The organism is Streptomyces sp. NPDC047117 (assembly GCF_040643545.1).
Classification (GTDB): Bacteria; Actinomycetota; Actinomycetes; order Streptomycetales; family Streptomycetaceae; genus Streptomyces.
Map to the genome: position 1 here is coordinate 57672 of NZ_JBEYUN010000016.1, position 115343 is coordinate 173014.

Sequence of the window (115343 nt, forward strand, 5' to 3'; positions counted from 1 at the left end):
CATCGCCCAGTGAGGACCGCGATCGTCATCGGCACGGGCCTGATCGGCACGTCCGCCGCGCTGGCGCTGAGCGCCCGCGGCGTCCGGGTGCACCTCGCCGACCACGACGAGGCGCAGGCCCGTACGGCCGCTGCGCTCGGCGCGGGCACCGTGGAGGAGCCCGAGGGCCCCGTCGACCTGGCGATCGTGGCCGTGCCGCCGGCGCACGTCGCGGCGGCGCTGGCGGACGCGATGCGGCGCGGCACGGCCCGTGCCTACCTGGACGTGGCGAGCGTCAAGGGCGGCCCGCGGCGCGAGCTGGCGGAGCGGGGGCTGGACCTCACGCCGTACATCGGCACGCATCCGATGGCCGGCAAGGAGCGGTCCGGGCCGCTGGCCGCGACCGCCGACCTCTTCGAGGGCCGGCCGTGGGTGCTCACGCCGACCCGGGACGGCGACACCGAGGTGCTGAACCTCGCGCTGGAGCTGGTGGCGCTGTGCCGGGCGGTCCCGGTCGTCATGGACGCCGACGCGCACGACCGGGCCGTGGCCCTGGTCAGTCACACCCCCCAGCTGGTCTCCAGCCTGGTCGCGGCGCGCCTCCGGGGCGCCGACGAGACCGCCGTACGGCTGTGCGGCCAGGGCATCCGGGACGTGACCCGGATCGCCGCCTCCGACCCCGCCATGTGGATCGACATCCTCTCCGCCAACCCCGGGCCGGTCGCCGACGTCCTGTCGGAGATCGCGGCCGACCTGGACGAGACGGTGCAGGCGCTGCGCGCCCTGCAGTCCGCCGACGAGGCCAAGCGCGGCGCGGGCGCCGGCGGCATCGAGGACGTACTGCGGCGCGGCAACGCGGGCCGCGAGCGGGTGCCGGGCAAGCACGGCGCGGCGCCGGCCGCGTACGAGATCGTCGCCGTGCACATCGGCGACCAGCCGGGCGAGCTGGCGCGGATCTTCGCGGACGCCGGGCAGGCGGGCGTCAACATCGAGGACGTCCGCATCGAGCACGCCACCGGCCAGCAGGCGGGCTTCATCCAGCTCACGGTCGAGCCCTCGGCCGTACCGGTGCTGACCGCGGCGCTCCGCGAGCGCGGCTGGTCCATCCGTCAGTAGGCGCCCGGGAGGGCGTCCCGGAAGCCTCACAAATCCCCCACGCCCGTGCGGGGAAAACACGCCTGCGTGTACCCGGTAACCTTGACGGAGGCCCATCGGGCCCCAGCATCCCCGCCCCGTGCACAAGGAAAGGTGTTCGTCACCGTGGAAACCGCCGCCCCGGCAGCAGTGATCGTCGCCATCGACGGCCCCTCCGGCACGGGCAAGTCCAGCACGTCCAAGGCGGTCGCCGCCAAGCTGGCGCTCAGCTACCTGGACACCGGTGCCCAGTACCGCGCGATCACCTGGTGGATGCTGTCCAACGGTGTCGACATCCAGGACCCGACCGCGATCGCCACGGCCGCCGCCAAGCCCGCGATCGTCTCCGGCACCGACCCGGCCGCGCCGACCATCACGGTCGACGGCCAGGACGCGTCCGGCCCGATCCGTACGAAGGAGGTCACCTCCGCGGTCAGCGCCGTCAGCGCCGTCCCCGAGGTGCGCACCCTGATCACGGACCTCCAGCGGACCATCGCCGGCTCCGCCGAGCGCGGCATCGTCGTCGAGGGCCGGGACATCGGCACGACCGTCCTGCCCGACGCCGACCTGAAGATCTTCCTCACCGCTTCGCCCGAGGCGCGTGCCGCCCGGCGCAGCGGCGAGCTGAAGGGCAAGGAGGCCGGGGACCTGGCCGCCACCCGTGAGGCGCTGATCAAGCGGGACGCCGCCGACTCCTCCCGCAAGACCTCGCCGCTGGCCAAGGCCGACGACGCGGTGGAGGTGGACACCACCGAGCTGACGCTGGAGCAGGTCATCGAGTGCGTGGTCACCCTCATCGAGGCGAAGATCGCGGAGAAGGCCGGCCCGGCCGCGGAGGCGGGGCAGGTCGCCCCGTGACCGAGGACGGCGGCCTGCCGAGCGCCGGCGGCGCCGCGGTCGGGCGGCGGATCGGGATCGGCCTGATGCACGGCTTGTGGAAGCCGCGGGTGCTGGGCGCCTGGCGGGTTCCGGCGGCCGGCCCGGTGATCTTCGCGGTGAACCACTCGCACAACGTCGACGGGCCCATGCTCATGGGCACCGCGCCGCGGCCGGCGCACTTCCTGATCAAGAAGGAGGCCTTCGCCGGGCCGCTGGACCCCTTCCTGCGCGGCATCGGGCAGGTGAAGGTCGACCGGACGAGCACCGACCGGACCGCCGTCACGCACGCGCTGGGCATCCTGGAGCGCGGCGGGGTCCTCGGGATCTTCCCGGAGGGCACCCGCGGCGAGGGCGACTTCGCGTCGCTGCGTGCCGGCCTCGCGTACTTCGCCGTACGCTCGGGGGCGCCGATCGTGCCGGTTGCGGTCCTGGGCAGCGCGGAGCGCAGCAGCCGGGTGATACCGGGACTGCCGCCGTTGCGAGGGCGCGTCGATGTCGTCTTCGGCGACGCCTTCCAGGCGGGGGACGGCAGCGGGCGGCGGACGCGCAAGGCGCTGGACGAGGCGACGGTACGCATCCAGGAGCACCTGACCGCGCACCTGACCGGGGCGCGACGGCTCACCGGCCGCTGACCGGCCGGCGGCGCGTTTCGCCGGGGGAATCCCTGGATCCCCCCTGACACTTGAGCAGTGGGCGCCGGGACGGCGGCCCACCGACCACGCAGAACGAGGAACGGACTTCATGAACGACCAGACCCCCACCGGCGACGAGCACGTCGAGCACGGCGCGCTGGGCGACGCCGAGTACACGGAGTTCATGGAGCTCGCCGCGCAGGAGGGCTTCGACCTGGACGAGGTCGAGGGGGACATCGCGGCGGCCGGTCACGGCCCGCTGCCCCGCCTCGCCGTCGTCGGCCGCCCCAATGTCGGCAAGTCGACCCTCGTCAACCGCTTCATCGGCCGCCGTGAGGCCGTCGTCGAGGACAAGCCGGGCGTCACCCGCGACCGCGTCACCTACGAGGCGGAGTGGAACGGCCGCCGCTTCAAGGTCGTCGACACCGGCGGCTGGGAGCAGGACGTGCTCGGCATCGACGCGTCCGTGGCCGCCCAGGCGGAGTTCGCGATCGAGGCCGCCGACGCCGTGGTCTTCGTCGTGGACGCCAAGGTCGGCGCCACCGACACCGACGAGGCCGTCGTCAAGCTGCTGCGCCGGGCCGGCAAGCCGGTCGTGCTGTGCGCCAACAAGGTCGACGGGCCGTCCGGCGAGGCCGACGCCGCCATGCTGTGGTCGCTCGGCCTCGGCGAGCCGCACCCGGTCTCGGCCCTGCACGGCCGCGGCACGGGCGACCTGCTGGACGCCGCGCTGGAGGCGCTGCCCGAGGCGCCGCAGCAGACCTTCGGGGCCACCGTCGGCGGCCCGCGCCGCATCGCCCTCATCGGCCGCCCCAACGTCGGCAAGTCCTCCCTGCTGAACAAGGTCGCCGGCGAGGAGCGGGTGGTCGTCAACGAAATGGCCGGCACCACCCGCGACCCGGTCGACGAGCTGATCCAGCTGGGCGGCAAGACCTGGAAGTTCGTGGACACCGCGGGCATCCGCAAGCGCGTCCACCTCCAGGAGGGCGCCGACTACTACGCCTCGCTGCGCACGGCGGCCGCCGTGGAGAAGGCCGAGGTCGCGGTCGTCCTGATCGACGCGAGCGAGTCGATCAGCGTCCAGGACCAGCGGATCATCACCATGGCCGTCGAGGCGGGCCGCGCGCTGGTCATCGCGTACAACAAGTGGGACAACCTGGACGAGGAGCGCCGCTTCTACCTGGAGCGGGAGATCGAGCGCGACCTCGTGCAGATCCCGTGGGCGATGCGGGTCAACGTCTCGGCGCGTACGGGCCGCCACATGGAGAAGCTCGTACCGGCCATCGAGACGGCGCTCGCCGGCTGGGAGACCCGGGTGCCGACCGGGCGGCTGAACGCCTTCCTCGGCGAGATCGTGGCCTCCCACCCGCACCCGGTGCGCGGCGGCAAGCAGCCCCGCATCCTCTTCGGCACCCAGGCGGGCACCAAGCCGCCGCGCTTCGTGCTCTTCGCCTCCGGCTTCCTGGAGGCCGGCTACCGCCGCTTCATCGAGCGCCGGCTGCGCGAGGAGTTCGGCTTCGACGGCACCCCGATCCACATCTCGGTGCGGGTCCGCGAGAAGCGCAGCAAGAAGAAGTAACCACAGGCGCCACCGCTTCCGGAGCCCCGCCCAGGACCCCCGCCGGGGTCCGGGGCGGGGCTCCTTCGCACGGCGCCGTGCGGCGGTCCCGGCGGGCGGTGCGGCAGCGGCTCAGTGGTGGTACGGCCGGTGGTCGCGGGGCGCGGGGGGCAGTGCCGCCGGGGTGTGGCTCCGGGAGTGCTGCGGCGGCAGCGGCACCTCGCGGCGGCCGGTCGCCGCGGGGGTGGTGCGCCGCCAGATCCGCCGCAGCACCTCCGGGCTCAGCTCGTCCTCGCCCGTACGGTCCCCGGGGAGAGCCCGGAAGGAGCGGCGGTACTCGGCGTAGAGCGCGTCGTAGATCGGCGTCGCCGACCCACGGTCCAGGTGGTGCGCGGCGGGCTCGTACGACGGGCGCATGCCGGGGATGGAGTGGAACGGGGCGCGGGGGGACGGGTCGTATGGGTGCACGTCTGTGCCAACGACCCGAAGGCCCGCGGGATGCGGCTTTGCGGGCGAATTGGCTGATCGTGGGGCATACGCGGAAGTACGGAGGGTACGGGGGTGCCGTTGGCGCACCGTTTCCGCCACGTGCGCGTGACGCCCTGGACATCCGTACGTGGCCGGGCGGACGGCCGCCCCCGCTCGGGAGGCGGCCGCCCGGAGGCCGGGCCGTCCGCTCAGGTGCCGGCCAGCGGCATCGCCATGGCGACCAGCCGGCCGTGCGCCGCCGCCTTCTCCAGTGCCTCGCGCATCAGGTCCTCGCGCGGCTGCTGGCCGATCGAGCCGTGCGGCGCGGCATACACCAGCACCGTCTGCGACTTGTTGACCGCGGCGCGCCAGCCGTCGGAGACCGGGAGCGGCTGGTGCGCCTTCCACCAGGCGTTCTGGCTGCCGGCCTCGACGCTGTCCTGGAGCACCGCGTGCAGCTGGCCCATGGCGACCAGGACGGACCAGCCGGCGCCGCCGGCGGGCAGCGTCGCCATGTCGGTGACCGGGTGGAAGCCCTGCTCCATCAGCAGCGGCAGGAAGTCGTCGTCCAGGCCGGCCGAACCGGGCCGGGCGATCGGGCTGTTGGGCTCCACCACCAGGGCGGGGCGCAGGTCGTCCTCGACGAGGACCAGGCCGCAGGTCACGCCCAGGGTCGCCTGCCGGGCGGCGGCGGGGGCGGCCGGGGCGGCGGCGGGGGACGCCGGCGCCGGCACGGTGGCCTGCGCCTCGGCGCCGGGCTCACCGGTGATGGAGCGCACGGCGCCCTTGAGCTGCTCCTCGGCCACCGACACCACCTGGGAGGGGATGCAGGTGGCGTGGGCGAACGCCAGCACGGCGGTCTCCTCGCCGATGAACAGGACGGTGCTGGTGCGCTCCTGTTCGCTGTCGCCCGGGGTGCGGCAGGAGGTGCAGTCGTAAGCGCCGGGGGCGTTGTCGCCGGCCAGCAGGCGGTCGGCCTCCTCGTCGCCGATCTCGGCGCGAACGTCGTCACTGACGTCGAGCATGCGGGGCACGGCTGACTCCTCGATCTGTGTGCGGCTGCCGGGTGGATCCCGGCGTGTAAAAAGACAACGGGCGATCTGTGGCAGGAGTCACGCGCGGGCGTGAACGGAATCGAACCGATCGGCGCACAGCGTGAACAGGGCCCCGGAAGTCGTCACTCACCGCCATCGCGTGTGCGGGCCATGCAGCCGAACGGGGTGAGGTGGCTCACAGGGCCGGAGATCGTCGGGTCGACAAATCCTGAAATCAGGGAATCTAGGGGGTGGCCGGAACTCGTCGGTACCTTTAGTAACGCACGACTGGCCTGCCCCGACAGCGCTTTGGTTGTGGCCTTGCCCGGCGGCTCCCTACATTCTCCGGCCGTGTGCACCGAGCACCGCCCGGGGACGCCCGCCGTCCGCAAGCCGGCAGCCCGGCAGTACCGCAGCAAGGCAGCACGAACCAGCGCAGCGCCGCGCCCCACGAGACGCGCGGAGCGGCGCCGCGCAGGACCCTCGGCGGGCGGGGCGGAGCGGCGGACGGGCGTCCTGAGCGCCCGGCGGCGCACCGCCCGGGGGAGGCCCGGGCTCTCCGAAAGGACATCCATGCCTTTTCGAATGGGCTCCATGCGTCGCGAAACCGTCGCCCTCGCCGGGGCGGCACTGGTGGCACCGCTCGCCCTGCTGGCCGCCGCCCCCGGGGCGAGCGCCGCGGACGGCGGCGTCTGGGATCGCATCGCGGCCTGCGAAAGCGGCGGGAACTGGCAGATCAACACCGGCAACGGCTTCTACGGCGGACTGCAGTTCACCGCCTCCACCTGGCGCGCCTTCGGCGGCCACAAGTACGCCCCCAGCGCCCACCAGGCGGGCCGCGCCCAGCAGATCGCGGTCGCGTCCAAGGTGCAGGCGGTGCAGGGGTGGGGGGCCTGGCCGGTGTGCTCGGCCCGGGCGAACGCCTCCGGCAGCGCGCCATCGGCCGGCGGCGAGGTCGCGGCCTCCCGGAAGAGCGAAACGCGGGCGGTGCGCGACAGCCGCGCCGACCGGGGCAGCTCCCGGGGCGGCAAGAACGGCTCGTACAAGGTCCGGCAGGGCGACACGCTCGCCTCGATCGCCGCGGCCCGCGGCGTGAGCTGGCGGTCGCTGTACGCGGCCAACAGGTCCGCCATCGGCGGCGATCCGCACACGATCATGCCCGGCCAGCACCTCTCGGTCTGATCCGGCCCCGCCGCCACCGTCCGTGCGTCCCCCCGCTTTACGCGGCGCGGCAGTGGCGGCGTGCCCCGCCCGGTCACCCGACCGGGTGGGGCACGCGCCGTTCGATCGCGCGCCGCGCGGCCGCTTCGCCGGACCGCCGCTAGCCTGCGGCGGTGCTCGAACCGACGGAGTTCTTCCCGATTGTTCGTACGACGGCCCGCCCGTGGCCGGCCCGTACTGCGCGCCGCGCGCGCACCGCTGTCCGTGCCGTCCGCCGGCCCGCCTTCACCCTGGCGGTGCTCGTGGCCCTGCTCGCCGGCGGTGCCGGGGTGGCCGCCGCCGAGGGCGCGGCGGGCGCCGGGGCAGGCCCGCCGGCGGCCGCCCCGCGCACCGTGCCGCAGGGGGTGCCGGGCGCCGCCGAATGCTCCCGCGAGGACTGGCCCTGGGGGTGCCTGGCCGAGTGCGAGAGCGGCGGCGACTGGAACGCCCGTACCGGCAACGGCCTGTACGGCGGGCTCCAGTTCACGCAGCAGACGTGGGAGGCGGCCGGCGGCCTCTCCTTCGCCTCGCGGCCGGACCTGGCCACCCGCGAGGAGCAGATCCAGGTCGCCGAGCGGGTGCAGGAGCAGCAGGGCTGGGGTGCCTGGCCGGCCTGCGCGCGGCGTTACGGACTGCGGGCGGGGGCACTCGCCACCCTGGATGCGAACCAACGCTCCGGGGTTCCCGTCCGTAGCTACCGATTTGCTCACGTTTCCGGAACAAAATAGCGATAGGAGTCAACCCGAAACCTCCAGCCTCGGTCTAACCGTTTGGTAGGCGGACGCTTGGCTACGTTCGCGCGAAAACCATGGGGTACGGGGACGGATGCATATTTCATTCCTGATTCACAACGCATACGGCATCGGCGGCACGATCCGGACGACGTACAACCTCGCCCGCACGCTGTCGGAGCAGCACGACGTCGAGGTCGTGTCCGTCTTCCGGCACCGTGATGTGCCGGTCTTCGAGCCCGGTGCGCGGGTCAGGCTGCGGCATCTCGTCGACCTCCGCAAGGACAGCCCCGGGTACGACGGGGAGGACCCGGCGTTCCTGCGCGAGGCCCGGGTCTTCCCGTCGTCCGAGGGCCGCTTCCGGCAGTACAGCGAGCTCACCGACCGGCGCATCGCCGCCCATCTGCGGTCCCTGGAGGCCGACGTCGTGGTGGGGACGCGGCCCGGACTGAACGTCCACATCGCCCGGCAGGCCAAGCGGGGCGTGGCACGCGTCGGGCAGGAGCACCTCACCCTCGACACGCACGGCCGGGCGCTCACCCGCCAGTTGCGCGCGGTCTACCCGCGGCTGGACGCGGTGACCACGGTGACCGAGGCGGACGCCCGGTCCTACCGCAAGCGGCTGCGGCTGCCCGGCGTGCGCATCGAGGCCGTGCCCAACAGCGTCCCCGCGCCCGGCATCCAGCCCGCCGACGGCACCGGCAAATGGGTCGTCGCGGCCGGTCGGCTGGCCAGGGTCAAGCGGTACGACCTGCTGATCCGGGCCTTCGCCATGGTGGTCGAGCGGCGCCCGGACTGGCGGCTGCGGATCTACGGCGGCGGCGCCGAGAAGGCCGCGCTGCGCGCCCTGATCGACGAACTGGGCCTGTACAACCACGTCTACCTGATGGGCCCGGCCAACCCGCTGGACCCGGAATGGGCCAAGGGGTCCATCGCCGCCGTCACTTCCAGCCTGGAGTCCTTCGGGATGACGATTGTGGAGGCGATGCGGTGCGGGCTGCCGGTGGTCTCCACCGACTGTCCGCACGGTCCCGGCGAGATCATCGAGGACGGCGTGGACGGCCGGCTGGTACCGGTCGGAAGGAAGAGCGCCGTCGCGGGCGCGCTGCTGGAGCTGATCAACGACGACGAGCGCCGGCAGCGCATGGGCCGGGCCGCGCTGGAGCGATCCGCCCGCTTCGATCCCGCACGGATCGCGGGCCGGTACGAATCGCTCTTCGGCGACCTGACCACCGGCGGTGGCCGGGGCGCGCTGCGCGCCACGGTCCACCGCACCAGAGGAGCTCTGTTGAGCGGCGCCTACGCCACCAAGGACGCGGCGCACGCCGCACTGAGAGGAGTGCGGACGGCATGAGCGCGTCGATGCAACTGCCCGCCACCGGCACCGGGTCAGGCACCCGGCAGCCGCGGCGGACCGCCCTGCGCGCCGACTGCATCGCGGACTCCGCGGGCGGTCTCACCTTCGACATCGCCGTTCCCGAACCGTCCGGCGGGGAGGCCGGCACGGTCTGGAACGCGGCGCTGGTGCTCCGGCTGCGCGGCGGCGACAGCCCGGCCGACGAGATCCGGCTGCCGCTCGGGCCGACCGGCTCGGGCCGGCTGCGGGCCGTGCTGCCCAGTACGGTCGCCCTGCCCGAAGGCCGCTGGAACGTCTACGCCGACCTCGGGGACGCCGAGGACCCGCAGCGCCTGCTGCCCGGCCTCAACGACCTGCGGTCGCTGGTGGACCGGCGCCCGCTGGCCGCCATCGGCCGGCTCGGCGTCCGGATTCCGTACGCCACCAAGTACGGCAACCTCGCCCTGCGCAGCTGGCTGCGCGGCCCGCACGCGGAGGCCGGCGAGATCCAGGTCGCCCCCGACGGCATCACCGTCGAGGGCCGGCTCTACGGCGCGGCGCTGGCCTCCGGCGCCGTCGCCGAGGCCCGGGCCCGGCACGACGACCACACGGTCACGATCCCGCTGCGGGGCGACGGGCCGGACTTCGCGTTCGTCCTGCCGCACGGCCCGCTGGCCGGTCACTGGCGGTCCGGTACCGAGCGGTGGGACCTGTGGGTGCGCACCGGCGAGGGAGCCGAGCCGGTCCGCATCTCGCGGATCCTGGACGACGTACCGGACAAGAAGCAGATCTTCACGTACCCGGCGATGCCGATCGGCGCTCCGGGCGGACAGGTCCGCGTCGGCCCGTACTTCACGGTCGACAACGATCTCTCCGTCCAGGTCGCGGGGGACCAGGCCCCGTCCTGAGTGCCCCCGCGGCCACTGCGCCCCCCGTACCTCACGCGCCCCCGATTGACCCGCGACGAACGGGGCACTCGGAGGGCGGAGGTGCTGAATCATGGTTCCTGTCCTGTTGGTCCTGCTGCTCGCATTGATCCTGTTCGGTGCTGGTTTCGCACTCAAGGCGCTGTGGTGGATCGCTGTTGCGGTGCTCGTCGTGTGGCTGCTCGGCTTCCTGTTCCGTTCGACGGGTACGGGAGGCGGCCGGGCGCGCTGGTACCGCTGGTAGCGGCGTGGACACCGCCTGCGGCGGAGCACGGAGACGGCGGTTGCGGACGACAGTTGTCCGCAACCGCTGTCAGACTCGGCCGCATGTTGGAGACCTCGGCACGACTGCTCCGCCTGCTGTCCCTGTTGCAGGCCCACCGTGAGTGGTCCGGTGCGGACCTCGCCGACCGGCTGGGCGTGACGCCCCGCACGGTCCGGCGTGACATAGAACGGCTGCGGGAGCTCGGCTACCCCGTGCACTCGGCCCCCGGTACCGCCGGGGGCTACCAACTGGGTGCGGGTGCCGAGCTCCCGCCGCTGCTCCTGGACGACGAGGAGGCCGTCGCGGTCGCGGTCGGGCTGCGCACCGCGGCCGCCGGCGGCGTCGCCGGCATCGAGGAGACCTCCGTCCGGGCGCTGGCCAAGCTGGAGCAGGTGCTCCCGGCCCGGCTGCGGCGCCGCGTCGGCGCCCTGAACGCCTTCACCGTCCCGCTGGTGAGCGGTGCGGGGCCCCGGGTGGACGCCGCCGTGCTCACCGAACTGGCCGCCGCCTGCCGCGACGGACAGCAGCTGCGCTTCGCGTACGCCGCGCACGACGGCACGGTCAGCCGCCGCACCGTCGAACCGCACCGCCTCGTCAGCGCCCAGCGCCGCTGGTACCTCGTCGCCTGGGACACCGGCCGGGCCGACTGGCGGACCTTCCGCGCCGACCGGATCACCCCCACCCCGCCGCACGGCCCGCGCGTGGCGCCCCGCAAGCCGCCCGCCGAGGACCTGGCGGCCTATGTCTCCAAGGGCGTCTCCACGGCCGCGTACGCGGTGTCCGCGACCGTCCTGCTGCACGCGCCGCTCGCGGAGGCCGCACAGCGCATCCCGCCCACGGTCGGCACCCTGGAGGAGGTGGACGAGCGCAGCTGCCTGCTGCGGACCGGGGCGCAGAGCCTGGACGCGCTGGTGGTGCTCCTGGCGATGACCGGTTTCGAGTTCGCGGTCCGCGAGCCCGCCGAACTCGCGGACCGGGTGCGCGAGATCAGTGCGCGTCTGTCCCGGGCGACGGCCTGAGCCGGGCGTCCTCCTCGGCGAGCTCGCTGCGTACGGTCCCCGGGTGGTGCAGGTCGAAGGCCGGGGACTCGGAGCGGATGCGGGGCATCGTGAGGAAGTTGTGGCGCGGCGGGGGCGAGGAGGTGGCCCACTCCAGCGAACGGCCGTATCCCCAGGGATCGTCCAGGTCCACTTTGGGCGCGTACTTGCTGGTCTTCCAGACGTTGTAGAGGAACGGCAGCGTCGACAGGCCCAGCAGGAAGGCGCCGACCGAGGAGACGGTGTTGAGGGCGGTGAAGCCGTCGGCCGCGAGGTAGTCGGCGTACCGGCGCGGCATGCCCGCCACGCCCAGCCAGTGCTGGACGAGGAACGTGGTGTGGAAGCCGACGAACAGCGTCCAGAAGTGGATCTTCCCCAGCCGCTCGTCGAGCATCCTGCCGGTGAACTTGGGCCACCAGAAGTAGAAGCCGGCGAACGTCGCGAAGACCACCGTGCCGAAGACGACGTAGTGGAAGTGGGCCACCACGAAGTAGGTGTCGGTGACGTGGAAGTCCAGCGGAGGGGAGGCCAGGATGACGCCGGTCAGCCCGCCGAACAGGAAGCTCACCAGGAAGCCGACCGCCCACAGCATCGGCGTCTCGAAGGAGAGCGAGCCCCGCCACATCGTGCCGATCCAGTTGAAGAACTTCACGCCCGTGGGCACCGCGATCAGGAACGACAGCAGCGAGAAGAACGGCAGCAGCACCGCGCCGGTGGCGAACATGTGGTGCGCCCAGACCATCAGCGACAGCGCCGTGATCGCCATGGTGGCGGCGACCAGCATCGTGTAACCGAAGATCGGCTTCCGTGAGAAGACCGGGATGATCTCGGTGACGATGCCGAAGAACGGCAGCGCGATGATGTAGACCTCGGGGTGCCCGAAGAACCAGAAGAGGTGCTGCCACAGCAGCACTCCGCCCCACTCCGCCTCGAACACCACCGAACCGAACCGCCGGTCCGCCTCCAGCACCAGCAGCGACGCCGCGAGCACCGGGAAGGCGAGCAGGACGAGGATCGAGGTGAAGAGCACGTTCCAGGTGAAGATCGGCATCCGGAACATCGTCATGCCCGGCGCCCGCATCCCGATGATCGTGGTCAGGAAGTTCACCGCGCCCAGGATCGTGCCGAAGCCGGACAGCGCCAGCCCCATGATCCACATGTCGGCGCCGATCCCGGGGGAGCGGACCATGGAGTTCAGCGGCGCGTAGGCGGTCCAGCCGAAGGCCGCGCCGCCGGTCGGGGTGAGCAGCGAGCCCAGCACGATCAGGCCGCCGAAGAGGAACAGCCAGTACGAGAGCATGTTCAGGCGGGGGAAGGCCACGTCGGGCGAGCCGATCTGCAGCGGCATGATCTCGTTGGCGAAGCCCGCGAAGGCCGGGGTGGCGAACAGCAGCAGCATGATCGTGCCGTGCAGGGTGAACGCCTGGTTGAAGCCCTCGTTGCCGATGATCTGGAGCCCCGGTCTGGCCAGCTCGGCCCGCATCAGCAGGGCCAGCACCCCGCCGGCCAGGAAGAAGCCGAACGAGGTGATCAGGTAGAGGTGGCCGATCCTCTTGTGGTCCGTGGTCGTCAGCCAGCTGACGATCACCTTGCCCGGCCGGCGGGCCGCCACCCTCCCGGCAGTCGCCTCCGGTGCCACTGTTCCCATTCGTGCCACCTCGTTCGTCGTCAGGACGTACCAGGGCTCGCCACCACGGCGGGACGTACTGGGGCTCGCCTCATCATGCGCGCCGCAACACCCTTTGCGCGAGGGGGCGTCGGGCGTTCCCGCCACCGTGCTCGTGAGTGCTGCCGCGTACCCCCGAAGGCCCGTCGTACGCCTCCCGCGGGCCGGGGTGTTGTGCGGGAAATGTGAGCGGAGTGTGAGCCGTCGGAAGATTACGGGACGTCCGATAACGCGTATCGGGTAAGGGGAATCGGGCGTCTCGCGGCGATTGATTTCCGGCCCGTGACGGCAGCTGTGCGGGCCCGTTCGAAGAATACGATCAAGAAGAAATCGGGCCGGGTTTTCGGGTGGCCGAAGTGATACCGGAGCCGCTCGTCCGGGTGCGGGAAGTGGCGTTAAACCGGTCCCGGCGGGCTGTGACAGAAGTGTGACCAATGCCGGACGCCGGGAACACCCGGGTGTGTCAGTACCGGCCTTCCGCGGGTCGCCGGACGAGGCATACGGTGGCGGCATGGCGCCTGTACCGAACCTTCCGAAAGAACCGGACGACGACGTGGAGACCTATGTCGGCCTGGACCGGCAGCGGGCCGAGGACCGGGCCCGCGAGCGCGGCTGGAGCACCGTCAGGTCGCTGCCGCCGGGCGCGATCATCACCATGGAGTACCTCGCGGGCCGGCTGAACTTCGAAGTGAAGGACGGCACCGTGCACCGCTCCTGGAAGGGCTGACGGCGGGCCCGGCGGCCCGGCACGCCCCCTACGACGACGGCCCCGGCCGGCTCCCTGAAGGAGCCGCCGGGGCCGTCGAGGTGCGGGGGTGTGTGCGTACCGGCCCCGCACGTCTGTCGTGTCAGCTGCCCTGCGAGCGGCCGCGGACGGTCGTGGTGACCGGCGCGGTGCGCGGGGCACGGTCGGCGTGCGGCGGTCTTCGGCTGCCCGAGGGGGTGACCGGAGTGCGCTCCGAGCGCGCCGTGTGCGGCCGCGCGGGGTGGTGCGGCCAGGCCTCCGGCGAGCGGGCCTGCCGGCCGCCGGCCACCGCGGGCTCGCGGACCAGGACGCCGTCCTCGCCCACGGCACGCCGCCCGGCGACACCGGAGGTGACGCCCGCCGGGCTCGCGGGCACCGGGACGGGCCGCGGCGCGCCGCCCAGCTGGGCACGGAGCCGCCAGACCACCGCCATCAGCCGGGCCTCGGCCCATGCCATGCCCGGCTCGCACCAGGGGAGGGCGAGCAGCACCAGGAGGCCGGCGGCCCAGCCCAGCAGCACGTCGCTGACCCAGTGAGTGCCCAGGTAGACGGTGGTCATGCCGACGCCCAGCGCGCCGAGCGCGGCGATGACCGAAAGGATCCTGCGACGCAGCGGGGTGGTCGCCAGGTACGCCAGAACGCCCCAGGTGACCACGGCGTTCGCCGTGTGACCGGAAGGAAATATATCGCCGCCGAGCCACATCTCGTTGGTGCCGATGGCGGTCGCGTAGTGCGGTCCGAGCCGGCCCATGCCGATCTTCGCGGCGCCCACGGTGACGTTGAGCATCAGCAGGGCGACGCCGAGCACCAGCAGCGGGTGCAGGTTCCGCTGCCGCCAGCAGCGCCAGACCAGCCACGCGGCCACCGCGACCGCGGTGGGGCCACGCTGGCCCAGCACCACGAAGTAGTCGAGGAAGGCGTGGATGTCCGGCCACTGCTTGTACGGCCGGAAGAGCATGACCTGCCAGTCGAGGGTGACCAGCCAGGAAGTCGTGAGCACGCCCAGCACGATCGCCGCGTAGACGGCCACGGTGCCGCCGAACAGCCAGTGGCGTGTTCGTGTCATATACGGCCGGGCCAGCTCGCTCCAGCGCCCTTCCCTCTGGTCGGGCTTCTCATCGGTACGCACTCAATCGACGTTACCGCGTGTGATGTAGGTGCCTGGTCAAACCGTGGGCTTTGTAATGACGATGTGATGTGGAATGCGTCTCAAACAAGCCATTCGCCAGGGCCCTGCCAAGAGAATTCACTAAATCGCTCTTTCTCTCGCGCGGCATCCGAGTGGCCGACCGTCCGCAGATCTAATGTATTTCTCCGCGGCGGTGTTTATCGCGGATTTCCCCGGGCGTCACGGAACGTTTGCCGGTGCACCGGGGTCACGGAGAGAAGTTCCCCGGTCACCCGCCGGAAGGTCCGTGCGGGGGTCATGGCGGGCCCGAGCCGTTCAGCCAGAACGCCCCGTACACCGCGGAGCCGGCCGCGAGCACGCCGAGGACTGCCGCCGCGTACAGGGGGCGCCACCGGGCCAGCGCGGCGGCGGGCGGCAGCAGCAGCGGATACGCCGGCAGCATCAGCCGCGGCTTGGAGCCGAAATACCCCTTGGCGGTCAGCGCCAGCGCCAGTACGAGGCCGCCGTAGACCAGCAGCGGCACCGGCCGCCCCTGCCGCACGCCGAGCACGTACAGCCAGACGACCGCCACGACCCCGGCCACCAGCGCGAGCCCGGCGGGGAGGGCGGGCCCCGTCAGCAGCCGCCAGGTGAAGGCGGCGAAGGCCAGGCCGCCGTCGAAGCCGTTGTCCCAGCCCGCCTGGATGTCGAGGTAGCCGGTGAGGCTGCCCTGCCGGGCCCCCACCCACAGGAAGAAGGCGCACCAGCCGAGCGGGGCGAGCGCCACGCCGGCGAGCAGCCGGCCGTGCCGCCGCCAGGTCACGTGCCCCTCGCGGGCCCGCTCGCGCCACAGGGCGAGCGCGGCGGCGGCCCAGACGGCCGCGACGACCGCGGCACCCACCGGCCGGGTCAGCCCGGCCAGCGAGGTCAGCACGCCGGCCCACACCCACCGGCCGGACAGCACGGCGTACAGCGCCCAGGCCGCGAGCGCGGTGAACAGCGCCTCCGAGTACGCCATGGACTGCACGACGCCTATCGGGACCGCGGCCCACAGCGCAGCGAGCGTGATCCCGCCGCGCGGGCCGTGCAGCCGCTCACCCGTGGCGTACAGCGCCCAGGCGGCGGCCAGCGAGGCGGCCCAGCTCACCAGCAGCCCGGCGCCGGCCGCGGAGAGCGGCAGCAGCGCCGACAGGCCCCGCTCCAGCCACGGCAGCAGCGGGAAGAAGGCGAGGTTGGAGTGGACCTCGCCGCCGGGCAGCTGGACGGCGTAGCCGTAGCCGTGCTCGGCGACGCGGGTGTACCAGAGGGAGTCCCAGCGGGCGGCGAGCAGCGTCTGCCAGTCCTTGCCGGCCGCTGCCGACCAGGCGGCGAGGACCACGAGGCCCAGCAGTCGGATCGCCGCGTACGCCGCCAGGGCGGGCGCGGCGCGGCGCAGCGCGGCCCCGGCACCTCTGCCTGCCGCAGCCGGACCCGCGGTGGCGGAGAAAGCGAGATCGGTCATCAATCCGATTATCCAGGTGGCCCGGGGGTCGCGTGGTCACGATGGCCGGAACGGGGCGGGCGCGACGCGGGTGGCGGGCCGTGATGGGGGATGCGGGGGTCACCCGAAGGAGTCGGCGGCGAATGGTAGCGAATGCCCTGCGCAATGGGTATGACACCCATCGGTCCTTGCGATGAGCATCTCATCGTGAGGTGAGCCATGTGTCCTGCCCGGCGACTCGCGTAGGCTTTCTTCACAACTCGCCCGTGCCGCCGGTTCCCCCGGGGTGTTCGTCGTGCCGTCGCGCGCGGCTGCGAGTGCTCGACAGGAGGTGCGTACATGTCCGGGACGACCACGTCCGGCAAAGAGCGGACGGCTGGTGTCACCCGGCATCGCGGCGGCGGCGCGAACCGCTGGACCGTGCTGATCGTGCTCTGCGTCAGCCTGCTGTTCGTCGCCCTCGACACGACGATCCTGTACGTCGCCGTGCCGGCCGTCACCGAGGACCTGCGGCCGGGGCCGGTCGAACTGCTCTGGGTCGTCGACGTCTATCCGCTCATCGCGGCGTCCCTGCTCATCCTCTTCGGGACGCTGGGCGACAGGGTCGGCAGACGCCGGATACTGCTCTTCGGCTACGGACTCTTCGCGATCGCCTCGGCCGCTGCCGCGCTGGCGCCCAATCCGCAGATCCTCATCGTGGCGCGGGCGCTGCTCGGCGTCGGCGGCGCGATGATCATGCCGGCGACGCTGTCGATCCTGCGCCAGGTCTTCCCCGACCGGCGGGAGCGGGCCGTGGCCATCGGCGTGTGGAGCGCGGTCGCCGCGGTCGGCGCGGCCGTCGGCCCGGTGCTCGGCGGCTTCCTGGTCGAGAACTTCTGGTGGGGCTCGGTCTTCCTCATCAACATCCCGATGATGGCCGTGATGCTGCTGGTCGGCCGCTGGCTGCTGCCGGAGTCCCGGGGCGAGCGCAACGGCCCGTGGGACGTGCTCGGCGCGGTCGTCGCGGCGCTCGGCGTGCTCGGCCTGGTCTTCGGCGTGAAGCAGATCGGCAGCGGGGCGCCCGTCGTGGGCTGGACGACGCTCTGTCCGATCCTCGTCGGGGCGCTGCTGCTGGCCCTCTTCGTCCGCCGCCAGCGGCGCCGCGAGCACCCGCTGATCGACATGCGGCTCTTCGCCCGCCCGGCGTTCGGCACGTCCGTCGGCTGCATCGTGCTGGCCATGCTGGCGCTGGTCGGCCTGCAGCTCATAGCCGTGCAGTACCTCCAGCTCGTACTGGGCATGAGCCCGCTGGAGACCGGCCTGCGGATGCTGCCCCTGGTCTTCGCCGCGATGGCGGCCGGGCTCACCGGCTCCCGGATGCTGACGCGGCTCGGCCCGCGGGTGATGGTCTCGGCGGGCTTCGTGCTCACCGCCGTCGCGGTCCTCTGCCTGACCACGATGGGCACGGACGACCGGCCCTGGCAGCTGTCCGCCGGCTTCGTCCTGCTCGGCTTCGGCTTCCAGGCCACGCTCTTCGGGGCGTACGAGTCGATGCTCAGCGAGGCGCCCGCCGAGGCGTCCGGGGGAGCGGCGGCCATCGGCGAGACCTCCTACCAGCTCGGCGCCGGCATCGGCGTGGCCCTGCTCGGCAGCGTGATGAACGCCGTCTACGCGCCCGGCCTGCACCACGTCGCCGGGGTGCCGCACCGTGCGAGCCGGGCCGCGGGGCACTCCCTCGGCGAGGCGTACCAGGTGGCCGGTGACCTCGGCGGACACGCGCGGCGTGCGCTGCGCGAGGCGGCCCGGGCGTCCTTCGTGCACGGCCTGCACGTCACCCTCGTGGCCAGCGCGCTGCTGCTGCTGGTGGGCGCGGCGATAGCGCTGCGGCTGCCCCGGCGCGCCGCCGAGCCCTCGGAGCGCGCCGACGGCGACGCCGCGGGCCCCGGACACGAGTCCGAGCGTGCCACCGCCTCCTCGGGGCACTGAGCCTTCATTCTCCCGGGGCCGGACAGGGGCCCTCTTGTGGCGCGTCCGCGCGCGTCGTAACGTCTGCCGTGAGCAATAACTACCACTGCTAGTTTTTCGCGCAGCCGCAGGAGGCCCTCGTCATGTCCGCATCCACCCTGCCGCCCTTCGACCCGGCCGACCCGCTGGGCATCGACGACCTCCTCTCCGACGAGGACAAGGCCGTCCGCGACACCGTCCGGCAGTGGGCCGCCGATCGCGTGCTGCCGCACATCGCCGAGTGGTACGAGGCCGGTGAGCTGCCCGGCATCCGCGAGCTCGCCCGTGAGCTGGGCTCGATCGGCGCCCTCGGCATGTCCCTCACCGGCTACGGCTGCGCCGGCGCCACCGCCGTCCAGTACGGCCTGGCCTGCCTGGAGCTGGAGGCCGCCGACTCCGGCATCCGCTCGCTGGTCTCCGTGCAGGGCTCGCTCGCCATGTACGCGATCTGGCGTTTCGGCTCCGAGGAGCAGAAGCAGCAGTGGCTGCCGGGGATGGCCGCCGGCGAGATCATCGGCTGCTTCGGCCTGACCGAGCCCGACCACGGCTCCGACCCGGCGAACATGCGTACCCACGCCAAGCGCGACGGCTCGGACTGGGTCCTCAACGGCCGCAAGATGTGGATCACCAATGGCTCGGTGGCCGGCGTCGCGGTGGTCTGGGCCCGCACCGACGACGGCATCCGCGGCTTCGTCGTCCCCACCGACGCACCCGGCTTCTCCGCCCCCGAGATCAAGCACAAGTGGTCGCTGCGTGCCTCGGTCACCAGCGAGCTGGTCCTGGACGACGTCCGGCTGCCGGCCGACGCCGTACTGCCCGAGGTCACCGGCCTGCGCGGCCCCCTCAGCTGCCTCAGCCACGCCCGCTACGGCATCGTCTGGGGCGCGATGGGCGCGGCCCGCGCCAGCTTCGACGCGGCACTGGACTACGCGAAGAGCCGCGAGCAGTTCGGCAAGCCGATCGGCGGCTTCCAGCTCACCCAGGCCAAGCTCGCCGACATGGCCGTGGAGCTGCACAAGGGCGTCCTGCTCGCGCACCACCTGGGGAGCCGGCTGGACGCGGGGCGGCTCCGCCCGGAGCAGGTCAGCTTCGGCAAGCTCAACAACGTGCGGGAGGCGATCGAGATCTGCCGCACCTCGCGCACCATCATGGGCGCCAACGGGATCTCGCTGGAGTACCCGGTCATGCGGCACGCGACGAACCTGGAATCGGTGCTCACCTACGAGGGCACCGTGGAAATGCACCAGCTGGTGCTGGGCAAGGCGCTCACCGGGCTCGACGCCTTCCGGTGAGCCGAACCGTGTTCCTTTGCGGGCCGGCCGGAGCCGATCCGCAAAGGAACACCAGCTCTGGTTGCTGTGTTTTCCCGGGGGATGACCCCCGGACCCCGGCCGACAAGCTCAGCTCTGGTTGAAAAAGCCGCCCTCGCGACGGCGGCCCGTGACGTCGCCGCCGCTCACCACCCGGTAGTCGGGCGGTGTGAGGAGGAAGACCCGGGTCGCCACGCGCTCGATCGAGCCGCGCAGCCCGAAGGTCAGCCCCGCCGCGAAGTCGACGACGCGCTTGGCGTCGGCGGAATCCATCGCCGTGAGGTTGACGATGACCGGCACACCGGACCGGAAGAGCTCACCGATCCCACGGGCGTCCCGGAAGCCGTCCGGGGTGACCGTGGCGATCCGGGTGCCCTGCTCCTGCGCCGACTGGTCGGCCACCCGCACCCGAGGGTCGGTCACCCAGGAGTTGCCGCCCGTCTGTTCGGGCTCGGACCCCTCGGCGTAGTCGTCGTCGTAGTAACGCTCGTCATCGTTGTCGTCGACGAGGCCAAGCCACGCACTCGCCTTGCGCACCGATCCCATGGACGCCTCCTCTCTCCCGCGGTGTGCTGTCCGCCCCTCTATGGTCGGCCATGACGCGGATGATGTGCCAAGTGGATAGCCGCCGCATGGGGGGTTCGTGACACATCTGGTGCAATGAGGATGGCACAGCGTCAGCTCCAAGGCGATGACCGCGAACTGACTGTGCGAAGGGTGTCACACGGCGTGCGCGCCCCCTCGGACCCGCCCGGCAGGACAGATCGAAAGATAACGGAAAGAATGCACCCGCACGGAGGGGACCTGGGCATATGTCATCCCGGCGGTGCCGTGCCGTCGACGGTGGCGGTGCCTCTCAGCCCTGGGCCGGCGGATTGATGCGGGAGGCGTCGATCGCGGAGCCCTCGGTGCCCCACTTCTTCAGGATGCGGTCGTACGTGCCGTCCTTCTTCAGCCGGTTCACCGCGGCCCGGAAGGCGGGGGTGAGATCGCTGCCCTTCTTGAAGGCGAATCCCACGTCGAGCCGCTGGTACTCGTTGAGGAACCGCAGCCCCTCCTGCTGCCGCACCGCATAACGCAGCCCGTTGATGGTGCTCATCACCACGTCGCTGCGGCCCTGCTGGAGGGAGATCCACAGCGCGCCCTGCTCGGCGTAGGTCTTGACCTCGTACGGCTTCTTCCCGGCCGCGGCGCACCGGGAGCGGTGGCGCTCCAGGGTGGCCTCGAAGGTGGTGCCCGCCGAGGTCGCCACCGTCTTTCCGCACAGCTGCGTCAGATCGGTGACCTTCTTCGGCGGGCTGTCGTCGCGGACCGCGAACCCCTGGCCGTCATTGATGTAGGTGACGAAGTCGATGGTCTTCCTGCGTTCCCGGGTGACCCCGAAATTGCCGGTGCCCAGGTCGTACTTGCCGCTCCCGAGGGCGGGCAGGATCGCCTCGAAGCTGGCCACCTCGCGCTTGAGGCGCAGCCCGAGCACCTTGCCCACGGCGTCGGCGAAGTCGATGTCCTGCCCCGCCACGGTCTTCCCGTCCGGCAGGTAGGCGGCGCCGGGCGGGGAGCCGCCGACGCTGGCCGCGAGGGTGAGCGTGCCGCGCTTGCGCACCTCGGCCGGGAGCAGGCCGGCGGCGGCCGGGTCCTTCTTCACGCCGGTGACGACATCGGTGGTGGGGATCTTCGGTTCGGTCCCGCCCCCGGCCGCCGCCGACCGGGTGCCGCCGCCGTCGGGGGCGGCGCAGGCGGCGGTCAGGGCGAGGGCGGCAGCGGCGAGCAGAGCGGCGGCGCGGGTTCTGCGAGGCGTCATGGGGTCGGGGTCTCCAGGTGGTGGCCGGCCGGCAGGTCCTTCTCGAACGGCAGCGGGCCGATCGACTCCGGGTCGGCGGTGAGGTCGAAGAGCGGGCGGTAACCGGCGGCCAGGTACAGGCCCTTGGCCTCCGGCTGGCGGGGCCCGGTGGTCAGGTAGAGGCGGGTGTAGCCGCGCCGTGCGGCGTCCTGCTCCAGCACCCGCAGCACGCGGCGGGCCAGTCCGCGGCGGCGGTGTGCGGAGTGCGTCCAGATCCGCTTCAGTTCGGCGGTGGCGGTGTCGTACCGGCGGTACGCGCCGCCGGCCACCGGCGCCCCGCCCTCCAGGAGCAGCAGGAAGGCGCCGCCGGGCGGGCCGAACTCCTCGGGCGGGTACTCCCGGTCCAGGTCCACCGGCTTCTCGTAGCGGGTGCTGTACTCATGCGTCAGCTCCGCGAGCAGCGGGCGGGCCAGCGGGTCGGTGACGGTGGTGTGATGCACCGTCAGTGCGGTGGGGTGCGGGGCCGGCGCGGTCACGGGCGGTCCCAGGGGAGGGTGTCGGGCGCCTCCTTGCGCAGTACCGGCAGCACCTGGTCGGCGGCCAGTCGCAGCACCTCGGCCTTGCGCGCGTACGGCAGGCCCGCGCTCTCCACGCCGAAGAACTGCACCGCGTGGCCGTACGCCGTGTGCTGCTGGAGGATCTTGTCGATGACCCGGTCCGGCGAGCCGACGAGGACGGGCCCGTGGTCCACGGCGTCGTCGAGCGTGCGGTACGGGGTGTTGTTGCCGGGCACGTCCCGGGCCGCCACCGCCGCTTCGTAGTACGGCGCGAACGCGTCGCGCGCGGTGCGGTCGCCGGGAGCGACGTACAGCGTGCCGCCCGCGCCGACCAGCGCGGCCGAGGGGTCGTGCCCGTACTCCGCCCAGCGTTCGCGGTAGTGGGTGATCAGCCGGGCGTAGTTCGCGACCGGCTGGATGACGTTGGCGGTGAACAGCGGGTCGCCCCACAGTGCGGCGAGGTCCGCGGAGCGCTCGCTGGTGGCGCTGCCGTGCCAGACGGTGGGCGGCCGCTGGTGCGGGCGGGGGAGGGTGGTCGCCCCGGTCAGCGGCGGGCGGAACCGGCCGGACCAGGTGACCTTCTCCTCGCTCCAGAGCCGGCGCAGCAGTTCGTAGTTCTCCTCCTGGAGGTCGTACTGGTCCGCCGGGTCGCGGCCGAACAGCTGCCACGGCTCGGGGGCGTTGCCCTTGCCGGTCATCAGCTCCAGGCGGCCGCCGGAGAGCTGGTCGACGGTGGCGTACTCCTCGGCGACCCGGACCGGGTCGAGGGTGGACAGGACGGTGACGGTGGTGAAGAGCCGGATGCGGCGGGTGCGCGCGGCGATCGCGCCCAGGACCGCGGCCGGGGAGCTGGAGAGGAACGGCGGTCCGTGCCGTTCCCCGACACCGAAGGCGTCGTACCCCAACTCCTCTGCCAGTACGGCCAGTTCGACGACCTCCTGGAGGCGCCGGTGCGGCGGGAGCAGCCGCCCGGACACCGCGTCCGGGACGTTGTCGATCAATGTCATGACGCCGAAGCGCATGGTGTTCGTGCCCTTCTTCGAGCAGGCCGAAGGAACGGGGAAGAGCGAGGGGAGGGTGCGCCGAGGGAGGCGCGGAAGTGTGTGAAGGCGCGGCGGGATCAGGAAAAGGCGATCAAAACCGCGAAACGGCCCGGCCGAAGAGGACGGCGGGCATGGTGCAGGGGGTCAGCTCAACAGGACGACGACCACACTCGACCGAAGTCGATGTGGTCGCGGGTGACCAGCCGCTGCCATGAGTACATGCCGCTAAGTGGAACAGGCATCCGTTTCCGCGTCAACTGCGACCGAGACCCAAATCTCAGCATGCGGACAGGCTTGACAGTGCGCCGTGGCGTCGCCATAGCCTCAAGGACGGCCGTGCTGAGGGGCGCGACCGTTTCTTGAGCCTGTGTGAAGGCGCTCCACTCCCGTGTTCGATCTCTGCATCCACGGAGCCTTCGCATGCCTTCCGCCCAGCCGGTCTCCGGCACCCTCGACACGCCTGCCCCGGCACCGCCGCCCCCGAAAACCGGTGCCGACGAGGCGCCCCGCATCGTCCCGCGCCGCCGCACCGGCCAACGGGCCGCCGCAGCCCTCGTCCTGGCCCTCCTCGCGCTCGCCGCCGCCTCGGTCGTCCGCAACGACGCCTTCCAGTGGGACGTGGTCGCCGGCTACTTCTTCACCACCGCCGTCCTGCGCGGCCTGTGGCTCACGCTCTGGCTCACCGCGCTGGTCATGGTGCTCGGCTTCGCGCTGGGCACGCTGCTCGCCGCGATGCGGCTCTCCGCCAACCCCGTGCTCAGGGGAGTCGGTTGGGGCTACGTCTGGCTGTTCCGCTCGATGCCGGTCCTGGTGCAGCTGCTGTTCTGGTTCAACATCGGGGCGCTGTACCCGCACATCCTCGGCATCAAGACGGTGAACCTCTTCGGCCCGATCACCGTCGCCCTCATCGGCCTCACCCTGCACGAGGCCGCGTACGCCGCCGAGGTCGTACGCGGCGGCATCCTCTCCGTCGACCGCGGCCAGCTGGAGGCCGCGCAGTCCCTCGGCCTGAGCCGGTGGCGGCGCGGCCGGCGGATCGTGCTGCCGCAGGCCATGCGCGCGATCGTGCCGCCCGCCGGGAACATGCTGATCGGCACGCTCAAGGGCACCTCGATCGTCTCCGTCATCGCGGTCCAGGACCTGCTGTACTCCGTGCAGCTGGTCTACCACCGCACCTACCAGGTCATCCCGCTGCTGCTCGTCGCCACCATCTGGTACGTCGTCGTCACCTCGGTGCTGAGCGTCGGCCAGTTCTACGTCGAGCGGCACTACGCACGCGGCGCGGAGCACGCCCGATGAGGCCGTCACTGGTGATCGTGGGAGCCGGGCCGCGGGGGACCGGGCTGCTGGAACGCATCGCCGCCAACGCCGCCGAGCTGTACGGCGACCGGCCGCTGGACATCCACCTCGTCGACCCGCACCCGCCCGGCGGCGGCCGGATCTGGCGGCACGACCAGTCCCCGCTGCTGTGGATGAACTCCACCGCCGAGGACGTCACCATGTTCACCGACGAGTCGGTGGAGATGGCCGGCCCGGTCCGCACGGGCCCCACCCTCGCCGCCTGGGCGCGGCAGACCGGGGAAGGCGCCGCCACCGGCACCGTGCCGCCCGGGACCGCCGAGGCGGCCGGCGCGCTCGGGCCGCGCGACTTCGCCGACCGCCGGCTCCAGGGCGACTACCTCGGCTGGGTCTACGACCGCACGGTCGCGGCCCTGCCGCCCCGGGTCACCGTGCACGAGCACCGGCACCGCGCCGTCCGCGTCGCCGGACCGCGCGACGGCCGCCAGCAGGTATGGCTCGCCGGCCGCCCCACCCCGCTCGTCGCCGACCTCGTCGTCCTCACCCTCGGCCACCTCGGCTCCGAACCGCCCGCCGAACAGCGCGCGCTGGCCTCCTTCGCCGCCACGCACGGACTGACGTACCTGCCGCCGGACTTCACCGCCGACAGCGACCTGTCCGGACTGCGGGCCGGCGAGCCGGTCCTGGTCCGGGGCATGGGCCTGGCCTTCGTCGACCTGACGATCCTGCTCACCGAGGGCCGCGGCGGCCGCTACCTGACCCGGCCCGACGGACAGCTCGCGTACCTGCCGTCGGGGGAGGAGCCGGTGCTGTACATCGGGTCGCGCCGCGGCGTCCCCTACCACTCCAAGATCGGTTACGGCTGGTCGGGCGAACGGCCGCCGCTGCCGCGGTTCTTCGGCCCCGCCCAGGTGGACGAACTGCTCGCCCGGCCCGGCGGCCCCGACTTCACCCGCGACGTCTGGCCGCTCATCGCCAAGGAGCTGGGGTTCGCCCACTACCACCGGCTGTTCACCGCCCACCCCGAGCGCACGGCCGTCCACTGGACCGACTTCGAGGAGAAGTACGCCGCCGCCGACCCCGGCAGCGCCGCACTCCACGCCCTCGTCGCCGCCTCCGTGCCCGACCCCGCCGACCGCCTCGACCTCGACCGGCTCGACCGCCCGCTGACCGGCGTGCGCTTCGGAAGCGAGGCGGCGCTCCAGGACGGCCTGCGCGCGTACATCCAGGCCGACCTGGACCGCCGCCACGACCCCGCGCACAGCCCCGACCAGGCCGTCTTCCTCGCGCTGCTGTCCGTCTACGGGCAGCTGACCCGGTTCGGCGACCTCGGCCCGTGGTGGCACGGCTTCTTCAGCTACCTCGCCTCCGGCCCGCCGGGACCCCGGCTGCGGCAGCTGCTCGCTCTCTCCCGGGCCGGTGTCGTGAAGTTCCTCGGCGCCGACGTCACCGTCACCGCCGACGAGGGGGCCGGCCTCTTCCGCGCGGGCAGCGCGAGCCTGCCCGGCACCGAGGTCACCGCCCGCGCACTGGTGGAGGCCCGGCTCCCCGCACCCTCCGTCACGCACAGCCGGGACGCGCTGCTGCGCGACCTGTACGCCGACGGTGCCGCCGCCACCCCCGGTGGGCTGCTGCGCGTCGACGCCACGGACGGCCGGGTCCTGGACCGCGCGGGCCGGGTCCACCCGCGCCGCTTCGCGCTCGGCCCGCACACCGACGCCCGCGCCTCCGGCGCCTTCACCCGGCCCGGCACCAACGCCCCCTCCTTCCGCCAGAACGACGCGACGGCCCGCACCCTGCTCGCCTTCCTCGCCGCCCGCACCCCCAAGGAACACCATGCCGCTGACCAGTGACGCACCCGCCGCCGACGCCCCGGAGCGCGCCGCGCCACAGAGCGCCGACCCCCCTGCCCTGAAGGTGGTACCGGTACGCCACCCAGCCCGCTGGGCGGCCATCGCCCTCACCGCCGTACTGCTCGCCCAGTTCGTCCACGGGCTGGTCACCAACCCCGGCTGGGAGTGGGGGGTGTTCGCGCAGTTCTTCACCACGGAGACGATCCTGCGCGCGGTGGGCACCACCCTCCAGCTGACCCTGTACGGCACCGCGCTGGGCTTCCTGCTCGGCCTGGTCCTGGCCTTCATGCGGCTCTCGGACAGCCCGTTCCTGAAGGCGGTGGCGGCCGGCTACATCTGGGTGTTCCGCGCGGTCCCGCTCATCGTCCAGCTGCTGTTCTGGTTCAACCTCGCCTACCTCTACAAGCGCATCGACATCGGCATCCCGTTCGGCCCCGGCTTCCTCTCCTTCGAGACGGTCAACCTGGTCGGCGCCATGAGCGCGGCGGTCCTCGGACTCGCCCTGCACCAGGCCGCCTACGCGGCGGAGATCGTGCGCGGCGGCGTCCTCGCCGTGGACGGCGGCCAGCTCGCGGCCGCCGCCGCGCTCGGCATCCCCCGGCTGCGCCAGCTGCGGCGCATCGTGCTGCCGCAGGCCATGCGCGCGATCCTGCCGAACGCCGCCAACGAGGTCATCTCCCTCTTCAAGGGCACCTCGATCGTCTCCGTCATGGCGATCGGCGAACTCTTCTACCAGGTCCAGGTCGTCTACGGCCGCAACGGCCGGGTCGTGCCCCTGCTGATGGTCGCCACCGTCTGGTACGTCCTGCTCACCGGCGCCCTCTCCGTACTCCAGCACTACATCGAACGACACTTCGCAAAGGGGGCCTCGCGATGAGCGCGATGGTCGACATCAGGTCCGTGACCAAGAGCTTCGGATCGGTGGAGGTGCTGCGCGGCATCGACCTCACGGTCCGGACCGGCGAGGTCACCGTCGTACTCGGCCCGTCCGGGTCCGGCAAGTCCACACTGCTGCGGACCGTCAACCACCTGGAGAAGGTGGACAGCGGCCAAGTCAGCGTCGACGGTTCCTTGGTCGGGTACCGACGCTCCGGCAACAAGCTGTACGAGCTGCGCGAACGCGAGATCCTCAAGCAGCGCACGCACATCGGCTTCGTCTTCCAGAACTTCCACCTCTTCCCGCACCTCACCGTGGTGGAGAACATCACCGAGGCCCCCGTCTCGGCCCTCAAGAAGCCCCGGAAGGACGCCGAGGCCACCGCCCGCCGGCTCCTCGAACGCGTCGGCCTCACCGACAAGGCCGGTGCGTACCCCAAGCAGCTCTCCGGCGGCCAGCAGCAGCGCGTCGCCATCGCCCGCGCGCTCGCCCTGGAACCGAAGCTGCTCCTCTTCGACGAGCCGACCTCCGCCCTCGACCCCGAACTGGTCGGCGAGGTCCTCGACGTCATCAAGGACCTCGCGCACCAGGGCACCACCATGATCGTCGTCACCCACGAGATCGGCTTCGCCCGCGAGGTCGCCGACACCGTCGTCTTCATGGACGACGGCCGCATCGTCGAACAGGGCCCGCCCTCCCAGGTGCTCGACGCCCCGCGCCACGAGCGCACCAAAGCCTTCCTCTCCAAGGTCCTCTGACATGCCACGCACCAGAAGGAGCACCCCCGTGAACCGCCGCCGCGCCCTGACCACCGCCCTCGCGCTCACCGCCGGATCGCTGCTGCTGAGCGCCTGCGGCAAGGGCGAGGCGGCGCCGCTGGACGCCCCGCCCGGAGGCGGCGGCGCCAAGTCGAGGATCAACACCGGTCCCGAACAGAACCGTGTCCACGTCGAGAAGGACCCGGAGATCGCCGCACAGGTGCCCGCCGCGGTCCGTGCGCGCGGCAGCCTCCAGTTCGGCCTGAGCACCGGCAGCAACCCGCCGCTGGGCTTCTACGCCACCGACGACCGCACCCTGATCGGCGTCGAACGGGACCTCGCCACCCTCATCGCCGACACCCTCGGCCTGAAACCCCGCTTCCACGCACTGTCCTGGGAGAACCTCTTCGTCGGCCTGGACAGCGGCAAGCTCGACGGCGTCCTCTCCAATGTCACCGTCACCGAGGAACGCAAGGACAAGTACGACTTCGCCACCTACCGGCTGGACGAACTGGCCATGGAGGCCCGCAAGGGCAGCCACTGGAAGGTGCGCGGCGCGAAGGACGTCGCGGGCAAGAAGATCGCCGTCAGCTCCGGCACCAACCAGGAGAAGATCCTCGTGGACTGGAGCGAGGAGAACGAGAAGGCGGGCCGCAAGCCGGTCGACATCAAGTACTACCAGAACACCTCCGACTACTACCTCGCCCTCCAGTCCGGCCGCATCGACGCCTACTTCGGGCCCAACCCGACCTCCGCGTACCACGTCGCCACCGCCGGGCAGACCGAGATCGTCGGCACCTTCTCCGGCGGCGGCGACCAGGTACAGGGCAAGATCGCCGCCACCACGAAGAAGGACAACGGGCTGGTGAAGCCCTATGCCGCGGCCCTCCAGCACGTCATCGACAACGGCGCCTACAAGAAGGTGCTCGCCCGCTGGGGCCTGGAGAACGAGGCCGTGCGGAAGTCGGAGATCAACCCCCGCGGACTCCCCAGGACCGCGAAGTGACCCGCACCCCGCCCTTCGCACCGGAAGGCTCCCGCCGTCGAGACGGACGCGTTCGTCACCCAGCACGCCGCCGACTGCTTCGTCCTCGTACCGCATCTCACCCCGGCGGCCTGGACGACTTCGAGGACCGGGTCGTACCGCTGCTGCAGGAACGAGGCGCGTTCCGTACCGAGTACGAGGGGAACACACTCCGTTCGCACCTGGGCCTCCCGGAGCCCGTACGCGGCCCGGTATGGAAGGGTTGACCGCCATGAGCACGGAAGCGGAGAAGGACTGGCGGACCTGGCGCGAGCTGCGCGAACGGACCGTCTCGGGGCCGTACGGGCCGCTGGCGCTGACCGGTACGCACTGGCTCGCCGACCACCCCGACGGCCGGATCGAGGGCATCCCCGGCCACTGGGCCGAGGACGGCGGGGCGGTCCGGCTGACCGCCGGCGCCGGGGACGGGCTGACGCTGGACGGCGCCCCGTTCGCCGGCGAGGTGCGGCTCGGCCCGGACCCCGCGCCGGCGGAGGCCCGCGTCGCGCACGGCGACCGGCGTCTGGTCGTCCTGCGGCGCGAGGACCAGGGGGCCGTCCGGGTCTTCGATCCGGACTCCGCCGCGCTGCGCGCCTTCACCGGCATCGACGCGTTCCCGTACGACGAGCGGTGGCGGCTGACCGGCCGGTTCCGCCCGTACGCGCAGGCGCGCAGCGTCCAGGTGCCGAACGCCGACGGCCGGGACCGGGGCCTGGGCCTCGGCGGCGAACTGGCCTTCACGGTCGACGGGGAGGAACACACCCTCCAGGTCGCGGTGGAGGCCGACGGCTCGCTGTGGGCGGTGCTCGCGGACGCCACCAGCGGCACCGACAGCTACCGTTTCCGCTTTCTGCGCCCGCCGGCGCCCGCGGCGGACGGCGCCGTGACCGTCGATCTCAACCGCACGCTGCTGCCGCCCTGCGCGTTCGCCGATCACTTCATCTGCCCGTTCCCGCCGCCCGGCAACACCCTCGCGTTCGCCCTGCGCGCCGGAGAACGGCAGCTCAGCGCGGGTCACTGAGCCGCAAACCGGTCCGCGGGAACCGTCCCGGACCGCTGCGCGTCGAAGATCCGACCGAGGGGACCGGACCCACCGCCCCGGCAGCCAAAACCCCCGCTGCCGGGGCCATGTGGCATGCGCCGAACCGGAAACAGCCTCTTGCGCACGGGGCGCGGACACTCCAGACTCCCGTCCAGCGCTTGTCAGGGGCACGCGGAAAACGGAACCCGTGCTGCCTGACTGCGCCTCACGGGCCGCCCACAGGCGACCCCCGATTCCCCTCGGAGGAAGAAGTGAGGAACGAGCGCATCACCCCCCGCAGCGGCGTCGTCAGACGCACCCGGCTGATCGCCGTGGCGTCCGGTCTGATCGTTGCGGGCGCCGTCGCCATCCCGAGCGCCAGTGCCGACGTGCGCCCGGCGAGTACGTTCAGCGCGACTCAGCTCTCCGCGGCCGATGACTCGGTCCGCGCGGCGGATGTCGCGGGTACCGCATGGCGGGTCGACAAGGCGACGAACACCGTCGTCGTCACGGTGGACAAAACGGTCTCCCAGGCTGAGATAGCGAAGATCAAGAAGGCGGCGGGCGTCAACGCCGGCGCCCTCAGCTTCGAGCGCACCACCGGGAAGTTCCAGAAGTACATATCGGGCGGCGACGCGATCTACACGTCCGGTTCGCGCTGCTCGCTGGGCTTCAACGTGCGCAACAGCAGCGGCGCCTACTACGCCCTGACCGCCGGTCACTGCACCGAGGGCGGCTCGTCATGGACCACCGGCAGCGGCGCGCTGATCGGCCCGACCGCCGGCTCCAGCTTCCCGACCAACGACTACGGCATCATCAAGTACACCGGCTCCGTGTCCCATGAGGGCACCGTCGGTGGCCAGGACATCACCAGCGCCGGCACGCCCACCGTCGGTCAGACCGTCACCCGCCGCGGCTCCACCACCGGCACCCACAGCGGACGCGTCACCGCCCTGAACGCGACCGTCAACTACGGCGGCGGCGACGTCGTCTACGGCATGATCCAGACCACGGTCTGCGCCGAGCCCGGCGACAGCGGCGGCCCGCTGTACTCCGGCACCAAGGCGCTGGGCCTGACCTCCGGCGGCAGCGGCAACTGCTCCTCCGGCGGCACCACGTTCTTCCAGCCCGTCACGGAGGCGCTGAGCGCCTACGGCGTGAGCGTGTACTGACCCTGAGTACGCCCTGGCACTTCCCCTTGGCCGGATGAGTGTTCTCGGCCCCGGGCACGTACTGAGGAATACTGCGCCACTGGACTGCAGCCAGCAGCAGTAGGCCCCCGCTCGCCGCGGCGAGCGGGGGCCCTTGGTGTGCGGCCCCGCGCGGACCAGGCGCCGTTATTTCCTTGCCGGGGAAGAGGGGTGCCTTCCCGCACTCGACCCTTACGGCAACCGGGCATACGGTGTAACTACGTGCGACTCGGACGGCCGGCAGCCTGTGCGAGGGGGTCGTGATGGTCGAGGAACTGGTGGCGACCGGGGTGGCGCTGGCCTCGGCGGGTGCCGTGTACGCGGCGGCCGCGGCCCGGGTCATCAAACAGTACGAACGCGGCGTCGTCCTGCGGCTCGGCCGGCTCACCGCGCCGGTCCGCGGACCCGGCTTCACCATGATCATCCCGTTCGTGGACCGGATGCGCCGGGTCAACATGCAGATCGTGACGATGCCCGTGCCGGCCCAGGAAGGCATCACCCACGACAACGTCACCGTCCGGGTGGACGCGGTGGTCTACTTCAAGGTCGTGGACGCCGCCGACGCGGTCGTCCAGGTCGAGGACTACCGCTTCGCCGTCTCCCAGGTCGCCCAGACCTCGCTGCGTTCCATCATCGGCAAGAGCGACCTGGACGACCTGCTCTCCAACCGGGAGAAGCTCAACCAGGGCCTCGAAGTCATGATCGACAGCCCCGCGCTGGGCTGGGGCGTGCAGATCGACCGGGTGGAGATCAAGGACGTCTCGCTGCCGGAGACCATGAAACGGTCGATGGCCCGGCAGGCGGAGGCGGCCCGCGACCGGCGGGCCCGGGTGATCAACGCCGACGCCGAGCTGCAGGCCTCCAAGAAACTGGCCGAGGCGGCCCAGCAGATGTCCGACCAGCCCGCCGCCCTGCAGCTGCGCCTGCTGCAGACCGTCGTGGCGGTCGCCGCCGAGAAGAACTCCACCCTCGTCCTGCCCTTCCCCGTCGAACTGCTGCGCTTCCTGGAGCGCTCCGGCCTCCAGGCCCAGGCGCAGACGGAGGCGTACGAGCGGACGCGGCCCGCGAGCGGCGGCGGCAACGGGGACGCGGGGGACCACGGCGACGACGGCACCGAGGGCGTGGGCCGCGCCGAGCTGCGCCGCGAGGACCGGGGCGGCGCGGGGCCCGAGGACGTACGGCGCGAAGAGGTGGCGCTCGACGCGGCGGAGGACCTGCCGGGCGTCGAGCTGCCGGCGGTGGAGGTCCCCGGCGTCGGGATCCCGGGGCTGACGGCGCCCGAGGACGAGGAGACGCCCCGGAGCGGCACCACGAAGTGACAGGACGGGGCCCAAGGCGCCGTGACCGGCCCGGGTGATGGGTGGGCGGAAGCGGATCGTCTGTTTCCGGACAGGTGTAGTCCTCACCGTGGGGTGGCCACCGGCAGCTCACCGTGTTCACCGGACACCGGAAAGGGGAGGGACATGCGCGGTTATCGGTGTGCAGGACCCGTGGACGATCGGTGAATCGTCGTACGCAAGACCGGAACTCGGTCTTGTGCGCGCCCTTGGGGGGTGGGAATACTCGGCGACGCGCATTGGCATGGACGCGACTGTCGAGCCGGACGCGGCTTCTGATGGTGGGCAGCACATGCGGGCCGCGCACGCCCACGGCACCCGGCCGTACGGCAGGCGCGATGACCGTCCGCGACGGACGGCCCGTTCACGTCCGTGTCTCGATCTCCACCCCCTCAGGGCCCGCACTTCCCCCACCCGGCGGGCCCTTCCCCCCACGGGAGGTTTTGACTTGAAGCACCGCCGCATACCCAAGCGACGCGCCGCCCTGGCCGGCGCCGGCGCCCTCGCCCTGGCCGCCAGCGCCACCTTCGCGCTCAGTGCCAATGCCAGCCCGGCCCCCACGGCCGAGCTTCTGTCGCTGACACCGGCCGCGGCCGGCAAGCTCGCCGCGCAGCTCACCGACGGCACGGCCGGTTCGTACTACGACGCCAAGGCCAAGAAGCTGGTCGTCAACGTGGTGGACGAGGCCGCAGCCGACGCCGTACGGGCCAAGGGAGCCGAGCCCAGAATCGTCCAGCACACGCTCGCCCAGCTGAACGGCGCCCGGCAGACCCTGAAGACCAAGGCCACCATCCCCGGCACGTCCTGGGGCGTCGACCCCAGGACCAACAAGGTCGTCGTCACCGCCGACCGCACCGTCAAGGGCGCGAAGCTGGCGAAGCTCACCAAGGTCGTCGACGGCCTCGGCAGCAAGGTGCAGCTCAACCGCAGCAAGGGAGAGTTCAAGCCCTTCATCGCGGGCGGCGACGCGATCTGGGGGAGCGGCTCGCGCTGCTCGCTCGGCTTCAACGTCGTCAAGGACGGCCAGCCGTACTTCATCACCGCCGGCCACTGCGGCAACGCGGTCAAGAGCTGGTCGGACTCCCAGGGCGGCGGCGAGATCGGCGCCACCGAGGAGTCCAGCTTCCCCGGCAACGACTACGCGCTGGTGAAGTACACCGCCGACACCGACCACCCCAGCGCCGTCGACCTCTACAACGGCAGCAGCCAGGAGATCAGCGGCGCGGCCGAGGCCACCGTCGGCGAGAAGGTCCAGCGCAGCGGCTCCACCACCCAGGTCCACGACGGCACCGTCAAGGCCCTGAACGCCAGCGTCAACTACCAGGAAGGCACCGTCGAAGGCCTGATCCAGACCGACGTCTGCGCCGAGCCCGGCGACAGCGGCGGCGCGCTGTTCGACGGCGACAAGGCGCTCGGCCTGACCTCGGGCGGCAGCGGCGACTGCTCCGGAGGCGGCGAGACCTTCTTCCAGCCGGTCACCGAGGCCCTGGAGGCCTACGGAGCACAGATCGGCTGACCCATCGGCCGACCCCCGCACCCCGGCTCCACGGCCCGGCCCCCGTACGCGTACTGCGTACGGGGGCCGGGCCGCGTTGGTGCACGGTTCCGGCCGCACCGTACGTGCACGGTTCCGGCCGCACCGTACGTGCACGGTTCGGGTCGCTGTACGTGTGCGGCTCCGGTCGACCCGGCCGGGCTCAGCGTCCGTCCAGCGGGCCGAAGGCGGCCAGTGCCTCCTCTGCGGAGTGGGTGTTCCGTACGTACTCGTCCGCCCACTCCGCCGCCTGCGGGAAGCCGGACTCCGCCACGATCCGGGCACAGGCCGCCTCCCGGTCGTACGGCGTGCGGCGCAGCGCGACCGCGCCGCCGCCCGGCCCGAGCAGCGCCCAGTGCGCACCGTCCCGCCCGTACGGCATCCCGACGCTGCCCGGGTTCACCACCAGCCGCCCCTGCGCGATCCGGACGAACGGCATGTGGGTGTGGCCGCACACCACCGTCCGCACCGCCGCCGGCACTCCGGCCAGCACCTCGGCGAAGCGCTCGGCGCGCGAGTCGGCGAGGACCACCTCGGCGTCGTCGCGCGGGGTGGCGTGGCAGAAGAGGACGGGGCCGAGGCCGGGCACGTCCAGCGTCACGGCGGTGGGCAGCGCGGCGAGTTCATCGACGTCGGAGGGGGCGAGCTGCCCGGCGGCCCAGGGCGTGACCCCGTCGGGGGCCGGGGCGCCCGGGTCGTGGTGGCTCGCGGCCAGTTCGCGTTCGCCGTTGCCGCGGAGCCATACGGCCCGGTCGCCGAGGCCGCGCAGCAGCGCGAGGGTTTCCCGGGGGAGCGGCCCGGAGAGCAGGTCGCCGGTGAGGACGACGGTCCGCGCGGCCCGGACATCGGGCTCGGCGAGCACGGCCTCCAGCGCGGGGGCGACTCCGTGGACGTCGGACAGGACGGCTACCGCGGCGGTGTCGGTCATGACGCGAGCCTGGCAGGGCACCGGCGGCGCGGTCGGCGATTCCGCTCTCGGCCGACGCGCCGATGAGCCGACGGTCCGGTGCGTCGGAGAGCCGACGCGCCGAAGAGCCGACGGGCCGCGTTAGCGAGACGTTAGCCGGACAGCTGTGGATCATCAGCGGCGGCCGACAGTCTTGATCTCACCGGCCCGGAAGGCCGCACCGGGAGTACTGGAACACCATGACAAGAGAACGAGGAAAAACGTGTCGAACCGTACCGTTCTGCGCCACGCCCGCAATGCCGCCGCCGCCATGGTGATCGCCGTCGCCGCGTTCGGGCTGACGGCCTGCGACGGCTCCGGTACCGACACGCCGTCGCCCGCCGGCAGCTCGTCCGCCGCCGACCCCTCGCAGTCCGCCGGTTCCTCGGCCGGCAGCGACCAGGGCGGGAGCGACAAGGGCGGGTCCGACCAGGGCTCCGTCAGCGGTACGCCGGCGGCCACGCCCAAGAAGTCGGACGAGCGCTGCACCGACCAGCTCGACTACGCGGGCGACCCCCGGTCCAACGCCGAGATCAACTCGATCGGCGAGGAGACCGGCCACTGCCCGGCACCGCAGAAGGGCGGCGAGCAGACGGACCCGCCGGTGGGCACCCCCAAGAAGGACGGTGTGAGCTGCACCGATCAGATCAACTACGCGGGGGACGCCCGCTCCAACGCCGTCATCAACACCATCGGCGACAAGACCGGCTACTGCCCGCCCGTCCAGAAGTGAGCCCCTGCTGAACCCGTGCTGAGCAGGCACCGAGTTCCGTGCTGAGCAGGCACCGAGCCCCCGCCGTCCCGGCCCGCACCAGCGGACCGGGACGGCGGTCGTTTCGGGGCGGCCTGGGGTCTGCGCGACGGCCCCGTCAGAGCCGCTCGACCAGCCGCGCCGCAGCCGACCTCGCCGTGGCCAGGGCGGTGGCCCGGTCCCCGCCCGGCTGGCCCAGGACCACACGCGTGCTGAGCCCGTCCAGCAGCGCGAGCAGTTCGGAGGCGCGGCCCGCGCAGTCCGCTGCGGCGAACCGGCCCTGCGCGACCCCCTTCGCCAGCAGCCCCGCCAGGTCCTCGCGCCAGCTCCGGTCCAGCTCCTCCTGCGCCTCCCGCAGCGGTTCGTTGACGGCCGTACGGGCCCACAGCTCGATCCACAGCATCCACCGCGGGTCCCGCGGCCCGCGCGGCAGGTAGAGATCGACGAAGGCGTCCAGCATCCGTACCGCGCCGAGCCGGCGCGCGAGCAGCGCCCGCCGCTCCTCGGCGAGCTTCGCCTCGCTGAAGCGCAGTGCCTCCAGCAGCAGCATGTCCTTGCTGCCGAAGTAGTACAGGATGTGGCCGCCGCTGGTGCCGAGCCGTTTGGCCAGCGCCGACATGGTGAGCGCCGCGAGGCCGCCCTCGGCGATGGCGACCATCGCCTCTTCCAGGATCCGGTCGGCAGCGACCTGCCCGTCCCGCCGTCGTGCCACCGCCCGGCCTGCCTTTCGTCCCGTACGTTCCGCTGGGTGTGCGGGTGGGGCGCGGGGTCTCCGCGTGCCCTCGTCCCGACCTTATCCCGGCGGATCCGCCGTGGACTCTTGACGGGTGGGGAAGGGGCGGGCATTTTGAATGACGTTCAAGAATCTTGAACGTCATTCAAAGTCGGGCCCGCAGTCGGGGCCTCCCGAGCCGGAGCGAGGGAAACACATGACGTCTACCGGAGTGGCCGACGACGAGGTCTTCAGAGTCGAGACACACGGCATCGACCCCATCCCCGACGAGGACCGGCACGGCGGGGCCAAGGACCTCTTCTGGCTCTGGTTCGGCTCCAACCTCACCTTCACCTACGTCATCAACGGCACCCTCGCCGTCGCCTTCGGCCTCTCCTTCTGGGCCGCCACCGCCGTCGTCGTCCTCGGCGGCCTCGCCTTCTTCGCCGTCAGCGCCGCCGGCCTCAGCGGCATCCGCACCGGCACCGCCACCCTCGTCATCTCCCGCGCCGCCTTCGGCCACCGCGGCAACTGGCCCGCCGGCATGCTGAACTGGATCGTCAGCATCGGCTACACCATCGTCAACACGGTCGTCGGCGCCCTCGCCCTCGAAGCCCTGCTCGCCGGCGCCCACCTGCTCGACGGCGCCCCGGCCCGCGCCGTCGCCCTGCTGGTCACCCTCGCCCTGACCTTCACCGTCGCGATGTGGGGCCACGCCACCGTGCAGGCCGCCGAACGCTGGATGGCGTACGTCCTCGGCGCGGGCTTCGCCGTCCTGCTCGTCCTCCTGCTGCCCGGCCTCGACCCGCACGCCCCCGCCGCACAGGGCGCCGCCGGCGGCTTCAGCGCCTGGACCCTCGCCCTCGTCGTGATGCTCTCCGGGCCGGTCTCCTACCTCCCGATGCCCGCCGACTACACCCGCTACCTCCCCAAGGACACCTCGCTGCGCGCGATCACCTGGAGCGGCGCCCTCGGCGGCTTCGTCTCCTCCGTCGGCCTCGGCGTCGCGGGCGTCGCCGCCACCACCCGCGCCGACATGACCGACCCGGTCGCGGGCGTCGAAGGACTGCTGCCCGGCTGGTTCAAACCGCTGTTCCTGCTGCTCGTACTGGGCGGCTCGGTCACCAACTCGATCCTCACCCTGTACTCCTCCAGCCTCAACCTCCAGGTCCTCGGCATCCCCTGGACCCGCGCCCGGACCATCGTCATCAGCGCCGCCGTCACCGTCGCCGGCTCCCTCTACGCCCTCTTCCTCGCCGACTTCACCGAGTCACTGCTCTCCTTCCTCTCCCTGATGGTCATCGTCTTCGCGCCCTGGGGCGGCGTCTTCCTCGCCGACATGCTGCTGCGCCGCTGCCGGTACGACGCCGACGCACTCCACGCCGGCCCGGACGGCCGCTACTGGTACCGCGCCGGCTGGCACGCCGAAGGGCTGGCCGCCCTCCTCGCCGGCATGCTCTTCGCCGCGCTGACCTGCGACTCCGAACTGTGGACCGGCCCACTCGTCGCCCCGCTCGGCGGCGGCGACCTCACCCTCCTCGGCTCGGTCGTCGCCGGCCTCACGTACTGGGCCCTCGCCCGGCGCAAGGCCGCGACACCGCTTCCGGTCGCCCCCTGACCGACCAGCCACGGCACATCGCATCGCCACCGCGCGTACCACCAAGCACCGTCACTACGCACCACAACCACTCGCGCCACCCCAGGAGTTGGACATGTCCCCGCACCACCCCGCCGCCGACCTCGTGCTGCGCAACGCCCGCATCCACACCGTGGACCCCGCGCTGCCCGAGGCCGAGGCGCTGGCCGTACGCGACGGCCGCATCGTCTGGCTCGGCGCCGACGACGACGCCGCGGAGTGGATCTCCGGCCGTACCGAAGTCCTCGACGCCCGGGGCAAGCTGGTGCTGCCCGGCTTCATCGACGCGCACAACCACGTACGCCTCGGCTCCGACGACGCCTGCGTCCAGCTCGCCGGCGCCCGCACCCTGGACGAGGTCCACCACCGCATCCGCACCTGGCGGGACGCGCACCCCGACGCCGAGTGGATCGAGGCCGAGGCGCTGGACTACTCCGCGCTCCCCGGCGGCCGCATGCCGCGCGCCGCCGACCTCGACCCGGTCACCGGCGACACCCCCGCCTTCGTGCTGAGCTACGACGTGCACACCGCCTGGCTCAACACCGCTGCCCTGCGCCGCCTCGGCATCACCAAGGACCGCACCGACCTGCCGTACGGGCGCGCCGAGACCGACCCGGAGACCGGCGAACCCACCGGATTCCTCAAGGACTTCGCCGTCCGCGGCCTCTCCCGGGACGGCCACCGCGCCCTGCGCGACCTCGGCGTGCCGTGGGCGTCGCCCGACCGCCAGTACCGCCGCCTCGCCCGCAGCCTGGACGACGCGATCCGCTTTGGCATCACGACGGTGGTCGAGCCGCAGAACTCCCTGGACGACCTGGCGCTCTTCGAGCGGGCCCGCGCGGAGGGCCGGCTGCGCTCGCGCATCGTCGCGGCCCTCTTCCACCCGCGCGGCACGACCGGCGCCGACCTCGTCGATTTCGCCGCCGCCGCCGAGAAGTTCGACGACGACCGGCTGAACGTCGGCCCCCTGAAGCTCTACATCGACGACGTCGTCGAGCCGCGCACCGCCGCGCTCCTCGAACCGTACGCGGGCTGCCGGCACCACCGCGGCGAGACGTTCTACCCGCCGGAGGAGTTCGGTGAGCTGCTGACCGAACTGGACTCCCTCGGCTTCCAGTGCTTCGTGCACGCCACGGGGGACCGCGGCATCCGCACGGTGCTGGACGCGGTGGCGCGGGCCCGCGCGGCCAACGGGCCGCGCGACGCCCGCCACCAGGTCGTACACGTCGAATGCCTGGACCCGGCCGACACCCCGCGCTTCGCCGAACTGGGCGTGGTCGCCTGCATGCAGCCCCGGCACGCCGCACCCGAGATCGCCGGACCGGGCCAGGACTGGGCCGAGAACGTCGGCGCCGACCGCTGGCACAAGGCCTGGCCGCTGCGCAGCCTGCAGGAGGCGGGCGCGGTCCTCGCCTTCTCCAGCGACTGGAACGTCGCCGAGATGGACCCGATGATCGGCATCTACACCGCCGTCACCCGCCGCCCGCTCGGCGGCGGCGAACCCTGGGGCCCGCAGGAGATGATCGACGTGGAAACCGCCGTCCACGGCTACACGATGGGCTCGGCCTACGCCAACTTCCTGGAGAACGAACGCGGTTCACTCACCACCGGCAAACTCGCCGACTTCGTCATCCTCTCCCGTGACATCCTCCGTGCGGTTCCGGAGGACATCCCTGGGACGGTTGCGGAGACGGTCGTGGTGGGAGGGAAGGTGACCCACTCGGCCGCCTGAGTCTCTGCGGGTGAGGCAACCGGCCCCGCCGTCCACCGTCCGCTGTCCACCGGCCGGGGCCACCGGCTGCCTCACCCGCCCTCGGGGGCCCGCCGCTCCGCCAGCCACGGGAATGCCGCCGCCACCCTCCGGATGCCCCGCACCGCCAGTTCGGCCGGTGACTCCTCGCTCTCGCCCGCCGCCCATACCTCGACCGCGGCCCGCAGCGCACCGTCCGCGGCGGCCGCGGTCAGGCGTACCTCCAGCGGTCCCGCCGTGGTCGTCCGGGCCAGTACCTCGATCAGCGCCAGCTCGGACTCGTGGTGCGCGCGGTGCCACACCGCGCGCAGTGCCGGGTTGTCCTGCATCGCGTGCAGCAGCCCCCGCGTCCACTCCAGCGCCTCCTCCGCCCGCGCGCCGGTGGGGGTCAGCGCCGCCCGGGCCGCCCGCTCCAGCACCTCGCCCAGCGGCAGCTCCGGTTCCTGCGCGGCCAGCTCCGCCAGCCCCTCGGCCCAGTCCCGTACGCCCCCGGTCAGCATCGGCGCGACCGCGTCCTCCTTCGTCCGGAAGTAGCGGTAGAAGGTGCGCGGCGCGACGCCCGCCTCGCGGGCGATGTCCTCGGCGGTGACGGCGGCACCGCGCTCGGCGAAGAGCGCCGCCGCGGTACGGGCGATCTCCAGCTCGGTCGCGGCCTTGCGGCGCTCGGTGAGGGACGGGCGGGCGGTGGGTGCGGTGGGCATGGGCCGAGTCTACGTACTTGTACGTCAAAGTGGCGCCACGTGCATGAGTGGCACAGTGTGCCATATAGGCGTACTGTGAAAACGCGGCTCGACGGTGAGCCGCGAGCGACGAGAAGGAGAACGCCCATGCACGCCCTGAACCGCTTCGAGGGTCGCCGTGTACTGATCACCGGCGGTGGGTCGGGCATCGGCCGGGCCACCGTCCACCGGGTCCTCGCGGAGGGCGGCCGGGTCGTGGCCGCCGACGTGAGCGCGGAGGGCCTGAAGGCCACCGCCGAGCGTGCCGCCGCCGACGGCGCGGCCGACCGGCTCACCACCGCGGTCCTGGACATATCCGACGAGTCCGCGGTCGCCGCGGGCGTGGCATCCGCCGTGGAGACGCTGGGCGGCCTGGACGTGCTCGTCAACGCGGCCGGCATCCTGCGCTCCGAGCACACCCACAAGACCACCCTGGACTTCTGGAACCGGATCATCACGACCAACCTGACCGGCACGTTCCTGATGATCCGTGAGGCGCTGCCCGCCCTGCTCACGGGCGAGAAGCCGGTGATCGTCAACTTCAGCTCCACCTCCGCCTCGTTCGCGCACCCGTACATGGCGGCGTACGCGGCGAGCAAGGGCGGCATCCAGTCGATGACCCACGCCATCGCCAGCGAGTACGGCAAGCAGGGGCTGCGCGCGGTGTGCGTCGCGCCCGGCTCCATCGCCAGCGGCATGACGACCGGTCAGGGCCCCGGGCTGCCGGCGGACGCCGACATGAGCCTGTTCGTGAAGCTGGCCCCGGCCATCGGCGAGGGCTTCGCGGGCCCGGAGACGGTCGCGGGCGTCATCGCGATGCTGGCCTCCGAGGACGGCGCCTTCGTCACGGGCACGGAGCTCCGGATCGACGGCGGCACGCACATGTGAGCCGCCGGACGGGGGGCTGTACAGAGGGGCGGGCTGTACGGGGGCCGGCCCGCCCCCGTATTCCTGTCCCTACTGCCGCGTCTCGCTGCGGTCGACCGTGCCCCGGCCCACCGAGAGCGCCGCGAAGAGCAGCGTCAGCGCCGCGGCGACCACCGCCCAGGCCGCGAGCACCAGCAGCGGCCCGGTCAGCGCCTGCCCGTCGAAGTACGCGATCGAACGCGCCGCCCAGGTGCCCGCGCCCGGCGGCAGCGCGGGGCCGATGGCGTGCCAGAAGGGCGGCAGCAGCGGATACGGGTACGCGCCGCCCGCGCTGGGGTTGCCGCCGATCACGACCACGAGGATCGTCAGCCCGATCCCCACGATCCCGGCGATGCCCTGGAACGCGAGGGTCGCGGCGCCCACCGCGAACACGATCAGCGCGCCCAGCCCCCACAGCGCCACCACGCTGCCGGGCAGCGCCCCGAGCACCGGACCGATGACGAGCGCCCCGGCCAGCCCCGCCAGCACCGAGTACAGCAGCAGCGTGCCGAGCCGGATGACGGCCCGCCGGCCGTTGGTGGGGCGCGCCCCGTAGCTGATCGCGAGGATCGCGGCGCACAGGTAGCCGCCCACGCACCACCCCACCACCAGGTAGAACGACGACAGCCCGCGGGCGTCCTGCGGATCCGCCGGGGCCACGTCGGTCGTCCGGACCGTCCGCCCCTCCGTCTGCTCCGCCTTGGCGAGGACCTTCTGGACCGCGTCGGAGAGCGCGCTGCCGCTGCCGCCCGCGACCAGCAGCTCGTCCTGCTTGCCGTGCGGGTCGTACACCAGCGCCCCGTCGATCTCCCGGTCCTTCAGCTGCCGCACGGCCTCGGCCCGGGATCCGGCCGGCCGCGCGTCGAGCGGCGAGCCCGCCATCCCGTCCAGCTTCGCGACCAGCTGCCCGCTCGCCTGCGGGGGCGCGACGACCGCGAAGGCCACGTCCCGGGGCTTGGGGGAGTGGAAGGCGCCCGCGTACGAGGCGATGAACGCGGCCGTCAGCGCCAGCACCCCGATGATCAGCAGCGCGGCCCGCGCCGACACCGCGTCCCGCAGCTCTCCGGCGAAGGTCCTGCGGGTGCCGTCGCCGTCGCCTCCGGTGCCGGCCCCGCCCTCGGCCCCGGTGCCGGTACCGCCGTCCGCTGTGGCCATGTGCCGCTCCTCGTATTCGTAGCGATTCGTCACATATCTTCCTTTTTGTGGGGGAGATATGCGGCCGGGCGGGCATGCCCCGGCGCGTCGCGTGGGCGCCTGCGGGTGGCTGCGCGCGAGCGCGTTCGTACGAACGTTCGAAGAAAGCGTTATGGTGGAAGTGAGACGGGGGATGCAAGAGAAGTCAGGGGGTGCTCACGCGGTAGGAGGTGCGAATGTCCCGGTTCACGCACCTGCACACCGCATCGGGATTCTCCGTGCGGTACGGCGCCTCACACCCCGAACAGCTCGCCGAGCGCGCCGCCGAACGCGGCATGGACGCCCTCGCCCTCACCGACCGGGACTCCCTCTCCGGCGCCGTACGCTTCGCCAAAGCCACCGCCGAAGCCGGCATCCGCCCCCTCTTCGGCACCGAACTGGCGATCAATGCACCCCAGCCGGAACCCACCCCCACCACCCGCCGCCGCACCCCCGTACGCGGCGGAGCCTTCATCGACGAATCGGCCCCCCGCGCCGTCTTCCTCGCCCGCGACGGCGCCCGCGGCTGGGCCACCCTCTGCCGCCTCGTCTCCGCCGCACACGCCACCGACCGCGAACGCCCCCTCCTCCCCTGGGAAGCCCTCACCGGCGGAACGGACGGACGCGCCACCGGCACCACCACCGGCACCACCGACGACATCCGCCGCGCCGCGGCCCACCTCGGCGACCCCACCGACGGCGTCCTCGTCCTCCTCGGACCCGACTCCGAAATCGGCCGTGCCCTGGCCGCCGGCCGCCCCGACCGCGCCGCCCGCCTCCTCGCCCCCTGGCGCGAGCTCTACGGCGACGCACTCCGCCTCGAAGTCGTCCACCACGGCCGCACCGGCACCGGACCCGGCTCCCTCCGGCTCGCGGCCCGCACCCTCGGCTTCGCCGTCGACCAGGGCATCCGCGCCGTCCTGAGCAACGCCGTCCGCTACGCCGACCCCGGCCAGGGCCCCGTCGCCGACGTCCTCGACTCCGCCCGCCGCCTCGTCCCCATCGACCGCCACCGCCCCGAAGCCCGCGACAGCGGCGAACGCTGGCTCAAGGACGCCGACGCCATGGCCCGCACCGCCGAACGCGTCGCCGAAGCCGCCGGCCACCGCCGCGACACCGCCCACCGACTGCTCACCATGACCGAGGAGACGGCGGGGGAGTGCCTGGTCGACCCCCAGGACGACATCGGCCTCGGCACCGTCCACTTCCCCGAACCCCGCCTCGTCGGCGCCGCCCACCGCACCGCCTCACGCGTACTCGGCTCACGCTGCGCCGCCGGAATGGTCCGCCGCCGCTACGACCGCGGCCCCGCGGCCCGCGCCTACTGGGAACGCCTCCACCGCGAACTGGACATCATCGACCACCACGGCTTCGCGTCGTACTTCCTCACCGTCGCCCAGGTCGTCGAGGACACCCGACGCCTCGGCATCCGCGTCACCGCCCGCGGCTCCGGCGCCGGCTCCCTCGTCAACCACCTCCTCGGCATCGCACACGCCGACCCCGTCGAACACGGCCTCCTCATGGAACGCTTTCTCTCCAAGCGCCGCGCCGTCCTCCCCGACATCGACATCGACGTGGAATCAGCCCGCCGCCTGGAGGTCTACCGCGCGATCTTCGACCGCTTCGGCGCCGAACGCGTCGCCACCGTCGCCATGCCCGAGACCTACCGCGTACGGCACGCCGTACGCGACGTCGGCGCCGCCCTCGGCATGGACCCCACCGAAGTGGACCGGATCGCCAAGGCCTTCCCGCACATCCGCGCCCGCGACGCCCGGGCCGCCCTGGAAGAACTGCCCGAACTGCGCGACCTCCGCGAGAACCCGCCGCCCCCGCCCTTCTGGGACCTGGTGGAAGGCCTGGACGCGCTGCCGCGGGGCATGGCCATGCACCCGTGCGGCGTGCTGCTCTCCGACGCCACCCTCACCGCACGGACCCCCGTGGTCCCCACCGGCGGCGAAGGCTTCCCCATGTCCCAGTTCGACAAGGAGGACGTCGAAGACCTCGGCCTGCTCAAACTCGACGTACTCGGCGTACGGATGCAGTCCGCGATGGCCCACGCCACCGCCGAGATCGGCCGCGCCACCGGCCGCCCGGCACCCGACCTCGACGACCCGGCGCAGGTGCCGCCCGGCGACCCCGCCACGTACGGCCTGATCCGCTCCACCGAAACCCTCGGCTGCTTCCAGATCGAATCGCCGGGCCAGCGCGACCTGATCGGCCGACTCCAGCCCGCCACCTTCCACGACCTGGTCGTCGACATCTCCCTCTTCCGCCCCGGACCCGTCGCCGCCGACATGGTCCGGCCCTTCATCGAATCCCGGCACGGCCGCAAACCCATCCGCTACCCCCACCCCGACCTGGAGGAAGCCCTGCGCGAGACCTACGGAGTCGTGGTCTTCCACGAACAGGTCATCCGCATCATCGACCGCATGACCGACTGCGGCCTCGACGAGGCCGACCGGATACGCCGCGGCCTGTCCGACCCCGAATCGCAGGGCCGCATCCGCGTCTGGTTCGCCGAACAGGCCGCCCAGCACGGCTACTCCGCCGACGACATCGCCCGCACCTGGGAGATCATCGAAGCGTTCGGCTCGTACGGCTTCTGCAAGGCGCACGCCGTGGCCTTCGCCGTACCGACCTACCAGTCCGCCTGGCTCAAGGCCCACCACCCGGCCGCCTTCTACGCCGGGCTGCTCACCCACGACCCCGGCATGTACCCCAAGCGCCTCCTCCTCGCCGACGCCCGCCGCCGCGGCGTCCCGATCCTCCCGTTGGACGTGAACCACTCCGACGTCGCTTATCGAATCGAACTGGTGTCTGGTGAATCTCGCCCAACTGTGACCGAACCGTACGCCGAACCGCACGTCGAATCGCGCGTCGAATCGTGCATCGAACTGAATGCTGAACCGCACGTCGAACTGAATGTCGCGGGCAGTGGAGGACGTACCGCGCGTACTGTCTCGCGCGTTGCGGGCAGTGGAGCACGTACCGCGCGCGCCGACTCGCGCGTTGCGGGTGCCGAATCGCGTACCGCTCGCACCGGATCGCGCATGCCGGGGGAGCGCATGGCGGGGGAGCGCGTGGTGGCCGCCTCCGGCGTGGCCGGCCGGTGGGGGCTGCGCCTCGCACTCTCCGAAGTGCACGGCATCAGCGAGGCGGAGGCCGAACGGATCGCCGCCGGCCGTCCCTACACCTCCCTCCAGGACCTCTGGCGCCGCGCTCGCCCCGGCCGCCCCGTACTCGAACGCCTCGCCAGGGTCGGCGCGCTGGACTCCTTCGGTGCCAACCGCCGCGACCTGCTGCTGCACATCGCCGAACTGCACCGCCAGCAGCGGGGCGCGCCGGCCGACACTCAACTCCCGCTGTCCGCGGCGGCGTCGGCACCGGCCGGACTCCCGGACCTGAGCGACGCCGAACGCCTCAGCGCCGAGCTGGGCGTACTGGGCATGGACGCCTCCCGGCACCTGATGGGGGATCACATCCAGTTCCTGAACGAGCTGGGAGTACTCCCCGCCAAGCGGCTGCGCGAAGCCCGACACGGCGACACGGTCCTGGTCGCCGGGGCCAAGGCGGCCACCCAGACACCCCCGATCCGCTCCGGGCGGCGGGTCATCTTCACCACCCTCGACGACAGCACGGGGCTGGTCGACTGCGCCTTCTTCGACGACAGCCACGAGACGTGCGCCCACACCGTCTTCCACTCCTGGCTGCTGCTGGTACGCGGCACGGTCCAGCGCCGCGGCCCGCGCAGCCTCAGCGTGGTCGGCACGGCGGTCTGGAACCTGGCGGAACTGGCGGAACTGCGGGGGCGGGGCGGGCTTCGGGCGGTCACGGCTCATCTGGCTTCCCATCCCCCCCTCCCCCCACCCCCCACCACCCCCACCCCCGGCCCACCCTCCACCCCCGACCCCACCCCAGCCCCCACGCCCACCCCAACCCCCGGGTCCGCCCCGGCCCCCACCTCCGCCCCGGCCCCCGCGTCCGCGTCCGCTCCGACGTACGTCGCCGCCGGGGGCGACCCCGGTGCGCGCGTCACCGGTCACCCCCACAGCCGGAGCGGCTCCGCCGACCGTGAGCTGTACGCCGCCGCCGAACCCGGCACTGCTCCGGCTGGCCCTGGCGGTGCCTCGACTGCCCCTGGCGGTGCCCCGGCAGCCCCCGAAGGCGTCCCGGTCGACCCCCGAGGTGCTGCCACCCCCGGAGGTGTCCCGGCCACCTTCGCCCCGGCGGCGTCAGCGGCATCCGATGACTCGTCGTCCCCGGACGACGAGCGGGTCATCCGTCTGCCCACCGGCTACACCCTGCATCCGTGGGCCGACCTCCAGCCCGCGGGCGAACGCGCCGCCACCGGCCGCAAGCTCTGGCACGCCAGCCCAGGGAGCGCAGGATGACCATTTACCGACGCCTCCCTCCCTCACCTCCTTCCGTTGGTTCTTCCATGAACGCTCCGGCGGATGTCGCCGGCGCTCCGTCCCAGGCGGTCCAGGGCACCCGTCCCGGAGCCGCCGCGCTGTACGTACGTTTCCTCCCTGCCGCTCCTGCCGCTCCTGCCGCTCCTGCCGCTCCTTCCGGTCCCGCTGGTCCGGCTGGTCCCGCTGATTCGGCCGGTGCTGCCGTTCCGGGCGAACCGGCGTCTCCGGCCGCCCCTGTCCCCGCCCCGGGCACCGCTTCCGGGGCGGCCGCTGCCTCTCCCCGTGGGGGGAAGTCGGCCGTCCCGCCCCTCGGGGAGGAGACGTACGAGCGGCTGATCTCGCTGCTGGGGGAGTTCACCCCCGTGGTCGAGGCGCTGCCGCCCGACGCCGCGCTCGCCGATGTACGCGGTGCGCAGCGGTACTTCGGCCGGGACGCCGCCGGTATCGCCGAGCTGCTCCGGTTGCGCGCCCTGGCCTGGTACGACGTCGAGTGCGCCATCGGTATCGCCGGTAACCCCCTGCTCGCTCGGATGGCTGCCCAGGACGCGGCACCCGGGGAGATCCACGTCGTCCCCGGTGACCCCGAGGGCGTCGCGGCCTTCCTGGACCGCAGACCCGCCGCCGCTCTGTACGGCATCGGTCCCGCGGCGGCCCGTGCCCTGTGCTCGTACGGGCTCGACAGCGTCGGGCGGATCGCCGCGGCACCGCCCGCCACCCTGCAGCGCATCCTCGGCTCGAAGGCCGGCCGCCGGGTGTACGAGCGGGCTCGCGGTGTTGATCCGACGCCGGTGACCCCGAACGCTCCGGCCCGCTCGATGGCCGCCGAGCACCGCTTCGCCCACGACGAGCTGGACGAGGCGCGGCGCCGCAGGGCGCTGCTCTCGCTCGCGGACGAACTCGGCTCCCGAATGCGCAGCGGCGGTCAGGTGGCAGGCGCGCTCACGCTCACCGTCCGCTATGCCGACCGCTCCACCACGACCCGCACCCGCCGGCTGGCCGAGCCGACCGCGCACGGGCCCGCGCTGACCGAGGTCGCCTACGCGTTGCATGCCGCGCTCGGTCTGCAACGCGCGCGCGTCCGGGCGGTGGCGCTACGGGCCGAGGATCTCTGCCGGGCCGAACGCGCCGCTCGTCAGCTGTCGTTCGATCCGGCGGACGACAAGGCCCGTCGCATCGAAGCCGCTGTCGACCGCGCCCGTACCCGGTTCGGTCCGCAGGCCGCCCGTCCCGCCGCCGCGTGGGCCGCCCCCGTGTCGGCCGCCCCCGCGCGTGCCGGGAGCCGCCGGCTCTACGGTCAGCCGTACAGCCGCTCGGCGTACCGCGGGCCGTAGTGGGCCTCCAGGGCTTCGAGCGAAAGGTCCGGGGCCTCCAGGGCCTTGCATATTCGGGCCCGGGAGGGGAGCGCTTCGGGATGCCAGGTCTCCGCACGCCACAGGGCGGAGCGGAGGAACGCCTTCGGGCAGTGGTGGAAGACCTCTTCGATCTCCACGAGCAGCGCGAGCGCCGGGCGGTGGCCGTTGACGACCAGGTCGTCGAAGAAGGGGGCGTCGCGCAGCAGCCGGGCGCGTCCGTTGATACGGAGGGTGTCGTTGCGGCCGGGGACGACGTACGCCAGCCCCACATGCGGGTTGGCCAGGACGTTGACGAAGCCGTCGACGCGCTTGTTGCCGGGGCGGTCGGGGATGACGATCGTGGTGTCGTCCAGTACGAGGGTGAAGCCCGCGGGGTCGCCCTTGGGGGAGACGTCGCACCGTCCCTCCGCGTCGGCCGTGGAGACCAGGCAGAAGGGGGAGTTGGCCAGCCACTGCCGGTCCAGATGGTGGAGCGCGGGGCGGACCTTGTTGGCGGCGCGGTCGTTCGGCTTGCCGACCAGGTCGCGCAGTTCCGCCACGGAGGTGACCTCTACCAGGCCCTTCAGCGGTCGGCTTTCGCCTGCCTGTTCCGCTGTCCCAGCCGGTGTTGTGCCCGCGAAAGGCGCGCGCATGGGCGTTGCGGTCGCGGCTGCGGCCGCGGGTGCGGTGTCAATCGACTCCGGTTCCACTGACGTTGTGTCCACTGCTGTATCCCCCTGTCACAGCGGGCCCGCGCGGCTCGCGGGCGGCACGGAAATGACTTTACGCCGGGGCGCCGACAGCGGTCGGAGCCTGTGGATAACCCGTACGTCCGGTGAGAATCGTGTGGCACTTCTTTCACCGTCACACGACTGGACCCCCGGAACTACCCAGCCGTAACTTGACGGTCAATCACAGCGTTGAGCCATGCGATCCGGATCGCAGGTGATGACTCGGCGAGCACTTCGGAGTCCCCTCACCTCCCGCAAGGAGCATCGCATGAACACGTCCACGCACCGATCGCTGTCCTGGAGACGTGCGGCCACCGCCGTCTCCGCCCTCGCTCTCGCCCTCGGCGCCGCCACGGCGGCCACCCCCACAGCGGCAGCCGCCGGCCGGCCGGGCGCCGCCGCGAGCAACGCCGTCTCCGCCGGCTGGAACGACTACTCCTGCAAGCCGTCCGCCGCCCACCCCCGCCCCGTCGTCCTCGTCCACGGCACCCTCGGCAATTCCGTGGACAACTGGCTCGCCCTGGCGCCCTACCTCGTCGCCCGCGGCTACTGCGTCTTCTCCCTCGACTACGGCCAACTGCCCGGCGTCCCCCTCTTCCATGGCCTCGGCCCGATCGACAAGTCGGCCGAGCAGCTCTCCGCGTACGTCGACCGGGTGCTGGCCGCGACGGGCGCGGAGAAGACCGACCTCGTGGGCCACTCGCAGGGCGGCATGATGCCGCGCTACTACCTCAAGTTCCTCGGCGGCGCGGCGAAGGTGAACGCCCTGGTCGGCATCGCGCCCGACAATCACGGCACCGACGTGAACGGGCTGACTCGGCTCCTGGACCAGGTCCCGGGCGCCAAGAAGTACCTCGAATCGTTCGCGCCGGGTCTCAACGACCAGATCGTGGGCTCGGACTTCCTCAACCGCCTCAACGAGGGCGGCGACACCGTTCCCGGCGTGCGCTACACGGTCATCGCGACCAAGTACGACGAGGTCGTCACCCCGTACAAGAGCCAGTTCCTGAACGGCCCGAACGTGCGGAACGTGCTGGTCCAGGATCTGTGCCCGACCGACTTCTCCGAGCACGTGATCATCGGCCTGGCCGACCGGGTCGCTTTCCACGAGACGGCCAACGCCCTGGACCCGGCCCACGCGACACCGACGACCTGCTTGTCACGCTGACCGGCAGCACTGCCGGTACCCATACCGGTACCACTGACGGTGCGCTGCTCCTCGTGGAGCAGCGCACCGTTGGGCTGTTGGCGCCGACCGGCCTCAGCCGCCGTTGCGGGCGGCCTTGCGGCGGGCGACGGCGAAGAGCACCGAGGCGCCCAGTGCCAGCACGGCCGCTCCGCCGATGGCCAGCGGCCCGGTCGAGCTGTCACCACCGGTCTCCGCGAGCTCCGTGGTCACCTCCTTGCCCGAAGAGCCGGCGGGGCGCGCACCCTCGGTGGCCGCCCGGGTGTCCTCGCCCGAGTGCGCGGGGCTGACCGCGTCCGGGTGCGCGCCGCCGTCCGCGTGCGTGCCCTCGTTCGCGCTGCCGTGATGCATGTGGGTCATGGACGACTTGTCCGCGCCGGCCGCGAGCTGCTGCTCGGTCGGGGCGGTGGCGGCAGGCGCCGACGCGTCCTCCGAGCGCGTCTCCTCGCTGTTCTCCGCCGCGGCGCCCGAGCTGCCGCTGTCCTTGCCGAAGACCACGTCCGAACAGGTGTAGAAGGCTTCGGGGCTGTCCGAACGCTGCCAGATGCTGTAGATCAGGTGGCGGCCGGAGCGGGCCGGGACCTTGCCGTCGAAGACGTAGTCACCGTTGGTCAGCTCGGGGTCGGTGACCTTCGCGAACGGCTTCTCCTCCAGGTCCGACCACTTCAGGGGCTTGCTCGGGTCGTAGCCGTCCTTCGTGATGTACAGCTCGAACGTCCCCTTGTGCGGCGCGGTGGCCTTGTACCGGAAGGAGTGCGCACCCGCCGCCATCTTGCTGGCCGGCCAGTCGGCACGCGCCAGGTCCAGGCCCTTGTACTCCTCGCTGTTCGCGCTGCACAGCTTGCCGTCCGGGATACGCGACTTGGACTGGCCGCCTGCCGCACCGTCCCGTACGCCGTTCCAGTCGTACAGGGCCTGCACGCCGCCCGCCGCGACCATCGCCTTGCAGGCGGCGGAGTCCGGGGACTCCGGGCCTTCGGCGTAGCACGCGGAGATCCGGCTCACCGGGTCCGTCATCGAGCCGTGCGCGGCCGCCGGGTGCGCGGCGAACAGGGTGAGGGCGAGCGGGGCGAGGCCGGCGACGGCTATCCCTGTGGCCTTGCGGAGAACGGTCATCGTGGGGGGCTCCTTCATCACGTACGGGGAGGTGCGCGTGGCGGAACCGGCCGCTGTACGCCTATGCCGTCCCCCGGGAAGCGGCACCGGTGTGCGGCGGCTCCGCCCGGCGGGCAGCACGCTAGCCGCGCCGACCAGCGAATTCGCCGTCCGGAGCGGCACTACGGCGATCTTTAGGGGTGGCTTAAGGAACCGCTCAGCGGTGATTAAGTCCCGAGGGAGAGGCGGCGGGTCAGGCGATCCACCGGTAGCGGCGTTCGGGGCGGCCCGTGCCCCCGTAGCGGAGCGAGACCTCCGCCTGCCCGGTGCCCGTGAAGTACTCCAGGTAGCGCCGCGCGCTCACCCGGGACAGCGCACCCGCCGCGGCGCACTCCGAAGCCGAGAGTCCGTCCTCGTGCTGCCGCAGTGTCCGTTCGATCAGCTCCGCCGTATGGGCGGCGAGCCCCTTGGGCAGACCTCTGGAGGCGCGCGGACGGGTGCCGAAGATCTGGTCCACGTCCTCCTGGCTGGCCTCGCCCAGCCTCTCCAGTCGTGCGCGCATCGTCGCCACGTGCCGCAGCTGCTCCTGAAGGGAGGCACGGTCGAACGGCTTGATGAGGTAGTGCAGCGCCCCTGCCCGCAGGGCGTCCCGTATGACGTGCGCGTCGCGCGCCGCGGTGATGAACAGCGCGTCGGCGTGCGTGCCGCCCTTCAGGGCCCGCAGCTGCCGCAGCACGCTGATGCCGTCCATGTCCGGCAGGTAGACGTCCAGCAGGAGGAGGTCGGGACGGAGCCGCTCTGCTGCGCGCAGCGCCTCGGCACCCGTATGCGCCACCCCGGCCACCGTGAAGCCCTCCGTGGCGTTCACGTAGTGGCTGTGCAGCTTGGCCACCATGAAGTCGTCGTCGACGACCAGCACCTTGGTCATCGAACGATCCCTCCCATGACCACAACGTTCACAACGACCCTTAATACCGGAAGCGAGACGCGGAGTTAACCCCCGGGCAACATGTGCCCTCACCACGATCTCCCCCCCCACAGAGCCACGAAGCCACACGCAAGAGAAGGGTGGTGTCATCTGTGCGTGCGCGCACACCCCTCGCCCTCTTGGGGGCGGTTCTGATCGTCCTCCTGGGGCCGCCCCTGCTGACATCGGGCAGCGGCACCGACACCGGTACCAGCATTCCGGGACTGCAGTTCATGGTGCCCAACACGCCGGGCGGCGGTTACGACATCACCGCCCGTACGGCGGCGAAGAGCATCGAGGACGCCGGCCTCAACCACAACGTCGAGGTCTTCAACCTCCCCGGCGCCGGTGGCACGGTAGGCCTCAGCCGCATGGTCAACGAGCACGGCAACGGCAAGCTCGCGATGTCCATGGGCCTCGGCGTCGTCGGCGCCGTCCACACGAACCACTCGCCCTCCGGGCTCGGCGACACGACCCCCATCGCGCGCCTCACCGAGGAGCCGGACATCGTGGTCGTCGCCAAGGACTCCAAGTACAAGACGTTCGAACAGCTCCTCGCGGACTGGAAGAAGAACCCCCGCAAGATGCCGGTCGGCGGCGGCTCCTCGGCCGGCGGCCCCGACCACCTCGCACCGATGCTCATGGCCAAGGCCGCCGGCATCACCCCCAAGTCCGTCAACTACGTGCCCTTCGACGGTGGCGGCGAACTGCTCGCCTCCGTGCTGGGCGGCAAGGTGGCCTTCGGGGTCTCCGGCGTCGGCGAGTACCTCGACCAGATCAAGTCCGGCGAGCTGCGCCTCCTGGCCGTCACCGGCCCGAAGCGCGTCAAGGGCCTCGACGCGCCCACCCTCAAGGAAGCCGGCGTCGACACCGAGTTCACCAACTGGCGCGGCATCGTGGCGCCCCCAGGGCTCAACGACGTCGAACGCGAGAAGCTGACCGGCCTCTTCACCGAGCTGCACCGCTCCAAGGAGTGGAAGGACGCACTCAAGCGCAACGGATGGAGCGACGCCTTCCTGACCGGCGACAAGTTCGGCAGCTTCCTCGCCGCCCAGGACCGGCGCGTCGACACCGTACTGAAGGAGCTGGGGCTGTGAGCACCGCAGGTACCGATCCCGCCGCGCCACCGAGAGACAGCGGTCTGCGCGCACGACTGCGCGGCCGTTCCGAACTGGGCGTCTGCCTCACCCTTCTGGTCCTCGGCGTCCTCGTGCTCACCGACGCGATCACGATGGACACCGACATCACCCAGCGCGGCCCCATCGGGCCCACCACCGTCCCGATCGTCGTCGGTGTGCTCCTCCTGGTCGTCGCCGTCCTCCTCGCCGTCGACGTCCTGCGGGGCGGCCGCGGCGAAGCGGAGGGCGGCGAGGACATAGACCTCACCGAACCCGGCGACTGGCGCACCGTCGCCCTCCTGGCCGGCGTCTTCCTCGCCAACGCCGTCCTCATCAAGCCCCTCGGCTTCCCGATCTCCGGCGCGCTGCTCTTCTGGGGCTCCGCGTACGCACTGGGCAGCCGCAACCTCACCCGAGACCCGCTCATCGCGGCCGTCCTGTCCCTGGTGACCTACGTCGTGTTCAACAACCTGCTGGGCGTGCCACTGCCCGGCGGACCGCTCATGGGGGTGCTGTAGACGATGGACTCCCTGTCCTCACTCATCGACGGCTTCGGTACGGCACTGACCCCGCTCAACCTCCTGTGGGCCGCCATCGGAGTACTGCTCGGCACCGCCATCGGAGTCCTGCCGGGCATCGGCCCCGCCATGGCCGTGGCCCTGCTCCTCCCCGTCACCTACGGGCTCGACCCGACGGGCGCGTTCATCATGTTCGCCGGGATCTACTACGGGGGCATGTTCGGCGGCTCCACCACCTCCATCCTGCTCAACACCCCCGGCGAGAGCGCCGCGGTGGTCGCGGCCATCGAAGGCAACCCCATGGCCCGCGCCGGACGCGGCGCCCAGGCCCTCGCGGCCGCCGCCTGCGGGCACTTCGCCGGCGGCATGATCGGCACGATCCTGCTGGTCGTCCTCGCCCCCACGGTCGCCTCGCTCGCCGTGGACATCGGGGCGCCCGACTACTTCGCCATCATGGTGCTCGCCTTCATCGCCGTCACCTCGGTACTCGGCAGCTCCCGGATCCGCGGCTTCGCCTCCCTGCTCATCGGCCTCACCCTCGGCCTCGTCGGCCTGGACCAGATGACCGGACAGCAGCGGCTGACGTTCGGATCGCTCGAACTCGCCGACGGCATCGACGTCGTCATCGTCGCCGTCGGACTGTTCGCCATCGGCGAGGCACTGTGGGTGGCGGCCCACCTCCGGCGCACGTCGGGCGAGTCCATCCCCGTCGGACGCCCCTGGCTGGGCAAGGCCGAGCTGCGGCGCACCTGGAAGCCCTGGCTGCGCGGACCGCTCATCGGCTTCCCCTTCGGTGCGATCCCGGCCGGCGGCGCCGAAATCCCCACCTTTCTCTCGTACGTCACCGAGAAGCGGCTTTCGAAGCACCGCGACGAATTCGGCCGCGGCGCCATCGAAGGCGTCGCCGGGCCCGAGTCCGCGTCCTCCGCCTCGGCCGCCGGCACGCTCGTGTCGATGCTGACCCTCGGCCTGCCGACGACCGCCGTCGCCGCCGTCATGCTCGCCGCCTTCCAGCAGTACGGCATCCAGCCCGGACCGCTCCTCTTCGAACGCGAACCGGACCTGGTCTGGGGCCTGATCGCCTCGCTGTTCGTCGGCATGGTCCTGCTGCTCGTCCTCAACCTGCCACTGGCCCCGGTCTGGGCGAAGCTGCTGCGCATCCCGCGCCCGTACCTCTACGCCGGAATCCTCTTCTTCGCGGCGGTCGGCGCGTACGCGGTCGGCGGAGAGCCGCTGGACCTGGTCATCCTGCTGATCATCGGGCTCATCGGACTGGGCATGCGGCGGTACGGCCTGCCGGTGCTGCCCGCCGTCATCGGCGTCATCCTCGGCCCGGCCGCGGAACAGCAACTCCGGCGCGCGCTGCAGATCAGCGACGGCAGCGTCACCGGCCTGGTCAACACCCCGTTCTCGATCACGGTGTACGCAGTGATTCTGGTGCTGCTGGCATGGCCGTGGATCAAGCGGGCGTTCTTCCGCGCGCGTACCGCGCGCGCGGAGGACGCGGAGGACTGAGAACCGGCGAGACGCCGGCCGGAGTGCGGGCTCCGGCCGGCCTGGCGGCCCGCCCCGGACCTGTCCGGTACTCCGGACCCGTCCGGTATTCCGGACCTTTCCGGTACTGGCCAACGATGGGGTTATCCACAGGCAAAAGCGAATGTCAGTGGGGCCTGTCACTATCCGTACATGGCTACCGACACACCGGTCACCGAGGCCGGATACTGGGATTCCGCCGCCGAGCGGTTCGACGACGAGCCGGATCACGGACTCCGCGATCCGGCGGTACGGGCCGCCTGGGCGCACCGGCTGCAAGCCTGGCTGCCGACCGAACCGTCCGACGTCCTCGACCTCGGCTGCGGCACGGGCAGCATGGCCCTGCTCGCCGCCGAGCAGGGCCACCGCGTCACCGGCGTCGACCGCTCACCGCGCATGGTCGAGGCAGCCCGCGCCAAACTCGCGGGACAGGACGCCCGGATACTGATCGGTGACGCCGCCCGACCACCGGTAGCAGCGCGGCAGTTCGACGTGGTCCTGGTCCGCCACGTGTTGTGGGCGCTGCCCGACCCGGAGGCGGTGCTGCAGAGCTGGGTGCGGTTGCTGCGCCCCGGAGGCCGCCTGGTCCTGATCGAGGGCCGGTGGGGCGAGGCGGCCCCGATCGGCTTCGCCGCCACCGAACTGGAACGACTGGCCGCGCCTCTGACTCGCCGTACGCACCTGGAGCGGCTCACGGAGGACGCCGCACTGTGGGGCAGGGAAGTCCGGGACGAGCGATACGCCCTCGTGGTCCACCCCGCGCCCCCGGCCCGCCATACGGAGGTGATCGATGTCCATCTGATCCTGCGCCGCGGGGACGAGGTGCTGCTCGCCCGGCGCGCGAATACCGGTTACGCCGACGGGCTGCTGCATGCCCCCAGCGGACACGCCGAGGACGGCGAGGACGTCCGGGAAGCCATGGTCAGAGAAGCCGCCGAGGAGCTCGGACTTCGACTGGGCCTCTCCGACCTGCGCGTCGCACTGGTCATGCAGCACCGCAGCCCCGAGGGGCGCCCCCGGATCGGCTGGTTCTTCGAGGCGGCGTACGGCGCGGGCGGCGAGCCGGTCAACCGTGAGCCGGACAAGTGCTCCGAGCTGGACTGGTTCCCGCTGGCCGCGCTGCCGGACGACATGGTCGCGTACTGCAGAGCCGGCCTGGACGCATACCGCGCGGGGGAGCGCTTCGTCCTGCACTGGCACCGGCCCGGCGACACCATCGCCTACGACCCGACGGGCCCGCACCGCGAGGTGGCCCTGCCCCCGAGTCTCGCCGACAGCAGCACAGCCGAACGCGCGCACAACGCCGGCGAGAGCGCCACCACCACGAACGGCACGCACGAAGGGAACGAGCGCCGGGGAGGAGACGCACGATGACATCGGCGACGATGCCTTTGGTGACGACGGCAGCGGAGCGGACGCCCGGGTCACGAATACCCCTGACATTTCACTCGGCTCGGCCTTGCGGGGCGTCGAGCTCCCGGAGGAAGCGCCACTCGGTGGCGTACGGCTCGTAGCCGAAGGCCCGGTTGATCGCGAGCATCGGCGCGTTGGTGGCGTCGTTGCCCGTGAACGCCTCGGTACAGCCGGCCGACCGGGCCTCGTGCAGCGCCCGCAGCTTGGCGAGCTTCGCCAGACCGCGGCCACGGAAGGCGCGCTTGGCACCGGTCATCGCGGACAAGCAGCGGCCGAGGCCGTCGGCGGCCACCGCACTGAACGCGGCCGGCTCACCGTTGACCGTGGCGACGGTGGTGAGGCCGAGGTCGATGTCCGGGTGCTCCCAAGTATGGGTCAGCCAGCTCTCGTACGACATGGCGTCGGCCGGCACGTCACCCGGCTCGTCACAGGAGGCCTCGGCATCCAGCAGGTACAGCGGGTAGGGATCGGCGCCGAAGTCGGCGGCGGTGCGCAGCTCCACACCGGAAGGGAGGTGATCGGGGAGCGGCGGCAAGGGAGTACGGGCCAGGTCGAGGCGGAGATAGCGGGACGTGCGGCTGCGGTGATAGCCGTTGCGCTCGGCGAACCCCGTTGAGCGGTCGTCCTCGTGAACGCAGGCGAAGATCCGGGTGGCGCCGAGGGCGGCCAGGCGTTCCTCGGCGGCGGTGAGCAGGGCGCGGCCGACACCGTGGCCGCGGTGTGCGGGGTGGACCATCGGGTTCGCGACCGCTTGGCCGGGGACGGTGCTGTCGTGCATCAGGCCGGTCTTGGCGGCACCGACGAGCCGTCCGTCCAGCTCGGCGACGAGGATCCGGAAGTGCTGGGCGGCCGGGGCGTTGGCGGCCTCCCAGGCCACGGACTGCGGGGTGCAGACGAGGAAGGGGGCGACGGCCCGCCGTACGTCGGCGACGGCCTTGGCGTCGGAGGGACGGAACGCGCGAACGGAAAGCGACATGCCGCCGGACGCTACGCCGCGCCTGCATCATGCGCCTCCGAATAACGGGCGGAGGGAGGGACGGGGAAGGCGGAGGGAGGAGCGCCGAGGACGGCGGGAGGAGCGCCGAGGACGGCGGGAGGAGGGACGAGGAGGGCGGGGGTGAGGGCCGAGGGGAGGGTGGGGGGGGGAGGGGGAGGCCCCCGGAAGGAAGGAGGGGAGGAAGGCAGAGGAAGGCAGTCGGGGGAGGCGGCAGGAGTTTGCGCCCGGAAGTGAGAGGCAGGAGTACGTGCCTCCGGGATGCGAGAGTACGCGCCTCCGGGATGAGGGAAGCCGGGGTGTGCGCCTCCGGGATGAGGGAAGCGAGGCGTGCGGCTCCTGGAAGGGGAAGCCGGTGGTGCGGCCTGCGCGGCCTGCGCCTGCGACCTGCGCCTGCGGCATTGCGGCTTGCGGGTCGCGGTACTGGGCTTTGGGTGTGGTGGCGTTGGTTTGGGGTGGGGGCGGAGCACAATGGGTGGGACAAAGGTTCTGTCGGCTCGGCCTATTGGGAGTGTCACTGTGGTCCTGGACCCGCTGCAGCTCGTTGTCGATCAGGATGCGGCGGATGCGCCGTACGAGCAGGTCCGCACCCAGATCGCCGAACAGGCGCGGAGCGGGCGGTTGCCCGCCGGGTTCCGGCTGCCGACGGTGCGCGGGTTGGCGGGGGAACTGGGGCTGGCGGCGAACACCGTGGCCAAGGCGTACCGGGCGCTGGAGAGCGATGGCGTGATCGAGACGCGGGGGCGCAACGGTACGTTCGTCGCGGCTGCCGGGGACGCGGGGGCTCAGCAGGCCGCCGAGGCCGCCCTGGCGTTTGCGCAGCGGGCCCAGCGCCTCGGGCTCGATCATCAGGCCGCGTTGTCCGCCGCGGTGACCGCCCTTCGCGCCACCTACGGCGACCCTGAGAAAGGGGCGGGAGGGGAGCGGTAGCCGCACCCCACGCAGGAGAGGGAGCAGTAGGCGTACCTCCCCAGGTTCCGGAGCCTGGGGAGGAGTGGTAGCCGCGCCCCCACCCAGGCTCCGGAAGAGGGGGCGGGAGCCGCACGCTCCCAGGGGCTCCGGGAGAGGGAGCGTGGGCCGCCCCCCCCCCAGAGGCTGCGCCCCGGACCTCCGGAAGACGGTGGCAGGCGGGGCCGAATGGCGGTTGTCGGTCGGGGCGGTGTGGGGTGGGTTTTCGGTGGGGGGTGGGGCGCGTAGGGTGCCTTTGCTAACTCGTCGTTCAGTAACGGTCGGCGGGCCGTGCCGGGGGGCTCGGGCCGCGGGAAGGCGGAGGCGATATGACCAGCAGGACGGCTCGCGTGATGACCAGTAAGAAGGCCCTCGTGCGTCGGCCGAGCCCGGGGCTTGCCGACGGGCTGGTCACGCACATCGACCGGCAGCCCGTCGATGCCGGGCTCGCGGTGCGGCAGTGGGAGACGTACGTCGGCACGTTGCGGGCGCACGGCTGGGAGACCGTCGAGGTGCCGCCCGCCGACGACTGCCCGGACGGTGTCTTCGTCGAGGACACCATGGTGGTGTACCGCAACGCCGCGCTGATCTCGCGGCCCGGCGCTGACGAGCGGAAGCCGGAGACCGCGGCGGCCGCCGAGACCGTGGCGGCCCTCGGCTGCTTCGTGGGCCGGGTGCGGGAGCCGGGGACGTTGGACGGCGGGGACGTACTGAAAATCGACGACACGGTGTACGTGGGCCGGGGCGGCCGCACCAATGCCGATGGAGTGCGCCAAATCCGTGCAGCATTCGAGCCATTGGGGGCGCGGGTCGTCGCCGTACCGGTCAGCAAGGTCCTGCACCTGAAGTCGGCCGTTACCGCACTTCCCGACGGCACCGTCATCGGATACCCCCCGCTGGTCGACGACGAGGCGCGGGCGCTCTTCCCCCGCTTCCTGGCCGTCCCGGAGGAGTCCGGCTCCCACGTCGTTCTGCTGGGCGGGGGAAAACTGCTGATGGCGGCCAGTGCGCCCAAGAGCGCCGAGCTGTTCGCCGATCTCGGGTACATGCCCGTGCCCGTCGACATCGGAGAGTTCGAGAAGCTGGAGGGGTGCGTGACGTGTCTGTCCGTACGCCTGCGGGAGCTGCCCGCATGACCGCCATATCGTGACGGTATGAGCAACCTCGATCTCAAGCCCGCGGCCAGTCTCTGCGGGGGTGGCGGCCGGACCGGACCGGTCCGGGACGTCCAGCCGGGCAAGCAGGTGCCGCTGGGGGAATCCACCCTGGTCCGCAGACTGCTGCCCAACCTCGGCCGCAGGATGGTCGGGGCCTGGTGCTTCGTGGACCACTACGGTCCCGATGACATCGCGGGGGAGCCCGGGATGCAGGTGCCGCCGCACCCGCACATGGGCCTGCAGACCGTCAGCTGGCTGCGCGAGGGCGAGGTGCTGCACCGCGACAGCCTCGGCTCGCTCCAGACCGTACGGCCGCGCGAGCTGGGACTGATGACCTCGGGGCGGGCGATCGCACACTCGGAGGAGTCGCCGCGCGACCACGGCCGGGTGCTGCACGGCGCGCAGCTGTGGGTCGCGCTGCCGAACGAGCACCGCGGGAAGGCGCCGACGTTCGAGCACCATGCCGACCTGCCGGTGATCACCGGGGGCGGCGGGCTGAGCGCGACCGTGATCCTCGGGGAGCTGGCGGGCGCGCGGTCGCCCGGTACGACCTACTCGCCGCTGGTCGGTGCGGACATCACGTGCCGCGCGGGAACGCACGTACGGCTGCCGCTGGAGAGCGACTTCGAGTACGCCGTACTGACGATCGAGGGCGAGAGCGAGGTGGACGGCGTACGGCTGGCGCCCGGCTCGCTGCTGTACCTGGGGTGCGGGCGGGGCGAGTTGCCGGTGCGGGCCGACGTCGACAGCAGTCTGATGCTGCTGGGCGGCGAACCGTTCGAGGAGCAGATCGTCATGTGGTGGAACTTCGTCGCGCGCAGTGGTGACGAGGTGGCCGCGGCGCGGGAGGCGTGGATGGCGGGGGAGCGGTTCGGGACGGTGCACGGTTACGACGGGCCGCCGCTGCCGGCGCCGCCCCTCCCGCCGGTACCGCTCAAGCCGCGCGGGCGGCAGCGGTCGCCCGGCCCGCGGAGGTAAGCCGGGGAGCCGCGAAGGTGGGTCGAGGCGGAGAGGCGGGGAGCCCGTGCCGTCGGTCCGGACGGTGGTCGAACGGCATCGGCCCGGCGGCGACGGCCGGGCCGCAGGCCTCCCCTCAGCTCTGATCGGTCGGCTGACCAAGCGCCTCCGCGAACAGCGGGACGACCATCTTGAGCGCGTAGGACGTGGACAGCACCGAGTCGGTCGCGAAAGCGGAGCTGAGGGTGGCGTCGTCGAAGACGATCGGAGTGGCCCGCCTTCACCGACGGCACGGCGCGGTACAGCGGGTCGCCGCTGATCTGCGGTCTCCACGATCAGTTTCCTGCCCTAGTCGGCCAGGCACAGTGCGGTGGAGACCATCCGGGTCTGCCGCTCCCAGGAGATCTTGTACTGGTCGCCGCCCTTGGGCGCGCCGACGGTCGGTGCGATCTTGCTCAGCGTGTCGTAGCGCTTCTGGTCGCCGCTGGACTTGGTGTCCAGGATGAGGTCGGGCCGGAGCGCCGCGGTCTTCTCGTACTCGGGTTCCAGGGTGCCGGTCTTCTGCGGGCTCTTCTTGTACAGCCCCTTGGCCCACGGGCCCGCGCCGTCGCCGCCGAAGGCCGGCCAGTCGCCGGCGCCCGCCGGCTGTACGCCGTGTGCGAGCGCGGTCTCGGCAGTCGCCCCAGTCCGGCGCCACGACGGGCTTCGGCTTCTCCTTGACGGTGACGTCGCCGAACTTCGTGGCGGCCGTGGTGGGGGGGGAGCCGGATGACGCACCGGAGTGCGGCATCTAATTAGTAAGGTAAGGCTAACATTACTTAATCTTCGGAAGGGTCGGTCCGGCGCGCCCGTTCAGCCCGGCGTCGGCCGCCGCCTCCGCCACCTCCGCCGCCTCCGCCGCCTCCGTCCTGGAGCACACATGCCGTACAGCACGCCGTCCGCCCCCGAAAGGCCGCTTCGCGGCGGAACGGGCCACACCGAGCTGCGGTCCGCCGAGGAACTGCGCGAACTGCTCGGCACCCCGCACCCGGTGGTGATCGAGAAGGTCAAGCCGCGGCTCTCGCCCGAGGACCGGGAACTGTTGGCGCGCTCCCCGTTCTGCCTGCTCGCCACGGCCGACGCGGCGGGCAACTGCGACGCCTCGCCGCGCGGCGACGGGCCGGGCTTCATCCACGTGCTGGACGAGGCGACGATCGCCCTGCCGGACCGGCCGGGGAACCGGCGCGCCGACAGCTTCCTCAACATCCTGGAGAACCCGCATGTCGGCCTCGTCCACTTCGTCCCCGGCAGCAAGGAGATCCTGCGGATCAACGGGCGGGCCCGCGTCCTGACCGACGCGCCGTTCTTCGACCATATGACGGTCAAGGGGCAGCGGCCGCTGCTGGCGCTGCTGGTCGAGATCGACGAAGTGTTCCGGCACTGCCCCCAGTCGCTGCGCCGGGCCGGCATAGGGGAGCCGGAGACCTGGCCCGAACCGCCCCGCCCGCTCAGCGGCTGACGGCGGCTCTGGTCACAGGTACAGCCCCGCGTCGGCGCCCGTGTCCTGGGCGGGGACGGCGGCGGGGCGGGTGCCCCGGCGGAGCGCGTACAGCTCGGCGAGGCTCGCGCCCTCGCGCCCGACGCCCTCGTCCGTACCCAGCCAGCCGACCGCTTCGGTACGGGTGAGCGGGCCGACCTCGATACGGGCCAGACAGCGGCCGGGCCGGACCACCGCCGGGTGCATCCGCTCCAGGTCCTCGTTGGTCGTGACGCCCACCAGGACGTTGCGGCCCTGGCCCAGCAGGCCGTCGGTGAGGTTCAGCAGCCGGGAGAGCGCCTGGCCCGCGGTGTGCCGGGCCTCGCCGCGGATCAGCTCGTCGCAGTCCTCCAGGAGCAGCAGCCGCCAGCGGCCCCGGCCCGACGCGTCGTCCTCGCCGATGGCGATGTCCATCAGATAGCCGACGTCGTTGAAGAGCCGCTCCGGGTCCAGGACGCAGTCGACCTGGCACCAGTCGCGCCAGGACCGGGCGAGGGTGCGCAGCGCCGACGTCTTGCCGGTGCCGGGCGGGCCGTGCAGGAGCAGCAGCCGGCCGGCGATCTCCTCGGGGGTGACCTTCATCAGGCCGTCCAGCGCCTCGGCGACCGGCGCCGTGTAGTTGGGCCGGATCTCGTCCCAGGTGCCGGCGGAGATCTGCCGGGTGGTGCGGTACGGGCCGCGGCGCGGGGAGTAGTACCAGAAGCCCATCGAGACGTTGGCGGGCTGCGGCTCTGGCTCGTCCTCGGCGCCGTCCGCGGACTGCTCCAGCACCTTCTCCGCCAGCTCGTCGCTGACGGCCGTGACCGTGATGTCGGCGCCGCGGCTCCAGCGCGAGATCAGCAGCGTCCAGCCGTCGCCCTCGGCGAGGGTGGCGCTGCGGTCGTCGTCACGGGCCGAGCGCAGCACCTCGGCGCCGGGCGGCAGCAGCGTCAGGCCCGGCTTGACCCGCTCCACGGAGCGGCTGCGGGCGTACGGCTGCCGTCCGTTGGCGAACCGCCCCAGGAACAGGGCGTCCACCACATCGGACGGAGAGTCGCTGTCGTCCATCGTCAGACGGATCGGCAGCGACTCCTCGGCGGCGGCCGGCGGAAGGTGATCGGCACACATGGGGCCATGATCGGGCATGACCCGCACGCCGTACACGGAATTACGCGATTGCCCGGCCGGTCCGGAACCGGACACGCTCTTGACGGGCACTTGACAGACGGCGGCCGGGTGCGTGTCCAGGACGTACCCGTTACACGGGATTGCGGCTCAACAGGCGGGAATGTGGCTAGGCTTGCCCGTTGTGGGACGTCATGGGGGGTTACGGGTGCCGATACCGGGACGAGCGCGGTGGGTGATCGCCGCGCTTCTCGGAACGGGGGCGATGGTTCTGGCGCTGCTGCTGGTCATGTGCGGGATGTCGCCGGGCGGGCAGCGGGGCGGGGGAGCGGACAACGGGGTGCTCGGCGGCTCCGAGGCCATGGAGCAGCTGGGCTGGGGGTTCACGCACACCGAGTTCAGCGCCGACCGCGGCGAGCCCGCCGCCGAGGTGGAGGCCGACCGGCTGCTCACCGGCGACCCGATGCCGCAGAACCAGCACATCATGGGCTGGGGCGCGCGCAATCCGGAACCGAGCCCAGGGAAATACGACTTCCACGACCTGGACCGGCGGCTGGCCCTCATGCGCAGCACCGGCGGCACCCCCGTCCTCACACTGTGCTGTTCGCCGGACTGGATGAAGGGCGGAAAGGCCGGCAAGACGGACTGGGGCGAGCTGGAGAAGGCGCCCGACCCGGATCACTACGAGGACTTCGCGAAGCTGGCGGGAAAGATAGCGAAACGCTATCCGGAGGTCCGGCACTTCATCGTCTGGAACGAACTCAAGGGATTCTTCGACGAGGACCGTAACCGCTGGGACTACGAGGGCTACACCCGGCTGTACAACCTCGTGTACGAGGAGCTGAAGAAGGTCGATCCGGCGATCCAGGTCGGCGGCCCGTACGTCGTGATGGACAGCTACCGGCCGGGCGAGGACTCCTACGCGTCCGACCTCGCGGGGGACTGGGGCTCCGTCGACCAGCGGGTCCTGGACGCCCTTTCCTACTGGAACGAGCACAAGGCGGGGGCCGACTTCCTGGCCGTCGACGGCTCCAGCTACACCCGCGACAACTCCTACGCGCCGGACGAATTCGGGGCGACGAAGAAATTCGGCGACGTCACGCGATGGCTCCGCGAGGAGACCGGGCTGCCGGTGTGGTGGACGGAGTGGTACGTCGAGGTCGCCGACGAGAACGACGACCGGCACGGCTGGAGCGAATCGCACCGCACCGCGGTGCAGGCCACCGCCATGATGGAAATGGCCGAGGCCGGCGTCGCCACCGCGCTGTACTGGAATCCGCAGAACGAGGACGAGGACTGCCCCGGCTGTCTGTGGAGCAGCACCGAACTGGACGACGGCGGCGCGGAACTGCCGATGATGAAGCTGCTCGCCCGGTTCGGGAAGGAATTCCCGCCGGGCACGGAATTCCGTTCCGTCTCCGTCGCGCCGGACGACCGGCCGAACGTACGGGTGCTCGCGGACGACGCGGCCGTCCTGGTGGTCAACACCCTCGGCCGGCCCATCCAGGCCAAGGTCGACGGCCGCACCTTCGACCTGCCGGCCTACGGGCTGCGCTGGCTCAAGCGCGGCTGACCGCCGGGTCCGGCGCGGCCGGTCCGCGCGGGCCGGCGGGCAGGGCGTACACCCCGCCCGCCGGCCGAGAGGCCGCCTCCGCCCTCCGTCCTCCGCCCTACGACATGGTCACGAACCGCTGGACCAGGGCCGCGAGGAACACCACGAGGAACGGCATCGCGAACCAGAACGTGCCCTGCACCCAGCGTTGCTTGCCCACGCTCGCCGGGAGCGCCACCCGGACGATCTCCCGGGTGCCCAGCAGCAGGAGCAGCGCGACCGCCGCCAGACCGCCCGCCACCGACCACGGCGTCCAGGTGACCAGCGGGCCGGCCGGCCCCGGAGCCGGCTGCCGCACCTCGCCCGCGGGCGGGTCCGTCAGCGCGTAGAGCACGGCGTCGTCGTTGACGAGCACCTGCCGCAGGTCGGCACGGCGGTCCAGGGACGCCCGCAGCCGCTGCTCCCAGCCGTCCGGGTAGCCCCCGTCCAGCCGCAGCGCCTCGGACTGGCCGCGGTTGACGATCAGGTACGACTGCGGGCCGGCCTCCTCCAGGGCCTTCACGAGCGGGCCGACGCGCGCCGGGTCGCGCGGCGCGCGGGTCGGCTCGTACTGGACGCGTTCCATGTCGCGGGCGCCCCACGGCATGTCCGGGGTGACGTTCTCGACCGGATCGTCGGTCAGCCACAGCAGGCGCGCGGTCGGCCGGTCGTGCGCGTACACGTACTCCATCGCCGCGACCTCGCCCGTCCGGGTCCGCTCGAACGGCTCGTTGCCCCAGCGGGCCACGAGGAAGCCGAAGACCAGTACCAGACCCGCCAGCAGGGCGGCGAGCGGCCCGAACCCGCGGCGCCCGCCGGCGGGGCGCGGGAAGAGCGCGAGCGCGCCCAGGACGCAGGCGCCCGGCAGCGCGAACATGAAGACGCGCAGCGCCATCTCGCCGCCGTAGGACTGCATGCCGAACGCGAGGAACGGCACGAACGCGAGGACGAGCAGGGACCGTTCGGCGAAGCCCGCGCGACGGCGCCGCAGCACGCCCCAGCACGCGAGCGCGAGCACCGAACCGGCCAGCAGGACCCGGGTGTACAGGACGAGCTTGTGGGTGCTGCTGCCGCCCTCGATACGGCCCGACACGGAGGAGGTGACGTTGGAGCCCAGGCCGCCGATGCCGCCGAACAGCTCGTCGAAGTGGCCCGACCAGTAGGGCTCGGCGAGGAAGCCGATCCAGAAGACGACCATGACGCCGAGCAGCAGCGGCAGGCCGCGCAGCGTCGAGCGGCGGACCAGCACCAGGAAGATCAGTACGCCGAGCATCACGAACGGTGTGAGCTGGTGACCGGCCACGGACACCGCGAACAGCGCGATCAGCACGCCGAGCAGGACAGCGCGCTGCCTGCGGTCCGCCGGCCGCACCTCGGTCTCGCCGGGGCGCAGCTTGCCGGGCAGCACCCGCGGATCGCGGAACCACACCAGCAGGACCGCCACGAAGGCCAGGTAGAGCAGGTACGTGAAGCCCTGCGGCGAGAAGTAGTCCTGACCGACCCAGCCGCACAGCGCGAACAGCCATGCCGCGCTCCACTTCGCGCGCCAGTCCGCGCGTACGGAGCGCAGCAGCAGGAACACCGGCGCGAGGTAGAGGAGTTGGATGGTCAGCGGCCACCAGCGGAGCAGCGTGTCGAAGTCGGTGAGGCCGCAGGCCTCGGCGAGGAACTGCGCGCCGGCGAAGAAGCCCGGCCAGCTCCAGCGCGCGTCCAGGTCCGGTACGGCGGTGCCGGTCCGGCCGATGTGGTCCAGGAAGCCCAGGTGCTGCCAGGCGGTGGCGAAGCGCGGCTCGGCCTCCAGCAGGGCGGGCAGCGAGTGCAGCGCCACGACCGTCAGGACCAGCGTCACCGCCAGCAGGACCCGGCGCGGCCGGGAGAGCCACAGCGCCGCGGCGAAGGCCACGGCGAGCAGGGCGGCACCGGTCAGCGTCGCGACGGGCAGGACGGAGATCAGGCCGAGCCCGCCCATCCGGTCCAGATCGGCGTCGCCCATCCCGCGCAGCGGCAGCCAGAAGAGCGCGAGCGCGACGCCGAGCAGCGCCCAGACGCCGATGTCGGGACGGCCGGTGAGGAAGGCGCCGGCTCTGCCGCGGCCCGGAGCGGCACCGGCCGTACCACCGGCGGCTGTCCCTCCGACGGCCGTGCCCTTGACGGCCGTACCGCCGAGGGCTTTTCCGCCGCCCGCCGCGGTGCCGCCGGGGGCCGCGGGGACGGCCGGCAGCCGCACCGTGTGCGCCTCCGACGCCTCCGAAGCGGCCGCCGGAGCGACGGCCGGCAGCCGGAGGGTGTGTGCCTCCGCCGGATCGGCGCTCTCCGGCCCGGCGCCCGACGCGCCGTTGCGCGCCGTTCCGGGCGCCGGCGTCCCGGCCGCCGGCCGATCCGCCGCCCAGGACGGCTTCCCGGCGGCGGGCGGTGCCGCATCCGCGCCGGCACCGCCGCCCTTCGCCTCCGGTTCCCGGTAAGCGTCCGCCACCTGTTCCTCCGTCAGTGGCGGCCGCACGTCGGGCCGCCGTTCCATGTGATCGAAGTCCACGTGCACGCCCAGCGGCATCGTGTCCACGTCGAGGCGGGCCCGCTGCGCCCACGTGGGACGGTGCGCGCCGTCCCCCTCCGGCGCCGCCGCCCGGTCGTCCGGGAGCGTGCGCACGGCGTCCCCCAGGTCGCCGTGGACGGCCAGGTCCGCCAGGTCGCCGTCCGGGGCGACCCCGTCGGCCGGCGCCTTGGCCAGCGGCGCCGCCGGCCGCCCCCGGACCACGCCGTACAGCTTCACGGTGGCGATCGACGCGATCACCGCCAGGCTGCAGATCTCCGCGACACCCGCGCCGGTCAGCCCCATCCGCGGCAGCAGGAGCAGCGTCAGGCCCAGCACGAGGACGCAGAGCAGGCCCTGGAGGTACGCCAGTCCCGAGGTCCGGCTCTGCGCGCGCAGCACCGCGAAGTAGGTCTCCATCACCACGCGCAGCGCGGCGCCGACCGCGAACCAGCGCAGCAGCGGCGTCGCGGCGTCCGCGTACCCCTTGCCGAAGACGCCGAGGATGTACGGCGCGCACACGAAGAGGAAGAGGCACACCGGCAGCATGATGCGGGCCATCCGGCGCAGCGCGGCGCGGGTGTTCTCGGCCAGCCGGGCCGGGTCGTGCGAGCCCTCCACGGTCAGCGAGGCGCCCATGTTGATGGCGAGCAGGTTGACCGTGCCGCCGATCGTGGTGGTGATGTAGAAGTACGCGTTGTCGGCCGCGCTGACCTGCGAGGCGACCAGGACGGGTACGAGGTAGACCACCGCGAGTGAGAAGAGGGAGCCGGTGTAGTCGCCGGCCAGGAAGCGGCCCATCTCGCGGAGCGAGGGCGGCCGCGCGGTGTGCGGGGTGGCCGCCTCGTGCCGGGGCACCAGCCGCCGGAACACCAGCCAGCCCAGCGGGACCACGGACACCGCGATGGCCGCGACCCAGGACACGAAGACGCCCGCGGTGGGGATCGCCGCCGCCATGAAGATCAGGAGACCCAGCTTCACGGTGGAGAAGGCGAAGTTGCCCAGCGGTACCCACACCGCGCTGCGCAGCCCGGTCAGCACCCCGTCCTGGAGCGTCAGCAGCGACCACGCGATCACCGCCACGATGAAGCCCAGGCCGTTCAGCGTGCCGTGCAGGAAGCGGTAGGACGGGCCCCACAGGTCCAGCGTCAGCAGGAACACGCACGCGGCCAGCGCGACGATCACCGAACTGCCCGCGTACGTGCGCAGCACCAGCCGGCCGGTGTGCCGCCCGGCGACCGGGATGAAGCGCGCCAGCGCACCGGTCAGCGTCACCGCGGTCAGCCCGGCCAGCAGCTTCATCGCGGCGATCGCCGCCGAGCCCTGGCCCACCGCGGACTCGGTGTAGTAACGCGCGGCGACCAGCCAGAATCCGAGGCCCAGCAGCCCGGAGATGCCCGTGTTGAGCATCAGGGCGTAGGCGTTGCGGAAGAGGGGGGTACCGCCCCCGCTCCCGGGGAACCGCAGCTTGCGCCCGCCCGTCGCCCGCTCGTCCTGGGTACGTTCCTCGGTCCGGGTGGTCGTGTCAGACACTGGCTCGGGTTCCCTTTCCTGAGGCCCGGCACTGTGTCACCGGGCCCCACTGACGGCCTTTCATCGGCGCTGCGCGCGGGGTCAGTCCCCCGGAGCGCAGCGCCTGATCGCCTGGCGCGATCTGCGGAGCACGGCGTAACCCTTGGTGAGCGCACGGTCCTTGGCGAAGGTGCGCCCGAGGGCCTCACCGGCGACGATCCGCCGGAACTCCGCCAGTTCCGTGCTGCGTCGCACGGTCAGCCGGCGCAGCGCGTACGGGCCCTGCCGGAAACCGGCCAGGCCGTTGCCGACGGCCAGCGACTGCCGGAAGCCGGCGGCGCGCACCGTCCGCCGCACCCGGCGGTCGGAGTAGCCGTAGGGGTAGGCGAAGGACACCGGGGCCGCGCCCAGCTGCTCGGCGACGATCCCCTTGCAGCGCAGCACCTCGGACCAGAGCGCGTCGTCGGAGAGCTGGTCCAGCTCGGGGTGGGTGTGGCTGTGGCCGCCGATCTCCACACCGGCGGCGGCCAGTTCCCGTACCTGGTCCCAGCCGAGCATGGTGTCCAGCGCGCCGCCGGCGTCGTACGGGCCGGGCAGCCAGCCCGTCGACACGAACAGGGTGGCCGGGAAGGCGTACTTGGCCAGTACGGGCAGGGCGTAGCGGTGCACGCCCTCGTAGCCGTCGTCGAAGGTGATGAGGACGGGGCGGCCGGGCAGCGGGGCGCCCTCCCGCCAGGCCGCGGCCAGGGCCGCGGTGGTCAGCGGGTGGTAGCCCTCGTCGTGCAGGATCGCCATCTGCTCGGCGAACGCGCCGGGGGAGACGGACAGGCCGTGCGTCGCGGGGGCCGGCTTGTGGGCCACCGCGTGGTACATCAGGATCGGCACGGGCTCCGGGGGATAGGCGGCGGTGTTCACGCGACCGCCCCCTCGCCGCCGTGCAGCACGTCCTTGCCGTGCAGCACCGTCTCGCCGGGCAGGCCGCCGTCGCCGCGCACCGGCTTCTCGGCCCGTGCGGACAGCCGTACGGGTTCCACCGGGGGACGCTCGGCGGCCACCGGCCCGACCGGACGGTCGTCGGCCACGGGGGTCACGGGAGGACGGCCGGCGGGGACGGGCGCCACGGGCGGGCGCTCCGCCGCCACGGGGTCCGTGCCCCGTGCCGCGGTGTCGTCCGGTACGGGGGTCGGCCCCGGCACCGCGGCGATCACGAACGAGCCGCCCGAGCGGCGGGTACGGGCCGTGCCGACCAGATAGCCGCCGGCGGCCGCCGCCACGCCCGCCACGATCGCGCCCGCCCGGCCCGCGCCGCCCGGCCTGCGCAGCAGCGCGTCGCGCAGCCCGCGCGCCACTCCCGCCGGCAGGACGCGGGTGGTGTAGCGGCGCTCCGTGGCCAGCCCCTCCTGCGCGCCGACGCTGCGCGCGACCAGGGCCTTGGACAGGCCCTCGGCATAGGCGCGGGTACGGAAGTAGGCGAAGCGCTCGCGCCCCGCCGGGACCCGGTGATGGATCACCGAGCGGTCGTCGATGAGCAGGACGGCGTCCGGGCAGGCGCGGGTGAGCCGGATGCACATCTCGGTCTCCTCGCAGCCCAGCGGCCGCTTGTCGCCGTCCCGGCCGATGCCGGTGGCGAACCCGCCGGCGATCTCGAACGCCTCGCGGCGGAACGAGGCGTTGCCGCCGAGGACGTTGCGTACCCGCGTCCGGCCCGGCGGCAGGCCGCGGTAGGTGCAGCCGACGACCCAGTCGAACTCCCGGGGGAACCAGTCGGGGCGGCGCCCGGAGGCCCAGACCGGCTCGGTACGGCCGCCGATGGCCATCACGTCGGGGTCGGCGTAGCCCTCGGCGAAGTGCAGCAGCCATTCGCGTTCGGCGACCGCGTCGTCGTCGAGGAAGGCGATGACCTCGCCGGTGGACTCCGCGACGCCGGTGTTGCGGCCCGCCGAGAGGCCTCTTGGGCCGGCGTTCGGCAGCACGCCGATGTCGGTGGCCCCGGCGAACTGCGTGCGCAGCCGGGTGAGCAGGGCCGGGTTGTGGTCGACGACGAGCAGGATCTCGTGTGCCGGGTGGAGCTGGTCACGCACCGAGGCCGCCGCGGCGAGAATGTCGCCCCAGCGGTCCTCGGTGTACACGCAGATCACCACGGAGATGCGGATGCTCAAGACACCTCTCCCGTGATCATCGCGGGGCGCACCGCACGCTTGCGGGTGCCGCGTTCGCGCAGGATGACCTTCAGGACACGGATGCCGTCGCGGACCGCGCGCAGGTTGCTGACGCCGTGGATGCGGTTGTACTCGTGGCTGGGGATCTCCTGGACACGTAAGCCGGCCTTGACGACGCGGATGTTCATCAGCGTCTCGACCTCGAAGCCCGCGCAGTCCAGCGCGATCTCGTCCAGGCAGTGCCGCCAGAAGGCGTTGTAGCCGTAGCACAGGTCGGTGTAGCGGGCGCCGAACTTGGTGTTGACCAGGGTGGTCAGCACGCGGTTGCCGAGCTTGCGGATCGGCGTCATGTCGTCGGTGCCGCCGCCGTTGGCGAAGCGGGAGCCCTTGGCGAAGTCGGCGCCGCCGACCAGCGCCGAGACGTAGGAGACGATCTCGCCGCCGTCGGCCGAGCCGTCCGCGTCGATCATGACGATGATCTCGCCGGTGCACGCCGCGAAGCCGCTGATGAGGGCATCCCCCTTGCCCTTGCCGCGCTGCTTGACGACCGTGACGTCGGGGCGCAGGTCCTGGGCCACCCGCACCGTGTCGTCGGTGGAATTCCCGTCCACCAGGACCACTTCATGGATCCAGTCCGGAAGTGTCTTGAAAACGTACGGGAGATTTTCCGCCTCGTTCATCGCCGGAATGACGACGCTGACCGGCGGGGCAATCGCCAGGTGTGATGAAACGGGTCGGTACTGCGCCTGTGCGGGTATCCGCGCGACGGCTTTCGGATCCGTTTTCGCAGGGCGAAGGAACGAGCTCATGAGTCTGTTTTCCCTCTCGTCCGGTGGACCGCCCACCCCCGGGCGGCCCGGATGTGTATCCGGTTCGAAAAGGGGGTTCACACCCTGTTCAGCGCGGCAGGAAGCACCGGACGAACAGAGCGAGCTGGCATGCGTGATTCCGCGGCTCGTCACCCGACGCCGGCAAGCGCGTCGAGCACGGCACCCCCCTACCGCGCTCCGCCCCGGTCCTCGTCGCGGCTTCTGAGCCCTCCCCTGGAGCCGCTGCGTGACGATCCGGTGCGGATGGATTGTACGACGGTATTGATGAATGACACTCTATGGCAAGAGCTGGAACTACATATCCCCCTTTGTCTTTCCGATGGAAATGGAGCGGGCTGCTCCGTGGTTTCCGGCGCGGATCCGGCCCATCCGTTTGAGCAGCCGGTCGGCCGGTTCGAATAATTCCGGCCGGGTCACCACGGTGTTCCGCAGTGCTTTTACCGGCGCCCGTCGCGCGCGGTGCCCGATCGCCACCGGATGGCGCCGGGTGACCCACCCTTCCGACACCTGAATTTCGCGTGTCTTGAAGGAGTCCTTGTATTCCTTCTCGCCGCGCCCGAGATCGAGATGGCTCATCCCGTCGGCGGCGGCCCCCTCGGCCATCCGCAGATGCAGGATCAGCCCCGGCGAGAACTTCGCGTACGCCGGGTCGTAGGCGGGGAACCAGCACGCCAGGATCCGGTCGGAGCGCAGTCCGAAGTGCGCGGCGACCGGCTTCCCACCGGCGTACAGGACCGACAGCACGCCCGCGAACGAGTCGGTGCGGGTGTGGAACAGCTGCTCCACGAGGTGCGTGATCCAGGGCCGGGCGAAGCGGTCGCTGCGTCCCGTTCTTCGGTACTGCGCGGACTTCCAGTCGATGAGCGTCTGCAGGACGGCCGGATCCCGCTCGTCGTGGACGTACCGCACCTCGCCCACGTCCCGCCCGAGCTTCCGCTCCTTGGCGAGTGTGGTGCGGGTGAACTTCGGCGACTGCTTGCGGAGCCGGCCGAGGTACGCCTCGAAGCCCTGGTCCACGTCGATCACCGGGGACGGGAACGTCTGCAGCGGGTGCTCCTCGAAGGGCTTCTGGCCCTCCACCAGGTGGTCGAACTCCAGCACCGCGAGCCCGCAGGCGTGCAGCAGCTCGCGCGAGTCCCACTGGAAGCCGGGCCGGTGCACCAGGCCCTGCGCGTCCGACACCCCCAGGCCGATCGCCCGCCCGACGCCCAGCGCGGTCCGATGGAAGGGCAGGAAGGCGGCCGGCTCGCCGTCCTCCCTGATCACCGCGATCCGTACGCCCCGGCGGCAGCGGCCCACCGCGAGCGCGAACTCCGGTGCGAGGAAAGGGTTGCCCAGGTCCGGCGCGCCCAGGAGGTGCGCCTGGGACTGCACGGCGGTCCACGCCGCCCGGGCGGCGCCGCTCAGCTCGCCGGGGCGGTACACGCTGATGTCCACGTTCAGTCCGTCCGTGCATCTGGCGCGGACGCCCCCCGGCGCCGCACGCTCGCCAGCAGGAAGATGGTGCCGCTGATCACTGCGACGGCGAGAACCCCGCCGCGCGCCGACCAGATGTGCAGCGACAGCATGGTCTGGGCGACCAGCAGGTCGACGGCGAAGGCCCCGGCGCCCGCGACCACCGTGCGGCTGAGCGGGTCCAGGCGTCCCAGGGCTGCGGCGAGGGCGGCCGCGGGCGCGGCCAGCAGGAAGAAGAGCGCGAACGGTGCGCGCAGCGGCGAGGCGAGGTCCGCGAGCGCCAGCACGGCACCCACGCCGCCCACCGCGACGGCCGCACCCGCGAGCAGTGGTGTCGACTCCCGTCGTGCCGGTCTGCTGCCGGTGGATCTGTTGCCGTTGATGGTCTTGGTCTGCATTGGCAGCTTTGCCCCCCATAAAGCGGCCTGATGCTCATACGCACCCGATGCCGGGCTTCAATGTGGCGCGCCTGCCGGGTGCGCGTCAAGGCGCACAGAAGGGGTGAACGAGCCACGTCCGGGGCGCTGTTCGCGCCGGGCGTGGCTCGTTCCCGATCTGCGGTGCAAGGCCGCGAAGTGTTCATTCCGGTTGTGCTGGAACGATGAAGGGCGGCGGCCGGTCCGTGGTCCCGGAGGCTACGGAACGATCTTCAGGAGCTTGTTCGGCGAGCCGCTGCCCGGAGAGGTCACGACGCCGGAGGTGGCGCCGGCCACGAGGGCGCTGGACACGGCCGCGGGCGTGGCGGAGGTGTGCCCGGCCAGGTAGACGGCGGCGGCACCGGCCACGTGCGGGGTGGCCATCGACGTACCGGAGATGGTGTTGGTGGCGGTGTCGGAGGTCCGCCAGGCGCTGGTGATGCTGCTGCCGGGCGCGAACAGGTCGAGACGGGAACCGTAGTTGGAGTAGCTGGCGCGGGCATCGGTGCTGGTGGTGGCCCCGACGGTGATCGCCTCGGGGACGCGGGCCGGCGAGGAGGTGTTCGCGTCCGCGTTGCTGTTGCCCGCGGCGATCGCGTACGTCACGCCGCTGGCGATGGAGTTCTTCACGGCGTTGTCCAGCGCGGTGCTCACGCCGCCGCCCAGGGACATGTTGGCCACCGACGGACCGCTGTGGTTCTTGGTGACCCAGTCGATGCCGGCGACCACCTGGGCGGTCGTGCCGGAACCGGAGTTGTTGAGCACCCGCACGGCGACGATCTTCGCCTTCTTCGCGACGCCGTAGCTCGTGCCGGCCGCGGTGGCCGCCACGTGGGTACCGTGGCCGTTGCCGTCCTGCGCGACGTTGTCGTTGTCCACGGCGTCGTAGCCGTTCACCGCGCGTCCGCCGAAGTCCTGGTGCGTGACGCGCACTCCGGTGTCGATGACGTAGACGGTGGTACCGCTGCCGGCGGTGTCGGGGTACGTGTAGCGCTGGTCCAGCGGCAGATTCGTCTGGTCGATGCGGTCCAGTCCCCAGGACGGGGGATTCGTCTGAGTACCGGTGGCGTGCACCGTGGTGTCCTGGAACACCTGGTCCACGGCCGGGTCGGCGGCCAGGCGTCTCGCCTCCGCCGCCGACAGGTGGGCCGCGTAGCCGTTGAGCGCGGCGGTGTACGTGTGCTGCACGGTGCCGCCGTGCGCGGATATCAGGCGTCTGCCGTCGGCGGACGCGGCCTTGAGGCCCGCGCCCTTCTTGAGCGTGACGATGTAGCTGCCCTGGACGGCGTTCTTCGCGCCGGCGCCGACGACCGTGCCCTCGGCGGGCGCCGCCTGGGCCGGGGCCACGACCGCGCCGAGCGTGACCGCGGCGGTGGCGGTGGTGAGCGCGGTGGCGATCCGGAGCTTGGCCGGGATCCGGCCGAAAACCTTTGCGGTGGTACGCATCACTGCCATACGAGGGGGTCCTCCTCATCGGTGCGCGTGGTGCGTGCGCATGGGGGGTGGCGCACGGATTCGTGCGCTGCGAGCGGTTCCTGAGGGTGCGTCGGACCGCCCGGACGAAAGATTCGCCGAGAAGTACTCAAGGATTCAAGAGGACGTGGCTTGATGTCATATGCACGACATAACGCGGCAATCTGCCGTAACGCATGGCCAGTAATGCTCTACGCGAGTAGCAAAGTTGGCATGAACACTTCCGCGTACGCGTCGGTACTGCTACCACAGTTGCGGCAGAGATCCTGCTATTGGAGGTTCCATGAGAGTTTCCAGACGAGCGGGCGTGGTGTCCGCTTTCGTTGCCGCAGCGTCCCTCGCGCTCCTCGGCGCCGCTCCCGCTTCCTCCGCCCAACTCGACGCCGCCACCGGCTATGTGGCGCTCGGTGACTCCTACTCCTCCGGCCTCGGAGCAGGCAGCTACGACAGTGGCAGCGGCTCCTGCAAGCGCAGCAGCAAGGCGTACCCGGCTCTCTGGGCCGCCGCGAACTCACCCTCCTCGTTCACTTTCGCGGCCTGCTCGGGGGCCCGTACGGGTGATGTTCTCAACGGTCAATTGGGGGCGCTGAACTCCACCACCGGCCTGGTCTCGATCACCATCGGCGGCAACGACGCCGGCTTCGCCGACACCATGACGACCTGCGTGCTCCAGTCCGAGAGCACCTGCCTCTCCCGCGTCCAGCAGGCCCGGACGTACATCAACAACACCCTCCCCGGCCAGCTGGACCAGGTCTACAACGCCATCTCGGCGAAGGCCTCCGCCGCCAAGGTGGTCGTGCTGGGCTACCCCCGCTTCTACAAGCTGAGCGGCACCTGCATCGCCGGCCTCTCGGAGAAGGAGCGGGCCGCCATAAACGCCGCCGCCGACGACATCAACGGCGTCACCGCCAAGCGGGCCGCCGACCACGGCTTCGCCTTCGGTGACGTCAACACCACCTTCACCGGACACGAGATCTGCTCGGGCAGCGCCTGGCTGCACAGCGTCACGTACCCCGTCGAGGAGTCCTACCACCCGACCGCCACCGGCCAGTCCAGCGGCTACCTGCCGGTCCTCCGCTCCGCCGCCTGACGCCCACGGGCCCGCCCGAACCCTTCCCCTACGAGGACGGGCCCTCGCCGTACGAAGGGGAGTCCCCGACGTCGGACGGGGGCTCCTCGCCACCGTGCGGGGGCGAGTCCGCACCGTCCGCGGGCGGACTCCCGCTCGTGGCGGGCGGGCTCTCGCTGTACGTGGGGGAGGGGCCGGTGTCCGACGGGGACGGCTCCCAGCCCGTCTCCGTCGGGCGCGGCTCCTCGTACGTCGGACCGGGGGAGGTCCCACCGCCCGGGGCCTCCCCCTCGCACGTCACGGAGAAGGCGGCGTGGCGCGAGGTGACCGTCCGCTGCCCCTTCACCTCCAGTGCGACGCGGCCCGCCCGGGTGCCCTCCGGAGCGTGCGCCGTCTCCGTGTGGCCGACCGTCACCCGCTGCGCCCCGCTCCCGGGGAAGCGGGCCGTCCGCCATGCCCGGTCGGAGCTCCGGCCGCCGGTGTCGGTGTGCCAGCGGTAGGCCACCTCGGCCGGGCCGCGGCTGACCGTGATCACCCCGGAGAACGCCGGTGCCGCGTACCGGGGCGGCGGACAGTGCCCCACGTAACTGCCGCGCACGGTGGACACGGAGACCCCGACGGTGACCGCGGGCCCCGTCGTGCGCTCCCCGCCCTGCCGCTCCCCGGAACCGTCCGGCCCGCCGGTCTCCCGTCCCGCATCCTGCTCGTCCGCCCCCGGCCCGGCGCTCCGGGACGCCGCGGGCCCGCCCGGACCGGGACCGCCGTCCCCGTTCAGCAGCGCCCACGCCGCCCCGCCGGCCGCCAGCGCGACGGCCAGCGCGGTCGCGGCCAGGGCCGGGACGGAGCGGCGCCGGCGGCGCCCGGGGGGCGGGGCGGGCGACGGAACAGCGGCCGTATGCGCACCGTGGACCGCCGGCGGCGTCCGGTCGCCCCCGGCCGCAGCCGCGCCCGCGTCGCCGCCCCGGGGCGGGCCCGGCGCCGCGATCGTCGGGGAGTACGGGGGAGGCGGCGGGGCCGCCGTCACCGTGGTCGGCTGCCCGCCGCCCGCGACCGCCGCCAGCAGCTCCCCGGCACCGGCCGCCGGCAGCCGCTCCGCAGGGTCCTTGCGCAGCAGCCCCTCCAGTACGGGCGTCAGCGGGCCCGCCAGGCGCGGCGGCGGCAGCTCCTCGTCCACCACCGCACGCAGCGTGCTCAGCGCGGTGTCCCGGTGGAACGGCGAGCGGCCCTCCACGGCGGCGTACAGGGTCACGCCCAGCGACCACAGGTCCGACTCCGGGCCCGGCGTCCGGCCGAGCGCCCGCTCGGGCGCGGTGAATTCGGGCGACCCGATCAGCTCGCCGGTCAGGGTCAGCGCGGCCGAGCCCTCGACGGTCGCGATGCCGAAGTCGGTGAGTACCACGCGGCCGTCGTTCGCGAGCAGGACGTTGCCCGGCTTCACGTCGCGGTGCAGGACGCCCGCCGCGTGCGCCACCCGCAGCGCGGCCAGCACCTCGGCACCGATTTCGGCCGCGCGCCGCGGCGGCAGCGGCCCCGCGGTCTCCAGGGTCTCGGCGAGGGAGAGGCCCCGGATCAGCTCCATCACGATCCACGGACGGCCGCCCTCGGTGACCACGTCGAAGACGGTCACGACGTTGCGGTGCGCGATCCGGGCCGCGGCCAGCGCCTCCCGCTCCAGCCGCGCGTACAGCAACCGCTCCTCGCGCGCGGGAAGTTCGCGGGGCGCCCGGACCTCCTTGACCGCCACCTCGCGGTGCAGCAGTTCGTCCCGGGCCCGCCAGACCACGCCCATGCCGCCGTGGCCCAGTTCGGCCAGCAGGCGGTAGCGGTCCGCCAGTGTCCGTCCGTTCCCCGTACCTGCGTCCATGGCACGAGCCCCCTCGACTCCGCAAATGGAGCGATGTGGGGAAAACGTACCTCTCCCGGGGGCCGTTGCAGCCCCCTCGGCGGCAATCCGGGGACGGCCGGGGCGAGTCGGGGCGGCCGTGACGGTGACGCTGCGTCATGGGGGGCGCACGCTCGGGACCAGTGTGTGCTCCCGTACGCCCGCCGCCCCGGGTCGGAGTAGGTGCGGTGCGCTGACGTTCCGTATGGTGTTCGTCAACGCCCTTGCAGGGCAGGTGAATATGGATACCGGGCTGCGCGAAGGGCGCGCGGGAACGATAGGGTTACCCTGCCCGGGCCGGGTGCCCTCGTACGGGTGGGGAGTGTCATGGAACAGATTGCAGTACGCAGCAGGCCGCGAGTGCCTGCCATCACATGCGGCGGCGCGTCCAGCGCCCGCCTGGACCGCCATCTCGCGGTGCTCGGCGGACCGGCGATACCGCAGCGTGAGACCGAGGGTGCCACCTCGCTGATGCAGGAGATCACCAAGCGTGACCACGCGCGGACGCGGAAGAGCCGCGGCGCACGGGTGTCGCTCTTCGCTCCGCTGCGCCGGCTGCGCAGGTCGCTCTTCGGCGGTCACGGCTGAGCCGAGCCGTGCCGAGTGGTGTTCCGGTGCGCCTCCTGTGCGCCCCGTCAGCTCCCCGCCGCTGATCCGGCCCCGCCCGCGGGCTGCCGGTCACCGCACGGCCCGGCCATCGCGCCGCAGCACCACAGACGTACGCGTCCGCCCCGTTCCCGGTGAGTCCGGTGAGCGGGGCGGACGCGTTCGGCGTTCCCGGTGGCCCGTACGCGTCCGGCCGGTGGTGACGGGGCGGGGTACCGAGGTACCGGTTACCTCGTTCACTCGTCACGGTGATGTCGCACCGGGCTGTTGACGTGACGATCATTCCGCGCCAGGGTGCAGTCGCTTGCCCCGTACAACCATTCTGCCGCGGGAGGCGCCTGTGTGTGATCTGCACGACGACCACGAGCACAAGCACGACATGGGGGCGGCGGCCCCCGGCGGGCTGAGCAGACGCAGGATCGTTCAGCTGCTGGGCGCGGCCGGGGTGAGCACCGCCGCCATGAGCGCGGCGGCCGATCCCGCGATGGCCGCGGCGTCCGACACGGCCGCCGCCGACCCGGACGGGTACGCACCGCCGAAGGGACTGGCCGAGGACAGCCCGGCCAAGGCGGCGGCGCTGGCCTGGATCGACCGGCAGCGCGCGGAGATCACCGGCCTGGACGACGAGATCTGGGAGAACGCCGAACTGTCGCTGCGCGAGTGGAAGTCCTCGCTCGCCGAGGCGGACTTCCTCAAGGCCGCGGGCTTCGACGTGGAGTTCGGCACCGCCGGCTTCCCGACCGCCTTCACCGCCACGTTCCGGCACGGCAGGGGCGGCCCGGTGCTCGGCTTCAGCGGGGAGTACGACGCGCTGCCCGGCCTGTCGCAGAAGCGGGGCGTGGGCCACCACGACCCGCTGGAGTACGTCCACGACCCCTTCGCGCCCGGCTACGGGCCCGGCCACGGGTGCGGCCACTGCGCCCTCGGGACCGCGGCGGCGGCCGCCGCCGCTGCTGTCGCCAGGGCGGCCGAGGCGCACGGCCTCGACGTGACGGTGAAGTTCTTCGGCTCCACCGCCGAGGAGCAGTTGATCGGCAAGACGTACGCGGTGAGCAAGGGCGTGTACGACGGGCTGGACGCCTTCCTGGACTGGCATCCGTCCACCTCCAACGCCACCGGCTGGGGATCCTCCACCGCGATGACGGCGGTCACCTTCACCTTCCTCGGTGTGGCCGGCCACGGCGGCACCCCGCTGGGCAACAAGAGCGCGCTGGACGCCGCGGTGATGATGGCGACGATGTCGGAGTTCCTGCGGGAGGAGAACCTCGCGCCCTCCGGCCGGCTGCACTGGGTGATCAACAACGGCGGGGACATCCCGAACGTCACCCCGGAGATCGCCGAGATCTCGTACTACGTGCGCGAGGGCAGCCCGGAGCGGGTGCAGGTGCTGCTCGACAAGGTGATCGAGGTGTCGGAAGCGGCGGCCAAGGCCAGCCGGACCACGGTCCGCCACAGGATCACGTCGGCCTGCTGGAACCAGCTGCCGTCCCGGTCCTTCGCCGAGCTGATGCACGACAACATGCGCACCATCGGCCCGCCCGAGTTCAGCGACGAGGCCCAGCGGCTGGCCAAGGATCTGCAGAAGTCGCTCGGCCTGCCCGAGAAGGGCCTGCACGACGAGATCGGCGAACTGTCCCCGCCCAACCCGGTCTTCATGGGCGGCGGCTCCACCGACGTCGCCGACATCAGCTGGAACGTGCCCACCGTCTCGATGGGCGCCGCCCTCGCACCCATCGGTACGAAGATGCACACCTGGTCGACGGCGGCCTGCGCCGCCGCGGCACCCGGGCACGCGGCCGTGCTCGCTGCGGCGAAGTACCTGGCGGCGACCGCGGTGGACCTGATCACGCAGCCCGCGCGGCTGAAGGCGGTCAAGGACGAGTTCGCCGAGCGGACCAAGGGCGTGCGCTGGAAGACCGCCCTGCCGGACGGCTACGAGCCGCCCATGTACGAGCCGCCCGCCTGGTTCCTGGAGAAGACCGGCCAGTCCTGGCCGCCGCCGAACATCACCTGGCCCCCGAAGCGCGTGGTCAGCCAGGAGACGTTCAGCTCCCTGGGGCCGGACCTGGCGCCGCAGAAGTAGCCGGGCGGCCGGAGCGCGGCGCGCCGCCCGTCGGGGCAGTACCGCCCGTCAGAGCAGCGCGAACTGGCCCTCGGGGCCCTCCTCGTGGTGGTCCAGGACGGAGGCCGGGCGGCGGGCCGCGGCGGGGGCCGGGAGGACGCCCGCCCCGGCCAGCTCCCCGGCGTCGATCAGCGGCGCCGCGTCGAGCGCGGCGGCCAGCCGCTCCTGGTCGGCCAGGACCCCGCCGAGCAGGGCCAGTACGGTGATCAGCTCCAGCAGGTCGGTGGTCCACTCCTGGGGCCAGGCGGCCGGGCGCACCGCGTCCAGCGTGCCCGGTTCGACGGCCCCGGTGCGCCGCTCGCACCACTCCGCCAGGACGCGGACGCCGCCCGCGTGCGCGTCCCAGGCCGCCGCCGGCACGGGCGAGATGCGGGCCTCGCCGATGAGCAGCGCTTCCTCGTCCGGGTCGTAGGAGATCTCCGTGGGCAGCCCGCGCGCGGGCAGCGCGGCCCGGACGTACGGGCGGCGGCCGCCGGGCAGCCGGGGGCGCTCACCGGCGCCCGCACCGCGGGTGTGCAGCCGGATCAGCTCGCGTCCCAGTGCCACCGCACGCGCCCACAGGGCCGGGTCGGCGGTGAGGGGGACGGCGAGGTCCTTGCCGCCGGGCCGGGCGGCGGCGGTCAGGTAGGCGAAGGCGTCCTCGGCGGTGACGGGGTGCCCGAGCCGGTCCCCGAGGAGGCCGAGGAGGCCGGGGGCGAGGTTCGGTTCGGTGCCCCGGGGGCGGCGGTAGAGGGGGCGGACGCGGGCCCGGCGGCCGACCGGCAGCACCGCCGAGACGGTGAGCGCGGGGCCGGGGTCCTGCGGGACGCGGGGCTGCTCGACGGCGAAGAGCTGGTGCGCGTCGGCGACCCGCCACAGTTCGGTGCGGGCCGCGTCGATGAGGCGGTGGTCGGGCAGCAGCCACTGCTGGTCGTACGCGCCGTGCCGGACCCGCACCGGCTCCGGGCACGGCGCCTCGCCGGGGACCAGGCGGGCCAGCCGGCCGGTGGCGGTGGCCTGGCCGGGCAGCTGGCCGACAGCGGTGTCCAGGGTGCGGGCCCGGGACGGGCGGAACAGCCGTTCGCGCTCCGCTGCGCCGTCGGCCCGCAGCAGCGCGTCCCAGCGCGCCCGCAGCGACCCGGTGTCCGGGGCCATGATCCAGGCCCGGCCGAGCCGCGGCGCGGCGACGGACCACGGCATCAGGTCGGACAGCAGGGGCACGTCCTGCTTCGCCGTCACGCGGCAACCCTCCCGGACGGTTCGGATGACCCGGGCATCGTAACCACGTGCCCGGCACCGCGCGGCGGGCCGCCCGGAACGGCTCCCCCTCCGGACCGGCCCGGCCGGCCCGGCCACTCAGTCCGCGTCCAGCGTGACCGTGAACGAGAAGCGGTCGCCCCGGTAGTGGATGCGCGCGACGTCGATCACCCTGCCCGCTTCGTCGTAGGTGATGCCGGTGTAGTGCAGGATCGGGCTGAGCAGCGGGACATCGAGGAGCCGCGCGGTCTCCGGCTCCGCGAGCCGCGCCTCGACGGTGTCGGTGATCCGGCTGATCGTCACGCCCACCGAGTCCCGGAGCACCTTCGTCATCGGCTGCCGCTCCAGCTCGGCCGGGTCGATGCGCGCCGCGAGGTCGGGGCGTACGTGGTTGACCGCGTGGTTGGTGGGCTCGCCGGTCCGCTCGTCGCTGCGCAGCCGCCGGTAGAAGCCGGTCCGGTCGAGGCCGGGGAAGTGCTCGGCCAGCTCCGGCGGGACCGGGCCCGTGCCGTGCTCCAGCACCTCGGTGACCATGCCGGACTGCTGGGCCACGATCGCGTCGACCGAGCCCAGCAGCCGGACCGGGGCGCCGCGCCGGGCGGCGGGCTCGATGAACGTGCCGCGCCGCCGGTGCCGGCTGATCAGCCCCTCGGTCTCCAGTTCCTTCAGCGCCTGCCGCATGGTCAGCACGCTCACCCCGTAGTGCGCGGCGAGCGCGTCCTCGGTGGGCAGCCGCAGCGGTGCGTCGGGGTGGCGGCCCAGTATGGAGGCCCGGAGCGACTGCGAGACCTGGTACCACAGCGGGAGCTTGCGGTTCAGGGCGAGCGAGTCGGGCGCGAAGGTCGTCACGGAGTTGTCCCCACTGCGGCTATGAAGAGAAGTAGCGTTCCAGACCCTGCCACACGCCGTCGTAGCCGCTCTGCAGGTGGTCGGCGGTACGGGCCTGCTCCGTGAGCAGCACCGGCCAGCGCGTCTCGAACATGAACGCCAGCCCGTCGTCCACCTTCTGGGGCTTCAGCTCGGCGCTGCTGGCCTTGTCGAACGTGGCGCGGTCCGGGCCGTGCGCGGACATCATGTTGTGCAGCGAGCCGCCGCCCGGCACAAATCCCTCCGCCTTGGCGTCGTAGGCGCCCTCGATGAGGCCCATGTACTCGCTCATGACGTTGCGGTGGAAGTAGGGCGGCCGGAAGGTGTCCTCGCCCACCAGCCAGCGGGGCGCGAAGACCACGAAGTCGACGCCGGCGAGGCCCGGGGTGTCGGACGGCGAGGTGAGCACCGTGAAGATCGACGGGTCCGGGTGGTCGTAGGAGATGGAGCCGATGACGTTGAAGCGGCGCAGGTCGTAGACGTACGGGGTGTGGTTGCCGTGCCAGGCGACGACGTCGAGCGGGGAGTGGTCGTAGGTCGCCGACCAGAGGTTGCCGCAGTACTTGTTGATCACTTCGTGCTCCCCGTCGGCGTCCTCGTACGCGGCGACGGGCGCGAGGAAGTCCCGGGGGTTGGCGAGCCCGTTGGCGCCGATCGGGCCGAGGTCGGGGAGCTGGAAGGGGCGGCCGTAGTTCTCGCAGACGTAGCCGCGGGCCGACGCCGCCAGCGGTTCGACGCGGAAGCGCACGCCGCGGGGGATCAGCGCGATGTGCCCCGGCTCGGCGGCGAGCAGGCCGAACTCCGTGTGCAGCAGCAGCCCGCCGTGCTCCGGGACGATGAGCAGTTCGCCGTCGGCGCTGCTGAACACCCGTCGTTCCATGGGGGCGTTGGCGTGGTACAGGTGCACGGCCATGCCGGTGCGCTGCGTCACGTCGCCGTTGCCGCCGAGCGTCCACAGGCCGGCGACGAAGTCGGTGCCGGGCGGGGGCTCGGGGAGCGGGTTCCAGCGGAGCCGGTTGGGGTCCGGCTCGGTGGCGGTGAACGGAGCGCCCCGTACGCCGCCGTTGTCCGTCCGCACGAAGGGCGGGTGGGCGGCCGAGGGGCGGATGCGGTAGAGCCAGGAGCGGCGGTTGTGGGCGCGCGGCTCGGTGAACGCGCTGCCGCTCAGCTGCTCGGCGTAGAGGCCGAGCGGGGCGCGCTGGGGGGAGTTGCGGCCGAGGGGCAGTGCGCCGGGCACGGCCTCGGAGGAATGCTCGTTGCCGAAGCCGGGGGAGTGGCTCAGCCCCTGTGCCGTCTTCCGCGCCTGCTCGCCGACCGTGCCTGTCATCGCGTGCTCCCGCCGCTCAGGGACAACCTCAGGGAATCCTGTGCAAGACAATAGGATTGGCGGCGGGGGCCGTCAACGGGACGCCCGGGGGACGCGCCGAGGGGAGCGGGAATCCGGCCGGAGGGCAGGATGGGTACGTGGATACCCCGTCACTCCGCCGCGCCCCGGTCCAGCGCCGCAGCGCCGAGCGCCTGACCCGCATCCTCGACGCCTGCGCCGAAGTCCTCGACGAGCAGGGGTACGAGGACCTGAGCACCCGTGCGGTGGCGGCCCGCGCCGAGGTGCCCATCGGTTCCGTCTACCGCTTCTTCCCCAACAAGCGCGCGATGGCCGAGGCACTGGCGCTGCGCAACCTCGACGGGTACACGGACCGGGTCACCGCCGGGCTGGCGGCGGCCGGCGACCGGCTGGACTGGCGGTACGCCATGGACGTGGTGGTCGACGAGTACCTCGCGATGAAGCGGTCGGTGCCCGGTTTCGCGCTGGTGGAGTTCACGGTGCCCGTGCCGCAGGCCACCCGGGAGGCGAACCACCGGGTGGCGGACCGGCTGCTGGCGCTGCTGGCCGGGCCGCTCGGCCTGGACCCGGCCGACGAGCGGCTGCGGACCGCGTTCCTGGTGGGCGTGGAGGCGGCGGACGCGCTCGTGCAGCTGGCGTTCCGGGTCGCGCCCGAGGGGGATCCGGCGATCGTCGCGGAGACCAAGGAGCTGCTGCGGGCGTACCTGGGGCGGGTGCTCGACTGAGCCGGTCCGGGTGGCCGCCAGCCGCCCTCCGGGTGGCGTCCCCGTATTGACCTGGGGTTTTGCTCGTATTGCTCGCGCGTCAAGGTCTTGTTAACAAAAGTTGGCCGCCCCTAACGTCGCCTCGACCGCCACCCCCCTGGCAGGTGTTCAAGGGCGAACGTGAGGTACCCCCAATGCTGACAATCCTCGGGTTTGTCATGATTGCCACCTTCTTGGTGCTGATCATGATGAAGAAGATGTCGCCGATGGCGGCGCTCGTACTCATTCCGGCGCTGTTCTGTGTGCTGGTCGGGCAGGGCGCGCAGCTCGGTGACTACGTCATCAAGGGCATCGGCGATCTTGCGCCGACCGCCGCGATGCTGATGTTCGCGATCATCTATTTCGGCGTGATGATCGATGTCGGCCTCTTCGACCCGATCGTCCGGGGCATCCTCAAGTTCTGCAAGGCCGACCCCGTCCGCATCGTCGTCGGCACGGCCCTGCTCGCGGCGATCGTCTCCCTCGACGGGGACGGCTCCACCACCTTCATGATCACCGTCTCGGCGCTCTACCCCCTCTACAAGCGCCTGAAGATGAGCCTCGTGGTGATGACCGGCGTCGCCGCCACCGCCAACGGCGTGATGAACACCCTGCCCTGGGGCGGCCCCACGGCCCGCGCCGCGACCGCGCTCAAGCTGGACGCCGGCGACATCTTCATCCCCATGATCCCCGCGCTGGCCACCGGCCTGCTCGCCGTCTTCGCCCTCGCCTACGTCCTGGGTCGCCGCGAGCGCAAGCGGCTCGGCACCCTCACCCTGGGCGAGCCGGGCAGCGCCAAGGCCGTGGCCGCCGAGGAGATCACCGAGAAGGAGACCGAGCAGGTCCTCGTCGGCGCGGGCGCCGGCACCAAGGGCGGCGCCACCGGCCGCGCACTGCCCACCGGCGGCGGCTCCGCCGGTACCGGCGACACCGGCCACGGCCCGGCGCCCGAGGAGGAGTTCCAGGGCCTGGACCCGCACCGCGCGACCCTGCGCCCCAAGCTGTACTGGTTCAACGCCGCGCTCACCATCGCGCTGCTCACCCTGCTGATCATGCAGGTGATGGACATCCCGGTGCTGTTCCTGCTCGGCGCGGCCATCGCGCTCACCGTCAACTTCCCGCACATGAAGGACCAGAAGGCGCGCATCGCCGCACACGCCGAGAACGTCCTGAACGTCTCCGGCATGGTCTTCGCCGCCGCCGTCTTCACCGGCGTGCTCACCGGCACCGGCATGGTCGAGCACATGGCCCGCTGGCTGGTCGGCAACGTGCCCGACGCGATGGGCCCGCACATGGGCCTGGTAACCGGCATCCTCAGCATCCCGCTGACCTACTTCATGTCCAACGACGGCTTCTACTTCGGCATCGTCCCGATCCTCGCCGAGGCCGGCGCCGCGCACGGCGTCTCCTCCCTGGAGATCGCCCGCGCCTCCCTCGTGGGCCAGGCCCTCCACATGTCCAGCCCGCTCGTGCCCGCCGTCTACGTCCTGGTCGGCATGGCCAAGGTCGAGTTCGCCGACCACACCAAATTCACGGTGAAATGGGCCGCGCTCACCTCTCTGGTCGTCCTCGGCGCCGGCCTGCTGTACGGGATCATCTAGGGAGCCCCCGACGGAACGGCACGCGAACGGAAACCACTGACCCATGAACGCTCCGACGCCCGGCAGGGGCTGGCTGCTGCGCCTCGTCCTCACCTTCGCCTTCGCGCAGACGGCGGTGAGCATGGCGCGGCCCGCCGTCTCCTACCGGGCGCTCGCGCTGGGCGCCGACGAGACCGCCGTCGGCATCATCACCGGTGTGTACGCGCTGCTGCCGCTGCTCGTGGCCGTACCGCTCGGCCGCCGCACCGACCACGGCCGCTGCACGCCCCTGCTGGTGGCCGGCGTCGCGCTCATCACCGGCGGCTGTGCCCTGAGCGGCGTGGTCGGCTCGCTGCCCGCGATGGCCGCGTGGAGCGGCGTCATGGGCCTCGGCCACCTCTGCTTCGTGATCGGTGCCCAGTCCATCGTCGCCCGGCGCAGCGCCCCCGACGAACGCGACCGCAACTTCGGCCACTTCACCATCGGCGCCTCGCTCGGCCAGCTCATCGGCCCGATCGGCGCCGGCCTGCTCATCTCCGAGCACGACGGCGCGATGGCCCGCACCAGCGCCACGGCGCTGCTCGTCTCCGCCGCCGCCGCGGCCTGCGCCTGCACCGCCCTGTGGCGGCTGGAGCGGCGGGACGCGAACCGCGGGGGAGGGGCGGCGGGCGCCGCCGCCGGCCGCGTACCGGTCCTCGGCATCCTGCGTACGCGCGGGGTCACCGCCGGCATCTTCATCAGCCTCTCGGTGCTCTCCGCGACCGACATCCTCACCGCCTACCTGCCGGTCGTCGGCGAGGCCCACCACATCGCGCCCGCCACCATCGGCCTGCTGCTGAGCCTGCGGGCCGCGGCGACCATCGCCTGCCGGCTGGTGATGACGCCGATGCTGCGGTTCCTGGGCCGTACCGTGCTGCTGACCACGACCTGCGCGGCGGCCGCCGTCCTGTGCGCGGCCATCGCCGTGCCGCTGCCGGTGTGGGCGCTGGCACTCGTCCTGGCCGCGCTGGGCTTCTGCCTCGGCGTCGGCCAGCCGCTGTCCATGACCACCGTCGTCCAGGCGGCACCCGACGACGCGCGCTCCACGGCCCTCGCGCTCCGCCTCACCGGCAACCGTCTCGGCCAGGTCGCGGCGCCGGCCGGTGCCGGGCTCGCCGCCGGAGTGGCCGGTGCCGCCGCGCCGTTCGTCCTGCTCGGCGTGCTCCTGCTGGGGTCGGCCGCGGTCGCCCTGCGGGCGCCGAAGGAGGCGGGCGGCGTCCGGCGCAGGGCCGGAACGGTACGCCGGTCCGATTCACGGAAGGCCTCCTCGGGCAGAAGCGGCGCGTGATGCGCCGCACCCCCGCCGGGGGTGGCGCCCCGCAAACTAGCACCGATAGTTTGTGGGACGCGACGCATGGCCCGCACCGAACCGCACCGGAGGACGCCAGATGAAGGCACACGACGGCATGTACATCGACGGAGCCTGGCGGGACGCGGTGGGCGACGGCACCATCGAGGTCCGCAACCCCGCCGACGAGCAGGTGATCGCCACCGTTCCGGCCGGGACCGCCGCCGACATCGACGCCGCCGTACGCGCGGCGCGCGCCGCACTGCCCGGCTGGCGCGCCACCGCCCCCGCGGAGCGCGCCGCGAAGCTCGCCGCGCTGGTCGAGCAGCTCAAGGCGCACGCCGAGGAGATCGCCGGGACCATCACCGCCGAGCTGGGCTCGCCGACGGCCTTCGCCACGAACGTGCAGACCGCCATGCCCATCGCGGTGACCGCCTCGTACGCCGAACTCGCCGCCGAGTACTCCTTCGAGGAGCAGCTCGGCACCTCCACCGTGCTGCACGAGCCGGTCGGCGTGGTCGGCGCGATCACCCCGTGGAACTACCCGCTGCACCAGATCACCAACAAGGTCGCCCCGGCGCTCGCCGCGGGCTGCACCGTCGTCCTCAAGCCCGCCGAGGACACCCCGCTCACCGCGCAGCTCTTCGCCGAGTGCGTGGACGCGGCCGGCCTCCCGGCCGGCGTCTTCAACCTGGTCACCGGCCTCGGCACGGTCGCGGGCCAGGCGCTGGCCGAGCACGAGGGCGTGGACCTGGTCTCCTTCACCGGCTCCACCGCGGTCGGCAGGAAGATCGGCGCGATCGCCGGCGGCGCGGTCAAGCGGGTGGCCCTGGAGCTGGGCGGCAAGTCCGCCAACGTCATCCTGCCCGGCGCCGACCTCGCCAAGGCGGTGAAGGTCAACGTCGCCGACGTGATCCGCAACTCCGGCCAGTCCTGCAACGCGCTGACCCGCATGCTGGTCCACGAGGACCAGTACGAGGAGGCCGTGACGCTGGCCGCCGAGATCGTCGCCAAGTACCTGCCCGGCGACCCGAACGACGACGCGAGCCGGCTCGGCCCGGTCGTCAACGAGAAGCAGCGCGACCGGGTCCGCGGCTTCATCACCAAGGGCCAGGAGGAGGGCGCGCGGCTGGTCGCCGGCGGCGCCGAGGCCCCCGAGGGCCTGGAGAAGGGCTACTACGTCCGGCCCACCGTCTTCGCCGACGTCACCCCGGACATGACCATCGCCCAGGAGGAGATCTTCGGCCCGGTCATCTCGATCCTGAAGTACCGCGACGAGGACGAGGCCGTGGAGATCGCCAACGGCACGGTCTACGGCCTCGCCGGCGGGGTCTGGGCCGCGGACAAGGAGACCGCGGTGGCCTTCGCCCGGAAGCTGGACACCGGCCAGGTCGACATCAACGGCGGCCGCTTCAACCTCCTCGCGCCGTTCGGCGGTTACAAGCAGTCCGGCGTCGGCCGCGAACTGGGCCCGCACGGTCTGACCGAGTACCTCCAGACCAAGTCGCTCCAGCTCTGACCTGATCCGACCGGGGTGCCGGCCCGGCCGGCGCCCCGCCCGCCACCCGCAGTTCCCGCCCGTACACCGCACTCCCCACCGAGGAGACCGCACCGTGGTCCGCGCTGCCGTACTGCCCGCCGTCAACGCCCCGCTGGAGATCGCCGAGATCCAGCTGCCCGACCCCGGACCCGGCCAGGTCCGGGTCAAGCTCGCCGCGGCCGGGGTGTGCCACTCCGACCTGTCCCTGTCCAACGGCACCCTCAAGCAGCCGGTCCCCGCGGTGCTCGGCCACGAGGGGGCGGGCACCGTCACCGCCGTCGGCGACGGCGTCACCGGCCTCGCCCCCGGCGACCGGGTCGTCCTCAACTGGGCCCCGTCCTGCGGCGACTGCCACTTCTGCGGGCTGGGCGAGGTGTGGCTGTGCGCCCACTCGGCAGCGGCGGCCGCGAAGCCGTACGCCACCCGGGCGGGCGGCGGCGAGCTGTACCCGGGCCTGGGCACGGCCGTGTTCGCCGAGGAGACGGTGGTCGCGGCCCACGCCGCGCTGCCGCTCCCGGAGGGCGTGCCGCTCACCGAGGCCGCGCTCCTCGGCTGCGCCGTCCTGACCGGCTGGGGCGCGGTCCACAACTCCGCGCAGGTACGCAAGGGCGAGTCGGTGGTGGTCTTCGGTGTCGGCGGGGTGGGCCTCGCGACCCTCCAGGCCGCGCGGATCGCGGGCGCGGGCCCGATCATCGCCGTCGACGTCTCCCCGGCGAAGGAGGAGCTGGCCCGCGCGGCCGGCGCCACGGACTTCCTGGTGGCGGCCGACGACACGGCGAAGGCCATCCGCAAGCTCACCGGCGGCATCGGCGCCGACGTGGCCCTGGAGTGCGTCGGCCGCGCCGACACGATCCGCACCGCCTGGTCCTCGACCCGCCGCGGCGGCCGTACGACCGTCGTCGGCGTCGGCGGCCAGGACCAGCAGGTCACCTTCTCGGCCCTGGAGCTCTTCTACTTCGGCCGCACCCTCTCCGGCTGCGTCTACGGGAACAGCGACCCGGCCAAGGACCTGCCGGTCATCGCCGAGCACGTACGCAGCGGCGCGCTGGACCTCTCCGGGCTGGTCACCGAGCGGATCGGCCTGGAGGGCATCCCGGCCGCCTTCGACGCCATGCTCGCGGGCAAGGGAGGCCGCGCGCTGATCGTCTTCTGAGCGGCCGACGCCCACCGCCGAGCCCCCGGGAGCGCTGCGCCCCGGGGGCCTTCGGGCTGCCCGGAAGCCCCTCGTCGACCTGGGCAAAGGCACACCCATGCAGGCGTAAAAACTGCTGTTGCGCGGACCGTTGACCCCGTACCAGCCGGTCGGTACGGTCACCCGCAATCACGGCGCCGCCCCCCTTCCCGCACCCCTCGGAGCGTGCACGCATGGACTCGGCCTCCTCCGCGACACCGAGCACCACCCCGCAGCCCACCGCCCGGCACCGCCGCAAGGTGGCCACCGCGGCCGCCCTGGCGTCCGCCGTCGAGTGGTACGACTACTTCGTCTTCGGCATCGCCGCGGCCCTCGTACTGGGCCACTCCTTCTTCCCCTCCGGCAGTCAGGTCGCCGGCGTGCTCGCCGCGTTCGCGACCTTCGCCGTCGGCTTCCTCGCCCGGCCCATCGGCGGCGTGATCGCCGGCCAGCTCGGCGACAAGCGCGGCCGCAAGCCGATGCTCGTCCTCGCGCTGACCCTCATGGGCCTCGCCACCACCGGCATCGGCCTGCTCCCCACGTACGACACGATCGGCATCGCGGCCCCGATCCTGCTGGTGACGCTGCGCATCGTGCAAGGCATCGCGGTCGGCGCCCAGTGGGGCGGCGCGATGCTGATGGCCACCGAGTACGCCCCCGAGGGCAAGCGCGGGCTGTACGGCTCGCTCGTGCAGCTCGGCGTGCCGATCGGCGTGGTGACCGCCAACAGCGTCTTCCTGGTGGCCGGCGCGGCCGTCGGCGACGAGGCGTTCGCCTCCTGGGGCTGGCGGCTGCCGTTCTTCGTCGGTGTGCTCGTCCTGATCCTCGCCTGGTACATCCACACCCGCGTCGAGGAGACCCCGGAGTTCCGGGCCGCCGAACGGCAGCTGGCCGCCGCCGAGAAGCAGGCCGACACCCAGCGCTCGCCGCTGCGCTCGATCCTCCGCCACCACCTCGGCACGGTCCTGCTGGCGGGCGGTTCCTTCGCGGTGAACACCGCGACGTTCTACATCCTGATCACCGGCGTACTGGACTACGCGACCCGTGAACTGGACATGCAGCGCACGGCCGTACTGACCGTCTCCCTGCTGGTCAGCCTCACCCAGCTCGCCCTGATCCCGGCCGCCGCCGCGCTCTCGGACCGGATCGGCCGGCTGAAGGTCTACACGCTCGGCGCGATCGGGCTGCTGGTCTGGGCGATACCGATGTTCCTGCTGATCGACACCGCCTCGCTGGTGTGGCTGGCCGTCGGCACGTTCGTCACCAGCTGCTTCCTGAGCATCATGTACGGGCCGCAGGCCGCGCTGTTCGCCGAGCTGTTCTCGGCGGAGATGCGCTACACCGGGGCCTCGCTCGGCTACCAGATCAGCGCCGTCCTGGGCGGCGGCCTCGCGCCGTTCCTCATGGTCCTGCTGCTGGAGGCGAGCGGCACCTCGATGGCGGTCTCCGGCTACATCATCCTGCTCTCGGTGGTCGCGCTGGCCTCCATCGCGGTACTGGCCAAGCGCGCCCGGCGGGCGGCAGCCGAGGAGGCAGCCGCCGCCGCGGCCACGGCTACGCGGCCGCAGCCGGCGGAGTAGCGGGGCCCGGCGCCGGGGCGGCTTCCGGCGTGCCGGCCTTCCGCAACCGGGGGAAGGCCGGCACCGCCACCAGGAACGCCAGCGTGGTCAGCACGAAGGGCCAGGTGAAGGTGTGGCCGCCGGACGGCGCGAAGAGCGCGGCGGTCGCCGAGGTCAGGATGGTCGCGGCGGCCGCACCGGTCACCGCGTACGCCAGCGACCAGCCGCCCGCGGAGAGGAAGACCCCGCCCAGCGCCATCGTGACGAGCACCGCGTTGTACCCCATCCCGCCGTCGGCGATCTGCGACGCGGGGGCGCCCAGCAGCCAGCTCGCCACGATGCCGACCACGCTGCCCAGGCAGGCCAGTCCGCCCAGCCGGCGGTCGGCGACGAGGATGCCGAGGAGGAAGAGCGCGCCGACGTACCACTGCGGCATGAAGAAGATCTGGGCGATGTTCGAGAAGAACGCGTGCCACAGGTCGGTCCAGGAGAGCGAGGTGCGGCCGGCCGCCGGGCGGGCGAGTGCGGCGAGCCCGCCGTCGTGGTGCCAGGTGCGGGTGAAGCCGGGCGCCGCGATGGTCATGGCGCTGGCGGAGAGGCAGTACGGCAGGGTCAGCGTGGGCAGGTTCCAGGGGCGCAGCAGCGTGCCGATGGCTCCGGTGAGCACGGTGACGACCACACAGCCGCCCGCCGCCAGCAGCGCGGTGGAGAGGTGGCCGGCGCCCAGGAACGCGGCGAAACCCACCGCCACCAGGCAGGAGTTGAAGCCTTCCAGGCCCGCGGTGACCCGGTCGCGGGCCACCCCGAGGACCTGCGCCGTGGCGGTGCCCAGCGCGGTGCCGCACAGTCCGTAGACGCCGTACTCCCAGCCCGCTGCGCAGAGCGCGACGGTGAAGACGAGGCCGGCGAGCGCGCTGGGCAGGAAGTCGACCTGTGCCTGGCCGCGCAGCACGCGAATAACGAAGGCGTAGTACCGCCGGTCCGATATCGGCTCCTGCACGTGGGTTCTCCTGTCGCGCGCGCTACGTCACGGGCGTCCCGGATATTACATGTGCGTTACAAGTACGTGACAGGGGAGGTCGGTGAATGCGGCGGAGGGGTCCGGCTAGGAGGCCGGCTGGAACTGCAGGGCCAGGCCGTCGACCAGTGCCTGCAGGCCGGACTCGAAGGCGCCCTCGTCGACCTGCTGTTGGTGTTCGGCGAGCAGATGGGCCTGGCCGAGGTGCGGGTAGTCGGCCGGATCGTATGCGGCCGCGTCGTCGACGAAGCCGCGCGCGAAGGAGCCCAGCGCCGAACCCGCGACGAAGTACCGCACCATCGCGCAGACCTTGGTGGCCTGGGCGGGCGGCCAGCCGGCCTCGACCATGCCGCCGAACGCCTCGTCGGCCATCTTCAGGCCCGCCGGGCGGCGGCCGGGGCCCTGGGCGAGGAACGGCACGAAGTTCGGGTGCGCGGCGAGCGCCGCGCGGTAGGAGCGGGCCCACGCCAGCAGGCCGCGCCGCCAGTCCCGGTCCGGGCCGAAGCCGGAGACGTCGACCTTGGCGATCACCATGTCCGCCGCGGCGTCGAGGATCTCGTCCTTGGTCGTGAAGTGGTTGTAGAGCGAGGGGCCGCTCACCCCCAGCTCGGCGGCGAGCCGCCGCGTGGACAGCGCCTGCAGCCCTTCCTCGTCGATGAGCGCGAGGGCCGCCGTGACGATGCGCTCACGGTTCAGCAGGGGCTTGCGGGGTCGGGCCATGACGCACATAGTAGAGGCTGCCGCCGAAAAACTAGCAGTGATAATTAAGGCGCGGACGTCCGCACGGGCGCCGCCGCCGTCGCCCCCACTGCCACCGTTCAGAGGAAGACGCATCATGAACCTCGAACTCACCGAGGAGCAGGCCGCCGTCCGGCAGCTCGCCAAGGACTTCGTCGACCGCGAGGTCGCCCCGCACGCCACGGAGTGGGACCGCGCCGAACAGGTCGACCGCGCGCTCGTGAAGACCATGGGCGACCTGGGCTTCCTCGGCCTGACCATCCCCGAGGAGTACGGCGGTTCCGGCGGCGACCACTTCGCGTACGCGCTGGTCACCGAGGAGCTGGGCCGGGGCGACTCCTCCGTGCGCGGCATCGTCTCCGTCTCGCTCGGCCTGGTCGGCAAGTCCATCGCCGCCTGGGGGAGCGAGGAGCAGAAGCAGGAGTGGCTGCCCCGGCTCACCTCCGGCGACGCCATCGGCTGCTTCGGCCTCACCGAGCCCGGCACCGGCTCCGACGCGGGCAACCTCACCACCCGCGCGGTCCGGGACGGAGGGGACTGGGTGATCAACGGGACGAAGATGTTCATCACCAACGGCACCTGGGCCGACGTGGTGCTGCTCTTCGCCCGCACCGGCGCCGAGCCCGGCCACAAGGGCGTCAGCGCCTTCCTGGTGCCCACCGACACCCCCGGCCTCTCCCGCCGCGAGATCCACGGCAAGCTGGGCCTGCGCGGCCAGGCCACCGCCGAGCTGGTCCTGGAGGACGTGCGGGTGCCGGCGTCCACGATGATCGCCCCCGAGGGCAAGGGCTTCTCGGTCGCGATGTCCGCGCTGGCCAAGGGCCGGATGTCGGTCGCCGCGGGCTGCGTGGGTATCGCCCAGGCCGCGCTGGACGCGGCGGTCGGGTACGCGACCGAGCGCGACCAGTTCGGCAAGACCATCGCCCACCACCAGCTCGTCCAGGAACTGCTCAGCGACATCTCGCTGGACGTGGACGCGGCCCGGCTGCTGACCTGGCGGGTCGCCGACCTCGTCGACCGCGGCAAGCCGTTCGTCACCGAGGCGTCCAAGGCCAAGCTGTTCGCCTCCGAGGCCGCGGTGCGCTGCGCCAACAACGCCCTCCAGGTCTTCGGCGGATACGGCTACATCGACGAGTACCCGGTCGGCAAGCTGGTCCGCGACGCCCGCGTGATGACGCTCTACGAGGGCACCAGCCAGATCCAGAAGCTGCTCATCGGGCGCGCGCTGACGGGTGTCTCGGCGTTCTGAGCGGACGGCGGCACGTACGGTACGTACGCGCGCCCACGGGCCCGGCACGGTCCTCGGCGGACCGGCCGGGCCGTCGTGCGCTAAGCGCTTGCTCAGTTCTGCGGGTATGGTGTTCGATCTGATGGCCCCGCCGCGGACGGACCGCGGCGGACCGCGGGATCGGAGTGCGCGATGGGTGCCGAGGCGGAGCGGACGGACCAGGTCGCCGAGGAATGGGCCGGCGTGGCCCCGGACGCCGCCCAGCGGCTGGTCGGGGCGGCCGTCGAGGCGTTCGCCGAGCGCGGCTACCACGCCACGACCACCCGCGACATCGCCGGGCGGGCCGGCATGAGCCCGGCAGCGCTCTACATCCACTACAAGACGAAGGAAGAGCTGCTCTACCGCATCAGCGTCACCGGCCACGAACGGGCGCTGAAGATCATGGCGGCCGCGGCCGGCGCCGAGGGCACCGCCGCCGACCGGCTCTGCCGCGCGGTACGCGCCTTCGCCAGCTGGCACGCCGAGCGGCACACCACGGCCCGCATCATCCAGTACGAGCTGAAGGCGCTCGGCGAGGAGCACTACGCCGAGATCGCCGACCTGCGGCGGCAGACCGACCGGCTGCTGCGGGAGATCATCCAGGACGGCACGGACGCCGGGGAGTTCTCCGTGCGCGACGTGCCCGGCACGACGCTGGCGGTGCTCTCGCTCTGCGTGGACGTCGCGCGGTGGTTCACCGCGGACGGCAAGCGCACGCCCGACCAGGTCGGCGAGCTCTACGCCGACCTGGTGCTGGGCATGGTGGGCGCGCGCCGCTGACCGCGGCGCGCGGGCGCGCCTACAGGTAGAAGCGGCTGACCGACTCCGCGACGCAGACCGGCTTGTCGCCGCCCTCGCGCTCCACGGTCACCGCCGTGGTGAGTTGCACGCCGCCCGCCACCTCGGTCACCTCGGCGATCTTCGCGGTGGCGCGCACCCGCGAGCCGACCGGCACGGGGGAGGGGAAGCGCACCTTGTTCGTGCCGTAGTTGATGCCCATCTTGACGTTGTCGACGCGCATCAGCTGCGGTACCAGCGCGGGCAACAGCGACAGCGTGAGGTAGCCGTGCGCGATCGTGGTACCGAACGGACCGGCCTTGGCCTTCTCCTGGTCGACGTGGATCCACTGGTGATCGCCGGTGGCGTCGGCGAACAGGTCGATCCGCTTCTGGTCGACCTCCAGCCAGTCGCTCGGGCCGAGTTCCTCGCCGACCGCTCCACGCAGCTCGTCCAGCGAACCAAACACTCGGGGGTCTGCCATGTCCGTATGCCTCCTCGTCGACTAAGCGCTTGCTCAGCTTGCTGTGCGGAGGCTCCGCTGTCAACGGACCGGCCGGTTAGGCTGGCGGACGTGCCCCAGCTATCCCGTCAGCTCACCGTCGGCCAGCTCGCAGCGCGCAGCGGCGCCGCCGTCTCCGCCCTGCACTTCTACGAGTCCAAGGGCCTGATCAGCAGCACCCGGACCGCGGGCAACCAGCGCCGGTTCACCCGCGACACGCTCCGCCGGGTCGCCTTCGTGCGGGCGGCGCAGCGCGTCGGCATCCCGCTCGCCGTCATCCGGGACGCGCTCGCCGAACTGCCGGAGGAGCGCACCCCCAACCGCGAGGACTGGGCCCGGCTCTCCGAGGCCTGGCGCGGCGAGCTGGACGAGCGCATCGGCCAGCTCCTGGAGCTGCGCGACCGGCTGACCGACTGCATCGGCTGCGGCTGCCTCTCCCTGGAGAAGTGCACGCTCTCCAACCCGTACGACGAGCTCGGCGAACAGGGGCCGGGCGCACGGCGGCTGCGCGTCGACCGTGCGGTGCGGGAGCGGGACGACGCGGGTGCGTGCGCCCGGCCGGGCACGTGACCGGTCGCGCCGGCCGGTGACCGGCCGGCGCGTGACCGGCAGCGTCAGCCCGTGAACAGCTGCGTCATCTTCAGCGCCAGCTCGTACAGCCCGTAGGCGAAGGGCAGTCCGACCCACAGCCAGGCGAGGGTGAGCAGGGCGCGGCGGCGGCCGGTCACAGGGCGGCTCCTTCTTCCCGTTCCTCCTGGCTCCGCGGCTCCACCGGTTCGTGGTGGCGCGGATGCACCGGCCGGATCAGCTCGTTGGCGACGAAGCCGATCACGAGCAGGCCGATCATGATGAAGAACGACGTGGTGTAGAGGTCGGGACCGTGGTGCCCGGCGGCGTGCCGGGAGTCCGCGATGGCGTTGACGATGAGCGGGCCGAGGACGCCGGCGGTGGACCAGGCGGTGAGCAGCCGGCCGTGGATCGCGCCGACCTGGTACGTGCCGAAGAGGTCCTTGAGGTACGCCGGGGCCGTGGCGAAGCCGCCGCCGTAGAAGGACAGGATGACCGCGGCGCAGGCCACGAAGAGCGGCTTGGACGCGTCGCCGGTCGTCGCCAGGACGAGGTAGAGCAGGGCGCCCACGCCGAGGTAGAGGCGGTAGATGTTCTTCCGGCCGACCAGGTCGGAGGTGGTGGACCAGGCGAACCGGCCGAGCATGTTGGCGAGCGAGAGCAGGCCGACGAAGCCGGCCGCCGCGGCGGCGCTCACGGGCGTCGAGGTGTCCGCGAAGAAGTCGGCGATCATCGGCGCCGCCTTCTCCAGGATGCCGATGCCCGCCGTGACGTTCATGCAGAGGATGACCCACAGGCACCAGAACTGCGGGGTGCGCAGCGCGTTGCGGGCGGAGACCTGAGCGGTGGTGACCAGGGCGCGCGGCGCGCTCCCGGCGGGCGCGGCGCCCGGGGGCCGCCAGTCGTCCGGCGGTACGCGGACCAGCAGCACGCCCAGCGACATGAAGACCGCGTACACCAGCCCCATCACGAGAAACGTCTGCGCGATGCCGGCGGAGTCGGTGCCCAGCGCGTCCAGCAGCCCGCTGGACCAGGGGGAGGCGATCAGGGCACCGCCGCCGAAGCCCATGATGGCGATGCCGGTGGCCATGCCGGGGCGGTCCGGGAACCACTTGATCAGCGTGGAGACGGGGGAGATGTAGCCGATGCCCAGGCCGATCCCGCCGATGAAGCCGTAGCCGAGGACGACGAGCCAGTACTGGCCGGTGGCGGCGCCGAGCGAGGCGACGAGGAAGCCGGAGCAGAAGCAGACGGTGGAGACGAGCATCGCCCAGCGCGGCCCGCGCCGTTCGACGAGCGTGCCGCCGAACGCCGCCGACAGGCCGAGCATCACGATGGCGAGCTGGAAGGGGAGCGCGGAGGCGGTGCCGGAGAGCCCGAGGGAGGACTCCAGGGGCGGTTTGAACACGCTCCAGGCGTAGGCCTGACCGATGGCGAGGTGGATGGCGAGCGCGGCCGGCGGTACGAGCCAGCGGCTCCAGCCCGGCGGGGCGACGGTGGCGGAACGGGCGAGCGCGAGCATGCGGGTGAACGTAGTGCCGCCCGGCGAGCCAGGGGAAGATCTCGTCAAAGAATCAACCAAAAAAGCCCGTCCGGCGCGGCGGGAAAAGGTCACCGGCGGGTCCCCCGTGCCCGGTGCGGCCGTGCCGCGTCGGCCCTTCGGGTCCCCCGTCCCGAAAGCGGCCCCCGGTGTGTCCCGCGCGGTGATCCGTGCGAGGGCGCGTGGCCCCGGCGCCGGCAGCGGCGGGTGCGCCGCTCAGGCCGCCGCGAACGCGCGCTCCGTGCGTGCCCGGCGGGCCGCGGAGAGCGTCGCCGCCGTGAGGACCGCGCCCGGCGTGACCACGCCGCACTCCTGGCAGACCGGCCCGGCCATCGGGCGCTCGGCGTCGGTCTGCCAGACGAAGCGGTGGCCGCCGCACACCGGGCAGTCCTCGCGCGCCCGGCCCGACTCCATGGCCGCGATCACCCGGCGCAGGACGTCCGCCAGGCGCGCTGTGGGGTGCCGGTCGGGCGACTCGCACGGCACGATGTCGCACCCTCCCCAGGTGCGCAGGTGCCATTCGTGCAGGGCACCCGGCTGCCGGATGCCGTCGTGCTTCTCGCGCCGCCTGCGGGCGGCGAAATCCTCTTCGTACGCGAGCCAGAGGTTACGTGCTTCCTCCAGTTCCGCCAGGGCGGCCACGAGCCGGCCCGGGTCGGGGTTGCGGTCCTGCGTCCCGATGCCTGCGCGGGTGCACAGGTGGTGCCATGTCGCGCGGTGCCCGTAGGGGGCGAACCGCTCAAGGCACTTGCGCAGTGCCGTCCGCCGCTGGGTCGCGACGAGACGGGGGTTGCGGACCTGTTCGGCGAGAGCTCTGAAACCGGCCATTTCATCCCACCTCCGTGGGGAGGACCCGACTGGACATGGAATGGACGTAGCGGACCGCCGTCCGGATCCATCGAACTGACGTGCCCATCCCATCTGTTGGCCATGTGTCGCAAGGGGCCTGTGGGTTGAGGGAAAGTTGACTGTTGTTCATCTTCCGTCGCGCCTTTACCGACGGTAACCTCCAGCGCACCCGCCTCCCAAGGAGCAGGAATGCGACGACGTACCGGAAGGCGCGCCGCTGCCGCCCTGGCAGCAGTGTTCGCCCTGGGCGCCAGTGCTCTGGCACCCCTCCCCGCCGCGGCGGCCACCGCGGACCCCGCCCCCGCCGACCACTGCAAAGGCCAGTGCGCCGACATCCTGCCGCCCGGCGAGAACGGCAACGCCACCCTCGCCGAGATCCTCGGCAACAAGGTCTTCGGCACCCGCCCGGCCCACGCCTCCGACCAGCTCGGCCCCTACGACGCGCTGAACGGCGGCCATCAGTCGCTCACCGACGACACCCTGAAGAACTTCTTCAACGACGCCTCCTTCGGCGTCCCCGAGGACCAGGTCGGCAAGGTCACCTCACCCCGCGACGACGTCACGATCACCCGCGACAAGAAGACGGGCGTCCCGCACATCAAGGGCACCACCCGCTACGGCACCGAGTACGGCGCGGGCTACGCCGCCGCCCAGGACCGGCTGTGGTTGATGGACCTCTTCCGGCACATCGGCCGCGGCGAGCTGACCTCCTTCGCCGGCGGCGCGCTCGCCAACCAGGGCCTGGAGCAGGAGTTCTGGCCGAAGGCCCCGTACACCGAGCAGGACCTCAAGGACCAGGTCGAGTCCATCCGGAAGAACAACGGCCCGCGCGGCGAGCAGGCCATGGCGGACGCCCAGGCGTACGTCGACGGCATCAACGCCTACCGCGAGAAGTCCAAGAAGGGCCGCTACTTCCCCGGCGAGTACGTGCTCACCGGGCACGTCGACGCGATCACCAACGCCGGGGAGATCAAGCCCTTCGAGCTGACCGACCTCATCGCCCTCGCCTCCGTCGTCGGCGGACTGTTCGGCAACGGGGGCGGCGGCGAGGTGCCGCAGGCCCTCGCGCTGCTCTCCGCCCAGCAGAAGTACGGCGTGGAGAAGGGCACCGAGGTCTGGGAGTCCTTCCGGGAACGCAACGACCCCGAAGCGGCCATGACGCTCCACAACGGCCAGTCGTTCCCGTACGCCACCAAGCCGAAGAACGCCAAGGGCACCGCCCTGCCCGACCGCGGCTCGGTCACCGCCGAACCGCTGGTGTACGACCGGACGGGCGCGGCCACCGCCAAGAGCGACCCGCCGCAGGCCGAGGTGCAGACACCGAAGAAGCTCAAGCCCCTCAAGGGCGTCTTCCAGGACGGTGTGCTCCCCAAGGGCAGCTTCGACACCACCCAGCACCGCGGCATGTCCAACGCCCTGCTGGTCTCCGGCAAGCACACCGCCTCCGGCAACCCGGTCGCCGTCTTCGGCCCGCAGACCGGCTACTTCGCCCCGCAGCTGCTGATGCTCCAGGAGATCCAGGGACCGGGCATCAGCGCCCGCGGCGCCTCCTTCGCGGGCGTCGGCATGTACGTCCAGCTCGGCCGCGGCCAGGACTACGCCTGGAGCGCCACCTCCGCGAGCCAGGACATCACCGACACCTACGCCGTCGAGCTGTGCAACACCGACGGCTCGGCGCCCACCAAGGACTCCACCGGCTACCGCAAGGACGGCACCTGCGTCCCCATGGAGAAGCTGGAGCGCAGCAACTCCTGGAAGCCGACCGTCGCCGACCCCACCGCCGCCGGGTCCTACCGGATGCAGGTCTACCGCACCGACTTCGGCGTCGTGACGCACCGCGCGACCGTCGACGGCAAGCCCGTCGCCTACACCGCGCAGCGCTCCACCTACCGCCACGAGGCCGACTCCATCATCGGCTTCCAGATGTTCAACGACCCGTCCTACGTCAAGGACGCGAAGTCCTTCCAGCAGGCCGCCCGGCACATCGGCTACGCCTTCAACTGGTTCTACGCCGACTCCGAGGACATCGCCTACTACAACAGCGGCCTGAACCCTGTCCGCAACCCGGACGTCGACCCGTCCCTCCCCGTACGCGCCGAGAAGGCGTACGAATGGAAGGACTGGGACCCGAAGGCCAACACCTCGGCCTACACGCCGCCCGCGCAGCATCCGCAGTCCGTCGGCCAGGACTACTACATCTCCTGGAACAACAAGCAGGCCGAGGACTACGACTCGGCGGGCTTCGGCAACGGCTCCGTGCACCGCGGAAACCTGCTCGACGACCGGGTCAAGGAACTGGTCCAGGACGGCGGCGTCACCCGCGCCTCCCTGACCCGCGCGATGAGCGAGGCCGCCGTCACCGACCTGCGCGGCGAGGACGTGCTGCCGGAGCTGCTGAAGGTGCTGCGCTCGGCTCCCGTCGACGACCCGAAGGTCAGGACCGCCGTCCAGCAGCTGGACGCCTGGCGCAAGGACGGCGCGCAGCGCCGCGAGACCACCCCGGGGTCCAAGACGTACGCCCACTCCGACGCCGTACGGATCATGGACGCCTGGTGGCCCCTGATGATCGAGAAGACGTTCGGGCCCGGCCTCGGCAACGGCCTCTACGACGCGCTCAAGGCCAACATCACCGTGGACGAGTCGCCCTCGGCGGGCCACGGCCCGACCGGCAGCCACGCCGGCTCCGCCTTCCAGTACGGCTGGTGGTCCTACGCCGACAAGGACCTGCGCGCGGTCCTCGGCGAGAAGGTGCGCGGCGGACTGGCCGACCGGTACTGCGGCAACGGTGACCTGAGCGCCTGCCACGACACCCTCGTCGACACGCTGCGCGAGGCGGCCGGAAAGACCGCCGAGCAGGTCTACCCGGGCGACGACGCCTGCAAGGCCGGCGACCAGTGGTGCTCCGACGCGATCATCCAGCGCGCCGTCGGCGGCATCACCCACGACCCCATCAGCTGGCAGAACCGGCCCACCTACCAGCAGGTGGTGGAGTTCCCGAGCCACCGATAGGCGGTCCGGGCGAGCGGCGCGGTGCGCGGAGCTGTGGGGGCTCCGCGCACCGCGCTTGTCCGTGCGCGCCGTTCAGTTCCGGCCGACCCGGCCCGCCTCCAGCACCACCCGGGCCAGTTCCGGGTGGCAGATGTCGCTGTGCGCGCCGGCCGGCGGGCCGCCGCGCCGGACCACGGCAGAGGCGTCCACGCTCACGCAGCCCGCCGCCGGCACCGCCTCGCCCAGCCGGATCCGCCGCGCCCCGTCCACCGCCTGGATGCCGTGGAAGCCGATGGCGCCCCAGCGGTCGAACAGGCCGAGGAAGCTCGTCGCGTCCCCCGCCATCTTCGACGCCAGCGGGTAGAACGTGCCGAGCGCGTCGTCGTGTGCGGAGTGGCAGGCCACCAACGGCCCGTCGATGCGCCGCTGCACGCCGTTCAGCGCACCGGAGCGGTCCCGGTCGAACGGCAGCCGCGCGGCGAACGTGTAGTGCGAGAACGCCCCTTGCAGCAGCGTCACCGACTTCACGTTCCGGGCGCCCGACGGCAGCCCGCTCAGCGCGTACGCGACGAGCCGGGCACCGAAGGAGTGGCCGACCAGGTGCACCCGCACCGCCGGCGCGCCGTCCGCCAGCTTGCCGAGCACCGGGCCCAGCCCCAGCCGGCCCACGGTGCCGGAGCGCCGCTTCATGGCGTAGTAGCCGCCCTGCCGCAGCATTTCGTGCGCGCCGTTCCACAGCCGGGTCAGCCCGCCGCCGAACAGCGGCTGCCGCTCGGCGTCCACGGCCTCGCCCGGCCACACCCCGGCCCCGGCCGACCGCAGCGCCGCCGTGAGCACCTCGCAGACCTCCAGCGCGTCGTCGGTGAGCATGCCCGGCGTGCCGTCCCCGCCGTCCGCGCCGTACCGGAGGTCGGGGCTGTCCTCCGGCACCGCGATCAGCTCCCGCACCAGCCGCGCGAACTCGTCGAACGCCGAGCGGGCGTCGGGCCGCTCTGCCAGCAGCTGCGCGATCCGGTCCAGCACCACCTCCCGGCCGGGGAAGGCCACCGCCAGCTGCCGCCGCAGCGCGTCCGTCAGCTCCGGTTCGGGCGCGGCCGCCGCACGGGCGGTGGCGCGGGCCTGCGACGAGGGATCGAAGTCGGGGATCGGCTCGTCGGTGAAGCGCAGCGCCGGCCAGTGCACCCCGACGTACCCCACCCGGGCCGGCCCGTCCACCAGCAGTTCGGGGAAGGGCTCGAAGAACCGTGTGTACAGACGCGTGGCCATCGACCGGTCGTTGTTCCACCCGTGCGAGAACACCACGAGATCGGTCAGCCGCTCTTGTACCGCGCCCGCCAGCAGCGCGTCCCGCTGCCGCCGCTCGACGTCCCCGTCGGCGTCAAATGTGAGTTCCCAGTACGGCCGCACCCCGACACCCGCCATGACGACCCCTTTCGCTGCCGCTCGTGCAGCGATCGTCCTGCGCAACGGCCGTCACCGCCATACGCAGGACGACGGAGGCGAGTGTCGTACCGGAAGCCCGGGTGCGGCGCACCACCGGGTCCCCGATTCAGGCGAGTTCGCGCTCCCGGGTCTCCGGCAGCGCCAGGACGCACAGCAGGGAGACGACGGCCATCGCGGAGACGTACCAGCCGACGGAGGAGGAGCCGAAGGCGGACTGCAGACGGGTGGCGATCAGCGGGGAGACCGCGCCGCCGAGCACCCCGCCGAGGTTGTACGCGAGCGAGGCGCCGGAGTAGCGCACCTTCGTGCCGAACAGCTCGGGCAGGTACGCGCCCATCGGCCCGTAGACCACGCCCATGCAGAACAGCGCGCCGCCGAGGGCGACGGCCACCAGCAACGGCGACTCGGTGTCCAGCAGCGGGAAGAGGATCAGGCCCCAGACGACCGCGAGACCGCAGCCGGCCAGGATCAGCTTGCGGCGGCCGGCGCCGTCGGAACGGGTGGCGGCGAGCCAGGTGCCGGCGGCCAGGAAGAGGCAGGCCACGAGGGAGAGCCCCAGCATGGTGTTGCGGGAGACGCCGAGCGTGCCGGTGGCGTAGGAGAGGCAGTACGTCGTCGCGGTGTAGAACAGCCCGTACGCGATGATCATGCCGCCCGAGCCGAGCAGCAGCTCGCGCCAGTGCCCGCGGATCACGTCCAGGGTGGGGACCTTGCTGGCCTCCTGCGCGTCCATCACCTTCGCGAAGACCGGCGTCTCACTGATCTTCAGCCGTACGAACAGGCCGACGGCGACCAGCAGGAACGACAGCAGGAACGGGATGCGCCAGCCCCAGGACCGGAAAGCCGTGTCCTCCAGCACCGAGGAGAGCAGCCAGAAGATGCCGGTCGCGGCGAAGAACCCGACGGACGGGCCCAGTTGCGGGAAGGCGGCGTACAGGCCGCGGCGTTTCTTCGGGGCGTGCTCGACCGCGAGCAGCGCCGCGCCGCCCCACTCGCCGCCCAGCCCGATGCCCTGCACGAAACGCAGCAGGATCAGCAGGACCGGCGCCCAGATGCCCAGCGTGGCGTAGCCCGGCAGCAGGCCGACGAACGCCGTGGACAGGCCCATCAGCAGCAGCGAGACGACCAGGACGGACTTGCGGCCCACCCGGTCGCCGAAGTGCCCGAAGACGATCGAGCCGAGCGGGCGGGCCGCGAACGCCACCGCGTAGGTGGAGAAGGAGGCCAGGGTCGCGTTGACCGGGTCCAGGGTCGGGAAGAACGCCTGGTTCAGTACGAGCGCGGCCGCGGTCCCGTAGATGTAGAAGTCGTAGAACTCGATGGCCGTGCCGATGAACGAGGCCACGGCCACCCGCCGCAGGCTCTCCGGACTGCCGTCGGGCGCGGCGGCGCCGGCCGTGGTCTCTTCTGCTGTCGCTTCGCTGTGCACGAGCCGCATGCTCACGGTCGTTGTACTGGGCAGTCAATAGGTGGGACGGGTGGTCTCGGTTGCTGAGACGGCTGCCGGACGGCTTCCCGTCCGGCCCGCTCAGTGGTACCGCAGGTGCCGCGCCCTCAGCGGTAGAGCCTCAGTGGTAGCGCAGGTAACGCGCCCGCAGCGCGCGGAACTTCGCCAGCTCCGACTGCCAGGCGCCCACCACCTCGGCCGTGCCGGCGCCCGCGTCGATCATCGTGCGGACCCGGTCCGTGCCGGCCAGCCGGTCGATGCCGTGGTCCGCCCGCCACGCGAAGTCCTGCCACACCTTCTTCGCCGTCACCAGCAGCGCGATGCCGGTGCGTACCGGGTCGAACGCCGCCCGGTCCGCCACGTGCAGCTGCACCCCGCCGATCGTCTTCCCCTGGAACTTGGAGAAGGTCGGAGCGAAGTACGCCTCCCGGAACCGGACGCCGGGCAGCCGCTCCGCGTTGGCCGCCGCCGCCCACTTCCGGTCGATGCCCTCGGCGCCGAGCAGCTCGAAGGGGCGGGTGGTGCCGCGGCCCTCGGAGAGGTTGGTGCCCTCGAAGAGACAGGTGCCGGAGTAGACCAGCGCGGTGTCGGCGGTGGGCATGTTGGGGCTGGGCGGCACCCACGGCAGCCCCGTCGCGTCGAAGAAGTCGCCCCGCCGCCAGCCCTTCATCAGCACGGTGTCCAGCCGCACCTTCTTGCCGGCCGCCGTGGGCACGAACCGGTCGTTGAACAGCAGCGCCAGCTCCGCCACCGTCATCCCGTGCGCCTGCGTGATCGGCTCCCGGCCCACGAACGAGGCGAACTTCTTGTCCAGCACGGGGCCGGTGGCGGACCGGCCGGTCACCGGGTTCGGCCGGTCCAGCACCACGAAGCGCTTGCCCGCCATGGCCGCCGCCACCATGCAGTCGTACAGCGTCCAGATGTAGGTGTAGAAGCGCGCGCCGACGTCCTGGATGTCGAAGACCACCGTGTCGACCCCGGACTCGGTGAAGATGTCCGCCAGCGCCTGCCCGCTCTTCTGGTACGTGTCGTACACCGGAAGCCCGGTCGCCGGGTCGTCGTGCTTCCCCTCCGAACCGCCCGCCTGCGCCGTGCCGCGGAAGCCGTGCTCGGGCCCGAAGACCGCGGTCAGCCGCACCCGCTCGTCCCCGTGCATCACATCCACGATGTGCTCGACTTCCGGGGTGACGCCGGTCGGGTTGGTGACCATGCCGACCTTCTGCCCCGACAGCAGCGCGTAGCCGTCGGCCGCGAGCAGGTCGAAGCCGGTCCGTACGCGGTGGCCGTGGCCGCGTGGCGCCGCCGCGGGGGAGAGCGCGGCGGCCGGCCCGGCGCTCGCCGCCGACGCGGCACCCACCGCGCCGGTGGCGGCCAGCAGGCTTCTTCTGGACAGGGACATGCGCACACCTCCGGGATCGGAATTTGTGTGTCCTGCACGCTAATGCGCCGGGCCGCCCGCCGCCGCGGTATTGCCCCGGACGGCTGCGCCCCGGGGGCTTCCGCAGCGACATACCGACTGGTTAGTCTGCCTGCTGACCGTGGTGCCGGCGAGGCGAGGGAGAGACGAGTGGAAGCCGTGCGGGACAAGGCCGTCGTGGTGACGGGAGCGGGCGGCGGGATCGGCGCCGCGCTCGCGGCCCGCTTCATCGCCGAGGGCGCCCGGGTCGTCATCAACGACCTCGACAAGGAGAAGGCCGAGCGCACCGCCGCCGAGCTGGGCGCGATCGCCGTCCCCGGCGACGCCTCGGCCGTCGTCCCGGCCGCCCGCGAGGCCCTCGGCGGCCGCATCGACATCTTCTGCGCCAACGCCGGCGTCGGTACCGGCGGCGGCTCCGAGGCCCCCGACGAGGACTGGCAGCTGGCCTGGGACGTCAACGTCATGGCCCACGTACGGGCGGCCCGCGCGCTCATACCCGAGTGGCTGGAGCACGGCAGCGGGCGCTTCGTCGCCACCGTCTCGGCGGCCGGCCTGCTCACCATGATCGGCTCAGCGCCGTACAGCGTGTCCAAGCACGCCGCGTACTCCTTCGCCGAATGGCTCTCGCTCACCTACAAGCACCGCGGCATCGACGTGCACGCCATCTGCCCGCAGGGCGTCCGCACCGACATGCTCGCGGGCACCGGCTCCGCCGGCGACCTCGTCCTCACCCCCGGCGCCATCGAACCGGAAGCCGTCGCCGACGCGCTCTTCGAGGCCATCGCCGAGAACCGCTTCCTGGTCCTGCCGCACCCGGAGGTCGCCGGCTACTACGCGACCCGCGCCGCCGACCCCGGCCGCTGGCTGGGCGGCATGAACCACCTCCAGCGCAAGCTCGAAGCCGCCGAGGACGCCGGCGCCTGACCGGCACCGACCACCCACCCGTACGGCACGGCGGGGACGGCCGCGCCGTACGGGACGCGGGGCCCGGCCGCAGGGCGCGCCGGACCCGCGTACCGCCCCCCCCGGGACCAGAAGAGAGAAGGGCCGCACGCCGATGACGTCGTACCAGGACATGCCGTGGCTGTCGCAGCTGAACGAGGCCCAGCGCGCCCCCGTGCACCCGCACCCCTCCACGCTGCACGCCTTCCGGGACGCGGCCCGCCGGGTCCCCGACCGGACAGCCCTGGCCTACTTCGACGGCCGGCTGTCCTACGCCGAGACCGACGCGCTCTCCGACGGCATCGCCGCCCACCTCGGCGACCGCGGCTTCCGGCCCGGCGACCGGGCCGCGATCATGCTGCAGAACACCCCGCACTTCGTGCTCGCCCTCTTCGGCGTCTGGAAGGCCGGCGGCATCGTCGTCCCCGTCAACCCCATGTACAAGTCCGCCGAGATGACCCACGTCCTCACCGACGCCGAGGTCACCGCCGTGATCTGCGCCGACCGCACCTGGGACGGCTTCCTGCGCGACACCGCCGCGGCAGCGCACTCCGTACGCATCGCGCTGACCGCCTCCGAACGCGACCTGCAGACCAGAGACGATGCCCGCGTCCTGCGCGGCGAACGGCTCGGCCCGCGCGAGGGCGCCGACGACCTGCTCACCGCCGCCCGGGAACACGCCGGCCGTGGCCCCGCCGCCGGCACCCCCGAACCCACCGCCGACGACATCGCGCTCATCAGCTACACCTCGGGCACCAGCGGCACGCCCAAGGGCGCCACCAACACCCACGGCAACATCGCCTACAACGCCGAGCGGCAGCGCACCGGCCTCGGCCTCCCCGACGGCGCCACCTACTTCGCGCTCGCCCCGCTCTTCCACATCACCGGCATGGTCTGCGAACTGGCCTCCTGCGTCACCGGCGGCGGCACCCTCGCGCTCGCCTACCGCTTCGAGGCCGGCGTCGTCCTGGACGCCTTCCTGGAGCACCGCCCGGCCTTCACCGTCGGCCCGTCCACCGCGTTCATGGCCCTCATGGCCCACCCGGACGTCTCCCGCGACCACTTCTCCTCCTTCGCCACCCTCGCCTCCGGCGGCGCGCCGCTGCCGCCCGCGCTGGTGGAGAAGTTCCGCGCGGAATTCGGCCCGTACATCCGCAACGGCTACGGCCTCACCGAGTGCACCGCGCCGTGCGCCAGCGTGCCGCCGCACCTGGAGGCCCCGGTCGACAAGGTCTCCGGCACCCTCGCGGTCGGCGTCCCCGGCCCCGACACCGTCGTCCGGATCATCGACGACCAGGGCCGGGACGTGCCCTTCGGCGAACAGGGCGAGATCGCCGTGCGCGGCCCCCAGGTCGTCCCCGGCTACTGGCGCCGCCCCGACGCCACCGCGGAGGCGATACCGGAGGGCGAGCTGCGCACCGGCGACATCGGCTTCATGGACGCCGACGGCTGGCTGTACGTCGTCGACCGCAAGAAGGACATGATCAACGCGTCCGGCTTCAAGGTCTGGCCGCGCGAGGTCGAGGACGTGCTCTACGGCCACCCCGCCGTCCGCGAGGCCGCCGTCGTCGGCGTCCCGGACGCCTACCGCGGGGAATCGGTCAAGGCGTACGTCAGCCTCCGCCCCGGCCAGTCCCCGGACCCCGCGGAGCTGGCCGCCTACTGCAAGGAACGGCTGGCCGCGTACAAATATCCCCGGGCGGTCGAGGTCCTGCCGGAACTGCCGAAGACCACGAGTGGGAAGATCCTCCGACGGGAGCTGCGGGACCGCGGCTAGCCTCCACAGCACGTGAACAGTACGGAGAAGGACAGGTGAGGGCGATGGCCGGCACGACGGACGGGAGCACGAAGCCCGTGGCACAGCGGCTGCTGGCCACCGCCACCCGGCTCTTCGCCGAGCAGGGGTACGACCGGACCTCGGTCCAGGAGATCGTCGAGGCGGCGGGCGTCACCAAGGGCGCGCTCTACCACTACTTCGGCTCCAAGGACGACCTGCTGCACGAGGTCTACGGCCGGGTGCTCCGCCTCCAGCAGGAGCGCCTGGACCACTTCGCGAACGCCGACGCGCCGGTGGAGCAGCGGCTCCGCGAGGCCGCCGCGGACGTCGTCGTCACCACCATCGAGAACCTCGACGACACGAAGATCTTCTTCCGCTCCATGCACCAGCTCTCGCCGGAGAAGGACAAGCAGGTGCGCGCGGAGCGGCGCCGCTACCACGAGCGCTTCCGCGCGCTGATCGAAGAGGGCCAGCAGGCGGGCGTCTTCACCGCCGACGTCCCCGCCGACCTGATCGTGGACTACCACTTCGGCTCGGTCCACCACCTCGGCACCTGGTACCGCGAGGGCGGCCCCCTCACCCCCCAGGAGGTCGCGAACCACCTGGCGGACCTGCTGCTGCGGGCGCTGCGGCCGTAGGGGTCGAAGGAAGCGCTCCAGTGGGCGCTGCGGGCCGTAGCGGACGAAGGAGCGCCCCTCACGTCCGGCGTGGGGGCGCTGGCGTTGTAGCGGGCGCGGGGCCCGTGCCGGGTGTGGGGCGCGGGCGTCGGGTGCGGGCGCGGGGCCCGTGCCGGGTGTGGGGCGCGGGCGTCGGGTGCGGGTGCTGGGCCCGTGTCGCGTGTGGGGCGCAGCCGTAGCGGGCGCTGGGTTCGTGTGGGGCGAGGGCCTCGGGTGCGGGCGTTGGGCCCGTAGGTGCGGCGGATTCGTATGACTGCGGCGCTGGGCCCGTAGGCGGGGCGTGATCGTATGACTGCGGCGCTGGCTCCGATTGCGCAGACCCACGGACCCCCACCAGGGGGTTACCCAGGTGGGGGGCGGGGAACGCGCGGGGCCCGGGTGAATCCGCCCGGGTGAGTCCGCCCGGGTGAATCCGCCCGGGTGAATCCGCCCGGGCCGGGGCGTGGGCGCTACAGGTACTTCTTGATCTCGCGGCGGGCCAGAGAGCGCTGGTGGACCTCGTCCGGGCCGTCCGCGAGGCGGAGGGTGCGGGCGCCGGCCCAGAGTTCGGCGAGCGGGAAGTCCTGGCTGACGCCGCCCGCGCCGTGCAGCTGGACCGCCTGGTCGATGATGTCCACGACCGTGCGCGGCGTGGCGATCTTGATGGACTGGATCTCGGTGTGCGCGCCCTTGTTGCCGACCGTGTCCATCAGCCACGCGGTCTTCAGGACGAGCAGCCGGAGCTGTTCGACGGCGACCCGCGCGTCCGCGATCCAGTTGTGCACGACGCCCTGCTGGGCGAGCGGCTTGCCGAAGGCGGTACGCCCCACCGCCCGCTTGCACATCAGCTCGATGGCCCGCTCGGCCATGCCGATCAGCCGCATGCAGTGGTGGATGCGGCCCGGGCCGAGGCGGGCCTGCGCGATGCCGAAGCCGCCGCCCTCCTCGCCGACGAGGTTCGACGCCGGGACGCGTACGTTCTCGAACAGCACCTCGGCGTGGCCGCCGTGGTAGTGGTCCTCGTACCCGTAGACCTGCATCGCGCGCTTGACCGTCAGGCCCGGCGTGTCGCGCGGCACGAGGATCATCGACTGCTGGCGGCGGATGTCCTCGCCGTCCGGGTCGGTCTTGCCCATCACGATGAAGATCTGGCACAGCGGGTTCATCGCGCCGGAGATGTACCACTTCCGGCCGTTGATGACGTAGTCGTCGCCGTCCCGCGCGATGTGCGTCTCGATGTTGGTGGCGTCCGAGGACGCCACCTCCGGCTCGGTCATCGCGAACGCGGAGCGGATCTCACCGGCCAGCAGCGGCTGCAGCCACTGCTTCTTCTGCTGCTCGTTGCCGAACTGGGTGAGTACTTCCATGTTGCCGGTGTCCGGCGCCGCGCAGTTCAGCGCGGTCGGCGCGAGCTGCGGGCTGCGGCCGGTGATCTCGGCGAGCGGCGCGTACTGGAGGTTGGTCAGCCCGGCACCGTACTCCGCGTCGGGGAGGAAGAGGTTCCACAGGCCCTGCTTGCGGGCCTCCGCCTTCAGCTCCTCGACGATCGCCGGGGTGTCCCACGGCGAGGCGAGTTCGGCCCGCTGCTCGTGCGCGACCTGCTCGGCCGGGTACACGTGCTCGTCCATGAACGCGAGCAGCTGCTCGCGGAGTTCCTCGGTACGGGCGTCGAATGCGAAGTCCATGAGCGGCCTCAGCCTTCCTTCACGGCGGACAGGGTGGACAGGGTGCGGTGGCCGTTGTCGATGAAGCGCGGCACGACCTCGCCGATCCGGTCGAAGCCCGCGCCGACGGTCTGGCCGAGCGTGTACCGGTAGTGGATGCCTTCGAGGATCACCGCGAGCTTGAAGTACGCGAACGCGGTGTACCAGGCGACCTGCGAGACGTCGCGCCCCGAGCCGGCCGCGTACCGCTCGATCAGCTCGCCCGGTTCGGGGTGCCCCGGGGCACTGCGGGTGGTGGTGACGGGCGAGTCCGGCGACTCCTCCTGCTCGCTGTACATGGCGAGCAGGCCGAGGTCGGTGAGCGGGTCGCCGAGCGTAGACATCTCCCAGTCCAGCACCGCCGCGATCCGGTCGTCCGCGCCGACCAGGACGTTGTCCAGTCGGTAGTCGCCGTGCACGACGGCGGGCGCGGGGGAGGCGGGCAGCTTCCGGCCCAGCGCCTCGTGCAGCTCGTCGATGCCGGGCAGTTCGCGGTTCTTGGACGCGGCGAGCTGCTTGCCCCAGCGGCGCAGCTGCCGCTCCAGGAAGCCGTCGGGCCGCCCGAAGTCGCCCAGCCCCACCGACGCCGGGTCGACGGCGTGCAGGTCGACGAGGGTGTCGACGAGGCGGAGCACGATGTCGCGGGTGCGCTCGGGGCCGAGCGGCCGCAGCTGCTCGGCCGTGCGGTACGGCGTCCCCTCGACCAGCTCCATGACGTAGAAGGGCGACCCGATGACCTCCTCGTCCTGGCACAGGAGCAGCGTCTCGGGCACCGGTACCGGGGTATCGTGCAGCGCGCTGATCACCCGGTGCTCGCGGGCCATGTCGTGCGCGGTGGCCAGGACATGGCCGAGCGGCGGGCGGCGGACCACCCAGCGGCCGGTGCCGTCGGTGACGCGGTACGTGAGGTTGGACCGGCCCCCCTGGACCAGCTCGGCGCTCAGCGGGCCCGCGACCAGGCCCGGGCGTTCCCGGTCCAGGTGGGCGCGGAGCCGCTCCAGGTCGAGGCCGGGCGGGTTGTCCTTGCTCATCGTGCGCCTCCGTCTGCCGGTCGGTGGAGTGTGACCGTCCACGATCATGCCGACTAGTCGGTATGGCGTCCAGAGGGCGACGCGAACACGTTGCGCGCCGGGGGTGTTCCGCGCGTCACATGCGGCGCTCGGGCGGGCCGGGGGAGCAGGCATCCCTTTTCCGGCGGCCGGCAAAGGGATGCCCGGAAAATGGGATGCGGTGACGGACAGTGACGAGGATCATCGGTCGCATGACCGAACTGCGCGTTCTCGCCCCCGACGGCGTCCCGCTCACCGCCGTCGACGACGGGGGCAGCGGGCCCACCGTGCTCGTCGTCCACCCGGGAGGCCGGGGCCCCGAGTCCTGGGACGGAGTCGCCCGCCTGCTGACCGACGACTTCCGGGTGGTCCGCATACGCCGCCGGATCTACGCGCCCGGGGTGCGCATCGGCCGCGGCCACTCGATGACGGTCGAGGCGGCCGACGTCCTGGCGGTCGCCGAGTCGCTGGCCGCGGACGGGCCCGTGCTGCTCGTCGGGCACTCCTCGGGCGCCGTGGCCGCTCTGGAGGCCGCGCTCCGCGACCCGTCCCCCTTCGCCGGGGTGGTCGCGTACGACCCGCCGATACCGACCCGGTCGCTGCTGGTGGGGGAGGCGGGGCCGCGGGCCCGTGCCGCGCTGGACGCCGGCGACCCGACGGAGGCGATACGCATCCACTCGCGCGCGATCACCGGCATGCCGGCCGAGGCGGTCGAGCAGATGCTCAAGGACCCCCGCGTGCAGGCGCTCATCGCCACGCATGCCGAGGCGCAGATCGTCGAGGACGAGATCATCGACGCCCTCGGCCTCGGCGTGGACCGGTACGGCGCGCTCGGCCTGCCGGTGACCCTGCTCCAGGGCGAGCAGAGCTTCCCGCACTTGCATGAACGCGTGGCGGACCTGGCGGCCGTGCTGCCGGACGCCCGTGTGGTGACCCTCGCGGGCCAGGGCCACGGCGCGAACGCCACCGCGCCCGAGGCGCTGACGGAAGAGATCCGCAGGGCGGCGAAGGGGGCTTTCGGGGGCTGAGGGGGGGGACGGGGTGAGGGGGCTCATGGCCGGGATCGGGGCTGGACGCCCCAGGCCAGCGGTTCTGCCGCGCCCGCGGTTCTGCAGCCCCGCGGCGCTACAGCGTGATCGCCGCGCCCAGCCCCACCAGGATCAGCGTGCAGCCGGTCGCCAGCAGCGCCGTGCGGATGCCCATGGTCCGGGGTGGTCCCTCGGACGCCGGGGCGGCCAGCCGGCGCATGCGCGTGTGCGCGGCGGTGAGGAAGGCCAGCCCGGCGAGGACCAGCAGGGCGACGAGGACGACCTCCGCCGCGGTGGGCCCGCCGGTGACCAGCACCTGACGCCAGGCCAGTACCACCGCCACCGCGCACGACAGCGTCGTACGCCGCCACGCCATCCGGGTCCGCTCGGGCTGCAGGCCCGGGTCCCTGACCGGCGCCGGGCGTTCCTCCCCGCCGCTCATCGTCAGCGCGTCCAGCCCAGCAGCACGACCACCGCGATGGCCACCGCCAGCAGCCCGACGCCCGCGCCCAGCAGTGCGGGGAAGCGCGAGGCCGGCAGGTCCTCGCCGTGCCGCATCGCCCGCTCGCAGCGCACCCAGTGGTTGACCGAGCGCACGGCGCACAGCGCGCCGCCCGCGAGCAGCGCCACCGTGAAGACCGTCCGTACCGTCTGGTGCAGCGACGGCAGGAACTGGTCGACCGCGAAGCCGCCGCCGATCAGCGCGAACGCCGTGCGCAGCCAGGCCAGGAAGGTGCGCTCGTTGGCGAGCGAGAAGCGGTAGTCGGGGGTGGTGCCCTCGCTGCGGAGCCGCCCGGGCGCGAACCACAGCCGCAGGTCGGCGGCGAGCGCCCGCACGCGGTCCGTGAAGATCATGAGGCGTACCCTATCCGGCGGCCGGCCGCCCGGCGGCCTCCCAGTCGCGCAACCGCCGGAACGCCTCCAGGCCGTCCGGCACCCACTCCCACTCCGGCAGCCGGGCCGCCAGCTCCTCCGCCGTGAGGAACGCGTGCCAGGCCACCTCCTCGGCCTGCGGGGCGACCGGCAGCGTGCAGCGCACCTCGTAGACCGCCGACCACCAGGTGTGCTCCGGCGTCTCGTACAGGAACTTGAACAGCGGTTCGGGGCGGGGGAGTCCGGTCACGCCCAGCTCCTCCTCGGCCTCGCGCAGCGCCGCGTCGTCGTAGGACTCGCCCGCGCCGACCACGCCGCCGACGAACATGTCGTAGTGCGAGGGGAAGACCAGCTTCTGCGCGGTGCGGCGGTGTACGAAGATCCGGTCCTGCGCGTCCCGGGCGAGGATGAAGGTGCAGCGGTGCCGCAGCC

Annotated in this window: 97 protein-coding genes and 3 pseudogenes (2 of these 100 cut by a window edge); 57 read left to right on the forward strand and 43 right to left on the reverse strand. The window is 72.4% G+C overall.

Annotation, left to right across the window (positions count from 1 at the left end; translation table 11 throughout):
* The 5 genes from aroH to der form a co-directional block, all read left to right on the forward strand.
* A protein-coding gene (gene aroH, locus ABZ840_RS27465) for a chorismate mutase (RefSeq protein WP_361563263.1) crosses the window boundary here: on the forward strand, positions 1 to 13 show its 3' end. It extends 350 nt beyond the left edge of the window; the window shows 13 of its 363 coding nt (coding positions 351-363); the start codon falls outside the window, past its left edge; the stop codon is at positions 11 to 13.
* The gene (locus ABZ840_RS27470; protein WP_361563266.1) at positions 10 to 1095 is read left to right on the forward strand and encodes a prephenate dehydrogenase; all 1086 of its coding nucleotides are present in this window, start codon (positions 10 to 12) and stop codon (positions 1093 to 1095) included. The genes aroH and ABZ840_RS27470 overlap by 4 nt, the downstream gene beginning before the upstream one ends.
* 132 nt (positions 1096 to 1227) lie before the next feature.
* Entirely contained in the window at positions 1228 to 1971 is a 744-nt protein-coding gene (gene cmk, locus ABZ840_RS27475) for a (d)CMP kinase (protein WP_361563269.1), read from the forward strand.
* Positions 1968 to 2624, forward strand: a complete 657-nt coding sequence (locus ABZ840_RS27480; protein WP_361563272.1) for a lysophospholipid acyltransferase family protein — start codon at positions 1968 to 1970, stop codon at positions 2622 to 2624. The genes cmk and ABZ840_RS27480 overlap by 4 nt, the downstream gene beginning before the upstream one ends.
* A 109-nt stretch (positions 2625 to 2733) precedes the next feature.
* On the forward strand, positions 2734 to 4203 hold the full coding sequence (gene der, locus ABZ840_RS27485; protein WP_361563275.1) for a ribosome biogenesis GTPase Der: 1470 nt from the start codon (positions 2734 to 2736) through the stop codon (positions 4201 to 4203).
* A 111-nt stretch (positions 4204 to 4314) separates the two neighbouring features.
* Here der and ABZ840_RS27490 read toward each other — a convergent pair whose 3' ends face one another.
* Together ABZ840_RS27490 and ABZ840_RS27495 are read right to left on the reverse strand one after the other, a co-directional pair.
* On the reverse strand, positions 4315 to 4650 hold the full coding sequence (locus tag ABZ840_RS27490) for a hypothetical protein (protein ID WP_361563278.1): 336 nt from the start codon (positions 4648 to 4650) through the stop codon (positions 4315 to 4317).
* Between the two features lie 209 nt (positions 4651 to 4859).
* On the reverse strand, positions 4860 to 5684 hold the full coding sequence (locus tag ABZ840_RS27495) for a hypothetical protein (protein ID WP_361563281.1): 825 nt from the start codon (positions 5682 to 5684) through the stop codon (positions 4860 to 4862).
* A gap of 594 nt (positions 5685 to 6278) precedes the next feature.
* Here ABZ840_RS27495 and ABZ840_RS27500 point away from each other — a divergent pair.
* The 6 genes from ABZ840_RS27500 (at position 6279) to ABZ840_RS27525 (ending at position 11161) form a co-directional block, all read left to right on the forward strand.
* Complete coding sequence (locus ABZ840_RS27500) at positions 6279 to 6866, forward strand: transglycosylase family protein (RefSeq protein WP_361563284.1); 588 nt, start codon at positions 6279 to 6281, stop codon at positions 6864 to 6866.
* A 152-nt stretch (positions 6867 to 7018) separates the two neighbouring features.
* Positions 7019 to 7612: a transglycosylase family protein gene (locus ABZ840_RS27505; protein ID WP_361563287.1), complete on the forward strand. Its 594-nt coding sequence runs from the start codon at positions 7019 to 7021 to the stop codon at positions 7610 to 7612.
* Between the two features lie 97 nt (positions 7613 to 7709).
* The gene (locus ABZ840_RS27510; protein WP_361563289.1) at positions 7710 to 8969 is read left to right on the forward strand and encodes a glycosyltransferase family 4 protein; all 1260 of its coding nucleotides are present in this window, start codon (positions 7710 to 7712) and stop codon (positions 8967 to 8969) included.
* Positions 8966 to 9859, forward strand: a complete 894-nt coding sequence (locus ABZ840_RS27515) for a hypothetical protein (RefSeq protein ID WP_361563292.1) — start codon at positions 8966 to 8968, stop codon at positions 9857 to 9859. Before ABZ840_RS27510 ends, ABZ840_RS27515 begins: the two co-directional genes overlap by 4 nt.
* Before the next feature lie 91 nt (positions 9860 to 9950).
* Positions 9951 to 10121: a hypothetical protein gene (locus ABZ840_RS27520; RefSeq protein WP_030624574.1), complete on the forward strand. Its 171-nt coding sequence runs from the start codon at positions 9951 to 9953 to the stop codon at positions 10119 to 10121.
* Positions 10122 to 10204: 83 nt separating this feature from the next.
* Positions 10205 to 11161, forward strand: a complete 957-nt coding sequence (locus tag ABZ840_RS27525; protein ID WP_361563295.1) for a YafY family protein — start codon at positions 10205 to 10207, stop codon at positions 11159 to 11161.
* Here ABZ840_RS27525 and ctaD read toward each other — a convergent pair.
* Complete coding sequence (ctaD, locus tag ABZ840_RS27530; RefSeq protein WP_361563298.1) at positions 11130 to 12827, reverse strand: cytochrome c oxidase subunit I; 1698 nt, start codon at positions 12825 to 12827, stop codon at positions 11130 to 11132. The two genes, ABZ840_RS27525 and ctaD, sit on opposite strands and share 32 nt — an antisense overlap.
* 529 nt (positions 12828 to 13356) lie before the next feature.
* On the opposite strand from ctaD, the gene ABZ840_RS27535 reads away from it, so the two are divergent.
* Complete coding sequence (locus ABZ840_RS27535; protein ID WP_361563301.1) at positions 13357 to 13572, forward strand: I78 family peptidase inhibitor; 216 nt, start codon at positions 13357 to 13359, stop codon at positions 13570 to 13572.
* Positions 13573 to 13693: 121 nt separating this feature from the next.
* Here the strand turns inward: ABZ840_RS27535 and ABZ840_RS27540 are convergent, their stop codons facing one another.
* Together ABZ840_RS27540 and ABZ840_RS27545 are read right to left on the reverse strand one after the other, a co-directional pair.
* A complete protein-coding gene (locus ABZ840_RS27540) occupies positions 13694 to 14719 on the reverse strand; it encodes a phosphatase PAP2 family protein (protein ID WP_361563303.1) in 1026 nt (341 codons plus the stop codon).
* A 295-nt stretch (positions 14720 to 15014) separates the two neighbouring features.
* Positions 15015 to 16199, reverse strand: a complete 1185-nt coding sequence (locus ABZ840_RS27545) for a hypothetical protein (protein WP_361563306.1) — start codon at positions 16197 to 16199, stop codon at positions 15015 to 15017.
* Positions 16200 to 16517: 318 nt separating this feature from the next.
* On the opposite strand from ABZ840_RS27545, the gene ABZ840_RS27550 reads away from it, so the two are divergent.
* On the forward strand, positions 16518 to 18143 hold the full coding sequence (locus tag ABZ840_RS27550; RefSeq protein ID WP_361563308.1) for an MFS transporter: 1626 nt from the start codon (positions 16518 to 16520) through the stop codon (positions 18141 to 18143).
* Positions 18144 to 18265: 122 nt separating this feature from the next.
* Positions 18266 to 19453: an acyl-CoA dehydrogenase family protein gene (locus ABZ840_RS27555; RefSeq protein ID WP_361563311.1), complete on the forward strand. Its 1188-nt coding sequence runs from the start codon at positions 18266 to 18268 to the stop codon at positions 19451 to 19453.
* A gap of 108 nt (positions 19454 to 19561) precedes the next feature.
* On the opposite strand, the gene sepF is transcribed toward ABZ840_RS27555, so the two are convergent.
* The 4 genes from sepF to ABZ840_RS27575 all read right to left on the reverse strand — a co-directional run bounded on the left by sepF (position 19562) and on the right by ABZ840_RS27575 (position 22830).
* The gene (gene sepF, locus ABZ840_RS27560; RefSeq protein WP_361563313.1) at positions 19562 to 20017 is read right to left on the reverse strand and encodes a cell division protein SepF; all 456 of its coding nucleotides are present in this window, start codon (positions 20015 to 20017) and stop codon (positions 19562 to 19564) included.
* A gap of 310 nt (positions 20018 to 20327) precedes the next feature.
* A complete protein-coding gene (locus ABZ840_RS27565; RefSeq protein ID WP_361563316.1) occupies positions 20328 to 21272 on the reverse strand; it encodes an ABC transporter substrate-binding protein in 945 nt (314 codons plus the stop codon).
* Positions 21269 to 21787, reverse strand: coding sequence for a GNAT family N-acetyltransferase (locus tag ABZ840_RS27570; protein WP_361563319.1), 519 nt, complete (start codon positions 21785 to 21787; stop codon positions 21269 to 21271). Before ABZ840_RS27570 ends, ABZ840_RS27565 begins: the two co-directional genes overlap by 4 nt.
* Positions 21784 to 22830 carry an LLM class flavin-dependent oxidoreductase gene (locus ABZ840_RS27575; protein WP_361563322.1) on the reverse strand — a complete coding sequence of 349 codons (1047 nt, stop codon included), beginning with the start codon at positions 22828 to 22830 and terminating at the stop codon, positions 21784 to 21786. The genes ABZ840_RS27570 and ABZ840_RS27575 overlap by 4 nt, the downstream gene beginning before the upstream one ends.
* Before the next feature lie 441 nt (positions 22831 to 23271).
* Between ABZ840_RS27575 and ABZ840_RS27580 the strand changes: the two genes are divergently transcribed.
* The 10 genes and pseudogenes from ABZ840_RS27580 to ABZ840_RS27625 all read left to right on the forward strand — a co-directional run bounded on the left by ABZ840_RS27580 (position 23272) and on the right by ABZ840_RS27625 (position 33726).
* Positions 23272 to 24150 (forward strand): amino acid ABC transporter permease, encoded by an 879-nt coding sequence (locus ABZ840_RS27580; protein WP_361563325.1) that lies wholly within the window; start codon positions 23272 to 23274, stop codon positions 24148 to 24150.
* Positions 24147 to 26003: an FAD/NAD(P)-binding protein gene (locus ABZ840_RS27585; RefSeq protein ID WP_361563328.1), complete on the forward strand. Its 1857-nt coding sequence runs from the start codon at positions 24147 to 24149 to the stop codon at positions 26001 to 26003. Before ABZ840_RS27580 ends, ABZ840_RS27585 begins: the two co-directional genes overlap by 4 nt.
* A complete protein-coding gene (locus ABZ840_RS27590) occupies positions 25987 to 26880 on the forward strand; it encodes an amino acid ABC transporter permease (RefSeq protein WP_361563331.1) in 894 nt (297 codons plus the stop codon). Before ABZ840_RS27585 ends, ABZ840_RS27590 begins: the two co-directional genes overlap by 17 nt.
* Entirely contained in the window at positions 26877 to 27638 is a 762-nt protein-coding gene (locus tag ABZ840_RS27595; RefSeq protein ID WP_361563334.1) for an amino acid ABC transporter ATP-binding protein, read from the forward strand. Before ABZ840_RS27590 ends, ABZ840_RS27595 begins: the two co-directional genes overlap by 4 nt.
* Positions 27639 to 27666: 28 nt before the next feature.
* Positions 27667 to 28644: an ABC transporter substrate-binding protein gene (locus ABZ840_RS27600; protein ID WP_361563337.1), complete on the forward strand. Its 978-nt coding sequence runs from the start codon at positions 27667 to 27669 to the stop codon at positions 28642 to 28644.
* A 48-nt stretch (positions 28645 to 28692) separates the two neighbouring features.
* A pseudogene (locus ABZ840_RS27605) lies at positions 28693 to 28889 on the forward strand (F420-dependent methylene-tetrahydromethanopterin reductase); the annotation flags it as partial.
* 5 nt (positions 28890 to 28894) lie between these two features.
* Entirely contained in the window at positions 28895 to 29683 is a 789-nt protein-coding gene (locus ABZ840_RS27610; protein ID WP_361563340.1) for a DUF1684 domain-containing protein, read from the forward strand.
* Between the two features lie 272 nt (positions 29684 to 29955).
* The gene (locus tag ABZ840_RS27615) at positions 29956 to 30855 is read left to right on the forward strand and encodes a S1 family peptidase (protein WP_361563343.1); all 900 of its coding nucleotides are present in this window, start codon (positions 29956 to 29958) and stop codon (positions 30853 to 30855) included.
* A 281-nt stretch (positions 30856 to 31136) separates the two neighbouring features.
* Complete coding sequence (locus tag ABZ840_RS27620; RefSeq protein WP_361563345.1) at positions 31137 to 32192, forward strand: slipin family protein; 1056 nt, start codon at positions 31137 to 31139, stop codon at positions 32190 to 32192.
* Positions 32193 to 32658: 466 nt separating this feature from the next.
* Positions 32659 to 33726 carry a S1 family peptidase gene (locus ABZ840_RS27625; protein ID WP_361563348.1) on the forward strand — a complete coding sequence of 356 codons (1068 nt, stop codon included), beginning with the start codon at positions 32659 to 32661 and terminating at the stop codon, positions 33724 to 33726.
* Positions 33727 to 33907: 181 nt separating this feature from the next.
* Here ABZ840_RS27625 and ABZ840_RS27630 read toward each other — a convergent pair whose 3' ends face one another.
* Positions 33908 to 34672 carry a metallophosphoesterase family protein gene (locus tag ABZ840_RS27630; RefSeq protein WP_361563351.1) on the reverse strand — a complete coding sequence of 255 codons (765 nt, stop codon included), beginning with the start codon at positions 34670 to 34672 and terminating at the stop codon, positions 33908 to 33910.
* A 241-nt stretch (positions 34673 to 34913) separates the two neighbouring features.
* On the opposite strand from ABZ840_RS27630, the gene ABZ840_RS27635 reads away from it, so the two are divergent.
* Entirely contained in the window at positions 34914 to 35423 is a 510-nt protein-coding gene (locus tag ABZ840_RS27635) for a hypothetical protein (RefSeq protein ID WP_361563354.1), read from the forward strand.
* Between the two features lie 136 nt (positions 35424 to 35559).
* Here the strand turns inward: ABZ840_RS27635 and ABZ840_RS27640 are convergent, their stop codons facing one another.
* On the reverse strand, positions 35560 to 36153 hold the full coding sequence (locus ABZ840_RS27640; protein WP_361563357.1) for a TetR/AcrR family transcriptional regulator: 594 nt from the start codon (positions 36151 to 36153) through the stop codon (positions 35560 to 35562).
* Between the two features lie 217 nt (positions 36154 to 36370).
* Here ABZ840_RS27640 and ABZ840_RS27645 point away from each other — a divergent pair, with 217 nt between their 5' ends.
* Together ABZ840_RS27645 and ABZ840_RS27650 are read left to right on the forward strand one after the other, a co-directional pair.
* The gene (locus ABZ840_RS27645; RefSeq protein ID WP_361563360.1) at positions 36371 to 37771 is read left to right on the forward strand and encodes a cytosine permease; all 1401 of its coding nucleotides are present in this window, start codon (positions 36371 to 36373) and stop codon (positions 37769 to 37771) included.
* A 94-nt stretch (positions 37772 to 37865) separates the two neighbouring features.
* Positions 37866 to 39521, forward strand: a complete 1656-nt coding sequence (locus tag ABZ840_RS27650; RefSeq protein ID WP_361563362.1) for an amidohydrolase — start codon at positions 37866 to 37868, stop codon at positions 39519 to 39521.
* A 71-nt stretch (positions 39522 to 39592) separates the two neighbouring features.
* Here the strand turns inward: ABZ840_RS27650 and ABZ840_RS27655 are convergent, their stop codons facing one another.
* Entirely contained in the window at positions 39593 to 40240 is a 648-nt protein-coding gene (locus ABZ840_RS27655; protein ID WP_361563365.1) for a TetR family transcriptional regulator, read from the reverse strand.
* Positions 40241 to 40375: 135 nt separating this feature from the next.
* On the opposite strand from ABZ840_RS27655, the gene ABZ840_RS27660 reads away from it, so the two are divergent.
* The gene (locus tag ABZ840_RS27660; RefSeq protein WP_361563602.1) at positions 40376 to 41146 is read left to right on the forward strand and encodes an SDR family oxidoreductase; all 771 of its coding nucleotides are present in this window, start codon (positions 40376 to 40378) and stop codon (positions 41144 to 41146) included.
* A gap of 69 nt (positions 41147 to 41215) precedes the next feature.
* Here ABZ840_RS27660 and ABZ840_RS27665 read toward each other — a convergent pair whose 3' ends face one another.
* Entirely contained in the window at positions 41216 to 42352 is a 1137-nt protein-coding gene (locus tag ABZ840_RS27665; RefSeq protein WP_361563368.1) for a DUF3533 domain-containing protein, read from the reverse strand.
* A gap of 182 nt (positions 42353 to 42534) precedes the next feature.
* Here ABZ840_RS27665 and dnaE point away from each other — a divergent pair, with 182 nt between their 5' ends.
* Positions 42535 to 46728: a DNA polymerase III subunit alpha gene (gene dnaE, locus ABZ840_RS27670; protein WP_361563370.1), complete on the forward strand. Its 4194-nt coding sequence runs from the start codon at positions 42535 to 42537 to the stop codon at positions 46726 to 46728.
* A 353-nt stretch (positions 46729 to 47081) separates the two neighbouring features.
* Positions 47082 to 48080, forward strand: coding sequence for a helix-hairpin-helix domain-containing protein (locus ABZ840_RS27675; RefSeq protein WP_361563604.1), 999 nt, complete (start codon positions 47082 to 47084; stop codon positions 48078 to 48080).
* On the opposite strand, the gene ABZ840_RS27680 is transcribed toward ABZ840_RS27675, so the two are convergent.
* Positions 48044 to 48640, reverse strand: coding sequence for a pyridoxamine 5'-phosphate oxidase family protein (locus tag ABZ840_RS27680; RefSeq protein WP_361563373.1), 597 nt, complete (start codon positions 48638 to 48640; stop codon positions 48044 to 48046). The two genes, ABZ840_RS27675 and ABZ840_RS27680, sit on opposite strands and share 37 nt — an antisense overlap.
* Before the next feature lie 439 nt (positions 48641 to 49079).
* Between ABZ840_RS27680 and ABZ840_RS27685 the strand changes: the two genes are divergently transcribed.
* Positions 49080 to 49979, forward strand: a complete 900-nt coding sequence (locus tag ABZ840_RS27685; RefSeq protein ID WP_361563376.1) for a triacylglycerol lipase — start codon at positions 49080 to 49082, stop codon at positions 49977 to 49979.
* Positions 49980 to 50072: 93 nt separating this feature from the next.
* On the opposite strand, the gene ABZ840_RS27690 is transcribed toward ABZ840_RS27685, so the two are convergent.
* Complete coding sequence (locus ABZ840_RS27690) at positions 50073 to 51113, reverse strand: lytic polysaccharide monooxygenase (protein ID WP_361563379.1); 1041 nt, start codon at positions 51111 to 51113, stop codon at positions 50073 to 50075.
* Positions 51114 to 51345: 232 nt separating this feature from the next.
* A complete protein-coding gene (locus ABZ840_RS27695) occupies positions 51346 to 52020 on the reverse strand; it encodes a response regulator (RefSeq protein ID WP_361563382.1) in 675 nt (224 codons plus the stop codon).
* Positions 52021 to 52172: 152 nt separating this feature from the next.
* On the opposite strand from ABZ840_RS27695, the gene ABZ840_RS27700 reads away from it, so the two are divergent.
* From ABZ840_RS27700 to ABZ840_RS27715, 4 genes are all read left to right on the forward strand, one after another.
* Complete coding sequence (locus ABZ840_RS27700) at positions 52173 to 53156, forward strand: tripartite tricarboxylate transporter substrate binding protein (RefSeq protein WP_361563607.1); 984 nt, start codon at positions 52173 to 52175, stop codon at positions 53154 to 53156.
* A complete protein-coding gene (locus ABZ840_RS27705) occupies positions 53153 to 53695 on the forward strand; it encodes a tripartite tricarboxylate transporter TctB family protein (protein ID WP_361563385.1) in 543 nt (180 codons plus the stop codon). Before ABZ840_RS27700 ends, ABZ840_RS27705 begins: the two co-directional genes overlap by 4 nt.
* A gap of 3 nt (positions 53696 to 53698) precedes the next feature.
* A complete protein-coding gene (locus ABZ840_RS27710) occupies positions 53699 to 55210 on the forward strand; it encodes a tripartite tricarboxylate transporter permease (RefSeq protein ID WP_361563387.1) in 1512 nt (503 codons plus the stop codon).
* A 171-nt stretch (positions 55211 to 55381) separates the two neighbouring features.
* Complete coding sequence (locus ABZ840_RS27715) at positions 55382 to 56602, forward strand: methyltransferase domain-containing protein (RefSeq protein ID WP_361563390.1); 1221 nt, start codon at positions 55382 to 55384, stop codon at positions 56600 to 56602.
* Positions 56603 to 56672: 70 nt separating this feature from the next.
* Here ABZ840_RS27715 and ABZ840_RS27720 read toward each other — a convergent pair whose 3' ends face one another.
* Positions 56673 to 57617 carry a GNAT family N-acetyltransferase gene (locus ABZ840_RS27720; protein WP_361563393.1) on the reverse strand — a complete coding sequence of 315 codons (945 nt, stop codon included), beginning with the start codon at positions 57615 to 57617 and terminating at the stop codon, positions 56673 to 56675.
* Positions 57618 to 58160: 543 nt separating this feature from the next.
* Between ABZ840_RS27720 and ABZ840_RS27725 the strand changes: the two genes are divergently transcribed.
* The 3 genes from ABZ840_RS27725 to ABZ840_RS27735 all read left to right on the forward strand — a co-directional run bounded on the left by ABZ840_RS27725 (position 58161) and on the right by ABZ840_RS27735 (position 60718).
* Entirely contained in the window at positions 58161 to 58565 is a 405-nt protein-coding gene (locus ABZ840_RS27725; protein ID WP_361563610.1) for a GntR family transcriptional regulator, read from the forward strand.
* Positions 58566 to 58936: 371 nt separating this feature from the next.
* Positions 58937 to 59719 (forward strand): dimethylargininase, encoded by a 783-nt coding sequence (ddaH, locus tag ABZ840_RS27730; protein WP_361563396.1) that lies wholly within the window; start codon positions 58937 to 58939, stop codon positions 59717 to 59719.
* A gap of 18 nt (positions 59720 to 59737) precedes the next feature.
* The gene (locus ABZ840_RS27735) at positions 59738 to 60718 is read left to right on the forward strand and encodes a pirin family protein (protein WP_361563398.1); all 981 of its coding nucleotides are present in this window, start codon (positions 59738 to 59740) and stop codon (positions 60716 to 60718) included.
* A 115-nt stretch (positions 60719 to 60833) separates the two neighbouring features.
* On the opposite strand, the pseudogene ABZ840_RS27740 reads toward ABZ840_RS27735, so the two are convergent.
* A pseudogene (locus ABZ840_RS27740) lies at positions 60834 to 61487 on the reverse strand (ABC transporter substrate-binding protein).
* Positions 61488 to 61616: 129 nt separating this feature from the next.
* On the opposite strand from ABZ840_RS27740, the gene ABZ840_RS27745 reads away from it, so the two are divergent.
* Positions 61617 to 62195 carry an MSMEG_1061 family FMN-dependent PPOX-type flavoprotein gene (locus ABZ840_RS27745; RefSeq protein WP_361563401.1) on the forward strand — a complete coding sequence of 193 codons (579 nt, stop codon included), beginning with the start codon at positions 61617 to 61619 and terminating at the stop codon, positions 62193 to 62195.
* Between the two features lie 12 nt (positions 62196 to 62207).
* Here the strand turns inward: ABZ840_RS27745 and ABZ840_RS27750 are convergent, their stop codons facing one another.
* Positions 62208 to 63320 carry a DUF5925 domain-containing protein gene (locus ABZ840_RS27750; protein WP_361563404.1) on the reverse strand — a complete coding sequence of 371 codons (1113 nt, stop codon included), beginning with the start codon at positions 63318 to 63320 and terminating at the stop codon, positions 62208 to 62210.
* Positions 63321 to 63582: 262 nt separating this feature from the next.
* Here ABZ840_RS27750 and ABZ840_RS27755 point away from each other — a divergent pair, with 262 nt between their 5' ends.
* Positions 63583 to 64890, forward strand: coding sequence for a xylan 1,4-beta-xylosidase (locus tag ABZ840_RS27755; protein WP_361563612.1), 1308 nt, complete (start codon positions 63583 to 63585; stop codon positions 64888 to 64890).
* Positions 64891 to 64987: 97 nt separating this feature from the next.
* Here ABZ840_RS27755 and ABZ840_RS27760 read toward each other — a convergent pair whose 3' ends face one another.
* From ABZ840_RS27760 to ABZ840_RS27790, 7 genes and pseudogenes are all read right to left on the reverse strand, one after another.
* Complete coding sequence (locus ABZ840_RS27760) at positions 64988 to 68971, reverse strand: lipopolysaccharide biosynthesis protein (protein ID WP_361563407.1); 3984 nt, start codon at positions 68969 to 68971, stop codon at positions 64988 to 64990.
* An 81-nt stretch (positions 68972 to 69052) separates the two neighbouring features.
* Positions 69053 to 69823, reverse strand: a complete 771-nt coding sequence (locus ABZ840_RS27765; RefSeq protein WP_361563615.1) for a polysaccharide deacetylase family protein — start codon at positions 69821 to 69823, stop codon at positions 69053 to 69055.
* A 314-nt stretch (positions 69824 to 70137) separates the two neighbouring features.
* Positions 70138 to 71109: pseudogene (locus ABZ840_RS27770) on the reverse strand (glycosyltransferase family 2 protein); the annotation flags it as partial.
* The gene (locus ABZ840_RS27775; RefSeq protein ID WP_361563409.1) at positions 71106 to 71918 is read right to left on the reverse strand and encodes a glycosyltransferase family 2 protein; all 813 of its coding nucleotides are present in this window, start codon (positions 71916 to 71918) and stop codon (positions 71106 to 71108) included. The gene ABZ840_RS27775 and the pseudogene ABZ840_RS27770, both read right to left, overlap by 4 nt.
* A gap of 315 nt (positions 71919 to 72233) precedes the next feature.
* Positions 72234 to 73376 carry a GNAT family N-acetyltransferase gene (locus ABZ840_RS27780; RefSeq protein WP_361563412.1) on the reverse strand — a complete coding sequence of 381 codons (1143 nt, stop codon included), beginning with the start codon at positions 73374 to 73376 and terminating at the stop codon, positions 72234 to 72236.
* Between the two features lie 2 nt (positions 73377 to 73378).
* Entirely contained in the window at positions 73379 to 73792 is a 414-nt protein-coding gene (locus ABZ840_RS27785; RefSeq protein WP_361563414.1) for a hypothetical protein, read from the reverse strand.
* A 237-nt stretch (positions 73793 to 74029) separates the two neighbouring features.
* Complete coding sequence (locus tag ABZ840_RS27790; protein WP_361563417.1) at positions 74030 to 75265, reverse strand: S8 family peptidase; 1236 nt, start codon at positions 75263 to 75265, stop codon at positions 74030 to 74032.
* A 301-nt stretch (positions 75266 to 75566) separates the two neighbouring features.
* Between ABZ840_RS27790 and ABZ840_RS27795 the strand changes: the two genes are divergently transcribed.
* Positions 75567 to 76373, forward strand: coding sequence for an SGNH/GDSL hydrolase family protein (locus ABZ840_RS27795; RefSeq protein WP_361563420.1), 807 nt, complete (start codon positions 75567 to 75569; stop codon positions 76371 to 76373).
* Positions 76374 to 76401: 28 nt separating this feature from the next.
* Here the strand turns inward: ABZ840_RS27795 and ABZ840_RS27800 are convergent, their stop codons facing one another.
* The gene (locus tag ABZ840_RS27800; RefSeq protein WP_361563423.1) at positions 76402 to 78216 is read right to left on the reverse strand and encodes a serine/threonine-protein kinase; all 1815 of its coding nucleotides are present in this window, start codon (positions 78214 to 78216) and stop codon (positions 76402 to 76404) included.
* Positions 78217 to 78561: 345 nt separating this feature from the next.
* On the opposite strand from ABZ840_RS27800, the gene ABZ840_RS27805 reads away from it, so the two are divergent.
* Both ABZ840_RS27805 and ABZ840_RS27810 read left to right on the forward strand, forming a co-directional pair.
* Positions 78562 to 78822, forward strand: a complete 261-nt coding sequence (locus ABZ840_RS27805; protein ID WP_030252229.1) for a hypothetical protein — start codon at positions 78562 to 78564, stop codon at positions 78820 to 78822.
* A 358-nt stretch (positions 78823 to 79180) separates the two neighbouring features.
* Positions 79181 to 80923, forward strand: coding sequence for an amidohydrolase (locus tag ABZ840_RS27810; RefSeq protein ID WP_361563427.1), 1743 nt, complete (start codon positions 79181 to 79183; stop codon positions 80921 to 80923).
* Between the two features lie 48 nt (positions 80924 to 80971).
* On the opposite strand, the gene ABZ840_RS27815 is transcribed toward ABZ840_RS27810, so the two are convergent.
* The 3 genes from ABZ840_RS27815 to hmgA all read right to left on the reverse strand — a co-directional run bounded on the left by ABZ840_RS27815 (position 80972) and on the right by hmgA (position 84392).
* On the reverse strand, positions 80972 to 82180 hold the full coding sequence (locus ABZ840_RS27815) for a type ISP restriction/modification enzyme (protein WP_361563430.1): 1209 nt from the start codon (positions 82178 to 82180) through the stop codon (positions 80972 to 80974).
* A 117-nt stretch (positions 82181 to 82297) separates the two neighbouring features.
* A complete protein-coding gene (locus ABZ840_RS27820) occupies positions 82298 to 83047 on the reverse strand; it encodes a GntR family transcriptional regulator (RefSeq protein WP_361563433.1) in 750 nt (249 codons plus the stop codon).
* A gap of 19 nt (positions 83048 to 83066) precedes the next feature.
* On the reverse strand, positions 83067 to 84392 hold the full coding sequence (hmgA, locus tag ABZ840_RS27825; RefSeq protein WP_361563436.1) for a homogentisate 1,2-dioxygenase: 1326 nt from the start codon (positions 84390 to 84392) through the stop codon (positions 83067 to 83069).
* 137 nt (positions 84393 to 84529) lie between these two features.
* On the opposite strand from hmgA, the gene ABZ840_RS27830 reads away from it, so the two are divergent.
* The 6 genes from ABZ840_RS27830 (at position 84530) to ABZ840_RS27855 (ending at position 92351) form a co-directional block, all read left to right on the forward strand.
* Positions 84530 to 85135 (forward strand): TetR/AcrR family transcriptional regulator, encoded by a 606-nt coding sequence (locus ABZ840_RS27830; RefSeq protein ID WP_361563439.1) that lies wholly within the window; start codon positions 84530 to 84532, stop codon positions 85133 to 85135.
* 173 nt (positions 85136 to 85308) lie between these two features.
* Positions 85309 to 86754, forward strand: coding sequence for a citrate:proton symporter (locus tag ABZ840_RS27835; RefSeq protein WP_361563442.1), 1446 nt, complete (start codon positions 85309 to 85311; stop codon positions 86752 to 86754).
* A 43-nt stretch (positions 86755 to 86797) separates the two neighbouring features.
* The gene (locus ABZ840_RS27840) at positions 86798 to 88060 is read left to right on the forward strand and encodes an MFS transporter (protein WP_361563445.1); all 1263 of its coding nucleotides are present in this window, start codon (positions 86798 to 86800) and stop codon (positions 88058 to 88060) included.
* A 100-nt stretch (positions 88061 to 88160) separates the two neighbouring features.
* A complete protein-coding gene (locus ABZ840_RS27845) occupies positions 88161 to 89579 on the forward strand; it encodes an aldehyde dehydrogenase family protein (protein ID WP_361563448.1) in 1419 nt (472 codons plus the stop codon).
* A gap of 94 nt (positions 89580 to 89673) precedes the next feature.
* Positions 89674 to 90753, forward strand: coding sequence for a Zn-dependent alcohol dehydrogenase (locus tag ABZ840_RS27850; RefSeq protein ID WP_361563451.1), 1080 nt, complete (start codon positions 89674 to 89676; stop codon positions 90751 to 90753).
* 212 nt (positions 90754 to 90965) lie between these two features.
* Positions 90966 to 92351 carry an MFS transporter gene (locus ABZ840_RS27855; RefSeq protein ID WP_361563454.1) on the forward strand — a complete coding sequence of 462 codons (1386 nt, stop codon included), beginning with the start codon at positions 90966 to 90968 and terminating at the stop codon, positions 92349 to 92351.
* Here the strand turns inward: ABZ840_RS27855 and ABZ840_RS27860 are convergent.
* Together ABZ840_RS27860 and ABZ840_RS27865 are read right to left on the reverse strand one after the other, a co-directional pair.
* Positions 92326 to 93330 carry an urea transporter gene (locus tag ABZ840_RS27860; protein ID WP_361563457.1) on the reverse strand — a complete coding sequence of 335 codons (1005 nt, stop codon included), beginning with the start codon at positions 93328 to 93330 and terminating at the stop codon, positions 92326 to 92328. The two genes, ABZ840_RS27855 and ABZ840_RS27860, sit on opposite strands and share 26 nt — an antisense overlap.
* A 105-nt stretch (positions 93331 to 93435) precedes the next feature.
* A complete protein-coding gene (locus ABZ840_RS27865) occupies positions 93436 to 94068 on the reverse strand; it encodes a TetR/AcrR family transcriptional regulator C-terminal domain-containing protein (RefSeq protein ID WP_361563460.1) in 633 nt (210 codons plus the stop codon).
* A gap of 115 nt (positions 94069 to 94183) precedes the next feature.
* Here ABZ840_RS27865 and ABZ840_RS27870 point away from each other — a divergent pair, with 115 nt between their 5' ends.
* Positions 94184 to 95335, forward strand: coding sequence for an acyl-CoA dehydrogenase family protein (locus tag ABZ840_RS27870; protein ID WP_361563463.1), 1152 nt, complete (start codon positions 94184 to 94186; stop codon positions 95333 to 95335).
* A gap of 171 nt (positions 95336 to 95506) precedes the next feature.
* Positions 95507 to 96133, forward strand: a complete 627-nt coding sequence (locus tag ABZ840_RS27875; protein ID WP_361563465.1) for a TetR/AcrR family transcriptional regulator — start codon at positions 95507 to 95509, stop codon at positions 96131 to 96133.
* A gap of 19 nt (positions 96134 to 96152) precedes the next feature.
* On the opposite strand, the gene ABZ840_RS27880 is transcribed toward ABZ840_RS27875, so the two are convergent.
* On the reverse strand, positions 96153 to 96614 hold the full coding sequence (locus ABZ840_RS27880) for a MaoC family dehydratase (protein WP_361563468.1): 462 nt from the start codon (positions 96612 to 96614) through the stop codon (positions 96153 to 96155).
* Between the two features lie 90 nt (positions 96615 to 96704).
* Between ABZ840_RS27880 and soxR the strand changes: the two genes are divergently transcribed.
* On the forward strand, positions 96705 to 97202 hold the full coding sequence (gene soxR, locus ABZ840_RS27885) for a redox-sensitive transcriptional activator SoxR (RefSeq protein WP_361563471.1): 498 nt from the start codon (positions 96705 to 96707) through the stop codon (positions 97200 to 97202).
* 154 nt (positions 97203 to 97356) lie between these two features.
* Here soxR and ABZ840_RS27890 read toward each other — a convergent pair whose 3' ends face one another.
* Both ABZ840_RS27890 and ABZ840_RS27895 read right to left on the reverse strand, forming a co-directional pair.
* A complete protein-coding gene (locus ABZ840_RS27890) occupies positions 97357 to 98721 on the reverse strand; it encodes an OFA family MFS transporter (protein ID WP_361563473.1) in 1365 nt (454 codons plus the stop codon).
* Between the two features lie 234 nt (positions 98722 to 98955).
* Positions 98956 to 99567: a hypothetical protein gene (locus ABZ840_RS27895; RefSeq protein ID WP_361563476.1), complete on the reverse strand. Its 612-nt coding sequence runs from the start codon at positions 99565 to 99567 to the stop codon at positions 98956 to 98958.
* A 210-nt stretch (positions 99568 to 99777) separates the two neighbouring features.
* Between ABZ840_RS27895 and ABZ840_RS27900 the strand changes: the two genes are divergently transcribed.
* Complete coding sequence (locus tag ABZ840_RS27900; RefSeq protein ID WP_361563479.1) at positions 99778 to 102597, forward strand: penicillin acylase family protein; 2820 nt, start codon at positions 99778 to 99780, stop codon at positions 102595 to 102597.
* A gap of 72 nt (positions 102598 to 102669) precedes the next feature.
* On the opposite strand, the gene ABZ840_RS27905 is transcribed toward ABZ840_RS27900, so the two are convergent.
* The 3 genes from ABZ840_RS27905 to ABZ840_RS27915 all read right to left on the reverse strand — a co-directional run bounded on the left by ABZ840_RS27905 (position 102670) and on the right by ABZ840_RS27915 (position 106865).
* A complete protein-coding gene (locus tag ABZ840_RS27905; protein WP_361563482.1) occupies positions 102670 to 103998 on the reverse strand; it encodes a serine-threonine protein kinase in 1329 nt (442 codons plus the stop codon).
* Between the two features lie 127 nt (positions 103999 to 104125).
* A complete protein-coding gene (locus tag ABZ840_RS27910; protein WP_361563484.1) occupies positions 104126 to 105448 on the reverse strand; it encodes an MFS transporter in 1323 nt (440 codons plus the stop codon).
* 139 nt (positions 105449 to 105587) lie between these two features.
* On the reverse strand, positions 105588 to 106865 hold the full coding sequence (locus ABZ840_RS27915; protein WP_361563487.1) for a DUF1343 domain-containing protein: 1278 nt from the start codon (positions 106863 to 106865) through the stop codon (positions 105588 to 105590).
* Positions 106866 to 107033: 168 nt separating this feature from the next.
* Between ABZ840_RS27915 and ABZ840_RS27920 the strand changes: the two genes are divergently transcribed.
* From ABZ840_RS27920 to ABZ840_RS27930, 3 genes are all read left to right on the forward strand, one after another.
* Positions 107034 to 107807, forward strand: coding sequence for an SDR family oxidoreductase (locus tag ABZ840_RS27920; RefSeq protein WP_361563490.1), 774 nt, complete (start codon positions 107034 to 107036; stop codon positions 107805 to 107807).
* A gap of 133 nt (positions 107808 to 107940) precedes the next feature.
* A complete protein-coding gene (locus tag ABZ840_RS27925) occupies positions 107941 to 109602 on the forward strand; it encodes an AMP-binding protein (protein ID WP_361563493.1) in 1662 nt (553 codons plus the stop codon).
* 44 nt (positions 109603 to 109646) lie between these two features.
* Positions 109647 to 110240, forward strand: coding sequence for a TetR/AcrR family transcriptional regulator (locus ABZ840_RS27930; protein ID WP_361563496.1), 594 nt, complete (start codon positions 109647 to 109649; stop codon positions 110238 to 110240).
* A gap of 488 nt (positions 110241 to 110728) precedes the next feature.
* Here the strand turns inward: ABZ840_RS27930 and ABZ840_RS27935 are convergent, their stop codons facing one another.
* Together ABZ840_RS27935 and ABZ840_RS27940 are read right to left on the reverse strand one after the other, a co-directional pair.
* Positions 110729 to 111943, reverse strand: a complete 1215-nt coding sequence (locus ABZ840_RS27935) for an acyl-CoA dehydrogenase (protein ID WP_361563498.1) — start codon at positions 111941 to 111943, stop codon at positions 110729 to 110731.
* A gap of 8 nt (positions 111944 to 111951) precedes the next feature.
* Complete coding sequence (locus tag ABZ840_RS27940) at positions 111952 to 112992, reverse strand: phosphotransferase family protein (RefSeq protein ID WP_361563501.1); 1041 nt, start codon at positions 112990 to 112992, stop codon at positions 111952 to 111954.
* 230 nt (positions 112993 to 113222) lie between these two features.
* On the opposite strand from ABZ840_RS27940, the gene ABZ840_RS27945 reads away from it, so the two are divergent.
* Positions 113223 to 114038: an alpha/beta hydrolase gene (locus ABZ840_RS27945; protein ID WP_361563504.1), complete on the forward strand. Its 816-nt coding sequence runs from the start codon at positions 113223 to 113225 to the stop codon at positions 114036 to 114038.
* Between the two features lie 97 nt (positions 114039 to 114135).
* Here the strand turns inward: ABZ840_RS27945 and ABZ840_RS27950 are convergent, their stop codons facing one another.
* The 3 genes in view from ABZ840_RS27950 to ABZ840_RS27960 are tightly spaced (at most 10 nt apart) and all read right to left on the reverse strand, a layout consistent with a single transcriptional unit that may run on beyond the window.
* The gene (locus tag ABZ840_RS27950; protein WP_361563506.1) at positions 114136 to 114480 is read right to left on the reverse strand and encodes a DUF202 domain-containing protein; all 345 of its coding nucleotides are present in this window, start codon (positions 114478 to 114480) and stop codon (positions 114136 to 114138) included.
* A 2-nt stretch (positions 114481 to 114482) separates the two neighbouring features.
* On the reverse strand, positions 114483 to 114893 hold the full coding sequence (locus tag ABZ840_RS27955) for a DUF202 domain-containing protein (protein WP_361563508.1): 411 nt from the start codon (positions 114891 to 114893) through the stop codon (positions 114483 to 114485).
* Between the two features lie 10 nt (positions 114894 to 114903).
* Positions 114904 to 115343, reverse strand: partial view of an NUDIX domain-containing protein gene (locus tag ABZ840_RS27960; protein WP_361563511.1) — the 3' portion only. Its footprint extends 127 nt past the window's final position; 440 of the gene's 567 nt are visible here — the last part of the coding sequence; its start codon lies off the right edge, out of view; the stop codon is at positions 114904 to 114906.

Coding starts and splice junctions, on each gene's coding strand:
- ABZ840_RS27650 (WP_361563362.1), top strand. CDS start 37,866: ATGTCCCCGCACCACCCCGCCGCCGACCTCGTGCTGCGCAACGCCCGC.
- der (WP_361563275.1), top strand. CDS start 2,734: ATGAACGACCAGACCCCCACCGGCGACGAGCACGTCGAGCACGGCGCG.
- ABZ840_RS27555 (WP_361563311.1), top strand. CDS start 18,266: ATGTCCGCATCCACCCTGCCGCCCTTCGACCCGGCCGACCCGCTGGGC.
- ABZ840_RS27535 (WP_361563301.1), top strand. CDS start 13,357: ATGGCGCCTGTACCGAACCTTCCGAAAGAACCGGACGACGACGTGGAG.
- ABZ840_RS27930 (WP_361563496.1), top strand. CDS start 109,647: ATGGCCGGCACGACGGACGGGAGCACGAAGCCCGTGGCACAGCGGCTG.
- ABZ840_RS27580 (WP_361563325.1), top strand. CDS start 23,272: ATGCCTTCCGCCCAGCCGGTCTCCGGCACCCTCGACACGCCTGCCCCG.
- ABZ840_RS27875 (WP_361563465.1), top strand. CDS start 95,507: ATGGGTGCCGAGGCGGAGCGGACGGACCAGGTCGCCGAGGAATGGGCC.
- ABZ840_RS27790 (WP_361563417.1), bottom strand. CDS start 75,265: ATGGCAGTGATGCGTACCACCGCAAAGGTTTTCGGCCGGATCCCGGCC.
- ABZ840_RS27500 (WP_361563284.1), top strand. CDS start 6,279: ATGCGTCGCGAAACCGTCGCCCTCGCCGGGGCGGCACTGGTGGCACCG.
- ABZ840_RS27510 (WP_361563289.1), top strand. CDS start 7,710: ATGCATATTTCATTCCTGATTCACAACGCATACGGCATCGGCGGCACG.
- ABZ840_RS27900 (WP_361563479.1), top strand. CDS start 99,778: ATGCGACGACGTACCGGAAGGCGCGCCGCTGCCGCCCTGGCAGCAGTG.
- dnaE (WP_361563370.1), top strand. CDS start 42,535: ATGTCCCGGTTCACGCACCTGCACACCGCATCGGGATTCTCCGTGCGG.
- ABZ840_RS27835 (WP_361563442.1), top strand. CDS start 85,309: ATGCTGACAATCCTCGGGTTTGTCATGATTGCCACCTTCTTGGTGCTG.
- ABZ840_RS27735 (WP_361563398.1), top strand. CDS start 59,738: ATGAGCAACCTCGATCTCAAGCCCGCGGCCAGTCTCTGCGGGGGTGGC.
- ABZ840_RS27515 (WP_361563292.1), top strand. CDS start 8,966: ATGAGCGCGTCGATGCAACTGCCCGCCACCGGCACCGGGTCAGGCACC.
- ABZ840_RS27590 (WP_361563331.1), top strand. CDS start 25,987: ATGCCGCTGACCAGTGACGCACCCGCCGCCGACGCCCCGGAGCGCGCC.
- ABZ840_RS27840 (WP_361563445.1), top strand. CDS start 86,798: ATGAACGCTCCGACGCCCGGCAGGGGCTGGCTGCTGCGCCTCGTCCTC.
- ABZ840_RS27775 (WP_361563409.1), bottom strand. CDS start 71,918: ATGAGCTCGTTCCTTCGCCCTGCGAAAACGGATCCGAAAGCCGTCGCG.
- ABZ840_RS27710 (WP_361563387.1), top strand. CDS start 53,699: ATGGACTCCCTGTCCTCACTCATCGACGGCTTCGGTACGGCACTGACC.
- ABZ840_RS27800 (WP_361563423.1), bottom strand. CDS start 78,216: ATGGACGCAGGTACGGGGAACGGACGGACACTGGCGGACCGCTACCGC.
- ABZ840_RS27520 (WP_030624574.1), top strand. CDS start 9,951: ATGGTTCCTGTCCTGTTGGTCCTGCTGCTCGCATTGATCCTGTTCGGT.
- ABZ840_RS27795 (WP_361563420.1), top strand. CDS start 75,567: ATGAGAGTTTCCAGACGAGCGGGCGTGGTGTCCGCTTTCGTTGCCGCA.
- ABZ840_RS27755 (WP_361563612.1), top strand. CDS start 63,583: ATGGTTCTGGCGCTGCTGCTGGTCATGTGCGGGATGTCGCCGGGCGGG.
- ABZ840_RS27890 (WP_361563473.1), bottom strand. CDS start 98,721: ATGCTCGCGCTCGCCCGTTCCGCCACCGTCGCCCCGCCGGGCTGGAGC.
- ABZ840_RS27950 (WP_361563506.1), bottom strand. CDS start 114,480: ATGAGCGGCGGGGAGGAACGCCCGGCGCCGGTCAGGGACCCGGGCCTG.
- ABZ840_RS27945 (WP_361563504.1), top strand. CDS start 113,223: ATGACCGAACTGCGCGTTCTCGCCCCCGACGGCGTCCCGCTCACCGCC.
- ABZ840_RS27845 (WP_361563448.1), top strand. CDS start 88,161: ATGAAGGCACACGACGGCATGTACATCGACGGAGCCTGGCGGGACGCG.
- ABZ840_RS27805 (WP_030252229.1), top strand. CDS start 78,562: ATGGAACAGATTGCAGTACGCAGCAGGCCGCGAGTGCCTGCCATCACA.
- ABZ840_RS27720 (WP_361563393.1), bottom strand. CDS start 57,617: ATGTCGCTTTCCGTTCGCGCGTTCCGTCCCTCCGACGCCAAGGCCGTC.
- ABZ840_RS27940 (WP_361563501.1), bottom strand. CDS start 112,992: ATGAGCAAGGACAACCCGCCCGGCCTCGACCTGGAGCGGCTCCGCGCC.
- ABZ840_RS27610 (WP_361563340.1), top strand. CDS start 28,895: ATGAGCACGGAAGCGGAGAAGGACTGGCGGACCTGGCGCGAGCTGCGC.
- ABZ840_RS27865 (WP_361563460.1), bottom strand. CDS start 94,068: ATGGCCCGACCCCGCAAGCCCCTGCTGAACCGTGAGCGCATCGTCACG.
- ABZ840_RS27895 (WP_361563476.1), bottom strand. CDS start 99,567: ATGGCCGGTTTCAGAGCTCTCGCCGAACAGGTCCGCAACCCCCGTCTC.
- ABZ840_RS27880 (WP_361563468.1), bottom strand. CDS start 96,614: ATGGCAGACCCCCGAGTGTTTGGTTCGCTGGACGAGCTGCGTGGAGCG.
- ABZ840_RS27630 (WP_361563351.1), bottom strand. CDS start 34,672: ATGACCGACACCGCCGCGGTAGCCGTCCTGTCCGACGTCCACGGAGTC.
- ABZ840_RS27955 (WP_361563508.1), bottom strand. CDS start 114,893: ATGATCTTCACGGACCGCGTGCGGGCGCTCGCCGCCGACCTGCGGCTG.
- ABZ840_RS27690 (WP_361563379.1), bottom strand. CDS start 51,113: ATGACCGTTCTCCGCAAGGCCACAGGGATAGCCGTCGCCGGCCTCGCC.
- ABZ840_RS27545 (WP_361563306.1), bottom strand. CDS start 16,199: ATGACCGATCTCGCTTTCTCCGCCACCGCGGGTCCGGCTGCGGCAGGC.
- ABZ840_RS27915 (WP_361563487.1), bottom strand. CDS start 106,865: ATGTCCCTGTCCAGAAGAAGCCTGCTGGCCGCCACCGGCGCGGTGGGT.
- ABZ840_RS27870 (WP_361563463.1), top strand. CDS start 94,184: ATGAACCTCGAACTCACCGAGGAGCAGGCCGCCGTCCGGCAGCTCGCC.
- ABZ840_RS27550 (WP_361563308.1), top strand. CDS start 16,518: ATGTCCGGGACGACCACGTCCGGCAAAGAGCGGACGGCTGGTGTCACC.
- ABZ840_RS27855 (WP_361563454.1), top strand. CDS start 90,966: ATGGACTCGGCCTCCTCCGCGACACCGAGCACCACCCCGCAGCCCACC.
- ABZ840_RS27595 (WP_361563334.1), top strand. CDS start 26,877: ATGAGCGCGATGGTCGACATCAGGTCCGTGACCAAGAGCTTCGGATCG.
- ABZ840_RS27905 (WP_361563482.1), bottom strand. CDS start 103,998: ATGGCGGGTGTCGGGGTGCGGCCGTACTGGGAACTCACATTTGACGCC.
- ABZ840_RS27620 (WP_361563345.1), top strand. CDS start 31,137: ATGGTCGAGGAACTGGTGGCGACCGGGGTGGCGCTGGCCTCGGCGGGT.
- ABZ840_RS27925 (WP_361563493.1), top strand. CDS start 107,941: ATGACGTCGTACCAGGACATGCCGTGGCTGTCGCAGCTGAACGAGGCC.
- ABZ840_RS27565 (WP_361563316.1), bottom strand. CDS start 21,272: ATGACGCCTCGCAGAACCCGCGCCGCCGCTCTGCTCGCCGCTGCCGCC.
- ABZ840_RS27685 (WP_361563376.1), top strand. CDS start 49,080: ATGAACACGTCCACGCACCGATCGCTGTCCTGGAGACGTGCGGCCACC.
- ABZ840_RS27715 (WP_361563390.1), top strand. CDS start 55,382: ATGGCTACCGACACACCGGTCACCGAGGCCGGATACTGGGATTCCGCC.
- ABZ840_RS27695 (WP_361563382.1), bottom strand. CDS start 52,020: ATGACCAAGGTGCTGGTCGTCGACGACGACTTCATGGTGGCCAAGCTG.
- ABZ840_RS27785 (WP_361563414.1), bottom strand. CDS start 73,792: ATGCAGACCAAGACCATCAACGGCAACAGATCCACCGGCAGCAGACCG.
- ABZ840_RS27655 (WP_361563365.1), bottom strand. CDS start 40,240: ATGCCCACCGCACCCACCGCCCGCCCGTCCCTCACCGAGCGCCGCAAG.
- ddaH (WP_361563396.1), top strand. CDS start 58,937: ATGACCAGTAAGAAGGCCCTCGTGCGTCGGCCGAGCCCGGGGCTTGCC.
- ABZ840_RS27745 (WP_361563401.1), top strand. CDS start 61,617: ATGCCGTACAGCACGCCGTCCGCCCCCGAAAGGCCGCTTCGCGGCGGA.
- ctaD (WP_361563298.1), bottom strand. CDS start 12,827: ATGGGAACAGTGGCACCGGAGGCGACTGCCGGGAGGGTGGCGGCCCGC.
- ABZ840_RS27750 (WP_361563404.1), bottom strand. CDS start 63,320: ATGTGTGCCGATCACCTTCCGCCGGCCGCCGCCGAGGAGTCGCTGCCG.
- ABZ840_RS27525 (WP_361563295.1), top strand. CDS start 10,205: ATGTTGGAGACCTCGGCACGACTGCTCCGCCTGCTGTCCCTGTTGCAG.
- hmgA (WP_361563436.1), bottom strand. CDS start 84,392: ATGACAGGCACGGTCGGCGAGCAGGCGCGGAAGACGGCACAGGGGCTG.
- sepF (WP_361563313.1), bottom strand. CDS start 20,017: ATGGGATCGGTGCGCAAGGCGAGTGCGTGGCTTGGCCTCGTCGACGAC.
- ABZ840_RS27645 (WP_361563360.1), top strand. CDS start 36,371: ATGACGTCTACCGGAGTGGCCGACGACGAGGTCTTCAGAGTCGAGACA.
- ABZ840_RS27765 (WP_361563615.1), bottom strand. CDS start 69,823: ATGTACCACGCGGTGGCCCACAAGCCGGCCCCCGCGACGCACGGCCTG.
- ABZ840_RS27585 (WP_361563328.1), top strand. CDS start 24,147: ATGAGGCCGTCACTGGTGATCGTGGGAGCCGGGCCGCGGGGGACCGGG.
- ABZ840_RS27575 (WP_361563322.1), bottom strand. CDS start 22,830: ATGCGCTTCGGCGTCATGACATTGATCGACAACGTCCCGGACGCGGTG.
- ABZ840_RS27935 (WP_361563498.1), bottom strand. CDS start 111,943: ATGGACTTCGCATTCGACGCCCGTACCGAGGAACTCCGCGAGCAGCTG.